Consider the following 115343-nt stretch of genomic DNA (forward strand, 5'->3'; position numbering starts at 1 on the left):
CAAAGCATCTATTTATAAATATTTTGGCGGCAAAGAAGGCCTTTTTACTGCTATATGTGATTATCGACGTGAACTCTTTTTTAAAGATATCTGTGTTGCATATGATCCAGATCATGGCGATTTTAGATCTTATCTGATACATACACTACTTAACTTTCATCGCCACATTAAAAAAGAAGATCATACTGCCTTTATGCGCCTCGTGATTGAGCAATCCCAAAAAAATCCAGAACTTGCTCTTTATTTGCACGAAAAAGGCCCTAAACATATCCAGTTAGCGATCGCAAATGCATTAGAAAATGCGCATAAACTTGGTGTGTTAAAATGTGAAAATCCTTTATTTTCTGCTCAATTATATTTTGGAATCTTAAGAAATTTAGAATGGAAAATTTTAATGGGGATACCAGTACTTGAAACCGATCAAGAAACCATCGAATACATCAGCTATTCTGTCGATCGCTTCCTAGATGGGCACCAAAAAGTCTAGTTTTTTTGCAATTCTCTTTACATATAGTATATTAGTCGATTCTCGTTTTTTTTCATCAACCAACAATTATTGGTCGTCTCATTCACTATTTTGACGAAACAATGATTGTGGAGTAACCATGGCTCTACGACATTTTCTTACTTTACGTGACCTTTCAACTGCAGAATTAAATCGCATTATTGATCGTGCTATAGAATTAAAACGCATGCAGCATAATCATGAAGTCTACCAACCCTTTGTTGGTAAAGTAATGGGAATGATTTTTGAAAAATCGAGCACACGTACCCGTGTTTCTTTTGAAGCTGGTATGACCCAATTTGGTGGTAGCGCAATTTTCCTCTCGTCCCGGGATACGCAATTAGGTCGCGGCGAACCGATTGAAGATTCAGCTCGCGTTATTTCAAGCATGCTTGATATTGTGATGATTCGTACTTTTGGCCACGATATTGTCACACGTTTTGCAGAATATTCTAAAGTCCCAGTTATTAATGCACTGACCGATGATCACCACCCTTGCCAATTGCTTGCTGATGTTCAAACATTCGTAGAACACCGTGGCTCTATCCAAGGCAAAACCGTTGCGTGGATTGGTGATGGTAATAATATGTGTAACTCATATATCGAAGCTGCACATATGTGGGGCTTTAAACTTAAGATTGCATCACCAAAAGGTTATGAACCAAAACCTGAATTTCTCTCTGAATTCGCGCACTGCGCCGAAGTTGTAGACTCTGCTGAAGATGCTGCAGTGAATGCCGACCTTATCGTTACTGATGTTTGGGCCAGCATGGGACAAGAAGAAGAGCAAAAAATTCGTGAAAAAGCTTTTGCTGATTTTCAAGTCAATGAACGTCTAATAGATCTTGCTCATCCAGACTGTTTATTTATGCACTGTTTACCTGCCCATCGCGGTGAAGAAATTTCAGAAAATATGCTCGATCACAAAAATGCTGTGGTATGGGATGAAGCTGAAAACCGTCTTCACGCTCAAAAAGCACTTGTTGAGTTCCTCATCAATGAAAGCTTAAAAAAAGATTAATTTCATCCACTAAAAAAGCACCCTCGGGTGCTTTTTTATTTTCTAAATCTTAATGATCATCTTTTAAATATTTAGGTTCTTTGGGAAGTTGCCAACTACAAAAGAAACATACGATTAAAATAATGATCGCGTAAATAAAAAATGAATTTTCAATTCCTGCGGCCTTAAACTGCAAGGCAACAGAAGGTGCAGAACCACCAAATACGGCATTACCTATCGCATAAGAGAAACCTACACCCAACGCACGTACATGCGGAGGAAACATTTCAGCTTTTACAATACCGCCAATAGAGGTATACAAACTAAGCAATAGCATCAGAAAAATCAGTAGCATCGCGACAATAAATGGAGTTTCGCTGAAATATCTCATCCCGATTGCCATGACTGGATAGATAAATATAGCCATCAGACCACTAAATAACAGCATAGAATTTCTGCGACCAATACGATCTGACAATGCACCAAAGAATGGTTGCGCCACCATGAGTACAAAAATGCAGGCTGTCATCATCAACCCTACCGTTTTAGGATCTATTCCAATATTGGTAAGGTAAGTTTTTGAGTAAACTGTAATCACATAGAAACTAAGAGAGCCTGCTGAAGTATAACCAACTACCAAAAGGAAAGTTTTCCAGTGATTTTTAAAAAGCTCACGAAGTGTACCAGAATCTTCTTTATCACTTTCATCACTAGATAAAGTCTCTTCTAATCTACTTCTCGCTAATAAAGATAAAATTGCTGCAACACCACCAATAATAAATGGAATTCGCCACCCACCATCATAGAGTTGCTGTTCAGACATAAATGCCAAGAATATTACACCCAATAAACTTGCAAGGAGTTGACCACCCGTGAGCGTTACGTATTGAAATGATGAAAAAAAGCCACGTTGCCCTTTTAAACCCAATTCACTCATATAAGTCGCCACAGCACCATATTCACCACCAACGGATAAGCCTTGAAGCAATCGAACCATTAATAATAAAAACGGTGCAGCCATACCTACTTGTTCATACGTTGGTAATGCTGCGAACATGAAAGAACTTATAGCCATCAATATAATCGAGATGACCATTGATTTTTTTCGACCGTGTTTATCTGCAATTCGACCAAAAAGCCAACTACCGATAGGCCGCATAAAAAAGCTTGCTGCAAATACACCCCACACATAGATGGCTTGGGTAGAACTATCCATATCTGGCGCAGTTAAAGCTTGGGTAAAATATACAGCGAATACTGCATAAATATAAAAATCGAACCATTCAACTAAATTACCTGAAGCTGCACCAATAATTCCTTTGATACGGCTGGTTTTTTCTTGCTTGGAATATGTTGTAGACAAATGAAAAATCCTTATTCTAATTACATTGTTTATTGTCGAATAATGATGAAACTCTGAAGTATTTAAAAATTATAGGCGGAAAATATATGCCTATTTCATGCCTATTTAAAAAGCCTTTATGTAAATTTTATTAAATAGGCTTCTAAATTTTTCTCAAAAATATTCAAGGTCGATTTATTATTAATTTAATTAAACAGACTTTCTCCTATAACAACTCACCGAATTAAGCCTTGTGGCTGTAAAATGATAATCAGCGCCCCGAAAATAACCACTCCGCCACCAATGATATCCCATTTAGTAAGATCCATTTGATCCACAAACTTTAACCACAACAATGCCGAACAAATATAAATACCTCCATATGCAGCATATATTCGACCTGATGCTGCTGGATGCAAAGTCAATAACCACACAAAAGCAGCGAGTGCGACAAAAGTGGGTAGCCACAACCAATGCGAACGCCCTTGATTTAGGATCAAATATGGAAAGTAACACCCTAATATTTCCATCAGTGCTGTCAGAAAAAATAAAGCTGTCGTAGATATTACTTTTGTAACTTGTATGTCCATACTTTCACCCAAAAATTAAAGCCCGTTTAAATAAACGGGCTTTAATACAATTAATAACACACTATGCTGGTTCAGCTGCAGAATCTTCAAATACTTCCAACTTTAATCCAACGGCTTTGCCATCTTCTTTTTTAACTGTTACTGCTACATTACCGCCGTTTTCAGCCAGCTCACCAAATAAAATCATTTCAGCAAGCGGCTTTTTCAAATGCTCTTGAATCAAACGCTGCATTGGACGAGCACCCATCAGACGATCATAACCATTTTCACTTAACCAATCTCGTGCAGACTGATCTACTTCTAAAACAACTTTTTTGTCATCAAGTTGAGCTTGAAGTTCTGTAAGGAATTTATCTACTACAGAATCGATTACTGTCGTAGGTAGAGCTTTAAATTGAATAACCCCATCTAAGCGGTTTCTAAACTCTGGTGTAAATGCCTTCTTCATTGCTTCCTGATTATCACGACTATTATCTTGCTCTGTAAAACCAATACTTGTACGGGAAATACTTTCAGCGCCAATATTCGTTGTTAACACTATAATGACATTTCTGAAGTCTGACTTACGACCATTATTATCAGTTAATGAACCATGATCCATGACTTGCAGCAATAAATTAAACACATCAGGATGTGCCTTTTCAATCTCATCCAATAACAATACACAATGTGGATTTTTATGTATTGCGTCAGTCATTAAGCCACCTTGATCAAAACCAACATAACCTGGAGGTGCACCAATTAAACGTGAAACCGCATGGCGTTCCATATATTCAGACATATCAAATCTGACTAGTTCAACACCGAGTAGTTTTGCAAGTTGTTTTGTTACCTCAGTTTTACCTACACCAGTAGGTCCTGCAAATACAAAACTACCAACTGGCTTATCTGGTGCTTTAAGCCCAGCTCGTGACAATTTAATTGCAGAGGATAATGCGGTAATCGCCTCATCTTGACCAAATACAACTCGTTTAAGATCACGCTCTAAGTGCTCAAGTACAGATTTATCATCTTTAGACACAGTTTTAGGTGGAATTCGTGCAATTTTCGAAACAATATCTTCAATATTTTCAACTGTAATCAAAGTGTTATCTTGATCAGCTCTCAAACGTCGTTGTGCCCCTGCTTCATCTATTACGTCAATCGCTTTATCTGGGAGGAAGCGATCATTGATAAATTTAGCCGATAACTCAACTGCAGAAACAAGAGCTGCATCATCATATTGAACTTTATGAAATTCTTCAAATTTAGACTTGAGTCCACGAAGAATATCAATTGTTTCATTAATTGATGGCTCATTAACATCAATTTTTTGGAAACGGCGTGATAATGCATGATCTTTTTCAAAAACTTGACGATATTCTTGAAACGTTGTTGAGCCAATGCAACGTAAAGTACCATTTGCCAATGCAGGTTTGATTAAATTCGATGCATCCATAGTGCTACCCATACTTGAGCCTGCACCAATGATCATATGAATTTCATCTATAAACAAAATTGCTTCGGGCTTCTTCTTTAGGGCATTTAACAATTGCTTTAATCGTTTCTCAAAGTCACCACGGTATTTTGTACCTGCAACAAGTGCACCGATATCCAAACTATAGACTTCCGCATTCAGCAGTGGCTTTGGTGCTTTATTGTTAACAATCAGCCAAGCCAAACCTTCTGCTATGGATGTTTTACCCACACCTGGATCACCCACCAAAAGCGGATTGTTTTTACGACGTCGACATAGAATTTGAGCTGCACGCTCAATTTCTTTTTCACGACCAATCAAAGGATCGGTTTTACCCTTTAAAGCTTCTGCATTGAGATTTAGGGTATAAAGTTCTAATGGACCTGCATTTGCTGAGGCTGAGTTTTCACCATCTAAGTCATCCGTTTCTTCTTCAGCTGGAACATCTTCCTTACGCGCACCGTGTGAAAGATATTGAGTTAAAGTAAGACGATTGATTTGGTGGCGTTTTAGCAAATAAACCGCAAATGAATCTCGTTCTGAGTACATTGCAACCAGTACATCTGCACCTTCAACTGTCCGATCTCCACCACTAGACTGAACATGGAAAATTGCACGTTGCAATATACGATCAAAGCTTTCTGTAGGATGAGGCGCTTGCTCAGCATTATCGCCTAATTTAGGCGTATGTTGCTCTACATACTCTTCAAGTTCTTTACGCAAACTGACAATTTCTGCACCGCAGGCTTTTAGTGCATTCACGGCAGAATCATTATCTAAAAGTGCGAGTAACAAATGTTCAACTGTAAGAAACTCATGTCTCTTTTGACGAGCCATGCTAACAGCCAAACGCAGTGATACTTCTAATTGACGACTGAGCATGTGATCCCCTTATTCTTGTGGCTCGATCTGGCAAAGCAATGGATGACTTTGAGAGCGCGCATAATTGTTGACTTGATTCGCCTTGGTTTCAGCAATGTCTCTAGGATAGACACCTGCGATACCTTTCCCTTGATAATGTACTGTTAGCATTACTTCGGTAGCTTGGTCAAGATTCAATGCAAAGTATTGTTGTAAAATTTCAATTACAAAATCCATTGGCGTGTAATCATCATTCAACAATACCACATTGTATAAGGGAGGTCGCTTAAATTGCGGTGGTGCTGTTGCTACAGCTAAATCGCCATCGGCTTCATCATTTTGTGCATCACTCAATCTTGGATTGAAGTGCCAATCCACCAATCCAGATTGTTGAAATGATAATTTAATGTCATTGAGACATTTATGACGTTTATTACTTCGCATAGCACTCTATAATCTATTATTGAGAATTTGCCGCAGCTTGCGGTACTTCGGCTGCAAATGCAGCGGTTGATTCGATTGCTTCACCACGTTGCCAACTAAAGCGCTTGGTTTGAGCACTTGAGCCTTTTACACGGATTTCAATAAATTGGGGCGTAAAGCCTTTTGGCATCGTCCAACGACCAGTTAATCGCTGATAATGGTCGAAATTGAATGATTTTTCTGAAATTGGAACAACCAAGACTTCCGTACCTTGAATTAATCTGATTTCAATTTCACCAGATGCTTTACGTTTATTCGGACTGACTTGAACTAAATCAACCTGATATTCATATACATTTTCTGGAAGCGACTTAACAGCTAAATTTTGCACTGTTAAACTCAATCCACCACGTTGTCTCAGTACTTCTCGGAAAATCGCACTCTGACTTTCAATTTGAAGTTTTTCAGCGTTGGCTTGATTTAATGCAGCATACATATCGTTTGAGTTAGTTACAGCAACATCACGTTCTTGAACTGAGGTATTTAATTTCTTATTCAGCTCAGATAATTCTTTTTTTTGTTTTTCGACAACTTCAACCAATTGTTCCGCGTCAGCATCATAACCAACTACAGTTAGACCTTGACGATGACCAACCGTATAGCCCAGAAGTAAACTGCCTGCACATAAGATGATTCCACCCGCCATAAGGGGTTTATTCGATTGAAAAAAACCGATATTTTTTTCATCTTTATGCTGTGACGTATTATTTGATTCTGAGTTTTGCATCGTCATCTCTAATTTATAAAATCAAAACACACATTTAACTGCAAAGTTAAATGTGTGTGAAGTCAAAAAAGGTTTTTTATGGTAATAAACCAATCACGTTAAGGCCTGCATTTTCCGCAAATCCAAACATTAAATTCATGTTTTGAACAGCTTGTCCTGCTGCACCTTTCACCAAGTTATCTTGGGCAACTAAAATGACTAACTTTGTTGGTTGTGGTTTATACAACGCAATACGTAAATCATTTGATCCACGAACAGAACGAGTTTCTGGTGAACTTCCTGCCGGCATAACATCAACAAACTGCTCGTTTTGGTAGAACTGTTCGTAAATTACTTGCAAATCGGCTTGCTGACCTGCTTCTGTTAAGTCGATATATATTGTAGATAACATGCCACGAATCATCGGCACCAAATGCGGAACAAAAAGGATATTGTCAAATACACCTTTCTGTCCCGATATATTTTCAAGCGCTTCAACAATTTCAGGATGATGGCGATGCCCTGCAACACCGTAGGCTTTGAAGTTATCAGCATTTTCAGTATAGATCATGCCTAAACTTGCTTTGCGTCCAGCTCCAGATACACCAGATTTTGCATCAATAATAATACTTTCAGGTTTTACCAATACTTCTGAAGATCTCAGTACAGGCGCCAAACCAATTTGAACTGTCGTTGGATAACAACCAGGATTACCAATCACTTGAGCTTGTTTAATTTTTTCACGATTGAGCTCAGAAAGCCCATACACTGAATTTTTAAGTAGATCTGGACAAGCATGCTCCATACCGTACCATTTTTCAAATTGCGCTAAATCCTGCAAACGAAAGTCAGCGGCTAAATCGATTACTTTTGTATTCGCTGCTACTAATTCTTCAGCGTGTTTCATCGCTACACCATGTGGTGTCGCAAAAAACACAACATCGCAAGACTTTAATAAATCTAAGCTTAAATCTGAAAACTCTAGATCGGTATGACCACGTAAACTTGGAAACATATCATCGACACGACGACCAGCCTCAGTACGAGAAGTCAGTGCTTTCACTTGAACATTTGGGTGTCGCAGCAAAAGACGCAAAAGTTCAACGCCTGTATATCCTGTACCACCAACAATACCAACTGAAATCACGATATCTACCTCTAAATGACTGTATTCGTTACAGGCAGTAGTATGACAGGAACTTGTGACTTTCTGAACCCTTTCATATGGGAATGCTGTTATTTTATAAGTTTAATAATTTAGATGGCTCTGTTAAGCATCTAATAAAGTCTATCATGTGACTTCATTGATTTTCTTGCCAACTCAAATAGCATAAATACAGTGCAAATATAAACTCTGGGAGAGCAAAAAATACGATCGGATCCTGTTTCACAACAAAAGGAGTTACCCCCCATACCGAACATAACCCTCCACTCACGGAAAGCAATTTAGAAATTCTTTTTTGATTTATCCATAAAGTTGCCATAATCGATAATATCAACCACGCTATAGCCCCGCCAAAAAGCGATAAATAGTTCGTCCAATGATAGTGAATAGGATTAATCGGGTTCAGTAGAATATACATGAGGATGCTATAAAGCATTAAAGCAGGTACAGACAAAATTAGAATCAAAAAACACACACCAGTTCGTCTTATGAGCATATTAGAGACAAACTAACCAAACAGAGCAATCATGATAGCCAAAATTTAGAATACCAGTCGCCAAATCAGACTAATTGACTAGCGCTAAACAATTGATTTTTTAATATCGACAAAGCAATCCCAGCATAATAATTAATTATGCATCCACCAATATGGCAACGGCGTTATTTTTAATTTTTTTCGGTTAAGTTTAAAATCTGGATCATACTTCGCCACTTCCGCCCAAAACTGAGCACTATGATCAAAATGCTTTGTATGTGCTAATTCATGCACACAAACATAGCGTGTTATTTCCTGAGGAAAAAGCACCAAAGCACTATTCAACATAATATCATGACGTGCTGTACAACTTCCCCACCGCGTTTTTGGCTGACGAATCTTACAGCCATGATAAGCTAAACCACACTGATCAGATACTTGAGCCAGATATACAGGCAGATGCTGTTTAGCATAATCAATAACAAAGGCTTTTAAATATTGTTCAGGCTGACGATCACTCACACACAGCTCATTCATCACTGAATCAAACTTATAGTTGAATTTCTGCTGAATATATTGAATTTGAATAGGATTTTCTAAATTAAATAACTGTAAAGATAAAGGTAAAACGCGATCAATCTGTTGAATTTTACTTTGTTGTGCCTGCCAAGTTTGAACGATCCAAGCTTCTGAATCTTGAACAAACTGTTGTATTTGTTTATGGGTACAAAACCATGGCGCAGTCACACGAATTGACGTTCCATCTATACGTAGACGTAGTCTTTTCGATCGAATACTTTTGGTGATTTCAATATCAGGAAGGTCGGATAAAGTCATTGTTATTCTTTAATTATTAAATCCCCATCTCCCCCCTTTAAGAAAGGGGGAAGAAAAGCCCCTCTATTTAAAAAGAGGGAGTTTAGGGAGACTAGCTCGTCAAGGAGTTAAAATTAAATCGCTGTACGCTCTTCAATACCGTTGTTGGTCGCAACAATCGCAATGTCTGCTTTATTCAAAGCAAAGATACCGTTGCATACCACACCAGGGATATCATTCAATGTTTTTTCAAGCTCAAGTGCATTTAAGATATTTAAGTTATGCACGTCTAAAATCACGTTACCATTGTCGGTCACTACACCTTCACGGTACGCTGGGTCGCCACCTAAAGAGACAATTTTACGAGCCACAGCAGAACGTGCCATTGGAATCACTTCAACAGGAAGTGGAAAATCACGCCCCAACTGATCTACCCATTTAGAATCATCTACGATACAGACGAATTTTTTTGCAATCGATGCCACGATTTTTTCACGTGTCAATGCCGCACCACCACCTTTGATCATGTGCATATGACGATCAATCTCATCTGCACCATCTACATATGCATCAAGACCACCCACTGAGTTCATATCTACCACTTCAATACCCAGCTTCTTCAAACGCTGCGCAGTCGCTTCCGAACTTGCAACTGCGGCTTCTAATTGAAGTTCAGGAAGTAAATCAATCAAAAAGTTAACAGTACTGCCTGTGCCTACGCCTAAAATGCCCCCTTTCGGTAAGTGTTTTAAAGCTGCTTGTGCTGCTGCTTGTTTTTTCTCATCTTGGGTTGCATATAGACTCATGACTTCACTCAACTAATTTGGACTTTTGCAGTTATTTTAAACCGCTAAGCCTTATGGTTTGTTACAATAAGCGCCTATTTTAAACTGTTAGATGGAAAATTAACATGCTGTCTCGTTTGGTTCGACAAATTTTACAAGCAACGGTATACGACGTTGCTATCGAAACCCCACTCGAAGCGGCACCACGAATTAGTGAACGTCTTAATAATAATATTCGTTTTAAACGTGAAGACCTACAACCCGTATTCTCTTTCAAACTCCGCGGTGCCTACAACAGAATCAGCCAACTTCCTAAAGCTCAACTAGAACGAGGTGTCATTACCGCTTCTGCTGGTAACCATGCTCAAGGTGTAGCTCTCTCAGGAAAAAAATTAGGAATTCGCGCGATTATTGTGATGCCTAAGACAACACCAGACATTAAAGTCCAAGCAGTAAAGCGCTTAGGTGGTGAGGTCGTACTTCATGGTGATTCTTTTGACATCGCAAATAAATACGCAATTCAACGTGCACAAGAAGAAGGAATGACTTTTATTCCGCCTTATGACGATGAACTCGTTATGGCTGGTCAAGGTACAATTGCCAATGAAATTTTACGTCAATGGCGAGATGTGGATTATGTATTCGTTGCCGTTGGGGGTGGCGGTTTGATTGCAGGTGTTGCTGCTTACCTTGGTGATGTTGCACCGCATGTAAAAGTTATTCCTGTGGAATATGACGAGTCAGCTTGTTTAAAAGCCGCTTTAGAAGCAAATCAACGTGTGATTCTTCCTTCAGTTGGTTTATTCGCCGATGGTACAGCTGTGGCGCAAATCGGTGAAAAACCTTTTGAAGTGATTCGTCTGCAAAAATCTGACAATTCAGGTCCAATCGTAGAACCAGAAGTTGTTCTTGTGAATACTGATGAAATATGCGCAGCAATTAAAGACACCTATGATGAATGCCGTAGTATTGTTGAGCCGTCAGGTGCGATGGCACTTGCAGGGATTAAAAAATATGTGGCTGAGCACGGCTTAGAAGGTAAAAACATCGTTTCAATTGTATGCGGTGCAAATATGAACTTTGACCGTTTACGTTATATTGCAGAACGAACTGAATTAGGTGAACGTAAAGAAGCTATTTTTGCTGTCACGATTCCTGAACAAAAAGGTGCATTCCTCAATTTCTGTCGTGCCCTTCAAGGTCGAAATATTACTGAATTCAACTACCGTGCAAGTAGTGCGACTGCAGCGCAAGTATTTGTTGGAATTAGTTTAAAAAGCGGCGAAAAAGAACGTCAAGAAATATTCGAGACATTAAAGTTTCAGTATGATGTGGATGACTTATCTGACGATGAAGTTGCCAAATTACATATTCGCTACCTGATCGGTGGTCATGCTGATATTGAAAATGAACGTTTATTCCGCGTTGAATTTCCTGAACGTCCAGGTGCATTATTAACATTCTTGGAACGTCTTGGTCCAACGCATAACATTACCCTGTTCCATTATCGTAATCATGGTGCGGCTGAAGGTCGTGTATTGGTTGGACTCGAAGCTGAAGATGCACAACAAAACCCTGATGGTTTAGTTGAAACGTTAGAAAGTATCAATTATCCATACGAAGAAATTACCAATAATCTTGGTTATCAACGTTTCCTCAAATAAAATCAATACAGCCTGTCATTTTGACAGGCTTTTTTAATTCAATAATTGATATACAATTAAAATCGAAAGATAGAAAAAACGATCACTTTAAAATTTTAGATATTAAGATAAATCATGCAAATATGGTTCAGTTTTGTAGTAATTCCTTTTCTCATGTGGATCATCTTTTCCGCACTTCTGTTTATTTCGAAATATCTATATCCTGAAGTTACCACCTTAAGCAAATTCCTCGAAGTTTTTATTTTTTTAGGTTATGCAGCACTACCCTATATCATGTTGGGATTAGCTCCTATTTATCGTTATCGTATGACGTTGATATATATGATGGCAATTGTGCTCATGACAAGTTTCGCTCATGCTAACTTTATGATCGATCATATTCATTTAACTTATATTTACTTAGCACTTTCATGGACATTGATTTCAATTACGATTTACTATTTTTATAGCGATCACAAATAATCCTCAACAAATGAATTGAATCAACTCAGATCAACAAGATAAACTCACTCAAAGCGAAATTAAAATCAAATCATTACTTTCTGATCTTTTAAATTTTAGGATATTCAATGGCGCTATTTGCAGTAATTGGCTTAGGCAGCTTTGGCGGTACAGTTGCATTAGAACTCACTCAATTAAAACATGATGTGATTGGAATCGATACTGAAAAAAAATACGTTGAAAATATCTCTGATAACATCAGTCATGCTGTCATCGCCGATGCCACAGATGAACATGTACTTCGAGAACTGAATGTACAGAATTGCGATGCCGTCGTTGTCGCAATTGGAGAAGATATTGAGGCCAGTATTCTATGTGTCCTCAACCTTAAAAATTTAGGCGTAGAAAAAATCCTAGTAAAAGCAAAATCGAAAGCCCATCATATGATTTTGACGCATCTCGGTATTGGTCAAATTATTCATCCAGAAGAAGACATGGGTATTCGCGTTGCACAATCATTAAGCTATCCAATGGTTAGACGCTATATGGCGTTGAATGATGACCGTTATATTGTCAAAGTGGAAGTGGGTGAAAAACTACAAGGTGTAGAATTTAAAGACATCATGGAACATAGCGACGGCGTACAAACATTATTATTACAACGTGGCACACATGTAATTTATGACATCGCACCTGGTACATTACTGCAAAAAAATGACATTTTAATTGTTGAAGGTCCTGTCAATCTTTTACGTAAACTCTCATCGAGATTTATTTCGAAATGATGAAATTTTATGATCAATTGATCAATAAAAAAATGCAAAGTATTAATTTGAGTCCACCAAGTTTGCTTGCTTTGGGCTTTCTCAGTTTTATTATCATTGGAACATTACTGCTAAAACTTCCCTTTGCTCACGAAGGAAATGTCTCTTGGCTAGAAGCCTTATTTACTGCCACATCCGCAGTGACAATTACGGGACTTTCTGTGGTCAATATTGGCGAAGCATATACGACTTTTGGTCAGTTCATCATTATGCTACTCATCCAATGTGGTGGCTTAGGGTTCATGACCTTCGCAATTTTGGCTGCTTTAAGCCTTTCCACTAAACTCGGTTTAAAGCAACAAGTGATGGCTCAAGAAACAATTGGTCAAACCAGTTTAGCAAGGGCCTCTTTCACTATTAAAGCCGTCTTATTGTATTCTCTATTTTTCGAAGGGATTGGAACATTCATCCTGACATTTACGTGGCTTCAATACTACGATTTTAGTGATGCTCTGTTTTATGCAGCCTTTTACAGTATCTCAGCATTTAATAATGGTGGTTTCTCTCTTTTTCCAGACAGTTTAATGAGCTTTTCAGGTCAATATGCTGTAACTCTGACCATCAGTATGTTGTATATCATTGGTGGAATAGGTTTTGTGGTACTTATGGATATCAAACGCGCTCATAAGTGGAAAAAACTCTCAACCAACAGCAAACTCATTCTTTCTACCATCGCAGGACTCAATCTATTTGCCTTTATTATGATTTGGTGTTTAGAAGCAAATAATCCATTGACCCTCGCCCCAATGTCAATTGGAGACCAAGCATTAAATGCTTGGTTTCATGCCACAGTACCGCGATCCTCTGGATTTAATAGTATTGATATGGCCAGTATGAGCGATCCAGCAACCTTGGTGACTATGCTATTAATGTTTATTGGAGGCGGATCTTTAAGTACTGCTGGTGGTATTAAAGTAGGTACATTTATTATTGTTGTATTGAGTGTGATCACGTTTTTGAGACGAGCTGACGAAGTCACTGTTTTTAAACACTCGATTCCCGCAACGGTCACCTATAAAGCTCTTGCGGTCATTAGCATAACTGCTATGCTCATTTTCATTGGTTTCTTTACGCTGTTAATTTTAGAGCCTAATAAACGTTTTCTAGATTTACTATTTGAAGCTGTTTCCGCGGCTTGTACAGTCGGATTATCTAGAGGTATTACTTCAGAATTACAACCTGCAAGTTTATATATGCTCATGATACTGATGTTTGCGGGTCGTCTCGGTCCTTTGACATTGGCTTATTTAATTGCAACCCCTAAAAAAAGCAGGTTGAGTCATCCTAATGCTGAAATCCAAGTGGGTTAGATAGAATTCACTTGGATCTAAGGTGAAGTTGATCGATAAAACACGAACCAATCCAAAATAGATCGGATGTTTATAGCCATAAGTGCGTTTTATGATAGCCATGATTTCTTTATGCAAAGCATTGAACTTATCATGAATTAACACAAACTTAGAACTTTGCAATCAATAACCCAATACAAAGAAATTAAAAGACTCAAGGTAACTCCAAGTCTTTTCACCATATGCGTGTGATTAAAAAAATTATGATTGGAAACCAATATAACGATTGAGGTTTTCGACACCCAATGCAACTTTATAAATTTTAAACTGAGCTAAATCAGAACGTGTAATCTCAGTAAACACATCCGAGTTTTCATCATCTGCATGAATTTCATCTACTGTGCGAGGCATAGTTGCTTCAAATTCATCTGAAATAAATTCAAATCCCAAGTCCATAGCAATAAACAATGTATGATCACAAGGTTGAATATATTGCTCTTCATTCCAGTCGATAACAGCGTGTTGACAATGCGGGCACTGTACATTTTCTTGAGGATCTTGAAGTTCAATTGTTGTATAAGCCATGTCAACCTTAAGTATTACGTGCTATAAAACATAAGTTTAACCATTGCTTTTAGATTTTTAAATAGCCCTCTTTATTCATTACTACATATAACAACCTTAGATTTTAGAGAAAACACAGCAACTCAATTGACTATTCAGAACAATAATGTATTTTTTAACAAAACGTCGCATATATGGAATGAATCCATGCTTTCAGATTTAGATGATTTTTATTGCTTTGCCCTTGTTGTCGAACATGGTGGTTTTAGCGCTGCCGAGCGAGCAACTGACATTCCCAAATCAAAATTGAGTCGACGTGTTTATAATTTAGAAGAAAATCTCGGTGTAAGGCTTATTCAACGTAGTTCACGTCATTTTGCTGTCACTGATATTGGGATGAACATTTATCGCCATGCGCAAGTAATGATGAATGCTGCCCAATCTGCTCATGATTTGGTAGATCATTTAAGTGAACAACCAAGAGGCTTAATTCGTGTCAGTTTACCCGTATCAATTGCCCAGCATGAAATGACCAAAATACTGCCAAATTTCCTTAAGCAGTATCCTGAAATCAAAGTTCAATTGATGGTTACTAATCGACGTGTCGATATCATCAATGAAGGAATTGATTTAGCGCTTCGTGTTCGCTCAAGTTTGGATGATGACCCAAGTTTGGTCATTCGAAAATTTGAAAATATTGAACAACATCTTTTCGCCAGCCAGGCTTATCTCAATGAATTTGGATCTATCAAAAAACCTGAAGAACTCTCAAATCATCGAATATTAAGTATGGTTGATGAACATACTGATCAACAACTCGTACTACATGATTCAAACAACAAATCGATTAAAGTCAAAGTGAGTTCAGTCGTGATGGGCTCTGACTTACTTATGCTTGCACAACTTGCAAGTGACAATTGTGGGGTAGCATTACTCCCAGACAGTATTGTTGAAGATTATATTAAAGATGGGCGTCTTGTTAAGGTTCTGCCTAACTGGAATGCACCACACGGTATTTTTCATGTGGTTTACCCTTCTCGCCGTGGTTTATTACCAGCTGTACGTGTGTTCATCGACTACTTAGTTGAGCACCTCACCAAAAGATAGTCACAACAGCACAAAGATTTAGAAGAATGTTGGCTTATTATTTGCTACCATTCACTCTGCTTTGTGCTAGTTTTTTTAGATTTTTATGACTTCTATTTATCAACAACAACTTGATGCAAAAATTGAACGTATCCGCAATCAATTTGCTGAATATCAACCACCTGAACTAGAAGTTTTTTCATCTCCTGAAAAACATTTCCGTATGCGAGCTGAGTTCCGTATTTGGCATACAGAAGATGATATGTTTTATGCCATGTTTGAACGCGCGGAAGATGGTATTCAAAAGAAAGTTGTACGTGTTGATGAGTTTCCAATCGCGGATAAATCTATTAATGATTTAATGCCAGTTCTCCTGTCTGAACTAAAATCAAATGCAGTGCTCTCTAAGCGTCTGTTTGAAGTACATTTTCTTTCTACGTTGAACGGTGAAATGCTGGTTTCATTGATTTATCGTTGTCCGCTTGATCAAGACTGGGAACAACTAGCAAAAAATTTATCTTCAAAACTCAATATTAAGATTATTGGTCGCAGCCGTGGTCAAAAAATTGTATTGACGGATGAATATGTAGTTGAAGAATTACAAGTATTTGACCGTAAATTCAAATATAAGCAAATTGAAAGTAGCTTCACGCAACCAAATGCGCAAGTTTGTCAAAAAATGCTGGAGTGGGCATGTAATGCAGCTCAAACCAGTGATAAAGATCTTTTAGAGCTTTATTGCGGTAATGGTAATTTTACCCTTCCATTATCGCTAAAGTTTAATCGCGTTCTAGCAACAGAACTGGCTAAATCATCAGTTTATGCAGCGCAATGGAATATTGAGCAAAATCAAATTAATAATATTCAAGTTGCTCGCCTTTCAGCTGAAGATTTTACCTTAGCATTCAATGCAGAACGTGAGTTTAGACGTTTACAAGAAGCCAATATTGATATTCAAAGTTATGACTTCGATACTGTATTTGTAGATCCACCTCGTGCAGGCATTGATGATGATACCTTGAAGCTACTTCAACACTTTAACCGTATTATTTATATTTCATGCAATCCAGATACTTTGCACGACAATTTAAAGATGTTATCGGGAACTCATAAAATCACTAAATTTGCGCTGTTCGATCAATTTCCTTATACCCACCATGTCGAGTCAGGCGTTCTTTTAGAGAAAATTTAAACAATTTATTTCTTACTAAATGGACAGTTCTTACACTGTCCATTTTTTATTCTTTTTGAATTTCACTTAGAAATCATATAAATAAAGAAATATTTAATTTTTCAATGTCATAATTTCGTTAAACTTTAGGTTTATCATCGAAATATTTATTTTAAAATGAGCCTTAAATCACGGTTACAAACTTGCATTAAATTTTAAATCGACTATATTTCGACCTATCTTTGGTTGCAAATGAAGGCTCTATGAGTTTTTGGCAAAAGCTGTTTTCATCAGATTCGCAGCAGAACGAGCATAAAAATCAAATTGCTTGTGTTGAAAATGATTGTTCATGTAAGACTAACGATCAGTTGATCGAGGCTTTACAAAAGGCATCAGATGAAGATGTAATCCGCGGAATCAAAAAAGTTCTTATTTCGCGTGGCTATTCAAAAAAAGATCTTACTGATTTATTGAGTAACAAAATCACCCTTCAGTAAAGAAAAAAAGCACTGCATAGACAGTGCTTTTTTTATGATAAATTTTCTGTTCAATTTAAAAATGTTCAATTAAGATAAGCTCATAGGATAATTAAAAATACATTTGGGGATTCAATGAAAAATATTCTATTCATTATTTTAGGGGCGACTTTCATATCGCTTAGTGGTTGTACTAAGCTACCTTCAGCATGTGAGGAAGTTTGGGGCAACATTGAAAAATTAGCGAAAGAGAGCGGTATTCCTCAAACTGCCATAGATCGTCAAAAAATCGAGTTTGAAGAGCAAATTCAACAGCTTCCTAAAGAAGATGCAATTAAAAATTGTGAAGCACAAAATGCTTTCTTCTCATAACTTCATTTGACTTGAATAAAAAATTTAGGCACCTTTTTTAGGGTGCTTATATTGTATTTATACCTCATTATTTATTTCCAATTCGGTTATACTGTGGACTCTCTTTCAATAAATGTACATCTGTAAAGTTATTGGAATATTTTATAAATGCGGCATAAACACGTCAAAACATTCCCTCTTGGTGCTCACTTAATTGTTAAGCATTTTGGTTATTCACATCATGGTATTTATGTGGGTAAGGGTCGTGTTATTCATTATTCAGGTTTTGCTCATCTCTTTAAAAAACATCCGATCGAAATTACATCTCTGCAAAAATTTGCACATGGCAAAAAAATTACGATTCGGCATTATAGCACCCCCAAATATTCAGGTCGTGCTGTCGTAAGACGAATGCGCTCTCGAATGCATGAAAATAACTATCATCTCATTATTAATAATTGTGAACACTTATGTTCTTGGGCGATCACGGGCATCGAAAGTAGTCCACAAGTCATCAAAATGATGAATAGACTCACCACTATTGGTTATATCAGCTCACTCATGAGCTACTTAAATAGTCTTCTTTTAACTTTAGCAACCACCTGTTTTGCTTTGGTATTTTATATTAAGAAAAAGTTAAATGATCAGCGCAAACTGAAAGGCCCTGTGTATATCGCTTTACAGCAACATCAGAAACTAAAGCAAAAAAAAGCCCCGCTTAAGCAGGGTTTCGAGGAAAACAAAGTTTCAAATTAACCTTTCGGTTGAATTAAATATGCGCTTGAAAATCCAAATAGTCAAATATATATTTGAAATATAATGTTATTTTAGTTTTTATTTATAACTTATTAAATTATTCTTAAATACTCACCTTTATCTAATCATGTGAATTTAATCACAAAAATTATTTATTAACCTAAATTTGAATAAAAAAAAGCCTGAATCAATCAGGCTTTTTTTGATATTACCAAACTTTATTTTGCAGGCTTAAAACTATCTTTTAAATCCAAAATACGGTTAAAGACAGGTTTTTCAACAGTATGATCAAATTGATCAGCGACAAAATAACCTTCACGTTCGAATTGGAATCGATCTTCAGGTTTCGCTTGAGCTAAAGCAGGCTCAATTACCGCTTGAACAATTTTTAGAGAATCTGGATTTAAATTCGCTAAGAAATCATCGTCCGCATCAGGTGCGGCTTCAGTAAATAGACGATCATAAATACGAATTTCAGCAGGAATCCCTTTATTTGCAGATACCCAATGAATAACACCTTTGACTTTACGACCTTCTGGATTCTTACCTAAAGTATGCGGATCGATAGAGCATTTAAGTTCAACAACTTCGCCATTTTCATCCTTAATCACTTCATCACATTTAATCACATAAGCATGACGTAAACGGACTTCACCACCAGGAATTAAGCGTTTAAACCCTTTAGGCGGCTCTTCCTCAAAATCTTTACGATCAATATACAATTCAGAAGTCAGTGGAATTACACGATCACCCATATCAACATTTGGATGGCGTGCGTGTGTTAAATCCATATCCTCTGGAAGGTTGGTCAATGTCACTTTAAGAGGATTCAGTACCGCCATACCACGTGCAGCAGTATTTTCTAATGATTGTCGAATGCAGAATTCAAGCATTGCAACATCGACAATACCATCAGTTTTAGATACGCCCACACGCTTACAGAAATCACGTAAGCCTTCTGGAGTAAAGCCACGACGACGCATTCCCACGACTGTAGGCATACGAGGATCATTCCAACCATTGACGTAACCACCTTCGACCAGCTTACGTAATTTACGTTTTGAGGTGATGGTGTAATCAACATTCAAACGGCTTGATTCGTACTGGCGTGGAACTGCTGGAGAATTTACCTTAGCGACAACCCAATCATAGAACGGTCGATGGTCTTGGAATTCAAGCGTACATAACGAGTGCGTAATGCCTTCAATCGCATCAGACAAAGGATGAGCATAGTCATACATTGGATAGATTTTCCACGTATCGCCTGTTTGATGATGCTCAGAATGTAAAACACGGTAAAGAATTGGATCACGCATATGTACATTCGGTGATGCCATATCAATCTTGGCACGAAGTACTGCTTGGCCTTCTCCAAGCTCACCATTACGCATTTGTTCAAAACGTGCTAAGTTTTCTTCAACCGTTGCATCACGTTGCGGAGAATTTTTACCTGGTTCTACAAAATTTCCACGATTCAGCTTAATTTCTTCAGGAGATTGCAAATCGACATATGCATCACCTTGTTTAATTAATTGAATCGCCCATTGATACAATTGATCAAAGTAACTTGATGCGTAGCGTGGTTCACCATTCCAGTCGAAACCGAGCCATTTAACATCGTTCGCAATACCATCTACATATTCTTGTTCTTCTGCATCTGGATTTGTATCGTCAAAACGAAGATTACATAAACCAGAAAATTCTTCTGCAATACCAAAATTCAGGCAAATCGCTTTAACATGTCCAATGTGTAAATAACCATTAGGCTCTGGTGGAAAGCGCGTCACGACTTTATCTGTACGCCCTGCTGCAAGATCTTCTGTAATTACTTGACGTACAAAGTCTAAGCCCGGTTGTTGTTCTTGCTGCGCAGCATCGACTGATGGATTGTTAGTCGTCGGGGTATTTGGCAGGGATGAAACAACATCATTCGGCTTCATAGTTGATAAATCACTTCTATAAGATAAAATAGGATAATTAAAACGCTATCTTCATATTATTAACAAAGAAAATAACGTTTTTGCTTGCCTTGTAGTTTACAGTTTGCTTATGCTTCTCTCAACCACAAACCCATGGCTTTTTGTCCATGATCAGGAGATTATAGAATGAGTTTTCCTCAAGTCGAATTAAACACCAATAAAGGACGTATTGTTCTAGAGCTTAACTCTGAAAAAGCACCTAAAACTGTTGCTAACTTTTTAGAGTACGTTCGTGATGGTTTTTATGATGGCGTAATTTTCCACCGTGTAATTGACGGTTTCATGATCCAAGGCGGTGGCATGGATGAAAACTTCAAAGAAAAAGCAACTCGCGATTCTATTGAAAATGAAGCTGACAACGGTTTAAGCAATGACGAAGGTACGATTGCTATGGCACGTACTCAAGCTCCTCACTCAGCATCTGCACAATTCTTCATTAACGTGAAAAACAATGCTTTCCTTAACCATACGGGTAAAACAGCTCAAGGTTGGGGTTATGCAGTATTTGGTAAAGTTGTAGAAGGTATGGACGTTGTTAATGAAATCAAAAGTGTTCGCACTGGCAACCGTGGCTACCACGCTGACGTTCCACTAGAAAACGTTGTGATCGAATCTGCTAAAATTCTCTCTGAATAAGAAACCTACTCCCTAACTTATTAAGTTTTCAAGCACTGCTTTAAAACGAATATCATGTTCAAGGGATCGTTTCCCCATCTAAAGTTGATGGGGATGTAGGCAAATAAGGAATATTAAGTGACCTATCTGTTTATTTCAGATTTACACCTGTCACCTGAACACCCTCGACTCGTTCGAGGGTTTTTAGATTTATTAGATCATTATCAAGACCAGCAAACCCAACTCTATATTTTAGGTGATTGGTTTAATGCATGGATTGGTGATGACTATACAGCTCCTTGGCTCGATGAAATCGTTGAACGCTTAAAAAGATTTACTGCACAGGGAAATCAAGTTCTATTTTCTGTCGGCAATCGTGATTTTGCGCTGAATCAATTTTTTTTAAATAAATTTGATGGCATCTTATTGTCCGAAGTCTCTAACTTAAAAATAAATGACGTCCAAATTCGTATAGAACATGGTGATTCGCTATGTACAGACGATGTCGCCTATCAACGTTTTAAAAAAATAATCAGAAATCCACTCCTCATTTGGATACTGCGGAAAACCCCACTTTCTTTTCGTACTCAACTTGCAAATGGATTTAGAAAAAAAAGCCACGAATCAAAAGAATTTAAATCTTATGATGTCATGGATGTAAATCAAGATGCTGTCCACGATGCATTGAAAGAAGTTGATTTACTAATTCATGGTCATACGCATCGCCCTCAAATCCATATCTCTCAAGATAAAAGAAGAATTGTCTTAGGCGACTGGCGTTTGGATCAAGCTCAAATTTTGGAAATTAATCAATCGAAATTCTCTAAGCAGTCAATCAATGATCTGACACTGAAAACATGGTCTTATTAGTTCCTCTATTTTTATAATGATCTCATCAACCTTTAAATTGAAATTTCACTCAATGTTTGAATATTAATCAGTATGTTTTGCTTTAAGTTTTTCTGCATATGATAATAACGACTCAATTCAATTCGTGAGTTTGTCATGTCTAATTTCAGCAATATTACTGTTCAACACCATGAAGATGATAAAGTGTCATTATTAATCGATGGTAAAGCAATCTCTGAACGTTATGATGTACGCCTAGATGCCACAATTATTGATGAACTCAAAAATCTTGCTGATGGCGCCGCATTGACAATCTTTGAACAATTTATATTTTCCCATCAAGATCTCAACTTTGAGCATTCATATCAATATGTGACTAACATCGTAAACCATAATAACGATTACGAATTGATCACCCACCTTGTCTACAAAATTAAGGCCGCAGACCAAGCACCGATCGAACATAATATCAGCAAGAATGGTCAACCTATGACTGAAGAAGATGTGCACGCATTTATCAACCAACAAATTGCAATGTCATTAGAAAAATATACTGATTTAAAATATGCCTATTGATTTAAAGACAAGTCAGATTTTTCATATCATTTAGCATCAACTATAGAAAATATTTAAGTTCAGAGTCATTTAAAATTTTTAGATGAATATATTGTGAATAATCGGAGGATAATATGGATTTGTTAAACATCTCCCAATCTCGCTACACCACCAAAGCATACGATTCTTCAAAAAAGATCCCTCAAGAAAAGTTTGAAAAATTATTGGAATCTTTAAGGCTCGCACCTTCGTCTATCAATATTCAACCGTGGCATTTCTTTGTCATCGAAACTGATGAAGCCAAACAGCGCATTGCTAAAGCACTGGTTGGTAAGTATGTTTATAATGCACCCAAAGTCCTTGAATCTTCACACACCATTCTGTTTTGTACGCATAAAGACATTACAGACTCTCATCTAGATCGATTATTAAATCAAGATGAAATCAGTGGTCGTTTTAAAGATGACCAAGCAAAACAAGCTCAAAAAGATACGCGCTTAGGCTATGTTGATTATTATCGCAACGAAAAAGGCGATATCCAGCGCTGGTCTGAAAATCAAACTTTTATTGCACTTGGGCAAACCTTATTTGCTGCAGGTTTAGAAGGTATCGATGCCACTCCAATTGGAGGATTCGATGAAAAAATTATCGCTGAAGAGTTAAATCTTGACGCAAAAGGCCTGATTCCATCAGTGCTATTGGCACTTGGTTATCGAAGTGAAAAAGATTTTAATGCCAAATTACCTAAATCTCGTTTGAATGCAGATCAAGTTTTCACTCGACTATAAATGTATTTGCCACAATAGTTTTCACGCTATTGTGGCTTTTCATTAAGCCGCTATTTTCTGTGAAATTTCTAAACAGATCATTGCAGCAGTTGCAGCTGACAGCGTCCAACCCAGATGCCCATGACCGGTATTATAAAAGACTCTCGGATGCTTCCCTTGTCTTACCACTGGCATCATATTCGGCATCATCGGTCTTAATCCAGCCCAAGGGACACAATGCTCAGTTGAAATATCAAAATTACGATTCACCCAATGAACCAAAGGTTGTATGCGATCCATACGGATGTCTCGGTTATAGCCATTAAATTCTGCAGTACCAGCAATTCTTAAACGATCTCGACCTAATCTCGACGTCACAATTTTTGCACTTTCATCCAATAAACTTACCCATGGTGCATGTTGTTGGCTATGTTCATCATTCAACTGAACTGTAATCGAGTACCCTTTTACTGGATAAACATTGACACGATCTCCAGCCTGTTGTGCTAAATGATAGCTTCCAACTCCACCACAAATGACCATTGCATCAGCTTGAATAAATCCATCGGGTATATCTCTACTTTTAGGATCACAAGCGCGATATTTAGCTGAAACTTGTTCTGTTGAATGATCCAGATTTAAATCTTCAACTTCTACACCGTATAAAAATTTCCCACCTTTATTCGCCACCACTTGGGCTAAATGCGTGGTGTATTTGTGTATATCTCCTGTGGCATCGTCAGGACAATAAAAACCACCGTAATATTCTCCCTTCAAACTTGGTTCAATACTGTGAATTTCTCCATTTGTAACAGCGTGACGCTCTAATCCACCTTTGCATAACAAATCATTCACTCTTATTGCTACATCATAATCCTGCTGATTATGATAAAAGTGCAAAATTCCACGCTTTTCCAAATCGAATTGAATATTTTCTTTCTGTGCAATTTCGAATAGCCGTTTTCTTGCCAATAATGCCAGCCTTACCGTTTCTTGTGTGTTGGCTTCGTAATGCTTGATATTACCCATAAATTCAATCAGCCAAGCGTATTTATGCAAATCAAAAGATGGGTTGAGTAATAATGGTGCATCTTTTTGGGTCATCCACTTGATACCCTTCAGTACCGTTGCTTTCTGATTCCACACCTCTGCATTACATGCAGAGAGTTGACCTCCATTCGCAAATGAAGTCTCCATTGCTGGGTATAAGTTTTTATCAAGAATCGTGACTTGATAACCAAGTTCTAACAATTCGTAGGCAGTGGTTATTCCTGTAATGCCAGCACCAATCACCATAATATGTGACATAAAAGCTCCTTGAAAATTTTATATTTTCAATGCCCCATCTGTCACGGTACCTGAGAGCTTCGGAAATCTTCATAACATATGATTATTTCCATCCCCTTCGGTGAGTCTAAACATCATTAGACTTCTCTCCAGATGATTGAGAATAATTACAGTCCTTTTGCCTGAGAGATTCCGGGGTCGTTGCTCCTTCGGCGGATCTACAGAAGACCTCTCTCCTGCAATATTCGTTTAATTCTTATTCAGCAATTAATATGCCATAGTTAATTTTTTTATACATCTACGAAAATCAATTTTAAAAAATATTTTTATACAAATGGATAACCAAGTTTAAGACAACAGCTAAGACAGGAATTTTTAGCTTGGGAAACGTTACAAAGATCATTGTTTAGCTCAAATTTTCTCTACCATCGATAAAATTTAGTTATTACAAAAAAATGAGGAAATAAGTTAATTTTTTTAGAGTTACTCTCTCAAATAGCATAGATCAACCTCCATCTACACTTTCATCTTCTTCAGCATAAAAGTGTAATGACTGATTAGAGCAATCATTGAAGCTCAAAGTTTCAATAGATGTGAGAGTAAGCAGAATGTGAGTTGAAAATTTGCTGTCAACCCCAGATGTTTTAGCGATGAGTATGTATAGACATTACAATGCCCATACCTGCAAGCGTTGCAATGACTGCCGTACCACCATAACTCATGAGTGGTAATGGATCACCCGTTACTGGAAGTATTCCACTCACCATTCCACTGTTCAAAAACACAAAGAAAAAGAAAGTTAAACCTGCCGCACCCGCATAAAGACGTCCAAAATTATGGAAGCTGTTCATGGAAATAATCAAACAACGAATAATGATCGCAGCAAAAATAACAAATAATACGAACACACCAAAAAAGCCAAATTCCTCTGCATAAGCAGACATAATAAAGTCTGTATGATGTTCGGGGAGATAACCTAAATGAGACTGTGTTCCTTCATTAAAACCTTTACCAAATAGTCCACCAGAACCAATCGCAATTTTAGACTGAATGATATTCCACCCTGCACCTAGCGGATCTGATTCAGGATCAAATAAAGTTAAAATTCGCTTTTTTTGGTATTCCTGTAGAAAGAAATTCCATAATAATGGTGCAACCACTGCAAACCCAGCGACCACAGCCCCAATCAAACGCCAAGAAATACCACTTAAAAAAATGACAAAAATTCCGGGAATAATTAATCCAATGTTTAAGTCAGGCTGTAATGCGACTAAAACAAAAGGAATCATCATCAGAAATAATGCAAAGAGAATATGCATAAATTTGGGTGGTAAAGTCCGCAGACTGAAAAACCAAGCCATCATGAGTGGCATCGTAAATTTCATAAATTCACTGGGCTGCACACTCCCTAATCCAGGAATAGAAATCCAGCGTTTTGCGCCTAAGCGGACATCACCAATTAGCAATACCAAAAGCAGAAGCACAATCGAAAATGCATACAGATAAGGACTGACAATTTGATAAACTTTTGGAGGAATTTGTGCACAAATAAACAGCAAAATAAAACCGATACCAAAACTGGTCGCCTGACGAATCACCATGCTTGAATCATGATTGGTTGCACTATAAACAACCATGAGTCCAAAAGCTGCGTTTAATATCAAAAAACCAAGTAACCATGGATCTAAATGTAATTTAGTCCAACGTGACGAATCATGTTTGATTGTTCGTCCATCTCTCAAGGCATGACGCAAAAAACGGTACTGTTGTGAAGGTATCATTGGCTGAATTGCATATTCTAAGTGGCGTTATTATAAGACAATGTTTTGGCTATTTAAGCAAAGTCCCAAACATAAAACTAAATTATTTCGAGTCAGACTGTGACTGAAGAATCAGACGAGCAAGTTCTAAATCTTCAGGATAAGTAATTTTAATATTATCAGATCGTCCAATCACCACATCTACTGGATGATGAGCATATTCAAGCGCACTCGCTTCATCCGTGATTGTGATCTTGTGAGTTAATGCATGTTCAATCGAAGTTTTTAGCAATTTAATGGTCGACAATTGTGGAGTTTGTGCTTGCCACAATGCACTTCGATCTACAGTTTTTTCAATGGCACTCGACTGATCTACTCTTTTTAAAGTATCACGTACAGGCGTTGCTAAAATTGCGCTATGCTTAGATTCGATAACATGGCGAATCAAAGATTCTAAATTGCTCAAGCTGACACAAGGTCGAGCAGCATCATGCACAAACACCAGATCATTTTCATCTGCAATATTGGTTAAATACTTTAAACCGTTAAGTACAGAATCAACCCTCTCCTGACCACCTAAGCAGAAATGAAGGATTTCTGATTTAGCAAATTGAAGTGTCTGAGCAAATTGGTCATGCTCTGAGATTGCCAATACATAGCCAGCAATAGGCAATTGAGCAATACGTTCTACAGTATGCTCAAGTATAGTTTTATTCTGGATAATTTGATATTGCTTTAACGCTGATTTGGAAAATCGACTACCAGAACCTGCTGCCGGAATAATAGCCCATAATTTACGGTTGTTCAGATTCAGGTTGTCTAGACTCATTGGTTCTTAAATCTACGTTAGCATTTGGGCCGATGTAAATCGGCTTATAATTCGTACTGATTGTACTCATTTGAATAAACGTTTCATGAGGCTTAATTAAGCCAAGATCTAAACGTGCATGTTCTTCAATCGCCTCTACACCATTTTTTAGATCATATACTTCAGCAGCCAGAATACGATTACGCTCTTTTAACTCTTCATTTGTTTCAGCTTGTTGATTCATTTGCTGAAGTAGCGCCTGATGAGGGAAATATCCTCCTTCACCGAGCCAAAAGCGATATTGAAAGATGGCAATTAAAATTATTGCCACCAGCAAAATCACTTTACTTGAAGTAGTTTTAAAGACGTCTAACATTATATTTGAGGCTTAGTTAACATCATGAAATTAGAGCACTAATATACCCTAAAACAAAGAAAGGTAGTATGTGTAACTGTGTTAAATATGCAAATGTTAAACAAATTCACATTGATTGGTTTCTTTTAAAAACATGTACTGTTAAATATCAAAAGTTATTGAATATTCTAGAGTCATTATATTTACACTTTTTATTTCATAGCTTAATAACAAAAAAAACCACTCTTTACAGAGTGGTTTTTTGAAATTCAAAATAATCTAAACGATTAATTTAAACCTTTAAACTCAGCTTTACCGCGGTAAATAGCATTCGTTAATTCTTCAATACGAAGTAATTGGTTGTATTTCGCTACACGGTCAGAACGGCAAAGTGAGCCAGTTTTGATTTGACCAGCACCAGTACCTACTGCAAGATCCGCAATTGTAGAATCTTCAGTTTCGCCAGAACGGTGAGAAATCACTGTAGAGTAACCATTTGCTTTAGCAAGATAGATCGCATCTAAAGTCTCAGTCAACGTACCGATTTGGTTATACTTAATCAGGATAGAGTTACCAACTTTTTCGTTGATACCACGTTGAAGGATTTTAGGATTTGTAACAAACAAATCATCACCAACCAATTGAATCTTGTCGCCAAGAATCGAAGTTAGGTAAGACCAACCTTCCCAATCAGATTCATCTAAACCATCTTCAATAGAGATAATTGGATATTGGTTTACAAGACCAGCAAGGTAGTCAGAGAATTGGTTGTTTGTGAATGCTTTATTGCCTTCACCAGCAAGGATGTACTGACCATCTTTGTAGAATTCTGAAGATGCACAGTCAAGCGCAAGCATAATGTCAGAACCTGCTTTGTAGCCAGTTTTTTCAATTGCTTCAAGAATAACTGTAATTGCTTCTTCGTTTGAACGTAAGTTTGGCGCGAAACCACCTTCATCACCAACAGCAGTATTTAAACCTTGTTTCTTTAAAACTGATTTTAAAGAATGGAAAATTTCTGCACCCGCACGAAGCGCTTCAGAGAATGAAGTAAAGCCAACTGGCTCAATCATAAACTCTTGAATATCAACGTTGTTGTCCGCATGTGAACCACCATTTAAGATGTTCATCATTGGAACAGGCATTGTTAAAATGCTGTTGTTACGAAGGTCTGCGATGTATTGGAAAAGAGGAATTTTCTTTTCGTCAGCAGCAGCACGCGCAGCAGCCAAAGACACTGCCAAAGTTGCGTTCGCACCTAATTTTTCTTTGTTTTCAGTTCCGTCTAAAGCGATCATCGTATTATCGATGTCTTTTTGTTCGAATACTGATTTACCCACTAACGCGTCACGGATTAACGTGTTTACGTTGTTCACAGCAGTTTTAACACCTTTACCTAAGTAACGTGCTTTATCGCCATCACGAAGTTCTAAAGCTTCACGAGAACCAGTTGAAGCACCAGATGGTGCACATGCACGGCCAACTACGCCAGATGCTAAGATAACGTCTGCTTCGATGGTTGGGTTACCACGAGAGTCCAAAATTTCACGTGCACGAATGTCAACGATTTGGCTCATGAACAATTCCTCAGTTGATTAATAAAACGATGCGTCTAACGCTGCATCAGTGTGTATCTAATTTTTTGAAACCTTTAACCAAGGTATCCAATTCTTTAAGCTGAGCTAAGAATGGCTCAAGTTGAGACATTCGAAGAGCGCAAGGTCCATCACATTTTGCTTTTTCTGGATCAGGATGTCCTTCCAGAAAAAGACCTGCTAGACCTGTAGCCATACCCGCACGCGCTAATGTCGTAATTTGTGCGCGACGACCACCTGCTGAATCTGCACGACCACCTGGGGTTTGAAGTGCATGTGTCACATCAAAGAAGACTGGCACATTCATTTCTTTCATGATGTCGAAACCAAGCATATCGACAACTAAGTTGTTGTAACCAAATGCTGAGCCACGCTCACATAAAATCAGCTTGTCATTCCCGGCTTCCAAACATTTATGCAGGATATGACGCATTTCATGCGGTGCTAAGAATTGCGCTTTTTTGATATTGATAATGGCTTGAGTTTTTGCCATTGCCTCAACAAGATCTGTTTGACGGCTGAGGAAAGCAGGTAATTGAATGATGTCAGCCACTTCAGCCACAGGTGCTGCTTGATATGGTTCATGAACATCTGTAATGATGGGTACATTAAAATGTTTTTTAATGTCAGCTAACCACTCAATTCCTTTTTCAAGACCAGGTCCGCGGAAAGAATTTAAGCTCGAACGATTTGCTTTATCAAAGCTTGCTTTGAAAACATATGGAATATCCAAACGTTTGCAAATATCAACATAAGTTTCTGCAATTTCAAAAGCTAAATCTTTTGATTCAAGTACATTCATTCCGCCGAATAATACAAATGGCAAATGATTTGCCATTTGTATATCGCCTAAACGTACAATTTCTTGTGCTTTTAATTGTGACATTTAAACTTCCTAGTTATGTCCTAAGACATTCATTATTTCGATTTTTGATACTGTTTTTTAGCAGCATCAATAAAACCAGCAAATAATGGATGACCATCACGTGGAGAACTTGTAAATTCCGGGTGGAATTGTACAGCAATAAACCAAGGATGTTGAGGAATTTCAACAGTTTCAACTAAACGTTGGATTGGTGAATAACCAGAAATTTTCATGCCTTTTTCTTCTAAAGCAGGAATATAACGATTATTCATTTCGTAACGATGGCGATGACGTTCAATAATTTCTACTGAACCATACACTTCTGCAGTTTTAGTGCCTTCAACCAATTCTGATTTTTGAGCGCCAAGACGCATTGTTCCACCAAGGTCAGAATCTACAGAACGTTGCTGTACTTCACCACGTTCGTCTAACCATTCCGTAATTAAACCAATTAAAGGCGATTTAGTTGAACGGTTAAATTCTGTTGAGGTTGCATCTGCAATACCAGCAACATTACGTGCGTATTCAATGACCGCAAGTTGCATACCTAAGCAAATACCAAGGAATGGAATTCCATTCTCACGTGCGAATTTAATCGCTTGCATCTTACCTTCAGTACCGCGCTCGCCAAAACCACCAGGAACTAAGATTGCGTCAGCATCTTTCAACACTTCTGCTACATCTTGGCTTTCAAGTTCTTCGGCATTGACATAATCAATTTGAACTTTAACGCGGTTTTGAATACCCGCATGTAAAAGTGCTTCGTTCACAGATTTATAAGCATCTGGAAGTTCAACATATTTACCCACCATCGCAACACGAACAGTGTATTCAGGGTTTAATAATGCTTCTACGACATTATCCCAATCTGAAAGATCGGCTTCTGGTAAATCGTTATAACCAAAACGCTCGCAAATTAAATCATCAACGTCTTGCTCATAGAACGTACGTGGTATTTCGTAAATGGTGCGTGCATCTTTACACACCACAACTGCACGAGCTTCTACGTTCGTGAACAACGCAATTTTACGCTTTGTATCAGCATCAACATCGTGTTCAGTACGACAGATCAAAATATCTGGTTGAATACCGATTGAGAGTAATTCTTTCACCGAGTGCTGAGTTGGTTTTGTTTTCAACTCTGCAGCTGACTTGATATATGGCAACAACGTTAAATGCATCAGCATTGTGCGTTTGTGACCAAGTTCAACCATTAACTGACGAACAGATTCCATGAATGGGAGAGATTCAATGTCACCTACTGTACCGCCAATCTCAACAATAGCAACGTCATAGCCTTCGCCAGCGCGAAGAACACGTTCTTTAATATTGTCTGTAATGTGTGGAATAACTTGAACTGTTCCACCAAGGTAATCACCGCGACGCTCTTTATTTAAAACGTCTTGGTACACGCGACCAGATGTAAAGTTATTAAGCTTGGTCATTTTCGCACGACGCAAGAAACGTTCGTAATAACCCAAGTCTAAGTCAGTTTCCGCACCATCCTCTGTGACAAAAACTTCACCATGTTGGAACGGGCTCATCGTCCCTGGATCGACATTAATATATGGATCCATTTTCACCATGGTTACTTTTAATCCACGGGCTTCTAAAAGTGCAGCAACTGAAGCAGCTGAAATACCTTTACCTAGTGATGAAACAACACCACCAGTAACGAAAATAAAATGGGTCATTGGGTTTCTCGTACAATCGAGCCTAAATCGGCCTGCAATGTTGCGCAATTTTACTTTACTCTGTACCTATAAAGCAAAGTCAATCCGCATCAATTCAAAGAACAATAAACAATTGGTTATTCTATCATCATTTCCAATAAAGATTCACGCACACTTTCAGTGATTTTCATCTGTTAATTTGCTGTTATACTACGTCAGTCGATCTAGCTAGTTTGTTTTGAGCAACTATGAATAAAAAACTTTTAATCGGTGGTGCAATCTTATCTGCACTTCTCGTTACTGCATGTGTAAAAAAAGAAGCGCCTAAGGAAGAAGAACAGGAACAAACTGTTGAAACAACTGAACAGGCAGAACAAATTGAGAACATAGAGATTTCTGAACCAGAAATCGAACCTGAACCACCAACTCAAGTTGAAATTGAGCATCAGGAGACAAACAATACGTCAGCGACTATTCGTCGTGAATACCGTGATGCTCCTGCACAAACGAATCCTGCGCCAGCACCAGCTGTTGAAAATGTAGAACGCCCTACACCTTCTCCAAGTGCATCAACAGGTGGTTCTCAATCTGAAGATGATGCTGTTGCCGCTGCTATTGCTGCTGCTACCCCTGCTTTAGAAAACTAATTTTCGAATTTAAAAAAACCGAGTGACAAGACTCGGTTTTTTAATGTCAACATGAATGAAAGTCAAATTGTTATTCATTTATAAACAACAAAAATTGTCAGGCTTTCTCTAATTCTAAAAAAAATTCTGCAATTAATTTGTGTGCCCAAGATTCTGGATTTTTATTACCTTCATAGAAACAGCAATGGCTTCCTTTTTTTGTGGTCACTACTGCCATGTTCGGCATATGTTGAATCACTTCTTTATAAGGCTCTAAATTGCGGATATGGCATACTGGATCGTCTTCCGAATTTAAAATCATCAACGGCACTCTAATCTTCTCAAAGACATAGATGGGATTTGTCGCTTTACAATATGCGTCATAATTTTCAAATCCAGCGAACTGATAATATGTTTTTTCAAAATCAAATAAATCTTTAGCAACACTCAGTTGCTTTAAACTTTCTAAATTTCGCCAATGTTGCTCATACGGTTTTAAAAAATGTGCATTTAACTTTTTTGCCATCAAACGGCTATAAAAAGGATGAACATTTGAAAACCCAGTTTCCGTATTGTATCCAGGACAAAGTGCGAAAGCCGCTTGAATTGGTGTGGAGCTTTCTTCCTCACCTAAATATCTAACCAATAATCCAGTTCCTGCTGAAGACCCAACTGCATACAATTTAGAATATGGTAAGCGCTGTTGAATATGTTCAATCTGCTCTCTTAGATCTTGCGTGTTTCCAAAAAGATTAATTTTAGGAACTGAAAGTGGTAGACCCGCATGCCCTCGTCTTAAACACAATGCGATACGCCAACCAGTTACTTGATGTAAGTCTCTGACCAATTCTCTCATACTGGCTGGGCTTCCAGTAATGGTATGTAGCACTAAAATAGTTGGCGTTTCCGCAGAAAGATGCATGCCATACCAAGCAATACCCGTCGTTCCCCCATCAGACATTGTTAACTGTTCAATGAAGTCATATTCTAATTTTACGGTTTTCTTTCGAATTTTATCAAAATACACCAAGTGAGCATGCGTATTCGAGAGCCACGGCGTTGGTCTATATTTATAATGCAAACGTTTCAAGTTTGAAATCACATGCGCTAACTCACCTTGCGGATTAAAATAGATTGAAGGTATAGCTGCACCAGTAAAATGATCAAGTTGGGTTTGAGTGAATTCTTGCATCCACTTGAAACGCTGATTAAGATTCATACAGACTCCGAATTTACTTACTCCAATTCATAAGCCAAAAACATGCCTAATTTATTTTGGTAGAAATTGAGCCATACGTTGACCCATTTGCAACGCCAAAGCCTCTAAGCCACTTTTAGGCCGAATCATCACTTCAAAGTCAACAATTTGACCTTGCTCATTAAACTGGATCATATCAATTCCTTTTAATGTTTTTTCACCGACATTTGCAGAAAATTCGAGCACAACACTAAGCCCATCTGCTGTATAGAACTCACGGTGATAACGAAAATTTTCAAAGATCTCAATCACATTGCTCAAAATAAAAGTAACAACCTGTTTGCCTGGATAAGGCTTAAATGCGACAGGTGATTTAAATACGACTTTTTCAGACAAAAGCTCATTCAATAGACTTAAATCACGCGTTTCAAGCATGTGGTGCCAACGTTGAATAGATTTTTGTGTGGTTTCGAGTGTCATTGTTACGTCCTTTTTGTTGTATCAGTCCAATCTTTTAGAAGAAAAGGGAGAATACTGCGTCAAGGAGAGGTCTCATTCAATTAAGTACCCTCTCCAAATCCTCTTCTCGCACTTTCATCTAGAATACAGGAGAGAAATTTTCTGGCTTAAATCTTGGCAGCCAATTCAGCACCTTGACGAATCGCACGTTTTGCATCTAGCTCACCCGCTTCTTTCGCCCCACCAATTAAATGAACTTTTTTACCTGCCTGCTCAAGTTGATCAAACATAGCCGTATATGATTCTTGACCTGCACAAATCACCACATGATCCACGTCTAAGACGGTAGTTTGTTCGTTGATTGTGATATGTAAGCCTTGGTCATCAATTTTGTTATACGTTGCACCTGGAATCATTTTTACATCGCGATTTTTTAATCCAGTACGATGAATCCAACCCGTCGTTTTACCCAAGCCTGCACCAACTGAAGTGGCTTTACGTTGTAATAAGTAGATTTCACGTGATGGCTGTTCTACTTGAGCAGGTTTTAAACCTCCTACATTAGAATAAGATGTATCAATTCCCCATTCATCATAAAATTTTTGAGGATTCAAGCTTCCACTTTCCCCCTCATGGGTTAGATACTCAGCAGTATCAAAACCAATACCACCAGCACCAATAATCGCAACACGCTGTCCGACTGATTTTTTCTCTCTTAAAACTTCGATATAAGACAACACTTTTGGATGATCAATTCCTTCAATATCTAAATGTCGAGGTGTCACACCTGTAGCGACTACAATTTCATCAAACTGATCTGTATTAAGCTCTTCAAAAGTTGCAGTATGATTAAGTTTTAATTGAATTAAAGGCTGCAACTCAATTTTTCGCTTAAAGTAACGCAATGTCTCATAAAATTCCTCCTTTCCTGGAATCGTTTTTGCAATATTGAATTGCCCCCCAATTTGATCGGTTGCTTCAAAGATGATGACCTGATGACCACGGTCAGCTGCATAAGTAGCAAAACTCAATCCTGCAGGACCTGCACCAATGACAGCAATTTTTTTAGGCGTATGGGTTTCTTTAAAAATGAGTTCAGTTTCATGGCATGCACGTGGATTAACTAAGCATGACGCAATTCTGAGTGAAAAAATATGATCCAAACACGCTTGGTTACAGCCAATACACGTGTTGATTTCGTCACTTCTACCCTGTTCAGCTTTTAGTACAAACTCTGCATCTGCAAGCATTGGGCGAGCCATAGAAATCATATCTGCATGACCTGAAGCTAACACGTGTTCAGCCATTTCAGGGGTATTGATACGATTTGAGGTAATCAATGGAATATTGACTTCACCTTTTAGCTTTTCTGTCACCCATGTAAATGCTGCTCGAGGTACTTTCGTTGCAATCGTGGGTATACGCGCTTCATGCCAACCAATACCTGTATTAATGATGGTTGCGCCAGCTTTCTCAATTTCTTTTGCAAGATGGATGACCTCCTCAAGCGTTGAACCGCCCTCAACCAAGTCGAGCATCGAAAGTCTATAAATGATAATAAAGTTTTCACCCACCTCTGCACGGGTACGTTTTACAATTTCAATCGGCAAACGAATGCGGTTTTCATAACTCCCACCCCATTCGTCATCACGGTGATTGGTACGTGCTGCGATAAATTCATTGATGAGGTAACCTTCAGACCCCATAATCTCAACACCATCATAACCTGCATATTGAGCCAGCTTTGCACAGTTAGCAAAATCATCAATGGTTTGATGAACTTCAGCCGAGCTTAAAGCATGAGGTTTAACTGGATTAATTGGTGCTTGAATTGCTGATGGCGCAACATTTTCAGGCTGATATGAATATCGACCAGTATGCAAAATCTGCATTGCAATCTTACCGCCAGCATCATGTACTGCTTGTGTAATGATTTTATGTTTCTCAGCTTCAGCAATCGAGTCTAATTTTGACCCTCCAGCAAAAGTCACACCAGCATCGTTGGGTGAAATCCCCCCCGTCACGATAAGACCGACCTGTCCTTGAGCACGCTCAGCATAAAATGCGGCCATACGTTCATAGCCACCTTCAACCTCTTCTAAACCTACGTGCATTGAACCCATCAATACACGATTTTTTAAAGTGGTAAAACCTAAATCTAGTGGTGCAAGTAAGTTTGGATAATTTGACATTCTGACCTCATGGCTCGCGTTTGCTTGCTATTATTGTGTGCTTCATGCAACTTGTTGCATAAATATATATTCTAATTTTGCTTTTTATGCAACATGTTGCATAATAAAGTTGATTCAAGATTTTACGATATATGATTTATGTCTTTAGCACATGTTTTGTTGACCAGTCTCATTGAAAAACCAAGTACAGGTATTGAACTTGCGCGTCGCTTTGACCGTTCTATGGGATTCTTTTGGAATGCAACTCACCAACAAATCTATCGTGAACTCAATGCTATGCAAAAAAAAGGTTGGATTTCGACTATTGATGAAGGCGATCCCAACTCGAGAAAGAAAAAATATAAAGTTGATGCTCTAGGTCGAACTGAACTTGCCAATTGGATGGTACAGCATAGTGAGCCTGCCCAACTCAGAGAAGAATTGATGGTGCGTTTAAGAGCTGAAGCACAACTAGGTGGTAATAATGTGTTGACAGAATTGGAATCTCATTTAGAGATTCATAAAAATAAGTTAAAAATATATCAAGCGATTTACGATAAAGATTTTGCTAATAAAGATAATGATGACCGTACACTCTATATTCACAAAATGATTCTTCAATTAGGCATTGAATTAGAGCAAGGTTGGATCAGTTGGTTAGAACGTGTAATTCCACAATTGAAAATAATGAATACAAAATAAAGGATATATCTATGCCATTTTATACCATGCAAGATGACGAAAAATTATATGTTCGTGAAATTGGTCAAGGTGAACCTGTTTTGGTGCTATCTGGTTTAGGAATGCAAAGTTGGCAATGGATTCCTTTTTTTGCACTTAATTTAAAGAAATATAAATTCATTATTCCTGACTGGCGCGGTTTTGGTGGGTCTAAGCATTGTAAAATTCCAGATACTGATGCTATTTCAAGTCACTGGAACGATATTCAGGCATTGATCAGTCAACGCCCTAGACAACAATATAGAGTGATTGCTTATTCTATGGGGGCAACTACTGCCATGCATGGTATGCAATATGGTCAATTTGCTGATCAAATCCAAGCATACTTGCATATTGATCAAACCCCTAAAATACCTTCTGATGAAACTTGGAGTTTCGGGCTATTGGGCGATCGCTATCCAGAGTTCAAAAAGCTACTCATCGAACTTTCTTCTTTTTTACATCAACATGAAAATTATCAAAACCTGAGTAAATTACCTACTCACTTAAGCCGCGAATTAGTCGAGCTTTGGGTTAAGTTTTTATCTTTACAAGATAATCATCAATTGAGCGCTAAAATTTTTAAAACAACACTCAATCAACCGAAAATTCAAAAGTTAATCCTCCCTATGCAACGTCTCGACTATATGCGTTGGTACATTGACAACTATCTAAACCATAAAGAAGATTACAGAGCATCGATCTCAAAGTTAGAATGTCCAGCAACTTTTTTTATCGGCGCTAAATCCGCACTCTATCCAGCGCAAGGGCAAAAGCTCATTGCTGAATCGGTTAAAAATCATCGTATCGTACTGTTTGAGCGCTCAGGGCATACGCCTTTGATCAATGAACCCATTAAATTCGTACAAGAAATTTCTAAATTTCTGAATCAAACTATATAAGCTCTAATGAATATTTGAATATTAAGTTGATCCAGACGTCATACGTGGGCACAAAATCAATAGGATGGAGATTGGATGAATCAGTCTAAAACAAAGCTTGTGATTTTTTCGGGTGCTGGTATGAGTGCTGAAAGTGGTATCAATACATTTCGAGATAGCGATGGACTTTGGGAAAACCATCGCATAGAGGATGTCGCAACGCCCGAAGCTTGGCGTAACAATCCTGTTTTAGTACAGCGCTTTTACAATGAACGGCGAAAAAAAATTTTAGCATCTGAACCTAATGCAGCACATCTTGCGATTGCAGCACTTGAGCAACATTTTGATGTACATGTGATCACGCAGAATATTGATGACTTACATGAACGCGCTGGAAGCAAAAAAGTACTGCATCTTCATGGAAATATAAGACTCGCCAAAACCTCGGGGCCAGATGCTCAATTCACAGACAAATTTTACACAATTGAAGGTACTGAACTGGATATTTCTCGTGACTTTTGTGACGCTGGATACCCACTTCGTCCACATGTCGTATGGTTTGGTGAATCCGTTCCCGCTTTTGAAGAAGCAGAAGTGATTTGCCAGCAAGCTGAAATCTTTGTTGTGATTGGAACGAGCTTAGCTGTTTATCCTGTTGCAGGCTTAGTACACAGTATTTCACCAAGTTGTGATGCGTATTATATCGACCCTAAAGCCGATCTCGGCCGTGTGCCACAACACTATACATGTATCTCAAAATCAGCAACCGAAGGAATGCAAGATTTGGCCAAACTTCTTTCTTCAGTTCAGCCAAATTGAGGCATGGGCTTATTTGAGTTTATCAAAATAAGGTTTTAACCATCGATATAACAAGAAGCCAATTAAGACAATCAAATACAAAGGCCAAATCATTAATAAAAACACCAAAAGATCGAGCACAAATTGCCAGCCATATTTGATGCTATTCCAAGCACGCTGAATAAAGTGATCACCATTTAATCGCGCCACTGCATCAATATCAATATCAACCCTTTCTCGGACTAGTGTTGGTTGATTCAGTTGTAAACTGATCGTACTGAATTTAACACGGTCTTGAACTTCGAGTTGAGTGAGCCGTGTGATTTCATTCAAATGAGCTGGTCGTGCTTGACTTGAAATAGTCTCTGCTTGATTCATTTTTTCTTGGAGAAGCTTCAATTCAAAACGTTGTGCACTATAGCGTTGCTGATTCAAAAAAAACATTAAAGGTAAAAGTTGATTAACAACATGTGGGGCACGCTCACTCGGTACACGTAGCACCATAAAAGATACAGGTTCAACTTTTTCAAATACTTTTACTTTGCCTTCTGAAATATTCTGACGTTTAAGATCAACCACATTGAAATCAATATCTTTTCTTTCAATAAATCCGCCAGCTTCAAGGGTTATTTTTTCTATCTCTAAACTGCTTTTCACCACATCTTTAACAGTAAAGTTAACTTGCGCCTCTCGAACCATACGACGAGTCAGTTCAACTGGATTAACCTCTTGATTTAATATGACCTCAGGTTTTTGCTCCTGGACGGGCAAAGTATTTGGTTCAGCCGCTTCTTGCATATCAACTTGCGTATCAGCAGTATTTTCTTGAACTGCTTCAGCAGAATGTTCCTCTATTTTTTTTGAACAGGATGCCAGCAACATCGAACACAGCAGCGTGCTTATTACTATTCTTTTCATTCATTTTCTCTAAATTATAATGTTTGTATTTATGGCTCATAATTTTAATTATTATAAACATTCAATTAAGAAATTATACTTAAAAGTTTCAATGAAAATGGCATACCTCATTGAATGAAATATGCCATCAATTTATATTCAATTGACTTTCAGATTCTACCTACTCTATTAACTTACTTTGTCCATGTTCATATCATCGACAACATGACCCGCGATCTCAGACACTAAATTTTCAAAAGAGAAAATTTGATTTAACTGCTCTTGCGTCAAAAGATTCTGCTCAATGACAACTTGCTGAATGGTTTTATTTTCTGCAAGACAAACCTTCCCAATTTCATCACATTTGGCATGACCTAGAATCGGATCTAATAATGTGACGATACCAACACTTCGCATCACTGCATCGTAACAAGTCTGTTCATTTGCAGTAATACCTTGAATACACTTGTTTTCAAGTGTTTGCATTGCTTGAATTAATAAATTGGTTGATTCATTCATGGTCAGTGCAATTACAGGTTCCATGACATTTAATTGTAATTGCCCCGCTTCAGCTGCCATGGTCACTGTCAAATCATTACCAATGACTTTAAAAGCAATTTGATTCACTACTTCAGGAATAACTGGATTGATTTTCGCAGGCATAATGGATGAGCCAGCTTGTAATTCAGGTAATCTAATTTCAGCTAATCCCGTACGAGGCCCTGAACTTAATAAGCGCAGGTCATTACAAATTTTTGAGAGCTTGACGGCTAAACGCTTTAAAGTACTTGATAGAATAATAAATACGCCACAATCACTGGTGGCTTCAACATAGTCTTCAGCACCTTGTAATTTCAATCCAGTAATTTGAGAAAGCTTTTGAACCACTTCTTGTGCATATCCATGAGGTGTGTTCACACCCGTTCCAATCGCAGTCGCACCCAAATTTATTTCTAGCAGTAAATGACGCATCTTTTGGATGAGGCGATAGTCTTCTTTTAATAGCGTCGCAAATGCACGAAACTCTTGTCCGAGTGTCATAGGTACAGCATCTTGGAGTTGAGTTCGCCCCATTTTAATTACGTGTTGAAATTCAGATGCTTTGATCTCAATAGCAGCGATTAATGAGCGCACTTGAGACAATAAATCTTCTAAACTGTAATATGTTGCTAATCTCAATGCAGTTGGATAAACATCATTGGTCGATTGCGATTTATTCACATGGTCGTTTGGATGAATTACATCATATTGACCTTTTGGCAAGCCGAGATGCTCGAGTGCAAGGTTAGCCACTACTTCATTACTATTCATATTAATAGAAGTTCCAGCTCCACCCTGATAAATATCAATTGGAAATGAAGATTTCCAGCTTTCAGGCTGCTCAATCAATTGATCACAAGCCCATTGAATCGCTTGACTGACGTCTTGACTCAATTTGGAAAATTTTAAATTTGTCTGTGCTGATGCTTTTTTAACCTGTGCCAATGCACGAATAAAATGTATGTTTTCACCTATCTGTTGATGCGAAATCTGAAAATTCTCCATCGCACGTAGGGTATGAATCCCATAGTAACGATCGAAAGGAACCGCTTTTTCACCGAGCAGATCCTGCTCTATTCTTGTTTTATCAAATTCAACCGTAGACACTTTTATTACTCAACAATAATGCACCATTATCATGCAATATCGATGATAGGCTTCATGCTTATTTTCACTATTGATTTAATACTTCTTTATGCAATAAAAAATTACAACTTCGCTGTTTAAGTGACTAATGTAACTTTATGTTAAAGACAATCATTTATAGAATTGTTTTAAACCTCAAAGTAAACTTTTTTTGAAAAAATAGTCTTTGTAACTAAAATTACATTCAGTTTCACTAAACGACTATAAATCTCACTCAAATGTAACAGAGCGTAATTTTCAAAACATGCTTGAATCAGCTCCTCGAATAATTCGATTAAAAATTCATCTCGGAAAGATGGTCATTTAGGACAGACAAAGGATGGCATAGCAATGAGCCAATTAAATCCTACGCTAATCACATTTATTTTTTATATTGTGGCGATGCTTGGCATTGGGCTTTATGCCTACAAAGCCACGAATAATTTTGATGATTATATTTTAGGTGGTCGGAGTTTAGGCAGTGTCGTCACTGCATTATCCGCAGGTGCATCAGATATGAGTGGCTGGTTACTCATGGGTCTACCTGGTGCAATTTATCTCTCAGGTTTATCCGAAGCTTGGATTGCCATTGGTTTAATTATCGGTGCTTGGTTGAACTGGCTTTTGGTCGCGGGTCGTCTACGTGTTCATACCGAAATTCAACATAACGCATTGACTCTCCCCGACTATTTCACCAGCCGCTTTGGTGATCGAAAAAAAGTTCTTCGTATCATCTCAGCTTTTGTAATTTTGATTTTTTTTGCAATTTATTGTGCCTCTGGCATGGTCGCAGGTGCACGTTTATTTGAAAGCCTATTTGGCTGGGATTACAACACAGCCCTTTGGATTGGAGCAGTGGCAACGATCAGTTATGTCTGTATTGGCGGTTTCTTAGCCATCAGCTGGACAGATACATTCCAAGCAGGCTTGATGATCTTTGCGCTTTTACTTGCTCCAGTAATGACCTATTTAGCCATTGGTGAAAATGCTCAGCAAGTTAGTGTCATTGTGGAATCCGCACGCCCATTAGCGAATAATTTACTTTCAGATCTCAGCACTGTAGCAATTTTATCTTCAATGGCATGGGGACTTGGCTACTTTGGTCAACCACATATTCTTGTGCGCTTTATGGCAGCAGATTCCGTGAAGTCTATTCCAGCAGCACGTCGAATTGGAATGACATGGATGATTCTATGTCTTGGTGGTGCAGTCGCTGTCGGTTATTTCGGAATCGCTTACTTTGATACGTTTCCTCAACTCGGTGCTGCAGTCAATGCAAATCCTGAAACTGTTTTTATGGAATTAACTAAAATTTTATTTAATCCATGGGTTGCAGGAGTGATTCTTGCAGCGATTCTTGCAGCAGTGATGAGTACCCTCAGTTGCCAGCTATTGGTATGCTCTACCACGCTTACAGAAGACTTATACAAAGCATTTATTCGTAAATCTGCATCACAAAACGAGCTGGTTTGGGTAGGTCGTTTGATGGTATTAATCGTTGCGATTATGGCGATCTTCCTTGCAATGAATCCGAACAGCAAGGTACTCGGTTTAGTTGCTTATGCGTGGGCTGGCTTTGGTGCAGCATTTGGACCACTGATTATCCTATCTCTCTTCTGGAAGCGAATGACCATCAATGGTGCATTGGCAGGTATGATTGTTGGTGCTGTTACCGTCATTGTATGGAAAAACACCATGGCTAATACTGGCGTCTATGAAATCATTCCTGGCTTTATTTTATCTTGGGTGAGTATTATGGTGGTGAGTTTATTAGGCCGCCCGCCAGCGCAAGATGTGACTGACCGTTTTGATGAAGCTCAACAGAAATATGAAATTGAAATGCAAGAAATCAAAAATGGAAGGTAATGAGAAATAAAAAATTAAGGGGCTTATAGCCCCTTTCTTATACATTTACTTTTTAAATGTTTGCTTAAGTTGCACTTGCGAAGATTCCTTAATAACTTCCATCACTGGATAGCTACGGGTTTCTTTGATGCCAGGCAGTTGCCATAAAACCTGTCCAGAGATCTTACGAAACTCTTCCATGTTGGCGCAACGAATTTTAACTACAAAATCAAACCCACCGCTGATCATGTGACATTCAACAATCTCAGGGTAACTTCTGACTGCATCAGAAAATTCTTCTAATACATTTGGAGTTGTTTTATCTAATAAAATTTCGACAAATACCACAAAACTTCGATTCAGCAGATCTGGATTTAACTTGGCTTCATAACCTGTAATATACCCATCTTTGGTTAATTTTTGTACTCGAGCAAGCGCTGCTGTGGGAGAAAGATTGACCATTTCAGCAAGTTTTATATTTGATAGACGCCCATCTTTTTGCAAGATATCTAAAATTTTTAAATCTGTACGATCCAAGGTCATCATTTGAGTCTGCATGCGAATTATTCTCTAAATTTAACTCTAATTATAGTGAGTTATGCACCATATTTTCTGTAATTATAAATTAAATAAACCTTAAAGATAAATCTATTTCATTGTCACAGGACGCTGGCGTATATCTCATGGAACAACTTAGCTCACCCCTTTCTCGCCCATTAGACATTCAAGACATTACTGAATTTAAAGATAAATCAGATCTAGAATTAGAAATAAATCGTGCATGGCGCCGTGATGAATCTGAATGTGTCGAAACACTTCTCGAACAGACCGAGATTGATCAAGAAATTTCAGACAAAATTTATCAATTAGCCTTCAATTTAGCGCATTCATTACGTGAACGTAAAGGGTCAGCGGGCAAAGCAGGCATTGTACAGGGTTTATTACAAGAATTTTCATTATCTTCACAAGAAGGTATTGCGCTCATGTGTTTAGCTGAAGCGCTGTTACGTATCCCTGATAAAGCAACACGTGACTTATTGATCAAAGACAAAATCAACCAAGGCAATTGGAAAGATCATTTAGGTCAAAGCAGCCTAATGTTTGTAAACGCGGCAGCATGGGGCTTAATGTTGACCGGTAAATTAATGGAAACACCTAAAGCAAATAGTTTATCTGGTCTACTCACAGGCATCTTGGCACGAAGTGGCCGTGGCATTATTCGCAAAGCCGTTGATGTTGCTATGCGTATGATGGGTGAACAGTTTGTTACAGGTGAAACCATTGATGAGGCGTTAAATAATGCCGAACGATTAGAAGAACAAGGCTTCCGTTACTCATATGATATGTTAGGTGAAGCAGCACTTACAGATCATGATGCGGAGCGCTATTATCAAGATTATACAAATGCGATTCATGCGATTGGTAAGGCATCGTCTGACAAAGATGTTTACGAAGGCCCCGGTATCTCAATCAAACTTTCGGCGCTTCATTCACGTTATCAACGCTCGCAAATTGACCGTGTACACGATGAGCTTTATCACAAAGTCTTTAATTTAGCTGTTCTAGCGAAACAATATGATATTGGTCTAAATATCGATGCTGAAGAAACTGATCGGCTGGAAATTTCATTGGAACTTCTTGAACGCTTATGTTTCGAACCAAAATTGAATGGCTGGAAAGGCATTGGATTTGTGATTCAAGCTTATCAAAAAAGATGTTTTTACGTGGTCGATTACATCATTGATTTAGCTAAGCGTAGTCAAAAACGTTTAATGATTCGTTTAGTCAAAGGCGCCTATTGGGACAGTGAAATTAAGAAAGCACAAGTTGAAGGCATGACCGATTATCCTGTCTTTACTCGAAAAGTGCACACAGATTTATCTTATATTGCATGTGCTCGCAAACTTTTAGCTGAACCAGACTTTATTTATCCACAATTCGCAACACATAATGCACAAACCTTAGCCACTATTTATCATTTGGCAAATCCTGAACAATATTATAAGGGACAATACGAATTCCAATGTTTACATGGCATGGGTGAACCACTTTATGAACAAGTCGTCGGTTCTAAAGCAGATGATAAACTTGGCGTACCTTGCCGAATTTATGCACCTGTTGGAAATCATGAAACCCTTTTGGCTTATTTGGTTAGACGATTGCTTGAAAATGGGGCAAACACGTCTTTTGTAAATCGTATTGCTGATAAAACACTCAAAATTGATGACTTGATTGAAAATCCACATCAAACCATTGATGTCACAAGTCGAATCGAAGGCAAAGTTGGATTAAAGCACCCTGCTATTCCATACCCGAAACATTTATATGCTGATCATCGCCCTAACTCTCTTGGAATTGATCTTGCAAATGACCAAGACCTTGAACATTTGAATCATACTTATCAACAATGGTCTAAAGTTCAAATTAAAGCCACCCCAATGGGTCTGAGATTAGATGAATCCGTACACGATACAGAGTCAATTGCAATTCTCAATCCTGCAAACCATCAAGATATTGTCGGTGAAGTGACGGAAACTCATGCCATGCAAGTGGAAATGGCGTTAGTTAATGCGACTGAAGCACAGCAGGATTGGCAAAATTTAGATAAAGATCAACGTGCAGAATATTTAATTACCGCATCCAATGTGATGGAGTCTCGACTTGAAGAGCTGATGGTTCTGCTCAGTCGTGAAAGCGGTAAAACATTTGCCAATGCGATTGCTGAAGTACGCGAAGCAGTAGATTTCTTACGCTACTACGCAGCACAAGTGAAAGATCTAGAACACAAAGCCGTTATTCAACCCTTAGGTACAGTACTGTGTATTAGTCCTTGGAACTTCCCATTGGCAATTTTTACAGGTCAAATCGCGGCGGCACTTGTAACAGGGAATACTGTAATCGCCAAACCAGCGGAGCAGACTCCTTTAATTGCCTCAATTGCAGTTCAGATCCTTTGGGAATCTGGCGTACCACAATCTGTCTTACAGCTCTTGCCAGGACGTGGTGAAACAGTGGGTGCACAACTCAGTAGTGATCATCGTATTCAAGGTATTATGTTTACAGGGTCAACTGAGGTTGCGAAAATTTTGCAGAAAACCGTTGCAAAACGACTGAATCAATTTGGTCAATCAATACCTCTCATTGCAGAAACTGGCGGTCAAAATGCCATGATCGTAGATTCTTCTGCCCTGACTGAACAAGTGGTATTAGATGTTGTCAGCTCAGCATTTGATAGTGCTGGTCAGCGTTGTTCAGCACTACGAATTTTATGTGTTCAAGAAGATAATGCGCATACCGTGATCAAAATGCTCAAAGGTGCAATGAAGCAATTGCGTGTCGGTATTCCAAGTTTATTAAAAACTGATATCGGACCTGTAATTGATCGAGAAGCAAAACAAACCATTGATCAACATATCAATAAAATGAAATCATTGGGCTATCCCGTTCAACAACTCATGTTGGATGAAGATGACTCTCATCTCAAGCAAGGGACATTTGTTAAACCGACTTTGGTTGAGTTACCACATTTAGATGATCTTGAACGTGAAGTTTTTGGTCCAGTACTGCATGTCATTACTTATAAATATGGCGAACTTGATCGACTTATTGATCAAATCAATGCCAAAGGCTATGGTTTGACTATGGGCTTACACACACGGATCGATGAAACCATACAAACCGTAATTTCAAAAGCAGAAGTTGGAAATCTCTATATTAACCGCAACATTGTAGGTGCTGTTGTCGGTGTACAACCCTTCGGTGGAGAAGGTTTATCTGGTACAGGTCCAAAAGCTGGTGGACCGATGTATATTTATCGGTTAATGCATGAATGTACCCATAAAAAAATTGCACAACCTTATGCAACAAAACAAGCAGTTGAATTGACTGAACATCAAAATTTATTGAATCAATATAAAGATTGGGTCAATAAGTCATTTCCTCATTATCAAATGAAGGCGTTGCAACCAAGTTGTGTCGGACATAGCTATGAATTACAAGGGCCAACAGGTGAAAGCAATCAATATGTTGTGTTACCGAGACATCGTGTTTTAAGCTTGGCAGATCAGGAAATAGATCAGATTCATCAACTTCATGCCATTCTCGCGGTCGGCTCTCAGCCAACTGTTCTAGGCGAAAATACGTTTGTTCTAAAATACTTACAGTCTATGCCTAAAGAAATCGCTCAACGTATCGCCATTATTGCTGATATTGAGACAGGTACTTTTGATGCAATTCTACATCATGGCACCAAAAATCAACTGTTAAAATTGCAAGATAAAGTGGCTCAGCGACAAGGTCCGATCATCGGAATTACACATCTAGAGCCTGGTAATTATGACATTCCTTTAGAACGCTTCTTTATTGAACGTGCAATTAGTATTAATACCGCAGCTGCAGGTGGTAATGCGAGTCTAATGACCATGCAAGCTTGATTCTGTTGAGTCAAAAAAAACCAGTGCATTGCACTGGTTTTTTATTTGTGATTTAAACAGCAAGCATACTATTTAAAGTTTCAGATACATTTTTAGATTTCACGATAGGTTTCAATGCTTCGAGTTTCGCTTTGACTTCGGCTTGTTGAGGTTGGGCTAACGTGTACCAACGTGACAAAAGTTGTAACAAACGTGAGCCTACAATCGGATTCTTTTCGTCCAAATATTGAGCCAACTGAATAATGTGATCTACCCCAAAACTCCAAGTATTCACAGGGTTTGAATTTAAACCACCAGTTACAGCACGGATTCGATTAGGTACTTTAAGATCGTAATCAGCATGTGATGTCAGTTTTTGAATCGTCTCTGCTGTCGCTTTCGGATGAGCTGCTTGGATCATAAACCACTGATCCATTGATAGAGCCTCATCTTTAAAACGCGCATAGAAATCTTCTAAAATTTCAGCAGCTTGTGGTGCATCATTCCACACCAACACTTTTAAAGCACCTAAACGTTCAGACATATTACGTGTTTGACGATACTGTTGCTCAGCTAAGTCAAATGCAGCTTCATCTCCTTGACGCGCAATAAAAGAAAGCATGATGTTCTTTAAAGCACGTGTACCCATAGCTTGGGAAAAATCTGACTGTGTTGCTGGATCTAATGATAAATAAGTCTCTTTAGCAAAATCACCTAAACGGCGAGACAAAGTATCTAATAGAGCGTTACGCTTTTCATAGATCGCTGTCGGTTGATAATCGTAGTCAATACGGCTACCCAAATAACCTTCACTCGGAACATCAAATAAACGTGAAGCTAACAGCGGATCTTGCTGAATTACTCTAGGTAGCGTTTTTAACATCGCTTCAATATATATGTCAGCAGGTTGGTCATTTAATAAGATGCGCTCAAGCAATGCTTGCGTCGCTTGCCACTGATTAAAGCCATTGGTTTCGTACTGTAATAAGAACGCAAGCTGTTCATCAGTATAATTAAACTCTAAATTCACGGGTGCAGAGAAATTTCGTAATAGTGAAATAACAGGCACCTTCTCCACATTTTTAAACTCGATCGTTGCTTCATCATTCGTGAATAAGTAAACACCATCTTTGACTTTATCTTCAACCAAAGCCGAGCATTCAAGTTGAAGTTGCTCACCAGTGTGTTCATCAAACAAAGCCAAAGCGACAGGAATTGGAACCGCTTTTAAGTTTGGATATTTTGGATGTGGTTTTAAACTTTGCTTAAATTTTAAACGATAAGTTTTTTGCTCAGCATCATACTCACCTTTAGCTTCAAGCTTAGGTGTGCCCGGTTGGTTATACCAAGTTAAAAATCCTGATAAATCCACACCAGAACCTGCTGATAATGCAGCAACCCAATCTTCCACAGTCACAGCTTGACCATCATGGCGACGGAAATACTCATCCGTTCCTTTACGGAATTTTTCTTTACCTAATAAAGTCGCCATCATTCGGTTAATTTCTGCACCTTTTTCATACACAGTCGCTGTATAGAAGTTATTAATTTCTACGAAATGATCTGGACGTGGAGGATGAGACAATGGGCCTGAATCCTCAGGGAATTGGTGCGCTTTAAGCACTGCTACATCATCAATTCGTTGAACAGCAGCAGACTGCAAATCCTCAGAAAAAGATTGATCACGGAAAACGGTTAAACCTTCTTTCAGACAAAGTTGGAACCAGTCTCGGCAAGTGATTCGATTACCCGTCCAGTTATGGAAATATTCATGAGCGATAACAGATTGAACACGCATAATCGCAGCATCAGTCGTGTATTCTTCATCAGCTAAAACACATGATGTGTTAAAAATATTAAGCCCTTTGTTTTCCATTGCACCCATATTGAATGCACTGGTCGCGACAATCATATAATTGTCTAAATCATAAGGTAATCCATAGTGCTCTTCATCCCAACGCATAGAATGTTTAAGTGCTTCCATGGCAATATGGCACTTCGGAATATCTTTTTCTTCAGCATAAATTTCTAGGGCTACATCACGACCTTCAGACGTGACGTAACGATCTTTTAATACCGCTAAGTCTCCAATGACACATGCAAAGAGATAGGCTGGTTTCTTGGTTGGATCTTGCCAAATGGTATAATGGCGTCCTTCGCCTACTTCACCCGCTTCAATTAAATTACCATTCGCCAGTAGGACTGGAAATTTCTTATCCGCTTCGACACGTGTTGTGAAAACAGAAAGCACATCTGGGCGGTCTGGATAGAACGTAATTTTACGAAAGCCTTCTGGTTCGTTTTGAGTTACAAACAGATCAGATGCTGCTTGGTATAAACCTTCAAGTTGTGTGTTTGATTCAGGATGAATTTTAACGACTGTAACGATGAGTGCATCATCAGGTGCATCTTTAATCACTAACTGTTCATCATCTAGATGATATTGGGAAGAATCTAACTCTTGACCATTCAGTGTAATTGACTTCAACTCAAGCTCACGACCAAGCAACACCAAATCACCTTCAGTTTGACGTTGCATTTTTAGTGTGCCTGTCACCATTGTATGATCGTCATAGACTTGGATATTTAAATCAATCGAATCCACGACAAATGCTGGCTTCTGATAATCTTTCAAAAAAATCGTTTGATCTGCTTCGATCACTGGATTTGCCGCGATATTCATAACTCGTCCTATAAGCTGTTCTTTACAGCGATTATGCTTTTATGTGAAGTCAATTGATCATAGGTCAAAATTGACGAATTGTCTGTGTTTGACGCTCTATTTAATATGGGTCTATTCATGTTTTTTTCAATTTAATTTATTTGTAGTAACAACAGTTTGCTTCTTTATTACCCGTTTCAAATATCTTGTCTAAGTACGATAGAAATGTAACAAAAATTCACTTCTTTATTTTCAAGCATAATTATTGCTTCAGTTTAAGAGCGGTAATCATCAAAAACTTATAAATCATAAATGAGGTGAATCATGCTCATCAGGGACCATATAGTCAGAGTAGAAAACATCAAAACCATGCAGATGATGGATGCTGCTAAAATTGATCATCGCGTGATTGCAGCATTTTTAACCAGTGAGGGAATGCCTATTGAAACATCAGAAGTCACAGCTGTATTGAAAAACTATGATCCACTCGGAATCAAGAGATTATCTCAAAAGAAATCTCAGGTACTGATCCAAGCTAAAATGCAACATTTTTCCGATTCAGAGCTCCCTTGCCCTTTAACCTATTAAATCCTCCATCTAGGTCGATCTAACACTTGAGGAAATGATTTTCCGGTTCGATCTATTCATATATTTCACATAAGCAGGCATTCACCTGCTTATTTTATTGATCGCAACACCAGTCAGATTTGTTTTCAATACTGACTCAATCAAGCGATGTTGAACAATCGTGTGTATAATTCTTTCATCTTGAAATTAAAGTGCTGCTATGTTGCAAATTCTCCAAAAAAATGCTGATGAAAGTAGTTTCTGTCCACTTTGTCAGGCCAGTATGTACTTTATTGAAGCAGAAGAATTTGATAAAGAAATCCTATTCCATCAATGCTCCCATTGCCACCATCAAGTCTTTCAAGATGAAAACCGCAACTGTCATTGTGAGCGATGCACAGCAAAACGAAAGAAAATGATGCAGGAAACTCGCATTCAAGAACAACGTAAAATTGCATCAAAGAATAAGGACATACAAGAACTCGATTTGCATCAACTGAGCTTTATGCACAAGTTGTTTTTACTCTCAATATTAGATCAACAAGTTCATGAGCATACCCAACATCAAGAATTCATTGATTGGGAAAATATTAAATATCACACCATTACCCCAAGTTATTTATTTCAAAATTATTTGATGAAACAACTTTTGAAAGACAATATTCTTGTCCCACGTGACTTTTCGAGTGAACTCAGTCAATACTATATTAATGTCCGTCTTGACGGCTATTCTGAGCCGAGCTTGTTTAGTATTACCCAAGCGTTACGTCAGCTCTTTTATGAAAATCTGAGCCAAGGTGTACCATTTAAAAATAGTGATGAAGTCAAAAGTGCACTCTATACTCTGTTGTACCAAGAAATTATTCAATTTGCGCAATACTACTGTCGTACTTGGGGCGTTCAAATTGCTGGAAATCAGAGTTTTCAAACCTTTTGTTTTAGATTATTAGACTCTCTTGCTGTGGGTCAAATCTATTATTTAGTTCAAACTGCGCTTGAGTATTTGCACCATCAGAAAGCACTCCAAGCCCGTAATGAAAATTTTATCAATACCAACCTTTTAAAAAAGACCTTACAGCAATATCGTGAACGTTCTTTAGCTGAAAAATGGGAAACCTCAACACTGCCAAGGCTACCTAACTTACCTTTAAGTAAAATGAGCGAAATCTTATTTTTTCATTTTCTAGGCTATGATGAATCAATCTTTTTTCAACCTGTTTGGCGATCGTGGAGTAAAATCGAGCCACGTTTAAATTTCTACTCACAAAAACGTTGTATGAATTGTGGCTCGAATGAACTTTCTGTGGATTATGACGCAGATGACTATGTCAGTTTAATTTGTCGTAATTGTAATCACCAAGACCACTATTTTACACGCTAGCGAACGACTATGAATCATCCAGAAAACTTGATAGCAAATGCTCCAAAAGATATTGAGGTTCAAACCCAAGAGATTCTTAAACAGGTCATTGAAGCATGGCATCTGTTAAAAACCACTCAACCTTTAGTGCATTGTATGACCAATCAGGTTGCTGCCAACTATGTCGCAAATGTACTGTTAGCTGCTGGTGCTTCACCTGCCATGATTGATAATCCTTTTGAAGCTGAAAGTTTCGTGGGTATTAGTCAAGCTTTAAGTATCAATTTAGGGACTCCTCACACAGAACAAGTTGCCGCAATGAAAATTGCCACAGAAACTGCTCACAAAAAAAATATACCTTGGGTATTAGATCCTGTTGGCTATAGTGCTGTTTTGCCATGGCGTACTGAAATTACAAATGATTTATTGCGGTTTAAACCCACCATTATCCGAGGTAATGCTTCAGAAATTGGGAGCTTAGCAGGACAACAAAATCAATCTAAGGGTGTAGACAGTACCCTCGATAGCGCTGCCGTAGTAGAACAGGCAAAAACTTTATTAGATTACTCTGAATGTATCGCAATTTCTGGCGAATCTGATTTTATTCTTTCTAAGTCTTATGGATGTATGGTTAAGATTAATGGAGGTTCGCATTTACAACCAAAAGTTACCGCTACAGGCTGTGCATTGGGAGCATTAATTGCAGCTTATGCTGGTGTGACAAACCCAACCATTGCATGTATTGCTGCTCATGTACACTTTGCCATCGCAGGTAAACTCGCTTATACGCAGGCTCAAACTGTCGGAAGTTTTAATGTCGCTTTCATCGATGAACTCTATAGCTATTCGGCTGAAAAAATTCAAAATAGTGCAGATATCGAAATACTTACTTTTGCTGCATAATAAAAGGCTGAAGATCACTTCAGCCTTTTTAGTCTTACTTCGGAACTCTACCTTTACGATAATGCTCTTTTGGCATTTCAGCTAACTCAATGATCAATTGAACCGTTAAGCCTTGAGCATGATAACCATTAAAGCTATGAAGATACTCATTTAAGCGATCTGAAATAAGATTCTTTTGCTCTTCATTACGCCCCGTCATGATTCCTAAACGAACATGAATATAGGCTTGAGGCTCTTCGCCAAAACCAATCAGGAAATCACTATTAGCACGAATACGTGATTTGATATCAGAAGGATGCCCCACTAGACCTGTATCAAATAAAGCGTGGTTTAAGCCTAAAAGTAACGCTTGCGCATCTAAATTTTGGATATTATCCGAATACTCAACGATCATCTGTGGCATCTTAATTCCCTTTGCTTATGTGTTAAAAAATCAATTTCCAATGCGTAACTCATTATTCAATAAATAATAAGGCTAATCTCACTTGGTCATAGCCCATACGCGGATTGGTATTTTCCACGATCGGACGCAACTTAATCGTACCATCTTCACCAAAATGTTCAGGACTCTGTCTTTTAAGTAATTTTTTATAGATTTTACGTACTTGTTCAACGACTTCATCCCCAGGATGAGCAACCGAGATATCTAAGCCCTGCTCACGATGAAGTTTGCCTAAATGGTTAATAATAGTTGCTGGCGTTAAACCACGCTCAACCGCAATATCCTGAATTTCATAACCATTTTCAAAGAGTTCGCGAGTTTCATCGAGAGTCGCGGTGGCATAATTGGCTTTGCCTGCATTTTTGGCAATTTTTTTCTCATTACGACTAATCTCAAGCTCATTGAGTGTGCCACCACAGTGCCGAATAAATGCCTTATGTTGCGCTTCTAAATCAGCATCACCAAAATGCGCTTCTGCTTCATCAGAGAGTTCTTGAAATCTTCGGTCGGCTTTAATTGCTAAACTGTCTAATTCTAATGCTTGCTCATTGAAGCCGAGCAACCTCAGACCATCAATAGATTTCAAACGAGATAAGGCGACATAGCCCTGACCCTTTTCAAAGGTATTCGCCAAATTGATTTCTGCCGCCGATAAAGTCATCCCTTGAGACTTATGAATAGTAATCGCCCAAGCTAACCGCAAAGGAACTTGGGAAAAACTCGCGATTGTCTTTCCTGCATCATTATCAACAGACCAGGTTTCAGGTTCGACCACCAGAACAGTGCCGTCTGTTAATTTCACTTTAGGTAATACACCGTGATCATCTACTTCTTCAAAGCCAATGACTTCACCAAGGCTGCCATTGATATAACCCACATCAAAATTGTTTTTTACAAACATGACTTTGGCATGTTTCTTTAAGGTCAATTCTTCTGGTGCACGTACGGAAGATTTTAATGTCTCTATTAATTTTTCATTACCATCCATTTGTGCACAAAATTGATGACCATCCCCATCAATCTCATTTAAATGACGGTAATTAATGGCATCAACATCCATATTATGGGTATACAAACGTGTAAATGTTTCACCAATATCTTGCTCACGCGTTTGTTGTAAAGCTTGAATATGCTCGGCTTGAATATTTTGCGCACGGATTGCATTCAAAATATCATTCAAGGCTGAGTCATCTTGTCGATGTTGTTCAGTTAAATAACAAACACGAAATTTCGCTTCTACCCAAGCCTGGGACATAAAACAGAATTTATCTCGATTTTTTTCGTCATTGCGTCCGACTGGTGGTAACTGGAAGAAATCTCCAGCGGCAATCACCTGTATGCCACCAAATGCTTCATCAGACTCTTTAAAAAACTTGAGCACTTGATTAACTAAATTAAGCTGCTTCGCATGTAGCATCGAAATTTCATCAATGATCAATACCTGCGCATTTTCTAAATGCTCTTTGAGATATTTACGCTCTTTCATGCGTTTTAGATCATCATCTGATAAAAAATCTTTGATCCCGATCCCCGCCCACGTATGAATGGTCATCCCATTCATGTGTGTGGCTGCAATGCCTGTAGATGCAGTAATGGCGACTGAAACTTTTCGTGCCTTAAGATAATTAATATATTGATTAAGCGTATACGTTTTTCCTGCACCCGCAGAACCTGTCAAAAAGACATTTTCTCCTGCTTTCATTAACTTCAGTGCAGTTTCTTGTTTCATATGTGCTTAACCTAATTTGAACGCTCATAGCCTAACGACATTTCATCAAAAAGTTAAGCCAAAAATCAGTCTTATGATCATGTTAACGCGTGAATACGTCAATTTAAGGCGCATCAGTTGTTGATTTGTTCAGGATCTCCAAAATTCCAAATCAACATTTCATTGACTTGATGTACAAACTCTTTGGCCTCCCTCACAACCTTTAGATCAGCAACTTCGTTATTGGGCAAACGCAGTTGGTCAAAATGAAGCTGATCGAATTTAAAAAAACAACCGAGTGTCAAATGCTGTGAGGGATCATGTAAATTTGACATATGGAACGCCACATATTCACCATCAATAATTCTTTGGGTATAAGATAAAGCCAGACAATGTTTATAATTTACAGACTCTTGAATAATTTGCTCTAATTCATTCAACTCCACAAATTTCCAATTCTCTGTATACATGACTGCTTGAGGTGATACTCGTTTCCAATGACTTTCAGCATGTCTCAATTTCAAAGTCGTCAATGTATCCACATAATGTAAATGCTGATGCCAACGTATTGCTTGCTGATACCATGCGGGCCATGTCATATTTTTCGAAATAGTTCTATCTTGTTGGAAAAAATCAATTAGATAATCTGCGACATAAGAGTCAAAAATATTATTGCTTCGGTTATATTGAGAATTTGGATGCTTAAAGCGCTGCCTAAACTCATCTAGATTGATATGATACCGCTGCATTAAAAAATGAAAATGCGTTTGATGTTGTGTTGAAGGCTCAATAAATTTGATGATTTCATCAGGCAGATCTTTAACTAAATCATTTAAAAACAACATATAAGACTGCATCACTTGAGAAATACGTTTAAAGACATATTTTACTGAACTCAATCCTTGCTGATCCAATGACCATAACAAGTCCAACCATTCCTTAAGATATAAAATAGAAGCCGTGAGTGGCTGTGATTTTGTTAAATCTTGAGCATTTTGTGCCTCATTCAATGTATATGAATGATGCTCAGTAGATAGTTCAAACCATGATTGTTGCTGTGAAATACGCAAACACTCAGAAATAAATAAACGACCGATAACCTGTTCAAAATATTGAATCGAGAGTTGTATGACATGCGGATGTACTTTAGAGCAATCCACAAAACTTAAAGCGGTGACGGCCAATCGAATATTGGGATCTTTTAGATTTTCACTTACCCAGTCGATGACAAGATAATCTTGTTTAAATAACCAATTCACTGCTCTTTTGTGTATAAACAGTGGCGACTGTTGCGCTATATCTTCTACCCAATACTGCACATCTTTATTTAAAAAATTTTGTTTATTGAAAATATCTTGATACTGCCAATACCCTCGTTTGATCCAACGTGTAAAACCTAATAAATGCGGTGTTTGCTCGTTATGCTGTTTGAGTAAATTGAAATCAGGCTCTAAGTCTACCAATTGAGATAAGCTAAATTGTTCTTCGAAAGAAATTTGTGCCATACGATATAACCGTTTTGGCAACATTAATTCTGCTGAAGTGCTTAACCGATCGTATACTGGAATCAATTTTTGCACTGCAAGAAAATTATCTCCCATGACTGAATTGACCAAGCACAGATGTTTAAAATTTAGTTCAACTTCCAGAGGTATTTCAGCACCAAATCGACTGAAATTCAGCAAATGAGGTTCATCATAATACTCACTTTGCATCATGATTCGATCTAACTGCATCGCTTGCTGATCGGTCAAATTATAGAGGCACTGTTCAACACGATTTTCTCCATCGACCCATTTAAAGACTTCTTCAACCAGCATTTGACGAAATAACTGCACTTTCGTTTTTAAATATAAAGAATGATGTGAGGCCTTATGATTAAAGATAAAACTAAAATCATTGAACATAAAATCCGCAATTTTTTGAATCTCGACATTTGAGTGGGATGTATAAAATTGAATTTTATAATCATCGATACACTCAACTGTGAGCAGTCCATCTGCGATCACTAAGCTATTATTTTCCTGATCAATTACGAATAAATTTTCAGGCGTAATCGTCCATAGATATAACCACTGATCCTGAAATACGGCTTTGAGTGTATCGCAATGATCAATTAATGCCTGTGCAGTATATTGATGACGTTGCTTTGGATTTTGCGGAGGACACGCCAGCATACAGTTTGCCTAAATAAGAAAGACTGGAAGAATTTTAAAAATAACAACGATATAACTATATTATTCTATCTTAAAATGAGTTGTGCTATTCAGATTCTGTAACTTTTGTATGAGTCAGATAAGCAGTTCGTATCATGCAACAATTATATGAAAATTTCTTGAAAGTACGTTTGACTCACTGCTCTGACTGTATTAAAACAATCTCATACTAAGAACTTTAGAGACAATAATGAAAACAGTGGTGATTACAGGTGCAAATACAGGAATTGGATTAGCGACAGCAAAAAAATTTGTTGAAGATGGTCATCATGTCGTACTTGCCTGTCGTAATTTGGATAAAGCTCAGAAAGCTAAAGCAGAAATCAGCACCAAAGGTCATGGTCAAATTGATATTGTAGAATTAGATTTAAATGATTTAAATCAAGTCAAATCTGCAGCACAAACTTTAAAAGAAAAATATTCACAGATTGATATTTTGGTCAACAATGCAGGTCTGATGACGCCTAAACTAGAAGAAACGGCTAATGGTTTTGAAAAACAAATAGGTGTCAATTATCTAGGACATTTTGTGTGGACAATGCAATTGTTACCTTTACTTCAAAACGCGCCTTCAGGCCGTATCATTCATCTTGCATCCATGATGCATGTTCTGGGTAAAATTGACACACATCAATTTAAATTTCATTCTGTTAAAAAATATAACGGTGTACTCAGCTATGGAAATAGTAAATTAGCAAATTTACTATTTAGTCATGCTTTAGCTGAAAAGCTCAGAGGCACATCTATCACCAGTAACGCAATTCATCCAGGTGGTGTGGATTCCGAAATTTATCGCGAGCTTCCTAACTATCAATATCGCGCTTTAAAATTGTTCTTAATCTCACCCAACAAACCGGCAAATCTTATTCATCAAATTGCGTTATCACCTAAATGGTCTAAAAAAACAGGTCAATACAAAAGTTTGCAAACACCAGCTTTTCAATCTACACATGCGAAAAATCGTAGTTTAGCTCAACGATTGTTTGACGAGACAGAACAACTTTTAAAAGAATATTTATAGTCAATCTAAACAGTTTTGAATCAGGGAATGAATCAATAGATGATCGAAAAAATGAGTGCTGAGACCACGCTACACTACCAACCCGACATTTTAGGTGAAAAATTTGAGCAACATATTTTCAAATTTTCGCCTGATTATGATGGTGAGGTTATTGCAACATTAGTACGTCGTCCATCAGATATTCCATCAACTAAAGCTGTGCTGTATATCCATGGCTTTATTGATTATTTCTTTCAACAAGAAATGGCGAAAAAATTTAATGCTCAAGGTTTTCATTTTTACGCCATTGACCTTAGAAAATACGGTAGATCACTACTTCCACATCAAAAACCTTATTTTGTGAAAGACCTAACCGAATATGATGAAGATATTCATGCCGCATTGAATGCAATTCAGAGTGAGGGAAATGAATCGGTATTATTATGCGGTCATTCTACAGGCGGTTTAACTGCCACTTATTTTTCAATTCGACACCCTGATTATCCATTGATTAAAGCAATCTGGGCCAACAGCCCATTTTATGATTTCAATATGAATGTTTTGAAAAAGAAATATGCGCTTCCAATGATTGCAAAATTAGCTCAGCAATTTCCGTTGATGCAATTACCAAGTGAATTAAATAAGTTTTACGTGAAGAGTTTGCACGAAAATTTGAACGGTGAATGGAGTTTTGATCTCAAGCTTAAACCTAAAACCTACACCAAAGTGTATTTGAGTTTTATTGGTGCTGTTGTGAAAGCACAGCAGAAAATTCAATCTGGTCCTAAAATTTCAGTTCCACTCCTTGTTATGCACTCAAGTCGCACGACCAATCCCAAGAAATACAACATTAATGCTCAGACCTCTGATGTGATTTTAGATGTAAAAACCATCGAAAAATATGCAAAAGCATTACAAGGTGATGTCACTGTAATGACAATTAAAGATGGCCTGCATGATTTGGTTCTTTCAAAAAAACTGGTTCGTCAGCAAGTGTATGACCAACTCTTTGCTTGGCTTTCTTCAAAAAATCTTTAAATTCTGTTCATCTAAGACCTTATTTTACTGGTCTTGATTGTTAATGTGTATTGATCAAGCTGAATGGACTTTCTCTTGGTCATACAATATTTCTATTCTTCAACCTCCCCATCTCTTCACAGACCTTTGCGACCAATCTCCTTTTCACCCATTTGAAATATTATTTCTTGCTTGCTGTTTCTTGTTTTGAGCCATGGAGAAATTGGGTTGGTATTTGGTAGGTACACATAATCGCAAGAGTGTCCAATACTGCAAACACGGTAAATATCACCGACCACAACAATAAATGGTAAAAGGAATCTCACCATGGCTTTTAAAAATATTGCAGACCAAACAAACGGTTTTTATATCCCTTGTGTTTCACTTTTCGGACCAGGTAGTGCTAAAGAAGTTGGAAGCAAAGCTCAAAATTTAGGGGCTAAAAAAGCACTGATTGTGACTGATGCAGGTTTATACAAATTTGGTGTCGCAGATATCATCGCTGGCTATTTAAAAGAAGCGCAAGTGCAGAGCTACATATTTGCTGGTGCCGAGCCTAATCCGACTGATATTAATGTCCACGATGGTGTGGAAGCATACAATAATAATGCTTGTGATTTTATTATTTCTTTAGGTGGTGGCTCTTCACATGATTGTGCTAAAGGTATTGGTTTAGTGACTGCAGGTGGTGGGCACATTCGCGACTATGAAGGAATCGATAAAAGCACCGTTCCGATGACACCTCTTATTGCAATCAACACAACTGCAGGAACTGCTTCGGAAATGACGCGTTTTTGTATTATTACCAATACAGAAACCCATGTAAAAATGGCAATCGTCGATTGGCGTTGCACTCCACTCATTGCCATAGATGATCCTAAACTGATGATCGCAAAACCTGCAGCGTTGACAGCTGCAACAGGTATGGATGCGCTTACTCATGCCGTCGAAGCCTATGTTTCAACAGCAGCGAATCCAATTACGGATGCCTGTGCTGAAAAAGCCATTAGCATGATCAGTCAATGGCTGAGTCCTGCGGTTGCTAATGGTGAGAATATTGAAGCACGTGATGCAATGAGTTATGCACAATATTTGGCAGGCATGGCATTTAATAACGCCTCTTTAGGTTATGTACATGCCATGGCTCACCAATTAGGCGGTTTTTATAATCTTCCGCATGGTGTATGTAACGCGATTTTGCTTCCCCATGTCTGTGAGTTCAACTTAATTGCCTGCCCTGATCGTTATGCCAAAATAGCTGAATTAATGGGTGTAAATATTGAAGGATTAACCATTAATGAAGCTGCATATGCAGCAATTGATGCGATCAAAATCCTATCTCAATCCATTGGCATTCCATCAGGATTAAAAGAGCTTTCAGTTAAAGAAGAAGATTTAGAAGTGATGGCTCAAAATGCACAAAAAGATGCCTGCATGCTCACTAACCCACGTAAAGCAGATCTCCAACAAGTCATCAACATTTTTAAAGCTGCAATGTAAATTTTTGAGTTGCTAGATCTAAAAGAGAATCTGGATACACTTCAGATTCTCTTTTTTTTATTCTTTGGTTCACAATCGAATTCGGTAGTACATTACATCAGGAACAGCGGCTTTAAAATTTTGTAGGTATATAAAAATGGGAATAAAATACGTTAACAATATGAAGAATATGCTTTAGGCCGTTGTGTTTTACTTTAATTCGGCTCAATTATGATAGTGCTGTAAAAGTTGTTGCGTTGAATGATCTTGCGGTGATAACTCCATTAAACGCTCCATTGCATCAACTGCATCAGGATTTCGTGCAATGTATTTTAAAAGCACTTCAACATCACAATATTTAAAAATTGCTTCGCTCAAACGCGAATCTAAACAATTTCGCCAAGAACACAAGAATGGGCTTTCTGTTTTTGCGAGCATTACACCATTGACCTGCTGTAAAGCTTTATCAATAAATCCAACGTCTAAAGCATTTTCGATTTGGAGGAAATCAGCCTCAATATGCGCCAGTAATTTATAGGGTCTTGAGCCTAACATTCCACCCAATAAATCTCGAAGCTGCGACATTTCAGCTTTTAAAGTTCCCATGCTTACCTTTCGTTCCCCATATAAAGCTTGATGAAGCGAATCTAAGCTAAGACCTTGAGGACATAATGCCAATATTGTCAAAATTTCAATCTGTCTAGGGGTAACCACCAAGGTACGTCCGTTAAATATGACTTGAGGAATTCCAAAGGTACGAATAAATAAATGTTGGCGTTGATAATTCAGTAATGCTGATTGTATTAAAGATGCACAACGTTCTACTGCGAGTAGTCCAAAACTATTGTGATGATCCCATGTCGTTGATAAATCTAATACACCAATGAGTTGCTTCGAAAATGGATCAACAATTGGTGCTGCATAGCACACCCAATCATGAATAGACTCCATATAGTGTTCATTTGAAAACACACAACTCGATTTTTCAGTTTTCAAGGTTAATGCTAAAGCATTGGTTCCAACCACTTCCTCCCGCCATTGACCTCCTTCAATAAAGTGAACACGTTCTGCAGCCTTACGCATTTGTTGACTAGCTTCCGTCCAAATAATGGTGCTGTTGATATCGCCTACCGCAAGTACCATAGATGATTGTTGTGCAACATGTTTTAACTCTTGTTCACATATTTTCAATGCTTGACTTAGGCTGTTACTTTCAACAGCACTCGTTGTGATCAACGGCGCTACCATTCGCTCTTTCGGAATTTCTGCCAACTTCGATCTTTGCCAAGACTTTAAAATATGCTGACCAAGTTGTTTCGCCTGTACAGTTGAAAGACTGATTTTCTCTCTAAGTGTTTCTATTTGTTGTCTTTGCTTGATTAGAGTCTGCATTGAGTTCATTCCTTATTATCTCAACATTTCCCAATATGCATGTGTTGTACTTATTATAGTTATAGTATTTGTTGATCAGTTGTAAACCTTCATCACTCCAACCTTTTTCCAACCTTATAGTGGTTATGTTAACTCATCAATAATAGAAGATATCTAATACCAAAGACGAAGATATTTTCCATAACTTTACAGCACAACCAAAGGATGGACACTATGCGCTACGCTGATCCCAATCAACCAGATTCTAAAGTTCAATTTAAAGCACAATACGAAAATTTCATTGGTGGGAAATGGGTTCCTCCAGTAAAAGGTGAGTATTTTGATAATCTTTCTCCAGTAGACGGGAAAGTCTTTACTCGAGTTCCCCGTTCTTCAGTAGAGGATATTGAACTCGCTTTGGACGCAGCTCATGCCGCTAAAACTGAATGGAACAAAACGTCTGCAACAACTCGCTCTAACATTTTATTAAAAATAGCAGATCGCTTAGAAGAGAATCTAGAATTACTTGCTGTGGCAGAAACATGGGACAATGGTAAACCTATCCGTGAAACCTTAGCTGCAGATATTCCACTGTGTATTGACCATTTCCGCTATTTTGCTGGCTGTATCCGCGCACAAGAAGGTGGTATTTCAGAAATTGATGAAGATACTATCGCCTACCATTTTCATGAGCCATTGGGTGTCGTTGGACAGATTATTCCTTGGAACTTTCCGATTTTAATGGCGGCGTGGAAACTTGCGCCTGCATTAGCAGCGGGGAACTGTATTGTCTTAAAACCAGCTGAGCAAACTCCTGTCAGTATTCTAGTTTTAGTTGAACTGATACAAGATATTTTACCACCAGGTGTGCTGAATATCGTCAATGGTTATGGTGTTGAAGTAGGACGCCCTCTTGCCACAAACCCACGTATTTCAAAAATTGCATTTACCGGCTCAACTGCAGTCGGTCAATTAATTATGCAATATGCCACCGAAAATATTATTCCAGTGACATTAGAACTTGGGGGCAAATCTCCAAATCTTTTCTTCGAAGACATCATGGATAAGGATGATGAATATCTAGATAAAGCGCTTGAAGGTTTTGCCATGTTTGCGCTGAATCAGGGAGAAATCTGTACTTGTCCATCACGTGCTTTAGTCCAGGAAAGTATTGCAGATAAATTCTTAGAGATGGCTGTAGAGCGCGTGAAGCGAATTAAAACGGGACATCCACTTGATACAGAAACCATGATTGGTGCTCAAGCCTCGCAAGAGCAACAAGATAAAATTTTAGGTTGTATTGCTACAGGTCGTGAAGAAGGTGCTCAAATTCTTACGGGTGGTCAAGCTCGTGAAGAAATTGGACAAGGTTTTTATATTGAGCCGACGATTTTCAAAGGCAATAACAGCATGAAAACATTCCAAGAAGAAATTTTTGGACCAGTTTTGGCTGTGACAACATTTAAAGATTTCGACGATGCCATCAAAATTGCCAATGACACCATTTATGGATTAGGTGCTGGTGTTTGGTCTCGATCAGCGCATACTTCATATCGTGCAGGACGTGCAATTCAATCAGGTCGAGTCTGGACAAATTGCTACCATATCTACCCTGCTCATGCTGCTTTTGGCGGTTATAAAAAATCAGGGATTGGTCGTGAAAATCATAAAATGATGCTGGATCATTACCAACAAACTAAAAATTTATTGGTGAGTTACTCTACTAAACCAATGGGTTTCTTCTAAAACAAAAGCTAAAGAAGCGGCAGATTGCCGCTTCTTTTCTGCTACAGGAGTTTAATGGATTAGCTGGCTTGTAGACTTTTCATATCAATCACAAAACGATATTTCACATCACTTTGAAGCATTCGCTCAAATGCCTCATTAATATTTTGCATATCAATGACTTCTACATCCGACACGATATTGTGCTCACCACAAAAATCAAGTAGTTCTTGAGTTTCTTGAATCCCACCAATCACCGATCCAGCGATTGATTTTCTTCCCATAATCATGGGTACGGAATTGCTGCTAAATTCTCCGAGATAGCCTACCAATACTAGTGTCCCACTCAATGCAAGTGTCGGAATATAAGGCTTTAGATCATGATCATATGGCACAGTATCAATAATTAAATCGAACTGATTTTTCACTGATTTCATTTGTGTTGGATCTGTTGATAACACGACATGATCTGCACCTAAATCACGTGCATCCTGTTCTTTATTTGCTGATCGTGTAAATAAAGTCACTTCTGCACCAAGTGCATGAGCAAGTTTAATCGCCATATGACCTAAACCACCGAGTCCAACAACAGCCACTTTAGAGCCTTCACCGACATTCCAATGTTTTAATGGCGACCACGTCGTGATCCCAGCACATAAGATGGGTGCAATGGATTGTGTATCTAAATTTTCAGGTACTTTCAATACAAAATCTTGGCTCGCAATGATCGTTTGTGCGTAGCCACCATAAGTAGGTGTTTGATCATGACGATCTAAACTACCATACGTTTGTGTATTGCCAGCTTCACAATATTGCTCCAAACCTTGGTGACAAGCAGAACAAGTACGACATGAATCTACCATACACCCGATTCCGACCAGATCTCCAACCTTAAACTTCGTTACCGATGCTCCGATGCTTTTTACGCGACCAATTACTTCATGACCAGGTACAATTGGGTAACGACTAAAACCCCAATCATTACGCGCTTGATGTAAGTCAGAATGACATACACCGCAGTATTCAATATCAATAATGACATCATCGGGGCGAGCTTGACGTTGCTGAAACGTATATGGAACCAATGGACTTTTAGAATCAAGCGCTGCGTAAGCTAAAACATTATGGGTCATCGTGACTCCCTCAAGCTGTTAATTTCGTACTCTCTTATTCGTTATATCACATCAATATTTTTAATAAATTTAGCTGAGTCTCAATTTAATTTCTTTTTCACTTATTTTTGTAATTCGCGCTCTACAAAATGCAAGCGATCTTGCCCCCAGTACATATTTTCCCGCAAAAAAAATGTAGGTGCTCCGAATACCCCTCGTTGTACGGCATTGTTTGTTTCATCAATCAATTTTTGTTTTACCACCGGATCTTGGCTTAAATCCAAAAGTTGCTGACCGTCGATTGCATCACCTTGAAATAAATTTATCAGAACTTCTGGATCGGCTAAATTCAAGGGCTTTCTAAACATCGCATCAAAAAGCTTGGTCAAAATCACTTCAAAATATTCATCATGATAGATTTTCACTGCCGTTAATATACGCATTAAAGTCAATGTATTCATTGGAAAATATGGATTCATCTGCATCGGGATCTGATAATAATCTGACCAACGACTTAAGTCTTGCATTGAATAGATCCCTTTAACAGGCACCTCAATTGGACTCTTGTTACCAGTCGACTTAAAAATTCCACCCAATAAAATTGGTGTGTAATCAATCACTGCATTATATTTTTTGGTGATTTCTTGTAGCTTATAAAAAGCCAAATAACTAAATGGACTGCCAAGATCGAAATAAAATTCAACTTTTTGTTGTTGTGTAGTCATGTCTTATCCTTATTAAATATGATTACCACTGTTCAGACCATGGTCGCAAATCCAATTCATGTGTCCAAGCATCTCGTGGTTGATGAGCAATATGCCAATAGTTATCAGCTATATGTTGAGGATTCAAAATACCGTCATGCTGTTTTTTTTCATACAAATGAGGGAAAGTATCTTTAATAAAATCAGTATCAATCGCCCCATCAATAATGATGTGCGCAACATGAATATGATGAGGCCCTAACTCTTTTGCCATACTTTGGGCTAAGGCTCTTAACGCATGTTTAGCGCCAGCAAAAGCGCTGAAATATGATGAACCACGGATGCTTGCTGTTGCACCAGTGAAAATGATAGTGCCGCGCTGCCTTGCGACCATCCGTTTAGCGACTTCACGACCATTTAAAAAAGCACTAAAACAAGCCATTTCCCAGATTTTAAAATATTTACGTGCTGTTTCTTCTAGAATGCTACACGGCACATTTGCTCCAATATTAAAAACCAATACTTCAATCTGACCAATGTCACGTTCAATTGTGTCAATCAGTTGAATCACTTGATCTTCTTTTCTTGCATCTGAAGCAAATCCATAAGCTTTACCACCGTGTGCTTCAATCTCTCGGATGACAAGTGCAAGCTTGTCTGCATTGCGTCGAGTCATACAAGCAGTATATCCACCTCGTGCAAAGCGTTTTGCGATCTCACTGCCTGTGGCATCTCCTGCACCAATGATCAGTGCGACCTTGTTATATGTTGATTTTTCTTCTGAATGATTAATTTCTGACTGCTGATCGTTCATCATCTCTCCATTAAATAACGATCGTTATTATAACGATCACTATGTTATAGTTTTGAGGCACAGTCAATGGTTATTGAATATTCAATATGAGATATAAAGCAGGATACAAAGAAGAAAAACGTCGCGAAATTTTAAAAACCAGTGGTGAACTCGCAAAAAAACAAGGTTTTAACAATACTGGGGTTGATGGTTTTATGCACGCTGCAAATATGACCAGCGGTGCTTTCTATTCTCACTTTTCTTCAAAAAACGACTTATTTAAAGCCTTAATCGAATCTGAAATCGGAGCAAGTATTCAACAGTGGGAAATGAATCCTCATCAAGATCCAGAATCTTGGTTAGATTTTGAAATGAACCGATATCTTTCTCTATTACACGTTCAACACCCAGAAAAAGGCTGTGTTTTACCCTCACTTGCTGCTGAAGTTTCACGCGCTGATGCTGACATTAAACAATGTTTTGAAAAAGAACTTCAGCGTGGTTACAAACTATTTGCGCAGTATGCTCCAGAACCTGATTTCGCTTGGGCCATACTCTGTCAAATGGTGGGCTCCGTACTATTAGCGCGTGGAGTTCAAGATGAACGCTTAAAAAAAGATATTCTCAATTCTAGTCTAGCGATGCTCAAGAAATTATTAAAAAAAGAGATTGCGAAATAAATCGTTTTATATTGTTTTATGGACGAAACCCTAGTTCCAAAAGTTCTATACTATAATCTCCTCATCATTCTTTTAAGAACGTCACATCATGAGAAAGCTTCCTGAAACAGTATATGCAATACAGCATTTAGCCTTTGAAGATCTAGGTTCTTTTGAGGAGACACTATATCAACTGGGTTATCGGGTCAGATATTTTGATGCAGGTGTGGATGATCTTTCAGTAGCATTAAACTACGAAGGTCTGACCATTATTTTGGGTGGACCGATTGGTGTTTATGAAACAGAAGATTACCCTTTCCTACAAACAGAAATAGACTTACTTAAAGAAAGATTAAAACTTCAACGCCCTACGCTTGGCATCTGTCTAGGTGCTCAACTCATTTCAAAAGCCTTGGGTAGTGCAGTATATGCCGGCCACACCAAAGAAATTGGCTGGAGTACGGTAGATATTATAAATGAGCAAGACAACGTTCTAAATTCTTTAAATGGTGTGCCAGTTTTGCATTGGCATGGTGATACCTTTGATCTTCCCGCGCAATCGAAACTTCTGGCGAGCACTCAAATTTATAAAAATCAGGCTTTTCAAGTTGGATCTAATATTTTAGCACTCCAGTTCCATCCTGAAGTGACCTCAGATAGTTTAGAGAAATGGTTGATTGGTCATACTTGCGAATTGCGTAAAGCGGGTATCGATATTACTCAATTACGTGCAGATAACCACCGTTATGCTGAAAAGCTAGAATCTGTGGCAGGTTCAATCTTAAGCCATTTTATTGAACAGATTAAATGATTTTGATTTGAATGCCTTCAACCCAACTGTAGATCAGGATATTGGATTATGCTATACCTAAATTCAATATCCAAAAATTATAATGAAGATATAAATGTCACCACTGTTCAGTTTAGCCATCGTTCATTTCTTTGCACTTATTAGTCCTGGACCAGATTTTTTATTTGTCACGCAAAGTGCCGTTCGACAGTCTCGCATACATGCACTTTTTGCAGCATTAGGAATTTCTCTTAGTATTTTAGTTTGGGCAATTTGTGCTATGAGTGGATTACACTATCTATTCCAAAAAATGGCTTGGTTCCAAACAATTATGATGATTTTAGGAGGGGTTTATCTCATTTATTTAGGCATTCAACTCTTTAAATCAGGGCTAACGAAATTAGAACCTGCTTCAGCTTACGTTACAAAAGGCATAGTCAAGAAAAAATACAGTTCTTTACTCATTCAAGGCTTTCTCACCAATATGGCAAATCCTAAAGCATTAGTTTACTTCAGTAGTGTTTTTGCGCTTGCGATGAATAGTGATGCAACTCTGATACAGCAGAGTTCACTGTTAATGTTAATTTTTATTGAAAGCTTGATTTGGTTTGCGATAGTTGCTTTTATTTTTTCTGCTAAACAAGTAAACACAATATATCAAAAAATCAGCAAGAAGATTGATCTTATAACAGGTAGTATTTTTATCAGTTTTGGATGTTTCTTAATTTTTAATCGCGATTAAAAAAGCACCCGTAGGTGCTTTCTTAAATGTACTGTTTTTGAAGAATATTATTTCTTATCAGTTGCGACTGAAGCTTCAGTCGTAATATTCACCGTGATTTTGTCGCCTACATTAGGCACATATGCTCCAACACCGAATGCAGAACGGTCAAATGAAGTCGTTGCATTGAAACCAATAGACTGAGCTTTCGTCATAGGATGTTCAGCTTGTTTATTCAAAACAGCATCTAGTACGACAGGCTTAGTAACATTTTTAATCGTTAGATCACCTGTGATCTTATACTTGTTCTTACCATTTGGTTGAACTTTAGTACTTTTAAAAGTGATATTCGGATATTTTTCAGCATCAAAGAAATCTGGTTTCAATAAATGTTCATCTAATGCTTTAACATTTGTATTGATACTTGAAAGTGGAATTGTAACATTCACTGCTGAATTCGTAGGCTTTTCATTGTCTACTTTGATCGTCCCTTGGATATCGCTAAAATTACCTGAGGGTGTAGAAAAACCAAAATGATCCCAAGTAAATACTGTCGCTGTATGAGTTGGATCAATTTTATACTCAACTGGTTTAGCAACTGAAACTGTTGCTACAGAAAGCACTACGGCACTTAACGCTATTGTTTTAAAGTTCATCAATTTTTCCTCGAATTTTTTAAAACATTTATGAAATGGATAGTGAATAATGTATAGCATTCTGAAATTCTTGCATCAGTACAGATAGAACAGTTTGTTGCAAGATTAGAACGCACCTTAAGAAGGTGTCACTTTTATCAAATCAATTTGATCAGATTATGACTATCACTTGTGTATAGATCATGTTTTTCATCTTTAAGCTTTCTCCTAATAAGCAGTTAACATCAACACATATCTTAAATATGAGATTAAATTAAACATTTATACAATATACTAATATTTTGTCTCATTTATAATACTAAAATTACCGCTTTGAACTGGAGAATAATGATGAGTGAACAACAACAAGCGATTGATAAAGCGCTTAAAACTAAAGCACCTAAAGATGTCGTATTGGCTTTTTTATATAATACTGATAAATCAAGAGTAGCGATTGCTTCAGAAAAGTTAGTGGCTGAAGATGCCATTTATACTTCGCTAAATTTTAATAATCCTGAACTTAAACAAATTGAACCTTGGGCTGGTACTTCTACAGGTCGTGATGTCTACATTTATACTTTTTCTAATGTCGGAACTTATTGGACGATCGATGATTTTCAAATCACAGATATTTTAGCTGAAGATGAAACAGTGGCTGTATTCGGTCAATTTACTTATACATCTGTTTACGCTAAGCGCTCTTTTACTTCACCTTTTTCAATTAAAGCAATAGTTAAAGATGGCTTAATCACGTATTTCCAGTTTATGGAAGATACTTACGCTTCAGCTGCATCTTTCAGAGTAAGTGGTGAATGGACAATTCAACAAAATGCTGATCCAAAATTAAATTTTACCGTGTCAGAAACTACGGCTAATTAACTGTAAAATAATAAAAATAGGATAATAAAAAAGCCTCATAAGAGGCTTTTTTTATGACTGTTAAAGCTTTTCAATCAGAATACGATCAATCTGTTTTAATCCTGAAGTTTTTTCACGATTTTTTCGACGTACTTTAATGATTTTCTCTTCAGCCATATCTTGTAGCAATAATTCTACTGCTACCATCGCTTCAAGTGGTAAGTCTTCACCAATCCACTTTTGCTCACCCGCATCCATTAAAGTAATTTCATCACTAATTTGCTCATACAAACTCATTGCGCTACTCACTTCCAATCTGAAATCTAGGGAATGAATGTATCTATATAGATACATAAAAATAAAAAGACGCCCCACAGTTGGGACGCCTTTTAAAACACTTAATTCTAAGAATTAAGCAGTAATTTCTTTCACTGCTGCGACAACTGCTTCAGTCGTAATACCGAAGTGTTGGAACAAATCTTTCGCTGGTGCAGATTCACCATACGTAGTCATACCGATTACACGACCATCTAGACCTACAAATTTCCACCAGTAATCTACATGTGCCGCTTCTACAGCAACACGTGCACGAATGTTAGATGGAAGAACTGCCTCACGGTAAGCAGCATCTTGCTTCACAAATTCTTCAGCACATGGCATAGACACAACACGCACACCTTCAAGCTGTGCATAAGCTTCCATTGCCAATGCAACTTCTGAACCTGTTGCAATGATGATCGCTTTCAATTCGCCTTTTTCTTCAGCCAATACATAACCACCTTTCGCAACATCAGCAATTTGTGCCTCTGTGCGTGTTTGGAATGCTAAGTTTTGACGAGAGAAGATCAACGCAGTTGGACCTTCAGAACGTGTTAACGCAGATTTCCAAGAAATTGCTGCTTCAACTGTGTCACATGGGCGCCATGTGTTGAGGTTTGGTGTACCACGTAAAGATGCGATTTGTTCAATTGGTTGGTGTGTTGGACCATCTTCACCCAAACCAATAGAATCGTGTGTGTAAACATGAATCACACGTTGTTTCATCAATGCAGACATACGTACTGCGTTACGTGCATATTCCATAAACATGAGGAATGTTGCTACGTAAGGAATGAAACCACCGTGAAGTGCAACACCGTTTGCGATTGCAGTCATACCGAACTCACGTACACCATAGTGTACGTAGTTACCTGCAGCATTGTCTTGAACGCCTTGTGCGCCTTTCCAAAGTGTTAAGTTAGAACCTGCTAAGTCAGCAGAACCACCTAAGATTTCTGACAGCATTGGGGCAAATGCTTGGATTGCATTTTGGCTTGCTTTACGTGTTGCGATGGTTTCAGCTTTTGCGTTTACTTCAGCAATATACGCATCCGCTTTTGCAACGAAGTCAGCAGGTAATTCACCGCTTAAACGACGTTTAAGATCAGCCGCTTCAGTAGGATATTTTGCTTCATATTGTGCAAATACTTCGTTCCAAGCTGCTTCTGCTTGTTGACCTTTTTCTTTCGCGTCCCATGCAGCATAAACGTCAACAGGAATTTCGAATGGACCTTCAGTCCAACCCAACGCTTCACGTGTTAATGCGATTTCGTCGTTACCCAGTGGTGCACCATGGCAATCTTCTTTACCTTGTTTGTTTGGTGAACCTAAACCAATAATCGTTTTACAGATAATGATTGTTGGTTTCTTCGTTTCAGCTTTAGCTTCTAAAGTTGCCGCACGTAATGCATCTGCATCGTGACCATCAACTTTCAATACTTGCCAGCCATAAGCTAAGAAGCGTTGTTCTGTATCGTCAGAGAACCAACCTTCTACTTCACCATCAATTGAAATACCATTGTCGTCATAGTAAGCAATTAATTTACCTAGACCCAAAGTACCTGCCAATGAACATGCTTCATGAGACACACCTTCCATTAAACAGCCGTCACCTAAGAAACAGTAAGTGAAATGATCAACAACTTTAATGTCTTCTTTGTTGAATTGCGCTGCTAAGGTTTTTTCAGCCAAAGCAAAACCAACAGCATTCGCGATACCCTGACCCAATGGACCAGTGGTTGTTTCGATACCAGGTGCATAACCTAATTCTGGGTGCCCCGGTGTTTTAGAATGCAATTGACGGAATGCTTTTAAATCTTCAATTGAAAGATCATAGCCAGTCAAATGTAATAGTGCATATTGAAGCATTGAGCCATGACCATTTGACAATACAAAACGGTCACGGTTAGCCCACTGAGGGTTTGTCGGATTGTGATTTAAGAATTCACGCCATACAACATCAGCAATATCAGCCATCCCCATTGGTGCACCTGGATGTCCAGAATTTGCTTTTTGCACAGCATCCATTGCAAGTACACGAATTGCGTTAGCAATGCGACGTTCATTCAGCGGGGTTGTCATAGATCAGTGTCCGATAAATTAAAGATGGGAAATGAATAAAATTCAAAAACTGGGTGTATTGTCTTAAAAAAATCAAACAGCGTAAAGCCCAGAAACGTATATTTCAGCCCTAAAGCGAAAAAATTCATACAATGCGAGTCGGTTTTATCAATATTCAATTCAATCCAATATTTTTTAGTCGCTTGGCCTTTTTTTAAAGTACTGATGTTGAATCATGTATTCACATTCTTTCGTACCCACTTAAGCTGTTTTTTATTTCAGCTCAGTCTTAAAAGAATAAGTCTTATACAAAAGTTTTCACTTATCAATTTAACAGATGATGATATCAATTAAAAAAACACAAAAATGACATAAATTCATGCTTTTTAGTCAGGTTAAGCTAGTCCTTAACGCTAAGTCGATGTACCATATTGCGTCTTTAGAAATAACTGTGATAGGACTTATGCGCGAGTACGCTGTATTTACTTCAGAATCTGTAAGCGAAGGCCATCCAGATAAAATGGCTGACCAAATCAGTGATGCTATTTTGGATGCAATCTTAAAAGAAGACCCATATGCACGGGTTGCTTGTGAAACGCTTGTAAAAACAGGTGCTGTTGTTCTTGCAGGTGAAATCACAACAACTGCAAATGTAGACTTTGAAGCAATTGTACGCCAAACCGTAAATGGCATTGGATACCATCATTCTGATTTAGGTTTCGATGGTTCGACTTGTGCTGTCATCAACATGATTGGCAAACAATCTCCTGAAATTGCTCAAGGTGTAGATCGTCAAAAACCTGAAGATCAAGGTGCTGGCGATCAGGGTTTAATGTTTGGCTACGCGAGTCGCGAAACAGATGTTTTAATGCCTGCTCCTATTTCGTATGCGCACCGTCTTATGGAAAAACAAGCAGAACTTCGTCGTAACGGAAGTCTGCCATGGTTACGTCCAGATGCGAAAAGCCAAGTGACTTTTGCATATGAAAATGGTGTACCTGTTCGTTTAGATGCGGTCGTATTATCGACTCAACACGATCCTGAGATTTCACAGACTGATTTAAAAGAAGCTGTCATTGAAGAAATCGTGAAAAAAGTAATTCCAGCAGATATGTTCCATGCGGATACCAAATTCCACATCAATCCTACTGGTATGTTTGTGATTGGTGGTCCAGTCGGTGACTGTGGTTTAACAGGTCGTAAAATCATTGTAGATACATATGGTGGTATGGCTCGTCACGGTGGTGGTGCTTTCTCTGGTAAAGATCCATCTAAAGTAGACCGCTCTGCTGCTTATGCTGGTCGATATGTTGCAAAAAATATTGTTGCCGCTGGTTTAGCCGATAAATGTGAAATTCAAGTGTCTTATGCGATTGGTGTTGCTGAACCAACATCTATCTCAATCAATACATTCAATACTGCTAAGGTTTCTGAAGAATTGATTATTGCATTGGTACGTGAGCATTTCGATTTACGTCCATATGGTATTACACGTATGTTGAATCTCATTCAACCGATGTATAAGCAAACTGCTGCATATGGTCACTTTGGTCGTGAAGGTTCTGATACTGCATTCACTTGGGAAAAGACAGACAAAGTTGAAGCGCTTAAAGCATCAGCTGGTTTGTAATTTCCAAATAAAAAAGCCCACATTGATGTGGGCTTTTTTATAGATTCAATTTGCTTTATCACTTTGATGAAGCGTGTCCAAAAACGACTGCTTCACAGGAACATTTTGGTTATCTTGTAAATATAAATGGGCCACTTTAAACACAATGGCTGCGGCTAAACACGCAATAATACAAAATATCCAAAAACCATAAGGTGTTCTGATATTTTGTGACCCACATTCAGAACACACTTTGTCTGTCGAAGCAACCACCTTGTCGCAACACGCACAATGATACTGATACAGCATACTCATCCTCCCGATTTGACTGTCTTTTTTATTTTTATCTACATCACCTTAGAGGCTAATATTTATACTATATAAGCCTTCACCAATAATCAACCTCATGATATAGCTATAAAACAGCAATCATCTATGACTTCATTCAATATCTTGTATTATCAGATATCTATGTGAATTTTTTTTGACAACCTGCTCTATCATTCTTTTTCTTCTAGAGATTATACATATTTTATTCACGCACTCGCCCATCATATCCGCATGGAAATCATAAATTGAAGTAAAATAAACGTAGTGAAAAAATGATGATATGACTATGGTTCAATTAATTAAGAAAGGCGGCTTGAGAGAAAGAGCAAACAGAAGTCGCTCTTATCAAGGTTCTGAAAATACTGAAGCAACTTTGCGACCAAGACGTTATCAGCAAGACACGCTCATTCTGACTCAAACAGAAGAGTTAGATCAAGATTCAGTTAAGCATAATAAGCGCATCGATCCACAACCAGACTGCAAAGATCAAAAATAGACCACCCGATGCCATATCTATGTAATGCCCTGAACGCTGGTAGAGCTGTTTAATTTTGGGGCGCGCTAAAACGACCATCAAAAACGTAAAGGTTAAAAACGTTTGAATCGGAATAATGAATGCAAGTTGTATTTTCAACATCTCTGGTGCTGAAGCAGTTAAGGCAAGTGAAAATACACTACTAAAATAAATCAGTGTTTTAGGATTGGATAGGTTTGTAAACAACCCCATCAGAAAGTATTTTTCAGCTTTTAAAGGTGACTGATTTTCATCAATTGCATCAAGTTTGAAAGACTTATAGGTTTGCCAACCACCCTTTAGCATCGCCCAGCCCATTTTTGCCAAAAATAAACCACCGACTAACATTAAGACTTGTTGAATCCATGGGAATTGGGCAATCAAAAGTGCAAAACCTGATAAAGTTAAAATCACCCAAAATAAAATTCCAATAGAAATACCTAAAATAACTTTCAACGTGTTTGCGATTGTGGTTGACGCTGCGCATTTGGCAATCAACAAAATATCAGGTCCAGGACTCAATTGAGCAACAAGATGTAGGACACAGATGGTAAGTAATAGAGACATAAATCAAAAATGAATAAAAATTGTTTGAATTATACTGTTTTTTAGGAAAATCGAGATACAAAAATAAAAAAACCAGACATTACATCTGGTTTTGAACATGCGCAATTTACTTTTGATTAACGTCTTTCATTTCAATTTTCTTTGCTTCAGGTGTAATTTCTCTTGCTTCACCATCAATGATAGTAGAGTCATTTGAACCACGACCGTGCTGCTGGCTTTGCATTTCTTGCATTTGGCGCATTAAATCTGCAAATGGATTCTGACCATTTGCTTGACCACCCATGCCGCCCATATCTCCCATCATACCACCCATCATTTTTTCCATCATGGCTTGCTGACGCTTCATCATGGTTTTCATCATCACCGCTTTAAATGCTGTTTGAACAGGTGGAATTAGAATAAGTAAGGCGAATAGATCGGAAATTAACCCCGGAATTAAAAGGAAAATACCCGCAATAATTTTAGGTAAGTTATTGGTCAAATTCGGATCAGCACTCATATGACCTTGTTGCATTTGCTGCATCTGTGGCATTAAACCTGATGCATGAGAACGAACCATATTTAAACCAATAAAGAATGCAGCAATAAACCAGAAGAATACATACCACATACTTCCGACTAGATCACCCACACCGACCCATACGAAGATTTCAAGGACTATACCGATTAAAACAATAAGAGCTAATTTCATGAAATGTAATCTAATCTCAAAAATTTAAATATAGGGTCGTAATCATCTGCTCAATCTGTATCAAGCTTTTTTCATACGCTTATGTAACAATATGGGCATTATTTTATTTTTAAAGTCATGGAATGTCATTAATTATCGGAATTGATCCTGGTTCACGTCTAACAGGTTACGGTATTATTCAAAAAGAGGGGCAAAAACTCACTTTTGTTGATGCTGGAACAATTCGCACTGAAACACCTGACATGCCTGAGCGTCTAAAACGAATTTTTTCAGGCATTGAAAGAATCGTTAAATTTCATGGTCCTACCGAAGCTGCTGTGGAACAGGTATTTATGGCGGTCAATCCTGACTCTGCCTTAAAACTTGGTCAAGCACGCGGTGCAGCTATAGCGGCATTGGTCAATTTAGATCTACAAGTGGCTGAATATACTGCGCGTCAAATTAAACAATCTGTTGTTGGCTATGGCGCTGCTGATAAAGAACAGGTTCAAATGATGGTTATGCGCATACTTAATTTAAGTATTAAACCACAAGCCGATGCTGCAGATGCACTTGCCGCAGCAATTTGCCATGCACATGCCTCTGGCAGTATGAGTAAATTGGCTGTCTTAAATGCTTTAGGTGGAATGGCACGTGGACGAAGCCGCAGCAGTAGTCGTCGACGTTAAAAGTCTCTCGACACTCAATGCACTTATTGGCGAATTTGAAAGTTATCGAAATCACGCTCTTTGATGTCAATTAAGTCTTCATAGAAGATTTGCTTAACTTTACTATTATGAGGCCCTGCCATGGCCAGTTTGATCATGTCATTGACATCTTTATATGTGCCAACAATGATAGCTTCCACATCCCCATTATCCATATTTTTAACGTAACCAGTTAAATGCAACTTTAAGGCTTGTTCCATAAACCAGCGACGAAATCCGACCCCTTGAACAAGACCTTGTATCGTTAATTTTAAATATCGCATATCTATCCCTGAATTTTATTTTAGATTTACTATTTGATAAATCGCTTGAACCATATTCTGAGCTAACAAACCACGTTTACCCTGTTGAGCCAATACATCACCTGCCATGGCATGTAAGTTAACAATTTCATGAAGTTGAATGGAATTAGACAATTGTCCTTTAAGACTAGCAATCATTCCTGCAAGGATATCCCCCATTCCACCTGTACCCATTCCTGGATTACCTTGGGTGCAAATCCAAATGGTTTGCTGCGCGTCAATCGTTAAACTTCCTGCACCTTTTAATACCCATTCACCAGCATACAGTGTTTGTAATCGTTTAATTGCTTTGATGCGGTCATGCTCAACTTCCGCCACGCTAGAGTGTAAAAGTTTTGCAGCCTCACCAGGATGTGGCGTTGCGTAAGTTCTCTCATTGAGTCGAATGGGCTTTTCAGATAAGAACCACAATGCATCAGCATCGAGTACAGTCGGTTTGTTCATAGAGGACAGAATACTCATCCATTGATCATATTGCTCAGCTGCCCAATCATCACGTCCCAACCCCATTCCAAAACAAATCGAATCGACTTGCTGTAGCAAATTTTTTCGTTGTGATGGATCGAAACGATTAATATCCTGCACCATTACATTGGGAGATCGTGACAAAATTGCTGAATGATGTTTAGCATCACACACGATCGTGACTTTACCCGCCCCAGCGGCAAATGCAGCTTCAGCCGCCATAATCACCGCACCTCCCATTTGTGCATGACCGCCAATCACGAGCACATGCCCATACGTTCCTTTATGTCCTGTAGAGTGTCGTCGCGGCAAAATTGTTTTGACTGGGCTTAATCGGGCCACAGGTTTTAAATCTGAGTCACATGGTAAAATGGGAATGAGTTTTAGATGTCCTATAAAATCCTGTGCACGCCCTACAAATTGCCCTACCTTATATGCGAGTGCGGTAAGCGTATGCTGAGCATGAATAGCCATTGGTAATGGTTGACCTGTATTTGCATCTAAACCGCTCGGCATATCAATCGCAATTTTGACGCCGTCTTGCTCATTAATATGATGGATAATTCTCTGCCAGTCTTCACTTAAAGTACGATTAATTCCAATTCCAAACAATGCATCAATATAGACATCATAACCCTTACAATGGTTCAGATCGGTGAACTGCTTAAGTGGTATGGATTGACTCATTTTATAAGCACTCTGCAAGGAGTCAGCCGAGTGATGATCGACTTGTGAAAAAGAAAAAATATCGATTTCTAGATTTTGGTTGAATGAACAATGTCGTGATAAAGAGTGCTGTGCTAAATAGTACGTAACAAGATAACCATCCCCTGCATTATTTCCTTTGCCGCAGCAGACTGCGATACGGATTTTCTTTTTTTCAATACCTTGAAGAATTGTGATGATTTCTTGTGCCATCATCCAAGCAACTTGCTGCATAAGACCAAAAGCACTATTTTGATCGTCAAACCAGCGCTGTTCCCAAGCTTGTATCTCACTGCTGTGATAAACTTGTTGATGCATTATCGTTCCTTTTTTTATTTATGACTCAATCTCTCTCATCTATACCAGCTCGTATTCCAACACAGCAATTTGATCCTCATGCGCTTAAAGCTTGGATTAAATCTCAAGCATTGGAACTGGGCTTCGCTGATTGTGTCATTGCCCGACCTGATGCTCAAGATGAATTACCTCGATTAAAAGCATATTTAGATCAAGGATTTCATGGTGACATGAAGTTCCTCGAAGAAAATTTGGAAAAACGTGCTAATCCAACACTGTTGGTTCCCCATACAAAAAGTATTATCTGCGTCAGAATGAATTATTTGGTTGAACGACCTCAACCTCGAACAGTACCTGATTTCCCTAATTCTGCCGTTATTGCGCGATATGCACGCGGACGGGATTACCATAAAACCATGCGCGGTAAATTAAAAACACTTTCAAACCTTATTCGTGAAAAAGTCGGTCCGTTTGAATCAAGACCTTTCGCCGATTCAGCCCCTATTTTTGAAAAATCACTCGCTGAATCTGCAGGTATGGGTTGGACAGGTAAACATACCCTGCTCATCCACAAAAAATCGGGTTCCTTTTTTGTACTCGGTGAACTGTTTAGTTCTCTTGAATTACCCTTTGACGAGCCTGCCAGTGCACATTGCGGATCATGTACAGCATGTATTGATATTTGTCCAACGCAGGCGATTGTAGCGCCATATCAATTAGATGCCCGAAAATGTATTGCCTATCTGACCATTGAATACCAAGGTGTGATTCCTGAAGAACTACGCCGTGGCATAGGTAATCGCGTATTCGGATGTGATGATTGCCAGCTGATTTGTCCTTGGAATAGTTTCGCACAAACCACAACGGTTACTGATTTCCATCCCCGTCATGGGCTGGATCGTCTTTCTTTAATGGAATTATGGCAATGGGACGAAGCAACATTCTTAGCCAACACAGAAGGCAGTCCACTGCGTAGAACAGGCTATGAAAGCTTTATGCGGAATATTGCGATTGGAATCGGGAATGCACCCTATCATCCAAACAATATTGAGCAATTGATACTAAAAAGAAATCAGTCTAGTGAGATTGTGCAAATCCATATTGACTGGGCAGTACAAGAACAACACTCAAAAAGAAACAATTAACACTACTTTTCCAAGATGACTTGACAAGACAAAATCACCATTTTGAGCATGATCTGAAATTTTAAGCACACGTTAGCAACAAGTTCTCAACATCAAGTTCCCAAAAAATAATTTTGCGGCGAAAAACGCATAAAAATAGTCAAGTTTGTAACTAAATCCACAATGATTAATTTCTATTGAGTTGGCAAATTTGATAATTTTTTTGAGTCATTATTGTCATATTTTACGATTTTGCATTATTAAAATTACAGTATGATCAAATAAGTAGCTTTTTAATTGATGGATAAATTATGCAAGTACGCAATGATTGGACGCGTGAAGAAATACAAAAACTCTATGAACAACCTTTCATGGACTTAATTTTCGAAGCACAACGCGTGCATCGTCAATACTTTGATGCAAATACCATTCAGGTCAGTACATTACTATCGATCAAAACGGGTAAATGTCCTGAAGATTGTAAATACTGTTCTCAATCTGCACGTTATGATTCCAAACTTGAGGCCGAAAAAAGAATTGCTGTTGAAAAAGTAATTAATGAAGCCAAAGAAGCTCTCGCTTCTGGATCATCTCGTTTTTGTATGGGTGCTGCATGGCGAAATCCTCATGAACGCGATATGCCTTATGTACTTGAAATGGTACGTGAGGTAAAGGCCCTAGGACTTGAAACTTGTATGACCTTAGGGATGCTCAATCAATCACAAGCGGAACGTTTAAAAGAAGCAGGTTTAGATTATTACAATCACAATTTAGATACCTCTCGTGAGTACTATCCAAATGTGATTACCACACGCACTTATGATGATCGTTTAAATACTTTAGACTTTGTACGCCAAGCAGGCATGAAAGTGTGTAGCGGTGGAATTGTTGGCTTAGGTGAAGATACTCAAGATCGTATTGGTCTATTACATGAACTTGCGACCTTAGCTATTCATCCAGAATCGGTACCAATCAACATGCTTGTACCGATCGAAGGCACACCCTTAGCAGATGTTGAAAAACTCGATGTGACTGAATGGATTCGCACTATTGCCGTAGCGCGCATTATCATGCCAAAAAGTTATATAAGACTTTCAGCGGGTCGTGAATCTCTTTCTGATTCTGATCAAGCTTTAGCGTTTATGGCAGGTGCTAACTCTTTGTTCTCAGGTGAAAAGCTTTTAACGACACCTAATGCTGGTGAAGGCAAAGATAAGCAGTTATTCGATAAGTTAGGTCTAAAAGCAGAAAAAGCGAAGCCGACTGTATCAGAGCTGACTATAGATGCAATGGCAAGTTAATTTCAAAGCTTCGCTTAATTAAAAACCGAAGCTTTGCTTCGGTTTTTATGATGTGATCAATATGCCATAACTGGCATTAAGATACTGTCCCGGCTTAATTTCATCTGTTCCATTGGCATGGTGTACCGTTATTTTTTGACTAAATGCATCAAACTCAAACCGATCATAACTATCTTGGTGGTGCATCAACCAATAAATCGTATCTATGACATGATCATCACAAATATAAGTATTCGATTTAAAATCTTTACTCATTTAATTTAAATCCTTTTTTCAATCACAATATTATTATATCTCAATTCATTTTATTGAATATCATTTTTTTTATTTAAGATAATATCTAAATTTCCTTTAATCCAATATATTATATTTACATATCACAATAAATCGATTTCCACACATTTTATAAGCGCTATTATTTTATTTCAATTTAAAATAAAGACTGAGTATTATGAATATCATTAATTTAAAAACTCAAACTGCATTACAACACCGTCCCAGCGCACTGACCACACAAATTAATGCTGTATGGGGACAAGGACCATCTTCACGTTATGAAAGCCTCGCCTCGTTATTTAGACCAACATTTGAAAAAATCAAAGCTTCGCGATCAGAACGCGAAGAAAAGCGAATTTTAGCTTTTGAACAGATTCAATGGTTAAAAGACATCGGTTTTACGAGACTTCGCTTACCCAGTTCGCAAGGTGGATTTGATGCAACTATTCCAGAATTATTTAATCTATTAATCGAACTTTCCGAAGCTGATGCAAATTTACCGCAGGCACTTCGCGTACATTTTGGCTTTGTGGAAGATTTACTGCTCAGCCGCGACCCACAGTTTAAATCTATATGGCTTCCTAGAGTGGCTCAAGGTCAAATTATTGGAAGCGCATGGTCTGAAGGTGGAAATGAGTCCATTCATGAATTTAAAACGAGACTTTCCAAAGATGCTGAGGGACGCACGATATTGAATGGACAAAAATTTTATACCACAGGAAGCTTGTATGCAGACTGGATTGATGTGGGTATTACTGATTTGTATGGAGAATCAGCCAGTATTCTAATCCCTCGACATGCTGAAGGTGTTGAGATTGTGGATGACTGGAATGGTTTTGGTCAAATTCTTACAGCAAGTGGTACTACTAAGTTCACTGATGTTGTTGTGAATCAACAAGATGTCATCGGAGACCAACAGCGCTTTAAATATTCAGCAGCATTCTATCAACTGATTCAATTGGCAATTATTTCAGGGCTTACAAGAGCAGCAAGCTATGAAGTATCAGCTGAGGTTTATAAACGTGAAAGAAATTATACGCATGCCAATGCTTCCTTCGTCCGTAATGATGCTCAAATCCTACAAGTGGTGGGTCAAATTCGTGGTGTCGCGTACACCACTGCAGCAATTATTGAAAAAAATGCACAGGCTATACAACGTGCTTTTGAAGCTGGGTTGAATGATAATGAACAACTCGAAGCAGATCAAAATGCCATAGCAGAATTAGAGGTTGCTCAATCTCAAACCATTATCACCACACTTGCATTAAATGCTTCGACCATCATTTTTGATGCTCTAGGAGCATCAGCCACTGATAAAAACTTAGCTTTAGATCGTTTCTGGCGAAATATTCGTACGCTCGCATCACACAACCCAAGAATTTATAAAGATCGAATTGTCGGAGACTTTAGCGTAAATGGTGCGTTGCCCCCTTATCAATGGCGTATCGGTAAAGTTGATGAATCAGGGCTTCTGCAAACAGATAAGGCTTCTTAAGCTCGCTTTAAATCGTTAAGACACTATTCTTTAGTGTCTTTTTTTAGTGTTTTTTAAAGTGATCTATCTAAATCGCTTAGGCTATTAGACTCTTATTTAAGAACCTAGTAAAAAGGTCCTTAACAGGACCTTCTTAGCAGCATCATCGAAATTACATCAATTAACCCACTTGAGCTTTCAAGTGTTTCGCCAAAGGACTATTACCAATTTGCCATACAAATGGCAATTCAGTTTGATTCACGACAAAAGCACCCACCACTTTCTCCTTATAAATAATCGGATTATGTGAGGATACAACTCTTGCATTACGCCAGAAACGATCTAACTGCTTCGACGAAGCGCTGGCTGAAGCACCCAAACTATTGAATAGTTTAGTTGTTAAATCAAGTACAAGATCTGAAATGACGACCTGCCCTTGAGCAGATTCTAGTTCCGCAATTTGGTTAATCTCATGATCTTTTTCAGATGAAGCATTAAAGTGACTTAAATATGCATCATCCAGTGCTGCAGCTGTTTTTAAAGTAATGGCTTGACTGGCAAATGCTTGGGAAGATGCCTTACCAATCACTTGTAGAATCTGAGCATCATCACGGACAAGATCAGCATTCCCGTGGCTAAAGATTCGAGTACGCTTACGCACTTCCTCACTAAAGGTCTCCACCGCAGAAAATGCGATGCCGGTCAGTGTTGCTAGATGTACAACTTGATAAAAAGCTGTTTGATATTTAAAACGCTGATCAAACGGGTAAATATGATCTCGTTCAATCGACACTTGGTTGATTTTTAGCGTCCCGCTTCCAGTGGTTTTTTGACCAAATCCATCCCAATCATCATGTACTTTAATTCCATTAGCTTTAGTTGAGACCGCTGCAATCACATGCTGATCAGTGGTCTCATCATAGGCAAAAAGATCAATCCAATCGGCAAAAATAGTACCTGTAGAATAGAACTTTTCTCCTGAAACTTCATATTCGCCTTGTTGATTTTGTTTCACTCGGGTAATGACGTCGCCTATCTCAACATTACCGACTTCTGTCCAAGCGTTTCCTGCGATTTCACCATTTACAAATCGCTTAAACCAAAACGCTTGTGATTGATCTTTATGGGCCACTAAACGGTCTTCGACAAATGCAAAATGTCCACGTAAAGCTTGCACAATATTTGAATCCGCTGTCGCCAACTCGATTAAGATTTGGAAAAGTTGCTGTTGGGTAAAACCTGCACCGCCATATTTTTTTGGTACACGTAATGCACCAAAACCTACATCGTTTAACCATTTAATTTGTTCATGAGGCAAATCACGATCGGTTTCTCGTTGAACGGCCCCTTCTGCAATCCGCTTAAAAATCGGTCGAAACTTTGCTGCAACCTCTTCATAGTTGGCACCAAGTGAAAGTTCTTCATTCTGATTTAATATAGTCATAATAAATTTCTCCTTAGCTCCATGGATGACGTGGTGGTGGGACATCATTTAGAAAATAATTTCCTACAATGTTGTATTTCCAACGCACGGGATCATGCAAAGTGTGTGTTCTGGCATTGCGCCAATAACGATCTAAATTTAATTCTGATAAGGTCGAACGCGTGCCAGAAAGCTCAAATAATTTATTCGCTGCTAAAATCGCAATGTCAGTCGTTAAGACTTTTGCTTCAGCCACGAGCAATGTTGCTTCATTAATATGATCTTCGGTCGGTTCAGCAAGTGCTAAATCAATCGCTAATCCTGCCAAATCCAGAACGGCTTCAGCAGCACGCAGCTTAATTTTCAATTCACCAATATTGGCAATGGTATATGGATCTGAACTTGCTTTATCTAAACCTGAATCAATCCATGGACGTGCAAAGTTACGAACGTAATGAATCGTTTCTTGAATCGCACCACGTGCAATCCCAGCATCTACAGCAGCTTGAATAAATTGAGAAATTGCTCCAGCTGCTGTCGGTCTTACAAAAGCTTGATAAATTGGAACGATATATTTTGCATCTACTTTAACGTTGTTTAATTCGACTGATCCACTGACCGTTGTACGCTGACCAAACCCACTCCAATCATTGGTAATTTTTACACCTTCAGTCCCTTGTGGCACGATTGCAGCAAATGGTTTTCCTTCAGCATCAATCGCAACAACTGGAATGCGGTGTGCCAGTAAAGCTCCAGTCGCAAAGAATTTTTGTCCATTCACAATCCCATTGCCAGAAGCATCAAATTCTATTTTTGTGGTGAGATCGGCAACCGTCTTAGACCCTTTTTCTGAGAAAGCGTTCCCCAAACGCTCTCCACCCAGTACTGCTTTAAAAAAGAATTGTTTTTGTTCTTCGGTGGCATCTAAACGGATATGCTCTAGAAACACCCAATGATTTTGTGCGATTTGACCTAGTGATGGATCAGCGCTAGAAATGGTTTTAACAACTTCAGCGAGAGTCTTATAGCTCGCTCCTGCACCGCCATATTGCTTTGGAATGTTAATAGCCCAAAGCCCTGATTGAGAATACTTGTTAATTTCACTCAAAGGTAAACGGCGTTCATGATCACGAATGGAGGCTTCCTTTGCAAAATCTTCAGCGAGCTGTTGTGCGATTTGAATCGCTTCTTCATCTGTCTTAATCACATGCGCTGGCTGATGAATTTGGTAGAATTCTTTTGAAATTTCAGCCTCATGCAATTTTATATCTATTTGTGCAGTCATTTTATTCTCTTCAAAAAAATTGAATAAAATTAAAATAGCACTAATTATTTTAATTTTTTATACGATTATTTTATTTACTAATCTAATTTCAAACAAAATAAATCATTTATTTTTTTATTATGAATATTGCAGTTTTTCTCATTAAATAATAAGTATGATATTTCATATAATCAGAATATAAACATTTAATTATTATATATTTTCATTATGACTAAACATATACGATTTAATGCTTTTGAAATGAATTGCATTGCACATCAGTCCCCAGGCTTATGGCGTCATCCGCTCGATCGCTCTACGGAATATAAAGATTTGGAATATTGGACTGATTTAGCAAAAATATTAGAAAAAGGTATTTTTGACGGTATTTTTCTTGCAGATGTTTTGGGTATTTATGATGTGTATCATCAATCGGCTCAACATGCTTTAAATGGTGCTGTTCAAGTTCCTGTGAATGATCCAATTCAGATTGTTCCAGCAATGGCAGCAGTCACCCAACATTTAGGCTTTGGTGTAACCACCTCAATTTCATTCGAACATCCTTATCCCTTCGCACGACGTATGAGCACATTGGATCATCTCACCAAAGGTCGTGCGGGTTGGAATATTGTGACTTCATATTTAGAAAGCGGATCTAAAAACTTAGGTTTAAAAACCCAAGTGAGTCACGACAATCGTTATGATATTGCAGATGAGTATCTGGAAGTTTTATATAAACTTTGGGAAGGTTCTTGGGAAAATGATGCGGTACGACGTGACAAAGCCGCTGGTATTTTTGCGGATCACACCAAAGTTCATCCAATCCAACATGAAGGTAAATATTTTAGCGTGCCAGGTATTCATATCTGTGAACCTTCTCCGCAACGCACACCTGTTTTATACCAAGCAGGTGCATCAAAGCGTGGACAAAAATTTGCCAGTCAAAATGCAGAATGCGTATTTATATCTGCACCAACGAAAGTTGCTGTAAAAAAGTTAGCACAAGGAATTCGCCATAATCTTATTGAAGAAGGTAAAGATCCAAACGCTGTTTTAATCTATACGATGCTTGCGATTGTGGTCGATGAAACTGATGAAAAAGCACAGGCTAAATTTGCAGAGTATCAATCTTACGGTAGTTATGATGGTGGATTAACACTCGCTTCAGGGTGGTCTGGTGTAGATTTTTCACAATTCAAAGCTACAGACCAGGTTGAATATATTCATACCAATGCCATTCAGTCTATGTTGCAATCTTACGTAGAAGCAGATCCAGATAAAGTTTGGACCATTGAAGAAATTGCAAAATGGACCAGTGTAGGTGGAAACGGCCCCGTGATTGTCGGCTCACCAAGCACAGTAGCCGATCGTCTTCAAGAATGGGTGGATGAAACTGGCATTGATGGATTCAATTTGGCTTATATTTTGGCACATCAATCTTTTGAAGACGTGGTCGAATACGTCGTTCCTGAGTTACAACGTCGCGGTGTTTACCCTACAGAATATACCAAGGGGACACTGAGAGAAAAGTTGTTTGGTCATGGACCATTACTTCCAGATGATCATCGTGGTGCTCAATACCGTAAGTCATCAACGAATGGGTTGCACACTTCAACCCAAACCGCAACACTTGAATCTGTGTAGATCCATTTAAATTCTCTAAATCTAAAAAAAGCCCCTTTCGGGGGCTTTTTTAATGCTGATGTTCTAGTTCATGGTGATATGCATCATCTTCTATCTGCAAGGTCATTTCAGTAATATGATGATCATGACTTAACATTTCAAAAGCTTGTTGATGTAAACGTTTAGGATCGACATTCGGTGCAACCAAATGAACTGTGAGCATGACTTTTTTGGATGTGATCGCCCAAACTTTTAATTGGTGAATGTCCTTAACTCCTTCAAGCGATAATAAATCTGCACGGAGCTTTTCAATATCAATCTCATCAGGCACACCTTCAAGTAGGATATTTACACTTTGCTTGGCGAGAATCCAAGCACGTGGTAAGACCCAAAATCCGATCAGGACTGCGATAATCGTGTCAATAAGTACCCAGCCTGTAAAATAAATAATCACAGCACCGATGATCACACCTACAGAACCAAGTGCATCACTTAATACTTCTAGATATGCCCCTTTGACATTGAGGCTATCTTTACTACTCGAAAAAAGAATCTTCATCGAAATTAAATTAATGATTAAGCCAATGACGGCGACTATCATCATTCCAACACTCTGAATTTCAGGAGGATTACTTAATCGATGAATCGCTTCTATCAAAATATAAATTGCAACGATAAATAACATCACCGCATTAAATAGAGCTGCCAAAATTTCAAATCGCTGGTAACCAAAAGTTCGCTTATTGTCTGCAGGCTTTTGACCAATCTTAATTGCAACCAACGCGATGGCTAAAGCGGCAGCATCAGTAAACATATGTGCAGCATCAGACAATAAAGCTAAACTTTGAGTAATAAATGCAGCAACAACTTCAATAATTAAAAATGTCGTGGTTAAGGCTAAAGCAAAAGTCAGTTTCTTTGCGTTGCCTTTACTGACTTCCACATGACTGTGATCATGATTATGCGAACTACCCATTTTATACTCCTCATCAGAAACCTCACTTAAAATAAAGTGAGGATCTGATTCATATACATAATGCTATTGTTTAATTTATTGTTCTGCTTTTGCTTGATTCACCCACCTATACAATACAGGTAAAAGTAGTAGCGTCAGTATGGTGGATGAAATAATTCCACCGATAACCACTGTCGCAAGCGGTCGCTGTACTTCGGCACCCGTACCTGTAGCGAGCGCCATTGGAACAAATCCTAAAGACGCCACAAAAGCAGTCATCAGCACAGGACGTAATCGCAACATTGCACCTTGCCAAATGGCATCTTTTAAACTGTATTCACTTCTTAGCTCCTTAATAAAGGTCAACATAACCAGTCCATTCAGAACAGCGACACCTGATAAAGCGATAAAACCAATACCGGCAGACATTGAGATGGGAATATCACGTAACCATAAAAATAAGACTCCCCCCGTGAGAGCAAAGGGTACGCCCGTGAAGACCAATAAACTTTCTCTTATATTTTTGAATACAGCCATCAGCAGGATAAAAATCGTAATCAAAGCCAATGGAATCACGATAGTCATTCTAGCTTTGGCAGATGCCAAATTCTCAAACTGTCCACCATATTCAATCCAATAGCCACTCGGTAATGCATATGTCATGAGGCTAGATCGCAACTCTTGGACAAATGAACCCAGATCTCGCCCTTCAACATTTGCCGTCACAATAATCCTACGCTTGCCATTTTCACGACTCACCTGATTCATACCATCAATATTTGAAACTGTAGCCACATCTGCCAGTCTTACTGTCCCACCATTGGGGAGTTGTATGGGTAATTGTGCAATCCCCATGACTGTCCGATCTTGATCAGTAAGTCGAATAACAAAATCAAAACGGCGGTCTCCTTGTAGAATTTCACCGACTTGTTGACCACCGATACTTGAAGCAACTAAATTTTGTATTTCACGAACCGAAAGACCATATTGCGCTGCTAAAGAACGATTTACGTCTATATTTAATAAGGGTAAACCTGAAGTCTGTTCTACTTTGACTGCGGTACTGCCACTGATTTTTTGCACAATCTTGGCAATTTTGGCAGCTTCATCGTTTAACACCTGCATATCATCGCCAAAAATTTTTATACCTATGTCACTGCGGACTCCAGAAATGAGCTCATTAAAACGCAATTCAATGGGTTGAGAAAATTCACTATTGTTGCCAGGCAAAGTCTCCAAAAAAGTTTCAATACGTGACCTTAAATCATCTAAGCTTTCTTTGGGATTCGACCACTCTTGGCGAGGTTTCAACATGATGAATCCATCTGAGATATTGGGTGGCATCACATCTGTAGCCACTTCAGCAGTACCCGTTCGTGCGAAAACATTTTTAATTTCTGGAAAATTTTGAAGCAAAAGTTTCTCAGTCATTTCCTGCATTCTTAATGATTCTTCTAAGCTGGTACTGGGTGAACGCATTTGTTGAATAGCAAAATCACCTTCGCTTAATTGCGGTGCGAATTCACTTCCTAGACGTGTCGCCAACAACCCTGTTAAAACCAAAATACTAACTGCGAGTGTTAACATGACCATTCGATATAAATAAGTCATATCTAATGCTTTTAGATATTTTTTCTTTAACCATAACATCCATCTACTTTCAGTTTCTTTTACTTCACCTGTTACAAATAAAGCCACTGCAGCAGGAACAAAAGTAATGGATAAAATGATCGCAGCAATAAGAGCTAATACTACGGTGAGTGCCATAGGGTGAAACATTTTTGCTTCAACACCACTTAAAGCAAATATGGGCAAGTACACCACTAAAATAATCGTTTGACCAAAAATTAAAGGACGGCGCGCTTGACGAGCAGCAAGGAATACTTCTTTAAATCTCTCTGAACGTGTTAAAGGTCGTCTTAACTGTTCTTGGGCATGAGCTAATCGGCGAATACAGTTTTCGACAATTACCACCGCCCCATCTACAATAATTCCGAAATCTAGCGCACCTAAACTCATAAGGTTGGCACTAATTTTCTGCTGTGCCATACCTGATAATGTAAATAACATCGAAAGTGGAATCACGCATGCTGTAATTAAAGCTGCTCGAATATTTCCCAAGAAAATGAATAAAATCACAATCACCAAAATCGCCCCTTCGACTAAGTTCTTTTGAACTGTCTTAATGGCTTTCTCGACTAAGGTGGTACGATCGTAAACAGTTTCAATTTTTACGCCTTCGGGCAGTGTGGTTTGAATTTCTTGAATTTTTTGATCAACAGCTTGTGCAACACTACGGCTGTTTTCACCCATCATCATCATGGCGATGCCGAGTACGGTTTCTTCTCCGTTATAGGTCGCTCCACCTGTTCTAAGGTCATGCCCGATCGACACTGAAGCAATATCTGAAACACGGACAGGATTTCCATTTAAGGTAACCACCGTTGTTTTTTCAATATCCTGTATCGTGTTCAGTGTTCCAGGAACTCGTACTGTCAGTTGTTGACCTCCATCTTCAATAAATCCTGCTCCACGATTTTCATTGTTCTCAGTGAGAACCTGTTGAAGTTGCGTCAAACTGACTTGTAGTTGTTGCATACGATTCAAGTCTGGCGAAACAACATATGTTTTATTGAATCCTCCAATACTATTCACCTCAGCAACGCCTTTTACGCGTTGCAATTGTGGACGCACGATCCAATCTTGAATTTCGCGTAAATCCATTGCTGTGTATGAAGAACCATCAGGTTTTTTAGCCTTTGGCTCAGCTTTTAGTACCCATTGATAAATTTCACCCAGCCCCGTAGATACTGGAGACATGGTAGGTGCGATATCATCAGGTAATTCGGATTGAACCTCTTGAACACGCTGATTGATTTGTTGACGTGCCCAGTAAATATCAATGCCATCTTTGAAGACAATAGTCACCTGAGATAAACCATACCTAGAGATCGAACGTGTTAATTCAAGATCTGGTATCCCCGCCATGGCATTTTCAATTGGATACGTAATGCGTTGCTCAACTTCGAGCGCAGTAAATCCATTAGCTTGAGTATTAATTTGAACCTGTGTATTGGTAATGTCTGGAACTGCATCAATTGGCAATTTTTGATAACTATAAACTCCAACAGCAATCCAAGCACAGGCAAACAGCATGATCCAAATCGCATGTTGAATTGAAAACTGAATAATTCGCTCAAATAGCCCTTCAGCCTTCGGCATGTCATGATTAGTGCCCATGGTCAGCTTCTCCTTTTTCTAACTCCGATTTCAGTAAGAAGCTGCCTTGATTGACATATTTTTGCCCCGTTTGAAGACCAGACTTAATTTCTGCCCATTGACCATCTGAAGACATTTCACCTACTTCAATGGGTTGTGCTTTAAAGTGGAGTTTTCCATTTTTTTGTTCTGTAACAATAAATACTGCTGATTTACCTTCGATTTGTTGCACTGCATTTTTTGCAACGCGTAATACATTCGATGCATCGGGACTTTGAAGTTCAACATTTACCATCAAATTTGGTCTTAACTCACTTGCCTTTCCTTGAACTTTAGCGCGAACAATCAAACGACCAGTCTGCGCATCTGCTTGCGACGTTAACGATTGCACAACTGCTGTATACGTCTGACCTGATTGTAAAGATTTGAATTGAATATTTTGTTGTGCACGAATTTGATTACTCGCATCTGCAGGTAGCACAAATTCGAGCCATAAATCTTTTAATTGTTCGATGATGAAAATCTGATCTGCAAGTTGCACATTTTCACCTACCACGATGTCTTTTTGGCTGATCACGCCCGAGATAGGCGAACGAATAGTAAAACGACCATTCGAACCTGCTGAAGCTCCCAAAGCTTGTAAACGTGCATTGGCACTTTGCACTGTAATTTGTGCTTGACGATATGCATTTTCAGCACGTTGCAAATCCTGTTTTGCGGAGATCCCCTGTGACCACATCCGTTGTTCACGTTGCAAATCTTGGCGTGCCAAATCTAAATTGGATTGCTCCATTCTCAAATTCGCTTGTTGGTCAATGAGCTCTGGGACACTTAATACTGCAAGTACTTGACCTTTAGTTACTTCTTGTCCCAGTGCTACATTCACTTGTTCAACATGACCAGCAAAATTAGGGGAAATATGCGCTTGTTGATCTGTATTTACCATCAATTTTGCAGGCAAGTTTGTGTATCGCGGAATTGCACCTAATTGAGCTGATTCTATTTTTATACTATGTTCGACTAGCTGTTTAGATGTGAGTTCAATCTCACCTTCTTCTGCATGATCAGCTTCTGCGCCATTCGACGTTTCAGCTTGCTCTTCACTCTCAACAATTGCTGTTTTCTTATTATCTTTGAAAAAAATCCAAATCCCGATAACTACCGTCACCCCAATAATCAGGGCGATGAGGAATGCTTGGTTTATTTTTCCTTGTTGTATAGATCTCATTTTATTCTGCCCCTATATTGATGAAATTTTCTGACTGTGACACAGCCTCTTTGAGTAATTGGGTATAGGCATCCGAACGACTAATTTGTTCATAACTGGTACCAATACTTAATGCCTCAGCAGCAAGTGCGGTTTGCCATGCCTCTCTTAAGAGCTGAATTTGACTGAGCCGAATATTTTGTAATTGTGTCGTTGCTTGTTGCACCTCAGTGATTGAAAGTTTTCCATTTTTAAAACCGAGCAAAGAGCGCGTCTGTACTTTTTCAGACAAGCCTTTTTGTCTCAGTACAGCGTCATACTGTAGTTTTAAGCCACGCACCTGATGAAATGAGTTTGCAATCTCTAAAATTTGTTGTTTGAGTTCTCTTTGTTGTTGACGCTCAAGTAGAGATTGCTGACGTTGGGCAAGCGGAATTTGGTATTGCTGACGATTAAAAATATTGAACGGAATATCGACACCCACAGATAAACTAGTATCGTTTGTCTCATTGGGCGCTTTTGTTCGCGTCATCCCTACATTCAAATTTGGATTTGGTTTTGCTTTTACTTTAAGTTGCTCAATTCGTTGATTAGCCTGAACAACATTGAGTGCATAAAGCTTTTCTAAATAACCTGCAGAAATATAATTTTGAACACTCTGTTCAACTTGGTCAGGCCAATAAATCCGATTTGAATCAACCTTCACCTCTGCTTCAGTTTCTCCCCAGAGATTAGAAAGATTACGTTTTGCAATTTCTTTATTTAAAATGGCTTGCTGATAATTGCGTTCATTTTCTGCCGCTTCAATCTGCGCTCGTTCATACTCAACCAAGGCTATGCTTCCTGCCTGATATCGTTTTTTAGCGCTGTCTAAAGTTTCACGACTGACTTGCAGTTGAGACTTTTGAATTTGTGCTTCAGATTGCGAAATTAAAAACTGTGACCAAGCATACTTCACGATTAATTGGCTTTGTGCTTCCCACAACTTTTCTTGCAATTCATTTTGTTGCCCAGCCAAACGCGCTATATTTTTTTGAATCCGTCTTTGACCAAAAATGTCGATCGGCTGACTAATACCAAGACCTAACTCTTGATCTTGATTTGAGCCAAAACCATCTCGAGAGAGAGTGACGGTCGGGTTTTGCCAAAGTCCACTTTGCTTGACTGCAAGTTCTGACATTTGTTGTCGTTGCTGCCAAATCTGTTCTGATTGTTGATATTGGGACACTTGAACGAGTGCTTGTTCAAGCGAATTGACTGTCATTGCTTGAGCATTTTCACCCAAACTAAGCGAACCTAAAACCAGCCATAATCGAATGGAATGTTTTAATTTAAAAGACATATGAATTTCCCACAAATTTAAAAATAAGTGGTGGGAAATTTTTAGGCTACCCCACCAATAGCGGGGTTAATTCAGGAGGCGGAGGGATTTTACCTAAATGAGGCGATTGATAGGCATTGGTCCAATGAAAGTGATTTTGGTAAATCTTTTCGATGTGTTGTGATGAAGGCAAATTCTCGTTTACAGCAAGAATAAACTGAGACATCGAAGGCAGATGATCTTGATGATCCATAACATCGATTTGTGCTTTTCCTTCTAGCATCACGCTTTGATCATCGCCAAGCACTAAGCCTTTTTCAATTTGGGACTTCGAACTTTTATTTGAAAGATCGGCTTGGCAAAGTACAGGTTGATGATGACCAAAGTGAAAACTTTGTGTCGATGTTGAGTCGCTTTCATGAACACAAAAAGCCGCCGCCACATTCCAAAGGCTTTGGAACATGAACATACATGCTAAGAATGTCACAAATTTAGCCGATCTCATTTAAGCAGGCTCTCATCTTTTCTATCTGCATTTAAAACGTGATAGTGATCACAATCAAGTGAAGAGTTGTAATTCTCCATCATATTTTGATGATCGAAACCTTGATATTGAAAGAATGTACATAAGAAAAATGAATGAAAACTTAAAAATTTAGCGCTTTTAAAGCACGCTTCGAAAATGGCATCGATTTTGCAACCTAATCATACGAATTTTATTTTTTGTATTACTGAGGTGGCAACGATGAGCTATGTTGCACGAGAATTGAGTCAAAAGCATAAATTTTTGCTTGGTTTTGGATCGTTTTTAATTCCAATTTTAATCTGGTGTGCAGTAAGTTATTTGCCTTTTATTTGGCATCCCCAAGTTCAAATCACAGATTCTGGTAGCACATCGTTTTTACAAGTCGATAGCCGTATCAGTAGAGAAGTTTATTATGCTGAAGCGCAATTGGCAGTCGATCAAGGACTGCCACCACCTCGGGGAATTTTGGTCAATCCCATTTACCTACCCGCACCAGATGAAGTCGCTACAGCCTTAGTGACCGCATTTACAACACCACCCGCTCAAGCGAATGCACCATGGTTTCATGAAAGTTTATGGCACAGCATCAAACTGGTGTTTACCGCATTTTTTATTTCTTCTTTGATTGGTATTCCTTTGGGTATTCTTTGCGGTTTTTCTCATAAAATTTCTCAATTAACTGAACCTTTTGTAGAGTTCTTTCGCTATCTGCCTGCACCAGCCTTTGGCGCTCTTGCTGTTGCGATTTTGGGCATTAATGACGCACCTAAAATTGCCATTATTGTGATTGGTACCTTGTTCCAACAAATTCTCATTATTGCCAACACCACCCGTCTGGTCGACCGCAGTCTTATTGAAGCTGGATTCACCTTAGGAACTAATAAAATCAAAAGTTTATTTTATGTGGTCATCCCTGCTGCACTCCCAGAAATTTATCGAAACCTTCGTGTACTTTTAGGTTGGGCTTGGACCTATTTAATCGTTGCAGAACTCATAGGTAGTACATCCGGTATCACGTGGTTCATCACTCAACAAGCTCGCTATCAAAACTTTGACAATGTTTTTGCCGCAATTTTGATTATCGGTTTAATTGGTCTGATTTGCGACGTGATTTTAATGAAACTTGGACAGCACTTATTTAAATGGAAAACGGGAGTTCGCTAATGTCTTCAGCACTTCAACCCTCATATTTTAATACCCGCGCTTACTTTGACAAAATTTACGCTCGTCCCGTCATTTTAGAAGCGAAAAATCTCACCCAGAAATTTAGCCACGGAAAAACTGAGCGCACCATTTTAAATGCTTTAGATTTAAAAATTCATAAACGTGAATTTATCTGTGTTATTGGTCCTTCAGGATGCGGTAAGTCTACCTTTAGCCGTATTGTGGCTGGTCTTGATCCATATACCAGTGGTGAATTACTGGTAGATGGTGAAACCATCACAGGACCGAGTCCAGAGCGTGGCATGGTTTTCCAAGGCTACACACTGTTTCCATGGAAAACGGTAAAAGAAAATGTCATGTTCGGTCCACTCATGCGAGGCGCCAGCAATGCTACAGCTGAGGCGCAAGCCCGCGAATGGATCAACATTATCGGACTTGAAAAATTTGAGCATCAATATCCTCATGAACTTTCTGGAGGGATGAAACAACGCGTTGCCATCGCACGTGCACTCGTGAATCAGCCGAAAATTCTTTTGATGGATGAACCCTTTGGGGCTTTAGATCCTCATACGCGTCAAAAAATGCAAAAGCATCTGATCGATCTTTGGGCCAATATCGATATCACGATTATTTTTGTGACACACGATATGGACGAGGCAATTTTACTGGCCGATCGGATTGTGGCATTGAAGGCCAATCCTGGCGAAATTAAGGAAATCATTGAGGTTGATCTACCAAGACCACGTCAGCATGAATTGATGATCACTGAAAAATTTAAATCTTTAAGACAACGTGTAGATGCTTTGGTACATGCTGAAGAAGATGAACTTGATCCAGCTCTCGCAGACTTACCTAAAATTCCAAGAATGACCAAGGTCAGTCATTCTAAATAAGGCGCTATATCCTGATCACACAAACGGTCAGGATATAGCATGCAACATCAATCCTTTTGACCACACCATTTTAAATGCAGCCTTGGATTAATCACGACTTCATTTCATCCCTCTCAATTCGCCCATCTACCAATTGAATGGTTCGATCACATGTAGCGGATAATCGTGGATCATGGGTCACTAACAATACCGCACAATTTTGTTGCTCGTTTACTTCACGAAACAGCTCAAAGACTTCGCTCGCTGTTTGACTGTCTAGATTACCTGTAGGTTCATCAGCGAGGAGTAAAGCAGGCTGAGTGATTAAAGCTCTGGCGATTGCGACACGTTGTTGCTGCCCACCAGAAAGTTGACTGGCTTTTCGTTGTGCAAATTGACTCAATCCTACCGCTTTTAACAAATCATGTGCTCGATCTAAAGCTTGTTGATTGGGTTTGCCATGCGCCAACATTAGAGGCATCAAAACATTTTCAATAACGGTGAACGCTTGAATCAAATGATGAAACTGAAAGACAAATCCTATGCTCTTCCCACGCAATTCCGTTCTTTGTTGATCTTCCATTTGACTGGTTGGTTGACCAAGTAAATAAATTTCACCACTGGTGGGTTGATCCAGTAACCCTAAAATATTTAATAACGTACTTTTACCTGAACCAGAAGGTCCAATTAATGCAGCAAAATCTTGACGATGTATCGCAAAATCAATCCCATGCAGCACTTCAATTTCATTGGGTTGTCCAATATTATAAGACTTTTTCAAAGCCTCTAAACGCAGTACTTCATCATCATTAGACATGACGGATTGCCTCCACAGGATCTAAACGCGCTGCACGACGGGCTGGAATCGCCGCTGCAATTAAACCGCTCAATGTTGCAAGTAATAAAGCTGATCCAATCAAATAAGGTGAAATTGGAATGTAGAATAATCCTGGGCCAAATTCATTAAATGACCAAACCAATGCATAACTGGTCAGGATTCCGACAATAGAACCAAGTAAGCCGAAAATCGCACCTTGAATGAGAAAGATCATCAAAATTTGTTCTCGGCTCGCACCTGTCGCACGCAAGATTCCGATCTCACGTGTACGCTGTACCACTGTAATGGAGAGTACGCTGGCGATCGCAAATGCAACAGATATTCCAACAAATATAATAATCATATTGGTTGAAAGACTTTGCGCTGAAATCGCATTCATCAATTGCGCATTACTTTCAATCCAACTTTCAGCTTTTAATCCAGTGAGACGATGAATTTGAGTTGCGACCTGATCTGCGGAGAAAATATCAGAAATACGAAGATCAATAATGGTAACCCCACCCGGCAAACCCAATAAAGACTGTGCCCGCTTTAGATCGATATACATATAGCGTGAGTCTAGTTCTTTTACCCCGAGTTCAAAAATACCCGTTACATTCATGACGGCGTTAATATCTTGACCGTTATCAACGCGAATTTTACTGCCTACGCGCACACCAAGGTCTTTGGCCAACTCACTTCCGATGAGTACATCATCTGCTTTTAAACGAAGCTGACCAGTTTTTAGATACTCTTGCAAAGGTACAATACGTTGATAACGTGGTAAATCAATCCCCATAATCGCAACTGACTGAATCGCTTCCCCCCGTTTTACCAGTGCAGGTCCTGAAACCATGGGAGAAACGGCATTGAGCGTCTTGATATTGTCTAGATTTTCAAGAACTTCTTGCCAGTTATTGATCGACTTGAGTCTTTGAGCCCTTTGATCTTCATGGATGATGTGTGCTACGCCCTCAGGCACTTTAACGACGCGATTGACCTCATCTGGTGCATGTAAACTAATATGTGCCTGAGTGCCCAACGTACGCTCAATCAAATTGGACTGAAGTCCCTGAATTAATGCACTAATAAAGACAATAACGGCAACACCAATAGCAACACCACCAATAATCATCAGTGTTTGACTGCGACCTTCGCGTAAAAACCCAACAGCGATGAGCCAATTGGTCCATAAACGCTTCATCTTCAAAGTGCTTGTACCTGCTTAGTTCTGACACGCTGATCCGCTTTTACTTGATCAGGTTTTATAACGACCTGATCATTGTGATCCAACCCTGATAAGATTTCAGACATGGCAGTCCCACGCAACCCTAATTTTACAGATTGACGTTGGACCTTGCCCTCTCTTACCACCATAACTTCAGCTTGCGTGGTTGAAGGGTCAATAAGCGCGTCATTGGCTATTACTTTGGTTTTATTTCGACGTGCTGTTTCGACATTCACTGAGACCGTCATATCTTGCTTCAAAAAATTGGGTACAGAGTTCACCGCCAATTTGACTTCAACCGTACCACGTTGAGGATCAATATTAGGTGCAATAAAGTTAACTTCAGCTGGAAATGCTTGCTCTGGATAAGCATCTGCAATCACTTCCGCTTTTTGACCTAATTTCAGATAAGGTAAATTTTGCTCATCCACCGCCACTTTAATTTGCGTTGGACTATCAACTGCGACTGTAAAGAGCACCTTTCCAGGTTGAATCGCATCCCCTTTTTCGACTTCACGCGTCAAGATCGTACCCGATACTTGTGCCCGAATTTCACTTTTTGCCAATTGGGCACGTAGTGCATTTAATCTTTCACTTAAGGTTTTTTCTTCCACTTGATCTGGAGCAAGGCTTTGCGCCTTCAGTTTTGCCGCAGATAATTGATTTCTCGCTAAGCGTTCAGCTTCTAAGGCTTGTTCTTTTTCCTCTACAGAAAGCACTCCCGGTTCCGTTTGCTGACGACGTCTTGCTTCGCGACTGGCTTGTTGTAATTGGAATTCTGCCGTTTTCAATTCAACCTGCGCTTGTGGATAGCGAATTTTCCGCAATTCCTCTAGCGCAACTTCTGCTTCACGGACTTGTGCTTTTAAATCATCAGATTGAATAATTAACAGTACATCTCCTGCTGCTATTCGTTGACCTTCTTGCACGCGTCGCTCAATCACCACACCCGAAATTTCACTCCCAATTTCACTACGTGCTACATTTTCAGCACGACCTGAAGCGACCACTGTTTGAATCAGTGGTTTTTCTTCGATTAGGTAAGTTTCGACTACAGGACCTTGCCACCAACGGAAAATGAAATATATCCCACCCATCGAAATGAGCAGAATGAGAATCCACCATTTTCGTTGTTTTAAAATACGCAAAGCTTTATCTCCCAATAGGCCTACTTCGGTTTATATTGTCGAGTACAGTAAGCTCTTAAAATATCTGGTGAGCGCTTGTGAAGATGCTTGGTATTCCGCCCCGCAACACGTTTACGCCACATTTCAAAACTACTTTTTTTTAATTGTTGTCGCATCAATCGAATGACTGCACTTTCGTTTAATCCGTATTCCAGCAGAATGGCTTCGAAGGGTGTCCGATCTTCCCACGCCATTTCAATAATTCTGGAAATATCAGCTGTTGTATACAACGCACATGATCCTTTTTCATTCGCATCAAACGTTGATGTTAAGCGTTCATTCGTGAAAAATATGTGATTTTTTGTTGATTTATAGACACTTCATACACGCTAACGCATTCATTGTATAAAACGATTGATTTTATGATTTTAATCCGTTTCCTAGTTTTTCCATTTTTATCTATTCTTAATCCATACAAGGTAGGCAACTCTGTTGCTCTACCGACCAATCATTCAGTCCAACTTTGTGCCCAGTGCAAGCCCCTCTGCACTGGGCTTTTTTTTATTTAAATGATTCAACCAATTTTGGATAAATCAGCCCATCAATATCTAGTTTTACCGTATAAACTCCATTTTCAAGATTAAACTTATTGACATGATAAGTTGATCCATAAATAGAATCTAAAGTTGAAGAGCGTTTAAATACCTTTTGATTTGCCTCAAGATCCAACAAATGTGTGCCTTGAATAAATTGTTCATATTGCTCAGGTTCTACACCAACACGCTTAGACATAATCATCAAAGCATCGTTTCTCGTCTCAGGGTCTTGAATAAATTTGACGGTTCGATCCCATACTTGAAGCACTTTTTTCCACTCTGCTTGATGCCTAGATAAATGCGTCATATTTACCGTCAACGTATCATAGATCAATCCTGGTTTATCTTGAGAACTATAGATGATTTTGGACCCAGCTACGCTTTTTAAAGCTTGATTTGCTACAGGTTGCCATACAGCGATGGCATCCACATCAGGGCTGCTAAACACTTGGGGTAATTCGTTGGTTGCTGCATTAATCAGTTTGATTTCATTGGCTGATATATTTTGATCTGAAAGTGCGGTATTCAATAAATTATGATCGACCAGCCCTTTTTCGACTGCAATCGTTTTACCCTTAAGATCTGCCACACTATGAATGCCCTGTTTTGCAAGAATGACATCATTCCCTGATGAATAATCAGTTGCTAAAATCATAATGCCACGCGTTCCACCTGAGGCGATGACCAAATTATCCCCATGAGAAACAGAAACCGCATCCAATTGGTTTGCTGCAAAAGCATTCATAGAGGCTGAATAATCAAACCATTTAAACTCTACGTTTAATCCAGCTTCTTTAAACCACCCTTTCTCAATAGCAACTTGCCATGCCACCCATCCCGGCCAATCACTGTAACCAATCCGAATCGGTTGCATTGATTTTTCGGCTTGAGCATGTTGACTTGGTTCTGGAATTTTTGCCGTTTTATCACAACCCACGAATAACAGTGCAATTCCAATGACTCCCCATACCATCGTTTTCATTGCACCACCTCACCAATGCTCGTGCACTTAAATTTAGTATTGGTAAAATTTGAGGCTTGAATATAATCACGCCATCCACCAAAGTGACTGATATCAAGTGCATCTGCTAATGCATGGTTTTCACATATAAAGCCTTTCACCCATGTTCCATCAATGAGTTGGACATTGCCAATACCAAGTGGTGCTGGGACTTCAGCAACAATGTCACCGAACAATGCTCTTGGTACATCCCACACTTCCACTTCAATAGAATGACCTGATGTATCTCGTTGTAGCCCCGGCTTACGTGGCTGAGTATTTTTTAAAGCAAATAGTTTGTAATACGGCGCAGTACGCGTTTTTTTAACCAAGGTGGCTTGTCTGCTCGTTAACTGAAAATTCAGCGGCATGCCTGTAAGATGTGCTCCCACCACTGCCAATTTAACGGTGTGCTCAGATCCTATTGATTTATGAATTTGATAGCCTTGCTTTGACGTTGCTAAATTTAATCCTGAAGTCACTTGCCATTGCTGACCGAAGTGTGCCAAAGCTTGATCCATCCAAGCGCCAGCAACTAAAGTGATACCACTTGGCAAACCATCATCACGGATGACATTTGGGAGTGCCAATGCTGATAAATCAGCAAAATTAACAAAATTCGTATAAGCCCCCATATGCGAATTCTTTTGGATCGGATCTGCTTCAACATCTGCAATGCGATAAATCGTAGGTGCGGTAGGCACCATCAACGCATCATAATTTTCTAATTGAAGATTAATCTGTCTAGCCCATTCTGCACGCTGATACTCATCTTGCATCACGTCTACAGCATTGAATTGATCAGCTTGATCAATAATTTGCTTAATTACCGGATGACATTGCTCACGTCGAACTTTTTGTTCGACTGCATGCGTACGCTCCGCAACCCATGAGCGGTTATATAATGCGGCAGCCAATTGATTAAATACCGTGAAATCAATCTCTTCAACTTGAAATCCGAGCGATTTCATTCGAGCAATGGCTGTTTGAAATGCTTGCTCACTTTGAGTATCACCATAAAATTCTAAATGATCTGGAATTGCAATCTTGCCCTTCGAAAATTGTGTCGGAACTGTTCTCGGATGCTGTCTTGAATAAGCATCGGTCGCATCATAACCTTGCATCAATTGCGCTACCGTCCAAGCATCCTCTACTTGAGTTGCAAAAATTGAGATCACATCAATACTTCGACATGCAGGGATTAAACCTGTGGCTGAAAACCAGCCTTTGGTTGGTTTGAGTCCGACAATATTATTGAAACCCGCGGGAACTCTGCCAGAACCCGCTGTATCAGTACCGAGGGCGAATGGTACATACCCATTTGCTACTGCAACCGCTGAGCCAGAGCTTGATCCACCGCTGATATAATCCGGATTGAAACTGTTTTTTACTGCCCCATAGGGTGAACGTACGCCAACCAATCCCGTGGCAAATTGATCTAGATTGGTCTTGCCCACCACGATTGCACCAGCAGATTTAAGCTTAGCCACTACGGTTGCATCTTGCGTTGCTAAATAAGCCGCATCTGGGCACGCCGCAGTGGTATAAAATCCAGCAACATCAATATTGTCTTTGACAGCAAATGGCACGCCATATAACGGAAGATCAGCGATATCCTGATGGACCAATGCATCAATCTGCGCCTGTATTTGCTCTGCACTGGCTATTAAAATCCAAGCGTGATCATCATTGCAGAGTTTAGCAACATAACGCTTTAAGTCATTCAACTGAATAGTTTGATTTGTATAAGCCTGTTGCCAATCTTGTATAGTCCATAATGTCTGCACGGCGGTGCTCCTTATACGTGTTCCGAATTTTGAGGAATAGGTGGCATGACTGCATCCATCAGCTCTAAATGCCCCTTAATTACCCCTTTTAATGCTTTAAATTGCTCACTGATGGCTTTTAGGTCACTGCTGACCCCTTGCATCAACATCACCTGCATGACTTTGTCATCATCTAATTGGATATGTAGTGAACTAATCACCTGAGTCAAAAACTGTTGCTGTAAATCTATAAGCTGTGTTCTTAATGGCTTTAAACTGACGTCATACAGTAAGGTTAAAGTACCGACCATGACCTCATTTCGGCTGACGAGGTCATTGATCAAATGGTGGTTAATCATGTCAACAATGGCTTGAGATCGGCTTTCATAATGTTGATCTACAATTTTTTGATCCATAGCATGCAATGTATTTTCAGGTAAAGTGATGCTGATCCGCGCCAGCTTCTGTTTAGGCACGTTTGAGCTCCTTAGGTTTTTGAGATTGTTGTAGGTGTAAACCCGCACGGACGCTCATCAGTTCAATGAAGAATTGAAGGATGGGATGCTTCGATTGTTTGGATTGATTTGTCGTCATCTGCAGCACCTCTAGGTATTACAAAAAAAAGAATTGGTAATACTAGGTAAATGCAGAAAACGTGCCAAAACTTTTCTTGAGATATATAAAAGAGAGCTAGGAAAAAAGTCGTCGGAAAGATTCAAAAATGTGCATGAATCGAAATTGTGCACTTGATTTGTTCAATGTTCAGAAATGCAAAAAGACCGCCTTTCTGGAGATAGACGGTCAACTCGAATAGTTATTATTTTGTCTTCTTGTTCTAATGAAATACTTTACTGAATATCAGTGACGAACTCCTCACGCGGAATACGGAATTTCTTCAATCCAATTAACCAATCTTTTTCTGGGTTACGGCGACCTAGTGCCAATAGCACCACAGACTTTAAGCCTTTTTCTTTTAATCCTAATAATTCATCCAGACCGTCTTTATCAAAACCTTCCATTGGCGTTGCATCTACACCTAACTCAGCTGCTGCCGCAATTGCCATACCAAAACCAATATGTGCTTGTTTTGCAGTATGGTGGTATTGCTGCTCTTCAGTAAACGTCGAGAACAGGTTCTTTAAGTTTTGCACCACATCCATGGTCGTATCTAAAGGTAAATGACGCTCACGATTCATTGCGTTATAGCGTTCATCGATACGCTCGTCTGGAATCGTATCCCAAGCCGTAAATACCAAAAGATGCGATGACTGGGTAATTTGTGGTTGATTCAATGCAACTGGTGAAATTTTCTCCTTAAGTTCTTGGTTGCTGATCGAGATAATATGGAACGGTTGTAAGCCCGCTGAGGTCGGTGCTAAACGCGCAGCTTCAAGAATTTGATCGACTAATTCTTGCGGTAGTTTTTTACCAGTCATTTGTTTGGTTGCATAACGCCACTGTAAAGCTTCTAATAATTTCATGTATTTACCTATAATGTTTAAATGTGAATATTTTTAATTCTTTAAGCGTATAAACTCGCCAACATTGATTTGAGTGATTGGCTTGGACGACCTAAAAGTTGTTCTAAATCTTGGCTTTGAACTTCATACTGTTGATGTTTAATATCTACGACTGTGCCATGTGTTAGATAGATCAGAAATTCGGGCAAACCGATTCTTTTTAAGAACTGTTGATAGGCTTCTTCAGTGAGATCGTGATATTCCACTGGTATTGTTTTGAGTTGACTTAGCTCATCAGCAATATCTTGATAACTATAAGCTTGGCTGCCGACTAACTCATAGACCTTGTTCTCATGATCATTTTGAATTAAGGCATTTGCTATTGCTTCTCCTAACTCTGCTCTTTGCACATAAGGCACTTTTCCCGCACCTCCAGAGAGCTGGATGCCTGTATCGATTACTCCCTCACCGATAATTTGTGGAATCGCTTCTGCATACATGGTGTTGCGTAGGAGTGTATATTTCAGTCCGCTTGCTTTGAGGTAATCTTCAGTTTGAAAATGACTGATCATCAAATCCTTCACCGCTGAATTTTCAATATTTTGAATGGACAAACCTGTGTAATACACATGTTGAACACCTGCTTCACGCGCAGCATCAATGACATTCTTATGTTGTTCAAAGCGATTCATTTCCATCGTTGAAATGAGAAGTAGCTTGTCGATACCCTGAAAGGCTTTGACTAAACTTTCAGGTTGATTGAAATCTCCTTCACGGACTTCAATATGTTCATTGACATAAGGTTTGGCTTTTTCTAAGTTTCTCGCCAATACAGCAAATTCATTGTTTTGTAGCTGTTGCTTTAATTGTTGCACTACACTTCGCCCTAAATGGCCAGTAGCACCAGTAACTAAAATCATTCAATAACCTTGGATTATTTTTGCAATGATGTAATTTATAGGCGAGTTAAAAAACGAGATCACTATACTGTTGTATAGTGAATTTAGGATTTCATTTGATTAAATTTTATGACGAGATGGGAGGATAGATGGCTGATTTTATGAAAGAGAATGCTGAAACATTAAGCGAAGATGACCAATGTAATTTGATGTTTATTGTGGCGCTTAAAAATGCCATGAACGTCATTAATGGCAAATGGAAACTTGCGATTGTTGCAACCATGATTAAACAGCCACGCCGTTTTAATGAGATTGAACGTCTGCTGCAAGGCATTACACCCAGAATGATTTCTAAAGAGCTCAAAGAACTTGAATTAAATAATGTTGTTGAAAAAATTGAGTCTCTTGATGAAACCACGGGTAAAACGACCTCAATGTATGATCTTACGCCATCAGGTCGTGGCCTAGAAAAGTTGATGGTGCAAATGGCGGTTTGGGGACAAGAGCATAAAGAGAGTTTGAAATAATTATATTTTTTTATATATCGTATCATGGCTGTCTATATCTAAAACCATCACCACGATTTTTGCATCAATAACTTGATAAACCAAACGATAGCCTGCCGATCTCAGTTTGACTATATACAAATCGACCGATTCACTGAGATTGTTTTTCGGGATTTTGGGATTGTTTAAAATGGCATCATATTGCGAATAAACTGTTCCGCAATTTTTGGATTGCGTTTATCGAACTTTTTAGAGACCTTTTATTAGATCATTAACTAGTAAAATAAAATTTATCTTTTAATATATAAAACAAAATGTTATCTTAAATTTGATTATTTTTTAATCTAAAAATTCCTAACAAAAGTATTTTATTATTATGAAATTAATAGCAATTAAATTAGAAAATTTCAGGGGTTATCAGGGTGAAAATCTGATAAATATTGATTCCAACTTAACAGGTATTATTGGTAAAAATGATGCTGGTAAATCCACAATTTTAGAAGCTTTAGATATCTTCTTTGAAAATTCAAATTTTGATAAATCTGATAAATGTGTAAATTCTCATGAAAATGATAGAGTTTCTATTGCTTGTATTTTTGATGACTTTCCAAATTCATTAACATTAGATGCAACATCTGAAACTACCCTGCAAGATGAATATCTCTTAAATTCAGATGGCTATCTTGAAGTTAAAAAAAGTTTTCGTATATCTCAAAAAGTTACTTCTGATTTAAGTATTGTTGCGAAATATCCAATTAATGAAGCCATAGATAACTTAATCATTTTAAAAAATACAGAACTAAAAGCTTTAATCAAGAGTAAAGGGCTTGATCTATCACAAGTTCCTGATCAAAGATCGAACACATGTTTGCGCCAATTTTTGTTTCAATCCGAAACTTTGAACTTTGAAACAAAAGAAATTCCACTGAATAAAGAAGATGCTAAAAATATTTGGGAATCTTTGAAAAATTATCTACCAATTTACGCACTCTTTAAATCTGATAGAAATAGTAGCGATCAAGATAGCGAAGTCCAAGATCCTATGAAACTCGCTATAAAGCATGCGCTCTCTGAAATTCAGCCTCAATTAGAAGCTATTCAACAACACATTAAAACCAAGTTAGAAGATGTAGCAGGGAGAACTTTAGAAAAATTATCTGAAATGGACTCAGCATTAGCAAAAGATTTAATCCCTGATTTTTCAAAAGAACCTAAATGGGAGTCTATTTTTTCAATGGCTTTAGCCTCTGAACAAGGTATTCCTGTCAATAAAAGAGGAAGCGGAGTAAGAAGATTAATTCTCCTAAACTTTTTTAGAGCCGAAGCAGAGAAAAAATTTCGAGAGGCAGATGGTCGCTCAATTATTTATGCTATTGAAGAACCTGAAACCTCACAACATCCAGATTATCAGGAGATGCTAATAAAAGCTCTTCTAGATTTATCCATATTGCCCAAAACTCAAATATTAGTAACTACTCATACCCCAGCCTTAGCAGGGTTGATGCCTATAACCAGTTTAAGATACATAACTAAAGATGAGGAAAATCAACACATCATTGCTCATGCTGATCGTAATGATATTTTAAAATCAATCAGTGAAGATTTAGGTATTCATCCTTTTGGAAATATTTCTAATCCTCAATGTCGAGGATATATCTTTGTTGAGGGTGTATCTGATGTAGTGTTTTTAAAACACATATTTGCAAAATATGCAGAAAGTGGATTGATTCAAAAAGATTACATCGCTGAATTAAATATACAACTTCTAATTAGTGGAGGAAGTGATAACTTAAAACATTGGGTAAACTACAAGCTAATCGAATCTTTGCAGAAACCATGGGCTGTATTTTTTGATTCTGATAATGATGGTAACAACTGTCCTAAGTACCAACAGAATCTAGCATCGCAGATTAAATATCCAAATATTATTTTTCATTTAACTACAAAAAGAGAGTGTGAGAACTATCTACATCCTAATGTCATATCTAGAGTATCTAATAACAGACTTAGCTACACCCCTGATAATTTTTCTGATCAAAAAATACTTTTAACTCCTCTTTTATCCAATTATATCGCTATTAAAAAAAGTAATTTAATTGAAAAATTATGGGGAAATAGTACATGCGAGGAAATTATAGAAAGTTGCACAGATCAACAAGGAAATAATGAATTCCTTAAATTCATTAACCAAATCGAGGAAAAGTTTGGTTTAATTGAACCAGAAAAAAAGACCGCTTAAGCGGTCTTTTTATTTCTATCTCATCAAGCCACAGGCGCTAACGTAAACAACACTTGCCCCGTTTTTACCGTTTGCCCTTTTTCAATGGTAATCGCTTCAACCTTCATACGTTCAGGTGCAACAATTGGAATCTCGATCTTCATTGCTTCAATCACCGCAAGCGTTGCACCCTCTTCTACAATATCGCCTGACTGACATTCAATTTTCCAAATTGAACCCGGCATGTGTGATTCCACCGCACAGCCCCCTTCAGGCACTTCAACGCCTTCACCATCATCCACAGCATCTAAACTTTCAGAAACATATTCTGCAAGTCCTGCCTCATGCCAACGACGACGTTCAGCATCAAAGTTAGCCTGTTGCACAGACTTAAATGCCGAAATGGACTCTTGGTTTTCAGTTAAGAAGTCGTTGTACTCTTTTAAGTTCAATACACCTTCTTCAATGCGAAGTTTTAAGCGACCCGCTTTAAAATCCTCACGCATCTGCATCAGTTCTTCTTCAGAGACTTCATAAAACTTAATTTGGTCAAAGAAACGTAATAACCACGGTTTGCCTTGCTCAAAGTCAGCATTTTTACGGTAGCGTGACCACATTTGCGTGGTACGACCAACAAACTGATAGCCCCCCGGACCTTCCATGCCATACACGCACATATAAGCACCACCAATGCCCACGGCATTTTCAGGGGTCCATGTACGTGCAGGGTTATATTTGGTCGTCACCAAACGCTGACGCGGATCAAGTGGTGTTGCGACAGGAGCACCAAGGTATACATCGCCTAAGCCCATGACTAAATAACTTGCGTCATACACCACGTCTTTTACGGCTTGTTTGTCTTTTAAGCCATTAATACGACGGATAAATTCAATATTGTCCGGACACCATGGTGCATCTGGACGCACGGTTTGCATATAGCGTTCGGTTGCCAATTGAGTTTGTGAATCTTCCCAAGCCAGTGGTAAATACACAGTGCGTGATGGTACTTGCATTTGCGTCACATCAGGCAGTTCAGCTTCAGCGACTTGCAATAAACGCAGTAAATCAAGTTGATCGAGTTTTAATGAGTCAAAGTGAATTTGTAGCGAACGAATACCCGGTGTCAGATCAATGATGCCCTGAATATTTTGCTTTTGTACCCATTGCATCAAAGCATGAATACGGAAACGTAAGTTTAGATCCAGCACCAACTCGCCATATTCCACCAACATGTAGTTGTTGCCGGCAGGACGATACACCACATCAGGCGCACCATTTTCACCTTTTAAGGTATCGAGAACCGCATTTTTTAGAGTTGCGAGTTCAAGATAGAACGACTCATCAAATGCCACCGCTTCTGTATCTGAAGCTTCTAATTGCGCATGATATTTTTCATTTAAAAGTTTGGCTTGGTGATAGCTTACAGGGACAAATTTCACTTTGTCACCGGCTTTAAGCTGACCGAGTTTCCATAGTTCAGAATTAATCACCACTGCAGGACAAACGAAACCACCGAGACTTGGACCATCTGGACCCAAGATAATTGGCATGTCACCGGTAAAGTCGATGGCACCAATGGCATAAGCATTGTCATGAATATTGGATGGATGCAGACCTGCTTCACCACCATCCTCACGCGCCCATTCAGGTTTTGGACCAATTAAACGGATGCCGGTACGGCTTGAGTTAAAGTGAATCTCAAAAGTATTGGCAAAGAAAGTATCAATGTCATTTTTGGTAAAGAAATCAGGCGCACCATGTGGGCCATACATCACCGCAATTTCCCATTCATGGCTAAATGATGGCACCTGTTCAGGTGCAAGAGCTTTAATTTCATCGCTTGTGAATGCTGTAATTGGGAGCATATCGCCAATCAGTAAGTTTCGCCCTACATGACCGCCAAACTGACCTAAGGTAAAGGTCGCTTGTGAGCCGAGATATTCAGGCACATTCAGACCACCTTTGATGCCGATATAGGTACGGCAACCTGTCGCAATTTTGCCACATTTTAGCACCTGACCTTTACGTACATTGACGGTCTGCCACATTGGAACTTGAGCGCCATCTAGTGTCGATGGCATATCACCACCAGCAAGCACGATTTGGCTGTCACAATGGAATTTTAAAGTTGGCCCTTGTAACGTACATTCAAGCCCTGCAGTGTTATAGGCATTACCAAGCAACTGGTTTGCAACATTCAGTGATAATGAATCTATCGCACCTGAGGGTGGCACACCGACATCCCAATAGCCCAAACGCCCTGTGACATCTTGCACGGCGGGTTGAATGCCGGCTTGTAGCACTTCAATCTTTTGGGTTTTCCACTCAAAAGTATTGAGGAAACGTGTGGTTTGTGTACCGGCTTTAAACACATCGCAGTCGATGATGTTTTGTAGATATTCAAGATTGGTTTCAATCCCTGCAACTGAGGTTTTCGCCAAAGTATGCGTCATGGCTTGAATCGCAGAAGCACGATCGTCCGCAGTCACAATAATTTTGGCAATCATCGGGTCATAGAATGACGATACATTCGAGCCTGTTTCCACCCATGTTTCATTTCGGGCATTAGGATCAAACTCAACATGTGTCAGTAAACCTGCACTGGGTTGGAAGTTTTTAATTGGATCTTCCGCATATAAACGCACTTGAATCGAATGACCATTAGATTCCAATTTTTTAGTTGGTGCATTCCAGTCACCGCTGGCTAATGTCACCATCCATTCCACCAAGTCCACACCAAAGACTTGCTCTGTCACGCCATGTTCCACTTGTAGACGGGTGTTCACTTCCAAGAAATAGAATTCTTGTGTGTCGGTATCCATCACAAATTCAACCGTACCTGCAGAACGGTAGTTCACCGATTGCATCAGTTGAATGGCAACATTTTGGATGTAGGCACGTTGTTCATCATTGAGATGCGGTGCCAGGGTTTCCTCAATCACTTTTTGGTTACGACGCTGTACCGAACAATCACGCTCACCGAGTGCGATCACCTGCCCTTGGCCATCACCAAAAATTTGCACTTCGATATGACGGGCATTTTGCACAAATTTCTCTAAGTACAAACCGGCATCTTTAAAGTTGGCTTGGGCTAAATAAGACACGGTTGCATAAGCATCTTTCAGTTCAGCTTCATTCCATACCAAGCGCATGCCGATCCCACCGCCACCTGCGGTACTTTTCAGCATCACAGGATAACCAATACGATTCGCTTCCGTTAAGGCTTCAGCTTCATCCGCCAATAACTGACTACCCGGAAGTAGCGGTACATTGGCTTGAATCGCAAGTTCACGTGCCGTGTGTTTAAGACCAAAGGCACGCATCTGCGCAGAATTTGGTCCAATAAAAGCAACGCCTTGTGATTCACATAGGTCGCAGAATTCAGCATTTTCAGACAAGAAGCCATATCCCGGATGAATGGCTTGTGCGCCGGTTTGTTTAGCAACCTCTAAGATTTTTTCAACGTTTAAGTAGCTTTGGCTGGCTGGTGCTTCACCGATATACACCGCTTCATCCGCTAAAGTCACATGCAGTGAATCACGATCGGCCTCTGAATAGACTGCAACTGATTGGATACCGAGTTTTTTAAGGGTACGAATGACACGACACGCAATTGCACCACGGTTGGCGATCAAAACTTTATTCAATCCATATTTTTTAGTCATGGTTATGCGTCCTCGCCTTCACGGATGATCAATTGAATTTTGGTTGGGTTATAGGCATTACAAGGATTATTCAGTTGTGGGCAGTTGGAGATCAGCACGATTAAATCCATTTCCGCTTTAATTTCCACATATTTACCCGGTGCAGAAATACCATCATCAAACTTTAGATGCCCCTCAGAGGTCACGGGCACATTCATAAAGAAGTTAATATTTGGACCGATGTGACGCACGTTTAAGCCGTGTTTTTTCGCAATCGGATGCTGAGACAATGCAATCATGAAATTATTACGGCAGCTGTGCATTGGATATTTGTCATGTGCATAACGCACCGTGTTACTTTCACATGAACATGCCCCGCCTAAAGTATCATGACGACCGCAGTTATCATCATGAATGGTGGCAATTTTGTTGCCAAAGTTGGTGTATAAGGGTGTGCCTTTTTCTAAATAGATTTGTTGATTAATCGCTAAGGTATCAGTTGCGCTATAACGCTCTTCAGGGTTTGATGTCGAGATAAAGAGCGTATCCACCGCTTGGTTGCCTTCTAAATCCACAATACGGAAATATTGTCCTTTTTTGACTTCGCACATCCATGCTTCACCGGCAGGACATACTTCGCTAAGGACCGTTTTTTCTAAGCTGTTTTGTAAATTAGCTAAAGCTGTCATGATTATTCTCCCCAATTAAGCGCTGAGTGCGTAGTAACGATTATTGTTTTGAAATGCTCTCTGATTTTGCGGGCATGAATCACGACATATATCGTTGCCGCTTAAAGGAAGTGCTTTGTATAAAGACAATTGAACATCGGCAGGAGAATATTCAGCGCTGTAATCTAAAGCATGCGGTGCGGATGATAAAAACACCAAGCAATCCATTTCAATGCGGAGTTCAATCACTTGATTCGTATTGTCAGATGCTACATAGCTGAGATTACCATGGTCATCCGGTTGAACTTTAGAAAACAGATTTAACGTACTGCTCAGGTCTGTTGCAGATAAACCAAACTTGGTCATTTCAAGCAGTAAAGAATCTTTACCGTTACGGTACATGTCGTTGCGTGCATCTTGAAACGTTTTTGAACCAAATTGTTGTTCAATTTGCTGTGCATTGCATGGTGCACAAAATGCATCATTCCAACCGTGGTCATCTTTGACAATGGAAATCATCGCGCGACCAAGGTCCGATGCAAGGATATGCCCAGTGCTTAAAAATGCCGTATGTTGCCCTTTTAAGCTGTCTGGCATGTTATACCGTTCGAGCTTGTCTTCGCTATTGACGCAGTACAGTGCCACATTGGCATTTTTACCTAAGGCTTTGAGTTGTAATACTGCGCCACGCTGAATGCGTGCTGACCAGTGGTGTCCACCCGGTAAACGTTCTGTCCAAAGGACTTGATCTTCGTGATAATTTATTGTGCTCATATGCATCCATCCCAATCTTTTACGGTTTACCTCCCGGGCTTTTATCCCTCCGTGTAGCTTGAGCTTGCAACTTAAGCCGTGAACTCTCGGTCGCAGACCTACATGAAACTTCATGTATCGGAACCCTAGATCACTTTATGATTGAATAGATAGATGCAAAGGCTGTGCCAAAGTAATACTCTTTTGTGTTTTAGTATTACTGTCGCTTGATATATAACATTTCTCTTAGAGCTGATTGTATTGAACAGAACTTAATTCAAGTAAATCTGTTGAATCAGTCGGAGTAAAGAATACTCGGGAAGCACCGAAATTAACCTGCGTGCAATTTTCTTGTGCAAAGAAAAAAGCTAACACATGATTCTATTTTGTTTGTTATGAGCGGTTATTTTCTGATTGCTTAAGTAGGTTTAGACTCTGGTTGATATCACGCACAGTGATTAACCTAAAAATCATAACTAAGCTTCCAAGTGCTACGAACAAAAGAAATACAAGTAAAATGATTAAAGTCATCCCTGTGTTTAATGCGCTATCTGAGGTATAACGAGCTAAAAACCAAGTAAAATTTGAAAATATAAAAAAAGCTAAAGAACCGGTGACGGTATATAAGGCACCATACGCTAACCCTTTAAAGACTAATTCCCGTTCTGAATAAATACATTGAATTTCTCCATTTTCAACTTTAAAAAATTTCCATGTAGTGCGAAGGGACTTCACTAAGTAAAAATAGTAATCTGCATATTTGCGTATAAGTATATCGGTTAAGAATGAAGGAATCTCAACACCGCCATTGAGTTGATCACTGGCAATTTTCTTCAAAAAAGGATCTATTGTTTTATTCGGACTTACAGAGATAAATTCTCGAATGTAAAAAGATGCAGCCTCATATAAATTTTTATTTTCATTAAAACTTCTCAGACTCACAAAATACGTTTTTCGACCGTAAAAGACAGCGACGATACCTATAAGCGTCGTACAAATAATCGAAAATAAGCTGAGATAGTCTGAGACTGAAAATGAAGGTATGAGTTGTATCATGGATATAATCTTAAATTTATAATGAATTGAGTTTTATAATTAAAAAAAACACTTAGATAAATGACCAAAATGGTGGACAATGGACTGAGATCAAATCGTTTACTTTCTACAAACAGATGATGAGTCCAATGTCTCGATGTCAGACATCAATCTTAGTTAAAAAAGTATAATCAAAAGCAAAAAAATCGTCTTCATACAAATAATAGCGACTATCTAATTTTCATCTTAACTTCGCTCATTATTTATATGAAGATTCATTCGAGGTTCAATCTTCACTTTATTCAGAATGATTAAACTTTCTTACATGTAATAAAGTTTTCTTGATTCTGAAAATTTAGCTAATTTTTTTATAAATGAATCGAAATAATCTTTTTCCTTATCTTCAGTTCGAAAACCTGCATATAAAGTACGCCTTAACCCCTCTGGTGCAACGCAATCTAGGCGACGTGAAGTGACCCACCCTTTGGTTTCATATTCGTTTACCACCCAATCTGGTAAAGCTGCGATTCCACGCCCACTTGCGACTAACTGAATCAGCATCTGGGTCAGATCTGTGGTTCGAATATTTTTTGGAAGAATATTTGCAGGAATGAACAACTTCGACATGATATCTAAACGATGTTTGTCTACTGGAAATGTAATCAGCGTTTCATCAGCTAAATCTTGAACAGTAATGTTTTTTGCACGTACCAAAGGATGTGTTGTAGATAAAACAAGTCGTGATTCATATTCAAATACTGGGAAATATTCAACTCCCTTTAATGCAATTGGGTCTGCAGTAATCAACAAATCAAATTCGCCATTTTGTAGCAATTCATGAGGATTTGCTTCAAACCCTGATGCGAAATCTAAATCAACATCAGGATATTGGTTTCGATACTGATTTAATATCGGCATGAGCCAATCAAAACAACTATGGCATTCTGAAGAAAATGTAATTCTACCAGTTTGCCCATGGATAATACGCGTGATATCACTTTGA

At 38.6% G+C, this 115343-nt stretch carries 106 protein-coding genes and 2 riboswitches (2 of these 108 only partly in view); of the genes, 43 read left to right on the forward strand and 63 right to left on the reverse strand.

What is annotated here, in order from left to right; all coding sequences use genetic code 11:
• Together AC1M87_RS00920 and argF are read left to right on the forward strand one after the other, a co-directional pair.
• Positions 1 to 487 carry the 3' portion of a TetR/AcrR family transcriptional regulator gene (locus tag AC1M87_RS00920; RefSeq protein WP_092766355.1) on the forward strand. The gene continues 167 nt to the left of window position 1, outside the view, so the window shows 487 of its 654 coding nt (coding positions 168-654); the start codon falls outside the window, past its left edge; the stop codon is at positions 485 to 487.
• A 118-nt stretch (positions 488 to 605) separates the two neighbouring features.
• Positions 606 to 1526 (forward strand): ornithine carbamoyltransferase, encoded by a 921-nt coding sequence (gene argF / locus AC1M87_RS00925; RefSeq protein ID WP_481592680.1) that lies wholly within the window; start codon positions 606 to 608, stop codon positions 1524 to 1526.
• Positions 1527 to 1575: 49 nt separating this feature from the next.
• On the opposite strand, the gene AC1M87_RS00930 is transcribed toward argF, so the two are convergent.
• From AC1M87_RS00930 to rpiA, 8 genes are all read right to left on the reverse strand, one after another.
• Positions 1576 to 2868 carry an MFS transporter gene (locus AC1M87_RS00930; RefSeq protein WP_481592681.1) on the reverse strand — a complete coding sequence of 431 codons (1293 nt, stop codon included), beginning with the start codon at positions 2866 to 2868 and terminating at the stop codon, positions 1576 to 1578.
• Positions 2869 to 3083: 215 nt separating this feature from the next.
• Complete coding sequence (locus tag AC1M87_RS00935) at positions 3084 to 3437, reverse strand: YnfA family protein (protein ID WP_092766358.1); 354 nt, start codon at positions 3435 to 3437, stop codon at positions 3084 to 3086.
• Positions 3438 to 3498: 61 nt separating this feature from the next.
• A complete protein-coding gene (gene clpA / locus AC1M87_RS00940; protein WP_481592682.1) occupies positions 3499 to 5775 on the reverse strand; it encodes an ATP-dependent Clp protease ATP-binding subunit ClpA in 2277 nt (758 codons plus the stop codon).
• Between the two features lie 9 nt (positions 5776 to 5784).
• Complete coding sequence (clpS, locus tag AC1M87_RS00945; RefSeq protein WP_035263688.1) at positions 5785 to 6198, reverse strand: ATP-dependent Clp protease adapter ClpS; 414 nt, start codon at positions 6196 to 6198, stop codon at positions 5785 to 5787.
• Positions 6199 to 6214: 16 nt separating this feature from the next.
• Positions 6215 to 6964, reverse strand: coding sequence for a DUF6776 family protein (locus AC1M87_RS00950; protein WP_481592683.1), 750 nt, complete (start codon positions 6962 to 6964; stop codon positions 6215 to 6217).
• Between the two features lie 76 nt (positions 6965 to 7040).
• Positions 7041 to 8090 (reverse strand): N-acetyl-gamma-glutamyl-phosphate reductase, encoded by a 1050-nt coding sequence (argC, locus tag AC1M87_RS00955; protein ID WP_481589944.1) that lies wholly within the window; start codon positions 8088 to 8090, stop codon positions 7041 to 7043.
• 646 nt (positions 8091 to 8736) lie between these two features.
• Positions 8737 to 9420 carry a M48 family metallopeptidase gene (locus AC1M87_RS00960; RefSeq protein ID WP_481592684.1) on the reverse strand — a complete coding sequence of 228 codons (684 nt, stop codon included), beginning with the start codon at positions 9418 to 9420 and terminating at the stop codon, positions 8737 to 8739.
• Positions 9421 to 9533: 113 nt separating this feature from the next.
• Complete coding sequence (gene rpiA, locus AC1M87_RS00965) at positions 9534 to 10205, reverse strand: ribose-5-phosphate isomerase RpiA (protein ID WP_481591051.1); 672 nt, start codon at positions 10203 to 10205, stop codon at positions 9534 to 9536.
• Between the two features lie 104 nt (positions 10206 to 10309).
• Here rpiA and ilvA point away from each other — a divergent pair, with 104 nt between their 5' ends.
• The 4 genes from ilvA to AC1M87_RS00985 all read left to right on the forward strand — a co-directional run bounded on the left by ilvA (position 10310) and on the right by AC1M87_RS00985 (position 14423).
• A complete protein-coding gene (ilvA, locus tag AC1M87_RS00970) occupies positions 10310 to 11848 on the forward strand; it encodes a threonine ammonia-lyase, biosynthetic (RefSeq protein WP_481592685.1) in 1539 nt (512 codons plus the stop codon).
• Positions 11849 to 11962: 114 nt separating this feature from the next.
• Positions 11963 to 12310: a hypothetical protein gene (locus tag AC1M87_RS00975; RefSeq protein WP_481592686.1), complete on the forward strand. Its 348-nt coding sequence runs from the start codon at positions 11963 to 11965 to the stop codon at positions 12308 to 12310.
• 107 nt (positions 12311 to 12417) lie between these two features.
• A complete protein-coding gene (locus AC1M87_RS00980; protein ID WP_035263698.1) occupies positions 12418 to 13074 on the forward strand; it encodes a potassium channel family protein in 657 nt (218 codons plus the stop codon).
• Positions 13074 to 14423 (forward strand): TrkH family potassium uptake protein, encoded by a 1350-nt coding sequence (locus AC1M87_RS00985; protein WP_481592756.1) that lies wholly within the window; start codon positions 13074 to 13076, stop codon positions 14421 to 14423. The genes AC1M87_RS00980 and AC1M87_RS00985 overlap by 1 nt, the downstream gene beginning before the upstream one ends.
• 240 nt (positions 14424 to 14663) lie before the next feature.
• Here the strand turns inward: AC1M87_RS00985 and AC1M87_RS00990 are convergent, their stop codons facing one another.
• Positions 14664 to 14987: a hypothetical protein gene (locus AC1M87_RS00990; protein WP_481592687.1), complete on the reverse strand. Its 324-nt coding sequence runs from the start codon at positions 14985 to 14987 to the stop codon at positions 14664 to 14666.
• Positions 14988 to 15173: 186 nt separating this feature from the next.
• Between AC1M87_RS00990 and AC1M87_RS00995 the strand changes: the two genes are divergently transcribed.
• The 5 genes from AC1M87_RS00995 (at position 15174) to AC1M87_RS01015 (ending at position 18806) form a co-directional block, all read left to right on the forward strand.
• Positions 15174 to 16073 carry a LysR substrate-binding domain-containing protein gene (locus AC1M87_RS00995; RefSeq protein WP_481592688.1) on the forward strand — a complete coding sequence of 300 codons (900 nt, stop codon included), beginning with the start codon at positions 15174 to 15176 and terminating at the stop codon, positions 16071 to 16073.
• Positions 16074 to 16158: 85 nt separating this feature from the next.
• Positions 16159 to 17244, forward strand: coding sequence for a tRNA (uridine(54)-C5)-methyltransferase TrmA (trmA, locus tag AC1M87_RS01000; RefSeq protein ID WP_481592689.1), 1086 nt, complete (start codon positions 16159 to 16161; stop codon positions 17242 to 17244).
• Between the two features lie 242 nt (positions 17245 to 17486).
• Positions 17487 to 17720 (forward strand): hypothetical protein, encoded by a 234-nt coding sequence (locus AC1M87_RS01005; protein WP_035263705.1) that lies wholly within the window; start codon positions 17487 to 17489, stop codon positions 17718 to 17720.
• A 114-nt stretch (positions 17721 to 17834) separates the two neighbouring features.
• Positions 17835 to 18071 carry a hypothetical protein gene (locus AC1M87_RS01010; protein ID WP_481592690.1) on the forward strand — a complete coding sequence of 79 codons (237 nt, stop codon included), beginning with the start codon at positions 17835 to 17837 and terminating at the stop codon, positions 18069 to 18071.
• Positions 18072 to 18218: 147 nt separating this feature from the next.
• A complete protein-coding gene (locus AC1M87_RS01015; protein ID WP_051586486.1) occupies positions 18219 to 18806 on the forward strand; it encodes a lecithin retinol acyltransferase family protein in 588 nt (195 codons plus the stop codon).
• A gap of 218 nt (positions 18807 to 19024) precedes the next feature.
• Here the strand turns inward: AC1M87_RS01015 and AC1M87_RS01020 are convergent, their stop codons facing one another.
• Positions 19025 to 20746, reverse strand: a complete 1722-nt coding sequence (locus AC1M87_RS01020) for a glutamine--tRNA ligase/YqeY domain fusion protein (protein WP_481592691.1) — start codon at positions 20744 to 20746, stop codon at positions 19025 to 19027.
• A 165-nt stretch (positions 20747 to 20911) separates the two neighbouring features.
• On the opposite strand from AC1M87_RS01020, the gene AC1M87_RS01025 reads away from it, so the two are divergent.
• The 4 genes from AC1M87_RS01025 (at position 20912) to nfsB (ending at position 23592) form a co-directional block, all read left to right on the forward strand.
• Entirely contained in the window at positions 20912 to 21421 is a 510-nt protein-coding gene (locus tag AC1M87_RS01025; RefSeq protein WP_481591059.1) for a peptidylprolyl isomerase, read from the forward strand.
• Positions 21422 to 21538: 117 nt separating this feature from the next.
• A complete protein-coding gene (locus AC1M87_RS01030) occupies positions 21539 to 22270 on the forward strand; it encodes a UDP-2,3-diacylglucosamine diphosphatase (RefSeq protein WP_481592692.1) in 732 nt (243 codons plus the stop codon).
• Positions 22271 to 22405: 135 nt separating this feature from the next.
• Positions 22406 to 22825, forward strand: coding sequence for a hypothetical protein (locus AC1M87_RS01035; protein ID WP_481592693.1), 420 nt, complete (start codon positions 22406 to 22408; stop codon positions 22823 to 22825).
• A gap of 113 nt (positions 22826 to 22938) precedes the next feature.
• Entirely contained in the window at positions 22939 to 23592 is a 654-nt protein-coding gene (gene nfsB / locus AC1M87_RS01040) for an oxygen-insensitive NAD(P)H nitroreductase (RefSeq protein WP_035263717.1), read from the forward strand.
• Between the two features lie 42 nt (positions 23593 to 23634).
• Here nfsB and AC1M87_RS01045 read toward each other — a convergent pair whose 3' ends face one another.
• From AC1M87_RS01045 to AC1M87_RS01075, 7 genes are all read right to left on the reverse strand, one after another.
• Positions 23635 to 24879: a D-amino acid dehydrogenase gene (locus AC1M87_RS01045; protein ID WP_180027790.1), complete on the reverse strand. Its 1245-nt coding sequence runs from the start codon at positions 24877 to 24879 to the stop codon at positions 23635 to 23637.
• 139 nt (positions 24880 to 25018) lie between these two features.
• A riboswitch (glycine riboswitch) is annotated at positions 25019 to 25107 on the reverse strand.
• A 395-nt stretch (positions 25108 to 25502) separates the two neighbouring features.
• A complete protein-coding gene (gene rodA / locus AC1M87_RS01050; RefSeq protein ID WP_092766373.1) occupies positions 25503 to 26639 on the reverse strand; it encodes a rod shape-determining protein RodA in 1137 nt (378 codons plus the stop codon).
• 82 nt (positions 26640 to 26721) lie between these two features.
• Positions 26722 to 27447: a 2-C-methyl-D-erythritol 4-phosphate cytidylyltransferase gene (gene ispD, locus AC1M87_RS01055; RefSeq protein WP_481587522.1), complete on the reverse strand. Its 726-nt coding sequence runs from the start codon at positions 27445 to 27447 to the stop codon at positions 26722 to 26724.
• Positions 27413 to 27802 (reverse strand): cell division protein FtsB, encoded by a 390-nt coding sequence (gene ftsB / locus AC1M87_RS01060; RefSeq protein WP_481592694.1) that lies wholly within the window; start codon positions 27800 to 27802, stop codon positions 27413 to 27415. Before ftsB ends, ispD begins: the two co-directional genes overlap by 35 nt.
• Before the next feature lie 266 nt (positions 27803 to 28068).
• Positions 28069 to 29358: a phosphopyruvate hydratase gene (eno, locus tag AC1M87_RS01065; RefSeq protein ID WP_180027787.1), complete on the reverse strand. Its 1290-nt coding sequence runs from the start codon at positions 29356 to 29358 to the stop codon at positions 28069 to 28071.
• A gap of 46 nt (positions 29359 to 29404) precedes the next feature.
• Positions 29405 to 30262, reverse strand: coding sequence for a 3-deoxy-8-phosphooctulonate synthase (gene kdsA, locus AC1M87_RS01070; protein WP_035263729.1), 858 nt, complete (start codon positions 30260 to 30262; stop codon positions 29405 to 29407).
• A gap of 32 nt (positions 30263 to 30294) precedes the next feature.
• Positions 30295 to 31935, reverse strand: coding sequence for a CTP synthase (locus AC1M87_RS01075; RefSeq protein ID WP_179998118.1), 1641 nt, complete (start codon positions 31933 to 31935; stop codon positions 30295 to 30297).
• Positions 31936 to 32162: 227 nt separating this feature from the next.
• Between AC1M87_RS01075 and AC1M87_RS01080 the strand changes: the two genes are divergently transcribed.
• Positions 32163 to 32561 carry an internalin gene (locus AC1M87_RS01080; RefSeq protein WP_481588211.1) on the forward strand — a complete coding sequence of 133 codons (399 nt, stop codon included), beginning with the start codon at positions 32163 to 32165 and terminating at the stop codon, positions 32559 to 32561.
• Positions 32562 to 32658: 97 nt separating this feature from the next.
• Here the strand turns inward: AC1M87_RS01080 and AC1M87_RS01085 are convergent, their stop codons facing one another.
• The 3 genes from AC1M87_RS01085 to AC1M87_RS01095 all read right to left on the reverse strand — a co-directional run bounded on the left by AC1M87_RS01085 (position 32659) and on the right by AC1M87_RS01095 (position 36389).
• Entirely contained in the window at positions 32659 to 33759 is a 1101-nt protein-coding gene (locus AC1M87_RS01085) for a YheT family hydrolase (RefSeq protein ID WP_481592695.1), read from the reverse strand.
• 51 nt (positions 33760 to 33810) lie between these two features.
• Complete coding sequence (locus AC1M87_RS01090; protein ID WP_481592696.1) at positions 33811 to 34218, reverse strand: nuclear transport factor 2 family protein; 408 nt, start codon at positions 34216 to 34218, stop codon at positions 33811 to 33813.
• A gap of 146 nt (positions 34219 to 34364) precedes the next feature.
• Positions 34365 to 36389: a 2,4-dienoyl-CoA reductase FMN-binding domain-containing protein gene (locus AC1M87_RS01095; protein ID WP_481592697.1), complete on the reverse strand. Its 2025-nt coding sequence runs from the start codon at positions 36387 to 36389 to the stop codon at positions 34365 to 34367.
• A 138-nt stretch (positions 36390 to 36527) separates the two neighbouring features.
• On the opposite strand from AC1M87_RS01095, the gene AC1M87_RS01100 reads away from it, so the two are divergent.
• The 3 genes from AC1M87_RS01100 (at position 36528) to AC1M87_RS01110 (ending at position 38788) form a co-directional block, all read left to right on the forward strand.
• A complete protein-coding gene (locus AC1M87_RS01100; RefSeq protein WP_481587528.1) occupies positions 36528 to 37070 on the forward strand; it encodes a PadR family transcriptional regulator in 543 nt (180 codons plus the stop codon).
• A gap of 11 nt (positions 37071 to 37081) precedes the next feature.
• Entirely contained in the window at positions 37082 to 37990 is a 909-nt protein-coding gene (locus AC1M87_RS01105) for an alpha/beta fold hydrolase (protein ID WP_481592698.1), read from the forward strand.
• A 75-nt stretch (positions 37991 to 38065) separates the two neighbouring features.
• Complete coding sequence (locus AC1M87_RS01110) at positions 38066 to 38788, forward strand: SIR2 family NAD-dependent protein deacylase (RefSeq protein ID WP_481592699.1); 723 nt, start codon at positions 38066 to 38068, stop codon at positions 38786 to 38788.
• 9 nt (positions 38789 to 38797) lie between these two features.
• Here the strand turns inward: AC1M87_RS01110 and AC1M87_RS01115 are convergent, their stop codons facing one another.
• Positions 38798 to 39685 carry a DUF4349 domain-containing protein gene (locus AC1M87_RS01115; RefSeq protein ID WP_481592700.1) on the reverse strand — a complete coding sequence of 296 codons (888 nt, stop codon included), beginning with the start codon at positions 39683 to 39685 and terminating at the stop codon, positions 38798 to 38800.
• 168 nt (positions 39686 to 39853) lie between these two features.
• Positions 39854 to 41311: an aspartate ammonia-lyase gene (locus AC1M87_RS01120; protein ID WP_481592701.1), complete on the reverse strand. Its 1458-nt coding sequence runs from the start codon at positions 41309 to 41311 to the stop codon at positions 39854 to 39856.
• 369 nt (positions 41312 to 41680) lie between these two features.
• Here AC1M87_RS01120 and putP point away from each other — a divergent pair, with 369 nt between their 5' ends.
• Positions 41681 to 43195 carry a sodium/proline symporter PutP gene (putP, locus tag AC1M87_RS01125; RefSeq protein WP_481592702.1) on the forward strand — a complete coding sequence of 505 codons (1515 nt, stop codon included), beginning with the start codon at positions 41681 to 41683 and terminating at the stop codon, positions 43193 to 43195.
• Between the two features lie 45 nt (positions 43196 to 43240).
• On the opposite strand, the gene AC1M87_RS01130 is transcribed toward putP, so the two are convergent.
• Positions 43241 to 43732 (reverse strand): Lrp/AsnC ligand binding domain-containing protein, encoded by a 492-nt coding sequence (locus AC1M87_RS01130; protein ID WP_035263751.1) that lies wholly within the window; start codon positions 43730 to 43732, stop codon positions 43241 to 43243.
• Between the two features lie 125 nt (positions 43733 to 43857).
• Here AC1M87_RS01130 and putA point away from each other — a divergent pair, with 125 nt between their 5' ends.
• On the forward strand, positions 43858 to 47607 hold the full coding sequence (putA, locus tag AC1M87_RS01135) for a trifunctional transcriptional regulator/proline dehydrogenase/L-glutamate gamma-semialdehyde dehydrogenase (protein ID WP_481592703.1): 3750 nt from the start codon (positions 43858 to 43860) through the stop codon (positions 47605 to 47607).
• 52 nt (positions 47608 to 47659) lie between these two features.
• Here the strand turns inward: putA and pepN are convergent, their stop codons facing one another.
• Positions 47660 to 50269: an aminopeptidase N gene (gene pepN, locus AC1M87_RS01140; RefSeq protein WP_481592704.1), complete on the reverse strand. Its 2610-nt coding sequence runs from the start codon at positions 50267 to 50269 to the stop codon at positions 47660 to 47662.
• A 303-nt stretch (positions 50270 to 50572) separates the two neighbouring features.
• Here pepN and AC1M87_RS01145 point away from each other — a divergent pair, with 303 nt between their 5' ends.
• The 3 genes from AC1M87_RS01145 to thiM all read left to right on the forward strand — a co-directional run bounded on the left by AC1M87_RS01145 (position 50573) and on the right by thiM (position 53078).
• Complete coding sequence (locus tag AC1M87_RS01145; RefSeq protein WP_481592705.1) at positions 50573 to 50836, forward strand: hypothetical protein; 264 nt, start codon at positions 50573 to 50575, stop codon at positions 50834 to 50836.
• A gap of 199 nt (positions 50837 to 51035) precedes the next feature.
• Positions 51036 to 52196, forward strand: coding sequence for a hypothetical protein (locus AC1M87_RS01150; RefSeq protein WP_481587125.1), 1161 nt, complete (start codon positions 51036 to 51038; stop codon positions 52194 to 52196).
• A gap of 9 nt (positions 52197 to 52205) precedes the next feature.
• Positions 52206 to 53078, forward strand: a complete 873-nt coding sequence (thiM, locus tag AC1M87_RS01155) for a hydroxyethylthiazole kinase (protein ID WP_481591074.1) — start codon at positions 52206 to 52208, stop codon at positions 53076 to 53078.
• Positions 53079 to 53112: 34 nt separating this feature from the next.
• On the opposite strand, the gene AC1M87_RS01160 is transcribed toward thiM, so the two are convergent.
• The 3 genes from AC1M87_RS01160 to AC1M87_RS01170 all read right to left on the reverse strand — a co-directional run bounded on the left by AC1M87_RS01160 (position 53113) and on the right by AC1M87_RS01170 (position 57405).
• Positions 53113 to 53481: a 5-carboxymethyl-2-hydroxymuconate Delta-isomerase gene (locus AC1M87_RS01160; RefSeq protein WP_481591075.1), complete on the reverse strand. Its 369-nt coding sequence runs from the start codon at positions 53479 to 53481 to the stop codon at positions 53113 to 53115.
• Positions 53482 to 53533: 52 nt separating this feature from the next.
• The gene (locus AC1M87_RS01165; protein ID WP_481587123.1) at positions 53534 to 55249 is read right to left on the reverse strand and encodes an AAA family ATPase; all 1716 of its coding nucleotides are present in this window, start codon (positions 55247 to 55249) and stop codon (positions 53534 to 53536) included.
• A 113-nt stretch (positions 55250 to 55362) separates the two neighbouring features.
• Complete coding sequence (locus AC1M87_RS01170) at positions 55363 to 57405, reverse strand: hypothetical protein (protein ID WP_481592706.1); 2043 nt, start codon at positions 57403 to 57405, stop codon at positions 55363 to 55365.
• Between the two features lie 229 nt (positions 57406 to 57634).
• Here AC1M87_RS01170 and AC1M87_RS01175 point away from each other — a divergent pair, with 229 nt between their 5' ends.
• From AC1M87_RS01175 to mdh, 3 genes are all read left to right on the forward strand, one after another.
• A complete protein-coding gene (locus tag AC1M87_RS01175) occupies positions 57635 to 58465 on the forward strand; it encodes an SDR family oxidoreductase (protein ID WP_481592707.1) in 831 nt (276 codons plus the stop codon).
• Positions 58466 to 58516: 51 nt separating this feature from the next.
• A complete protein-coding gene (locus AC1M87_RS01180; protein ID WP_481592757.1) occupies positions 58517 to 59482 on the forward strand; it encodes an alpha/beta hydrolase in 966 nt (321 codons plus the stop codon).
• 306 nt (positions 59483 to 59788) lie between these two features.
• Positions 59789 to 60961 carry an iron-dependent methanol dehydrogenase gene (mdh, locus tag AC1M87_RS01185; protein ID WP_481592708.1) on the forward strand — a complete coding sequence of 391 codons (1173 nt, stop codon included), beginning with the start codon at positions 59789 to 59791 and terminating at the stop codon, positions 60959 to 60961.
• A 204-nt stretch (positions 60962 to 61165) separates the two neighbouring features.
• Here the strand turns inward: mdh and AC1M87_RS01190 are convergent, their stop codons facing one another.
• Positions 61166 to 62341 carry a sigma-54-dependent transcriptional regulator family protein gene (locus AC1M87_RS01190; protein WP_481592709.1) on the reverse strand — a complete coding sequence of 392 codons (1176 nt, stop codon included), beginning with the start codon at positions 62339 to 62341 and terminating at the stop codon, positions 61166 to 61168.
• 204 nt (positions 62342 to 62545) lie between these two features.
• On the opposite strand from AC1M87_RS01190, the gene exaC reads away from it, so the two are divergent.
• Positions 62546 to 64057, forward strand: a complete 1512-nt coding sequence (gene exaC / locus AC1M87_RS01195) for an acetaldehyde dehydrogenase ExaC (RefSeq protein WP_481592710.1) — start codon at positions 62546 to 62548, stop codon at positions 64055 to 64057.
• Positions 64058 to 64116: 59 nt separating this feature from the next.
• On the opposite strand, the gene AC1M87_RS01200 is transcribed toward exaC, so the two are convergent.
• From AC1M87_RS01200 to AC1M87_RS01210, 3 genes are all read right to left on the reverse strand, one after another.
• Positions 64117 to 65169 carry an NAD(P)-dependent alcohol dehydrogenase gene (locus tag AC1M87_RS01200; protein WP_481592711.1) on the reverse strand — a complete coding sequence of 351 codons (1053 nt, stop codon included), beginning with the start codon at positions 65167 to 65169 and terminating at the stop codon, positions 64117 to 64119.
• A gap of 101 nt (positions 65170 to 65270) precedes the next feature.
• Entirely contained in the window at positions 65271 to 65873 is a 603-nt protein-coding gene (locus tag AC1M87_RS01205; RefSeq protein ID WP_035263778.1) for a 2-hydroxychromene-2-carboxylate isomerase, read from the reverse strand.
• Between the two features lie 22 nt (positions 65874 to 65895).
• Complete coding sequence (locus tag AC1M87_RS01210; protein WP_035263780.1) at positions 65896 to 66666, reverse strand: SDR family oxidoreductase; 771 nt, start codon at positions 66664 to 66666, stop codon at positions 65896 to 65898.
• Between the two features lie 86 nt (positions 66667 to 66752).
• On the opposite strand from AC1M87_RS01210, the gene AC1M87_RS01215 reads away from it, so the two are divergent.
• From AC1M87_RS01215 to AC1M87_RS01225, 3 genes are all read left to right on the forward strand, one after another.
• Complete coding sequence (locus AC1M87_RS01215) at positions 66753 to 67325, forward strand: TetR/AcrR family transcriptional regulator (protein WP_481592712.1); 573 nt, start codon at positions 66753 to 66755, stop codon at positions 67323 to 67325.
• A gap of 88 nt (positions 67326 to 67413) precedes the next feature.
• A complete protein-coding gene (locus AC1M87_RS01220; protein WP_481592713.1) occupies positions 67414 to 68115 on the forward strand; it encodes a glutamine amidotransferase in 702 nt (233 codons plus the stop codon).
• A 94-nt stretch (positions 68116 to 68209) separates the two neighbouring features.
• Complete coding sequence (locus AC1M87_RS01225; RefSeq protein WP_481592714.1) at positions 68210 to 68836, forward strand: LysE family transporter; 627 nt, start codon at positions 68210 to 68212, stop codon at positions 68834 to 68836.
• Positions 68837 to 68883: 47 nt separating this feature from the next.
• Here AC1M87_RS01225 and AC1M87_RS01230 read toward each other — a convergent pair whose 3' ends face one another.
• The gene (locus AC1M87_RS01230; protein WP_481587112.1) at positions 68884 to 69471 is read right to left on the reverse strand and encodes a YceI family protein; all 588 of its coding nucleotides are present in this window, start codon (positions 69469 to 69471) and stop codon (positions 68884 to 68886) included.
• 330 nt (positions 69472 to 69801) lie between these two features.
• Here AC1M87_RS01230 and AC1M87_RS01235 point away from each other — a divergent pair, with 330 nt between their 5' ends.
• On the forward strand, positions 69802 to 70329 hold the full coding sequence (locus AC1M87_RS01235; RefSeq protein WP_481592715.1) for a nuclear transport factor 2 family protein: 528 nt from the start codon (positions 69802 to 69804) through the stop codon (positions 70327 to 70329).
• Positions 70330 to 70389: 60 nt separating this feature from the next.
• Here the strand turns inward: AC1M87_RS01235 and AC1M87_RS01240 are convergent, their stop codons facing one another.
• Entirely contained in the window at positions 70390 to 70605 is a 216-nt protein-coding gene (locus AC1M87_RS01240) for a hypothetical protein (RefSeq protein WP_035263790.1), read from the reverse strand.
• A 114-nt stretch (positions 70606 to 70719) separates the two neighbouring features.
• On the reverse strand, positions 70720 to 72708 hold the full coding sequence (tkt, locus tag AC1M87_RS01245; RefSeq protein WP_481592716.1) for a transketolase: 1989 nt from the start codon (positions 72706 to 72708) through the stop codon (positions 70720 to 70722).
• A gap of 442 nt (positions 72709 to 73150) precedes the next feature.
• Here tkt and metK point away from each other — a divergent pair, with 442 nt between their 5' ends.
• Positions 73151 to 74317 (forward strand): methionine adenosyltransferase, encoded by a 1167-nt coding sequence (metK, locus tag AC1M87_RS01250; protein ID WP_035263794.1) that lies wholly within the window; start codon positions 73151 to 73153, stop codon positions 74315 to 74317.
• 45 nt (positions 74318 to 74362) lie between these two features.
• On the opposite strand, the gene AC1M87_RS01255 is transcribed toward metK, so the two are convergent.
• Positions 74363 to 74605 (reverse strand): hypothetical protein, encoded by a 243-nt coding sequence (locus AC1M87_RS01255; RefSeq protein ID WP_035263796.1) that lies wholly within the window; start codon positions 74603 to 74605, stop codon positions 74363 to 74365.
• 307 nt (positions 74606 to 74912) lie between these two features.
• Here AC1M87_RS01255 and AC1M87_RS01260 point away from each other — a divergent pair, with 307 nt between their 5' ends.
• Positions 74913 to 75122, forward strand: coding sequence for a hypothetical protein (locus AC1M87_RS01260; protein WP_481592717.1), 210 nt, complete (start codon positions 74913 to 74915; stop codon positions 75120 to 75122).
• Here the strand turns inward: AC1M87_RS01260 and AC1M87_RS01265 are convergent.
• The gene (locus tag AC1M87_RS01265; RefSeq protein WP_481592718.1) at positions 75066 to 75707 is read right to left on the reverse strand and encodes a LysE family transporter; all 642 of its coding nucleotides are present in this window, start codon (positions 75705 to 75707) and stop codon (positions 75066 to 75068) included. The genes AC1M87_RS01260 and AC1M87_RS01265 overlap by 57 nt on opposite strands.
• A gap of 106 nt (positions 75708 to 75813) precedes the next feature.
• Complete coding sequence (locus AC1M87_RS01270; RefSeq protein WP_035263802.1) at positions 75814 to 76398, reverse strand: FxsA family protein; 585 nt, start codon at positions 76396 to 76398, stop codon at positions 75814 to 75816.
• 122 nt (positions 76399 to 76520) lie between these two features.
• Here AC1M87_RS01270 and ruvC point away from each other — a divergent pair, with 122 nt between their 5' ends.
• Positions 76521 to 77066 carry a crossover junction endodeoxyribonuclease RuvC gene (gene ruvC, locus AC1M87_RS01275; protein ID WP_035263804.1) on the forward strand — a complete coding sequence of 182 codons (546 nt, stop codon included), beginning with the start codon at positions 76521 to 76523 and terminating at the stop codon, positions 77064 to 77066.
• 23 nt (positions 77067 to 77089) lie between these two features.
• On the opposite strand, the gene AC1M87_RS01280 is transcribed toward ruvC, so the two are convergent.
• Positions 77090 to 77368, reverse strand: coding sequence for an acylphosphatase (locus AC1M87_RS01280; protein WP_092766403.1), 279 nt, complete (start codon positions 77366 to 77368; stop codon positions 77090 to 77092).
• 15 nt (positions 77369 to 77383) lie between these two features.
• The gene (locus AC1M87_RS01285; protein WP_481592719.1) at positions 77384 to 78895 is read right to left on the reverse strand and encodes an NAD(P)H-hydrate dehydratase; all 1512 of its coding nucleotides are present in this window, start codon (positions 78893 to 78895) and stop codon (positions 77384 to 77386) included.
• Between the two features lie 20 nt (positions 78896 to 78915).
• Between AC1M87_RS01285 and queG the strand changes: the two genes are divergently transcribed.
• Together queG and bioB are read left to right on the forward strand one after the other, a co-directional pair.
• Complete coding sequence (gene queG, locus AC1M87_RS01290) at positions 78916 to 80019, forward strand: tRNA epoxyqueuosine(34) reductase QueG (protein ID WP_481588239.1); 1104 nt, start codon at positions 78916 to 78918, stop codon at positions 80017 to 80019.
• Between the two features lie 290 nt (positions 80020 to 80309).
• Complete coding sequence (gene bioB / locus AC1M87_RS01295; RefSeq protein ID WP_481592720.1) at positions 80310 to 81299, forward strand: biotin synthase BioB; 990 nt, start codon at positions 80310 to 80312, stop codon at positions 81297 to 81299.
• A 45-nt stretch (positions 81300 to 81344) separates the two neighbouring features.
• Here bioB and AC1M87_RS01300 read toward each other — a convergent pair whose 3' ends face one another.
• Entirely contained in the window at positions 81345 to 81554 is a 210-nt protein-coding gene (locus tag AC1M87_RS01300) for a hypothetical protein (RefSeq protein ID WP_481588241.1), read from the reverse strand.
• A 196-nt stretch (positions 81555 to 81750) separates the two neighbouring features.
• Between AC1M87_RS01300 and AC1M87_RS01305 the strand changes: the two genes are divergently transcribed.
• Entirely contained in the window at positions 81751 to 83070 is a 1320-nt protein-coding gene (locus tag AC1M87_RS01305) for an acyl-CoA dehydrogenase family protein (protein WP_481592721.1), read from the forward strand.
• Between the two features lie 160 nt (positions 83071 to 83230).
• Here AC1M87_RS01305 and AC1M87_RS01310 read toward each other — a convergent pair whose 3' ends face one another.
• Positions 83231 to 84493, reverse strand: coding sequence for an acyl-CoA dehydrogenase family protein (locus AC1M87_RS01310; RefSeq protein WP_481592722.1), 1263 nt, complete (start codon positions 84491 to 84493; stop codon positions 83231 to 83233).
• Positions 84494 to 84506: 13 nt separating this feature from the next.
• A complete protein-coding gene (locus tag AC1M87_RS01315) occupies positions 84507 to 85757 on the reverse strand; it encodes an SfnB family sulfur acquisition oxidoreductase (RefSeq protein ID WP_481592723.1) in 1251 nt (416 codons plus the stop codon).
• 207 nt (positions 85758 to 85964) lie between these two features.
• On the opposite strand from AC1M87_RS01315, the gene AC1M87_RS01320 reads away from it, so the two are divergent.
• On the forward strand, positions 85965 to 87380 hold the full coding sequence (locus AC1M87_RS01320) for an LLM class flavin-dependent oxidoreductase (RefSeq protein ID WP_092766409.1): 1416 nt from the start codon (positions 85965 to 85967) through the stop codon (positions 87378 to 87380).
• Positions 87381 to 87429: 49 nt separating this feature from the next.
• On the opposite strand, the gene AC1M87_RS01325 is transcribed toward AC1M87_RS01320, so the two are convergent.
• The 5 genes from AC1M87_RS01325 to AC1M87_RS01345 all read right to left on the reverse strand — a co-directional run bounded on the left by AC1M87_RS01325 (position 87430) and on the right by AC1M87_RS01345 (position 94566).
• Complete coding sequence (locus AC1M87_RS01325; RefSeq protein ID WP_481592724.1) at positions 87430 to 88335, reverse strand: cation diffusion facilitator family transporter; 906 nt, start codon at positions 88333 to 88335, stop codon at positions 87430 to 87432.
• Positions 88336 to 88410: 75 nt separating this feature from the next.
• Positions 88411 to 91554 (reverse strand): efflux RND transporter permease subunit, encoded by a 3144-nt coding sequence (locus tag AC1M87_RS01330; protein ID WP_481592725.1) that lies wholly within the window; start codon positions 91552 to 91554, stop codon positions 88411 to 88413.
• Positions 91544 to 92761, reverse strand: a complete 1218-nt coding sequence (locus AC1M87_RS01335) for an efflux RND transporter periplasmic adaptor subunit (protein WP_481592726.1) — start codon at positions 92759 to 92761, stop codon at positions 91544 to 91546. Before AC1M87_RS01335 ends, AC1M87_RS01330 begins: the two co-directional genes overlap by 11 nt.
• A 1-nt stretch (position 92762) precedes the next feature.
• Positions 92763 to 94082, reverse strand: coding sequence for a TolC family protein (locus AC1M87_RS01340; protein WP_481592727.1), 1320 nt, complete (start codon positions 94080 to 94082; stop codon positions 92763 to 92765).
• Positions 94083 to 94128: 46 nt separating this feature from the next.
• A complete protein-coding gene (locus AC1M87_RS01345; protein WP_481592728.1) occupies positions 94129 to 94566 on the reverse strand; it encodes a cation efflux protein, CzcI-like in 438 nt (145 codons plus the stop codon).
• Positions 94567 to 94806: 240 nt separating this feature from the next.
• Between AC1M87_RS01345 and AC1M87_RS01350 the strand changes: the two genes are divergently transcribed.
• Both AC1M87_RS01350 and AC1M87_RS01355 read left to right on the forward strand, forming a co-directional pair.
• Positions 94807 to 95751 (forward strand): ABC transporter permease, encoded by a 945-nt coding sequence (locus AC1M87_RS01350; RefSeq protein WP_481592729.1) that lies wholly within the window; start codon positions 94807 to 94809, stop codon positions 95749 to 95751.
• Positions 95751 to 96644, forward strand: a complete 894-nt coding sequence (locus AC1M87_RS01355) for an ABC transporter ATP-binding protein (protein ID WP_481592730.1) — start codon at positions 95751 to 95753, stop codon at positions 96642 to 96644. Before AC1M87_RS01350 ends, AC1M87_RS01355 begins: the two co-directional genes overlap by 1 nt.
• Before the next feature lie 91 nt (positions 96645 to 96735).
• On the opposite strand, the gene AC1M87_RS01360 is transcribed toward AC1M87_RS01355, so the two are convergent.
• The 10 genes from AC1M87_RS01360 to AC1M87_RS01405 all read right to left on the reverse strand — a co-directional run bounded on the left by AC1M87_RS01360 (position 96736) and on the right by AC1M87_RS01405 (position 105537).
• On the reverse strand, positions 96736 to 97440 hold the full coding sequence (locus AC1M87_RS01360) for an ABC transporter ATP-binding protein (protein ID WP_481592731.1): 705 nt from the start codon (positions 97438 to 97440) through the stop codon (positions 96736 to 96738).
• Positions 97433 to 98644, reverse strand: coding sequence for an ABC transporter permease (locus tag AC1M87_RS01365; RefSeq protein ID WP_035263833.1), 1212 nt, complete (start codon positions 98642 to 98644; stop codon positions 97433 to 97435). The genes AC1M87_RS01360 and AC1M87_RS01365 overlap by 8 nt, the downstream gene beginning before the upstream one ends.
• Positions 98645 to 98646: 2 nt before the next feature.
• The gene (locus tag AC1M87_RS01370) at positions 98647 to 99816 is read right to left on the reverse strand and encodes an efflux RND transporter periplasmic adaptor subunit (protein ID WP_481592732.1); all 1170 of its coding nucleotides are present in this window, start codon (positions 99814 to 99816) and stop codon (positions 98647 to 98649) included.
• Positions 99817 to 99836: 20 nt separating this feature from the next.
• The gene (locus tag AC1M87_RS01375) at positions 99837 to 100085 is read right to left on the reverse strand and encodes a TIGR03643 family protein (protein ID WP_035263835.1); all 249 of its coding nucleotides are present in this window, start codon (positions 100083 to 100085) and stop codon (positions 99837 to 99839) included.
• A 271-nt stretch (positions 100086 to 100356) separates the two neighbouring features.
• Complete coding sequence (locus tag AC1M87_RS01380; protein WP_481592733.1) at positions 100357 to 101373, reverse strand: ABC transporter substrate-binding protein; 1017 nt, start codon at positions 101371 to 101373, stop codon at positions 100357 to 100359.
• Positions 101370 to 103178 carry an allophanate hydrolase gene (gene atzF, locus AC1M87_RS01385; protein ID WP_481592734.1) on the reverse strand — a complete coding sequence of 603 codons (1809 nt, stop codon included), beginning with the start codon at positions 103176 to 103178 and terminating at the stop codon, positions 101370 to 101372. The genes AC1M87_RS01380 and atzF overlap by 4 nt, the downstream gene beginning before the upstream one ends.
• Positions 103179 to 103189: 11 nt before the next feature.
• Entirely contained in the window at positions 103190 to 103633 is a 444-nt protein-coding gene (locus AC1M87_RS01390) for a CopG family ribbon-helix-helix protein (protein ID WP_481592735.1), read from the reverse strand.
• Positions 103626 to 103751 carry a hypothetical protein gene (locus tag AC1M87_RS01395; RefSeq protein ID WP_257219874.1) on the reverse strand — a complete coding sequence of 42 codons (126 nt, stop codon included), beginning with the start codon at positions 103749 to 103751 and terminating at the stop codon, positions 103626 to 103628. The genes AC1M87_RS01390 and AC1M87_RS01395 overlap by 8 nt, the downstream gene beginning before the upstream one ends.
• A gap of 254 nt (positions 103752 to 104005) precedes the next feature.
• Positions 104006 to 104638 carry an NAD(P)H-dependent oxidoreductase gene (locus AC1M87_RS01400; protein ID WP_481592736.1) on the reverse strand — a complete coding sequence of 211 codons (633 nt, stop codon included), beginning with the start codon at positions 104636 to 104638 and terminating at the stop codon, positions 104006 to 104008.
• Between the two features lie 41 nt (positions 104639 to 104679).
• Positions 104680 to 105537 carry an SDR family oxidoreductase gene (locus AC1M87_RS01405; protein WP_481592737.1) on the reverse strand — a complete coding sequence of 286 codons (858 nt, stop codon included), beginning with the start codon at positions 105535 to 105537 and terminating at the stop codon, positions 104680 to 104682.
• A 128-nt stretch (positions 105538 to 105665) separates the two neighbouring features.
• Between AC1M87_RS01405 and AC1M87_RS01410 the strand changes: the two genes are divergently transcribed.
• Complete coding sequence (locus AC1M87_RS01410; protein WP_481592738.1) at positions 105666 to 106043, forward strand: winged helix-turn-helix transcriptional regulator; 378 nt, start codon at positions 105666 to 105668, stop codon at positions 106041 to 106043.
• On the opposite strand, the gene AC1M87_RS01415 is transcribed toward AC1M87_RS01410, so the two are convergent.
• Positions 106044 to 106163, reverse strand: a complete 120-nt coding sequence (locus AC1M87_RS01415; RefSeq protein WP_481592739.1) for a type II toxin-antitoxin system RelE family toxin — start codon at positions 106161 to 106163, stop codon at positions 106044 to 106046.
• A gap of 235 nt (positions 106164 to 106398) precedes the next feature.
• Here AC1M87_RS01415 and AC1M87_RS01420 point away from each other — a divergent pair, with 235 nt between their 5' ends.
• Positions 106399 to 108261 carry an AAA family ATPase gene (locus AC1M87_RS01420; protein WP_481592740.1) on the forward strand — a complete coding sequence of 621 codons (1863 nt, stop codon included), beginning with the start codon at positions 106399 to 106401 and terminating at the stop codon, positions 108259 to 108261.
• Positions 108262 to 108284: 23 nt separating this feature from the next.
• Here the strand turns inward: AC1M87_RS01420 and uca are convergent, their stop codons facing one another.
• The 5 genes from uca to AC1M87_RS01445 form a co-directional block, all read right to left on the reverse strand.
• On the reverse strand, positions 108285 to 111905 hold the full coding sequence (gene uca, locus AC1M87_RS01425; protein ID WP_481592741.1) for an urea carboxylase: 3621 nt from the start codon (positions 111903 to 111905) through the stop codon (positions 108285 to 108287).
• 2 nt (positions 111906 to 111907) lie between these two features.
• A complete protein-coding gene (locus AC1M87_RS01430; protein WP_481592742.1) occupies positions 111908 to 112573 on the reverse strand; it encodes an urea amidolyase associated protein UAAP2 in 666 nt (221 codons plus the stop codon).
• A gap of 15 nt (positions 112574 to 112588) precedes the next feature.
• Entirely contained in the window at positions 112589 to 113326 is a 738-nt protein-coding gene (locus AC1M87_RS01435; protein ID WP_481592743.1) for an urea amidolyase associated protein UAAP1, read from the reverse strand.
• Between the two features lie 28 nt (positions 113327 to 113354).
• A riboswitch (guanidine-I (ykkC/yxkD leader) is annotated at positions 113355 to 113466 on the reverse strand.
• A gap of 232 nt (positions 113467 to 113698) precedes the next feature.
• On the reverse strand, positions 113699 to 114361 hold the full coding sequence (locus AC1M87_RS01440; RefSeq protein ID WP_481592744.1) for a hypothetical protein: 663 nt from the start codon (positions 114359 to 114361) through the stop codon (positions 113699 to 113701).
• Between the two features lie 300 nt (positions 114362 to 114661).
• Positions 114662 to 115343: the 3' portion of a LysR family transcriptional regulator gene (locus tag AC1M87_RS01445; protein WP_092766426.1), read on the reverse strand. It continues 236 nt past the right edge of the window; only the last 682 of its 918 coding nucleotides appear in the window; its start codon lies beyond the right edge, outside the window; its stop codon occupies positions 114662 to 114664.

Source organism: Acinetobacter sp. 24-47-62 (assembly GCF_056779765.1).

Excerpts from the sequence above, each read along its gene's own strand:
- argF (WP_481592680.1), top strand. The coding sequence starts at position 606 with ATGGCTCTACGACATTTTCTTACTTTACGTGACCTTTCAACTGCAGAA.
- AC1M87_RS00935 (WP_092766358.1), bottom strand. The coding sequence starts at position 3,437 with ATGGACATACAAGTTACAAAAGTAATATCTACGACAGCTTTATTTTTT.
- clpA (WP_481592682.1), bottom strand. The coding sequence starts at position 5,775 with ATGCTCAGTCGTCAATTAGAAGTATCACTGCGTTTGGCTGTTAGCATG.
- clpS (WP_035263688.1), bottom strand. The coding sequence starts at position 6,198 with ATGCGAAGTAATAAACGTCATAAATGTCTCAATGACATTAAATTATCA.
- AC1M87_RS00950 (WP_481592683.1), bottom strand. The coding sequence starts at position 6,964 with ATGCAAAACTCAGAATCAAATAATACGTCACAGCATAAAGATGAAAAA.
- AC1M87_RS00960 (WP_481592684.1), bottom strand. The coding sequence starts at position 9,420 with ATGACTTTATCCGACCTTCCTGATATTGAAATCACCAAAAGTATTCGA.
- rpiA (WP_481591051.1), bottom strand. The coding sequence starts at position 10,205 with ATGAGTCTATATGCAACCCAAGATGAGAAAAAACAAGCAGCAGCACAA.
- ilvA (WP_481592685.1), top strand. The coding sequence starts at position 10,310 with ATGCTGTCTCGTTTGGTTCGACAAATTTTACAAGCAACGGTATACGAC.
- AC1M87_RS00975 (WP_481592686.1), top strand. The coding sequence starts at position 11,963 with ATGCAAATATGGTTCAGTTTTGTAGTAATTCCTTTTCTCATGTGGATC.
- AC1M87_RS00980 (WP_035263698.1), top strand. The coding sequence starts at position 12,418 with ATGGCGCTATTTGCAGTAATTGGCTTAGGCAGCTTTGGCGGTACAGTT.
- AC1M87_RS00985 (WP_481592756.1), top strand. The coding sequence starts at position 13,074 with ATGAAATTTTATGATCAATTGATCAATAAAAAAATGCAAAGTATTAAT.
- AC1M87_RS00990 (WP_481592687.1), bottom strand. The coding sequence starts at position 14,987 with ATGGCTTATACAACAATTGAACTTCAAGATCCTCAAGAAAATGTACAG.
- AC1M87_RS00995 (WP_481592688.1), top strand. The coding sequence starts at position 15,174 with ATGCTTTCAGATTTAGATGATTTTTATTGCTTTGCCCTTGTTGTCGAA.
- trmA (WP_481592689.1), top strand. The coding sequence starts at position 16,159 with ATGACTTCTATTTATCAACAACAACTTGATGCAAAAATTGAACGTATC.
- AC1M87_RS01005 (WP_035263705.1), top strand. The coding sequence starts at position 17,487 with ATGAGTTTTTGGCAAAAGCTGTTTTCATCAGATTCGCAGCAGAACGAG.
- AC1M87_RS01010 (WP_481592690.1), top strand. The coding sequence starts at position 17,835 with ATGAAAAATATTCTATTCATTATTTTAGGGGCGACTTTCATATCGCTT.
- AC1M87_RS01015 (WP_051586486.1), top strand. The coding sequence starts at position 18,219 with ATGCGGCATAAACACGTCAAAACATTCCCTCTTGGTGCTCACTTAATT.
- AC1M87_RS01020 (WP_481592691.1), bottom strand. The coding sequence starts at position 20,746 with ATGAAGCCGAATGATGTTGTTTCATCCCTGCCAAATACCCCGACGACT.
- AC1M87_RS01025 (WP_481591059.1), top strand. The coding sequence starts at position 20,912 with ATGAGTTTTCCTCAAGTCGAATTAAACACCAATAAAGGACGTATTGTT.
- AC1M87_RS01035 (WP_481592693.1), top strand. The coding sequence starts at position 22,406 with ATGTCTAATTTCAGCAATATTACTGTTCAACACCATGAAGATGATAAA.
- nfsB (WP_035263717.1), top strand. The coding sequence starts at position 22,939 with ATGGATTTGTTAAACATCTCCCAATCTCGCTACACCACCAAAGCATAC.
- AC1M87_RS01045 (WP_180027790.1), bottom strand. The coding sequence starts at position 24,879 with ATGTCACATATTATGGTGATTGGTGCTGGCATTACAGGAATAACCACT.
- rodA (WP_092766373.1), bottom strand. The coding sequence starts at position 26,639 with ATGATACCTTCACAACAGTACCGTTTTTTGCGTCATGCCTTGAGAGAT.
- ispD (WP_481587522.1), bottom strand. The coding sequence starts at position 27,447 with ATGAGTCTAGACAACCTGAATCTGAACAACCGTAAATTATGGGCTATT.
- ftsB (WP_481592694.1), bottom strand. The coding sequence starts at position 27,802 with ATGTTAGACGTCTTTAAAACTACTTCAAGTAAAGTGATTTTGCTGGTG.
- eno (WP_180027787.1), bottom strand. The coding sequence starts at position 29,358 with ATGAGCCAAATCGTTGACATTCGTGCACGTGAAATTTTGGACTCTCGT.
- kdsA (WP_035263729.1), bottom strand. The coding sequence starts at position 30,262 with ATGTCACAATTAAAAGCACAAGAAATTGTACGTTTAGGCGATATACAA.
- AC1M87_RS01075 (WP_179998118.1), bottom strand. The coding sequence starts at position 31,935 with ATGACCCATTTTATTTTCGTTACTGGTGGTGTTGTTTCATCACTAGGT.
- AC1M87_RS01080 (WP_481588211.1), top strand. The coding sequence starts at position 32,163 with ATGAATAAAAAACTTTTAATCGGTGGTGCAATCTTATCTGCACTTCTC.
- AC1M87_RS01085 (WP_481592695.1), bottom strand. The coding sequence starts at position 33,759 with ATGAATCTTAATCAGCGTTTCAAGTGGATGCAAGAATTCACTCAAACC.
- AC1M87_RS01090 (WP_481592696.1), bottom strand. The coding sequence starts at position 34,218 with ATGACACTCGAAACCACACAAAAATCTATTCAACGTTGGCACCACATG.
- AC1M87_RS01095 (WP_481592697.1), bottom strand. The coding sequence starts at position 36,389 with ATGTCAAATTATCCAAACTTACTTGCACCACTAGATTTAGGTTTTACC.
- AC1M87_RS01100 (WP_481587528.1), top strand. The coding sequence starts at position 36,528 with ATGTCTTTAGCACATGTTTTGTTGACCAGTCTCATTGAAAAACCAAGT.
- AC1M87_RS01105 (WP_481592698.1), top strand. The coding sequence starts at position 37,082 with ATGCCATTTTATACCATGCAAGATGACGAAAAATTATATGTTCGTGAA.
- AC1M87_RS01110 (WP_481592699.1), top strand. The coding sequence starts at position 38,066 with ATGAATCAGTCTAAAACAAAGCTTGTGATTTTTTCGGGTGCTGGTATG.
- AC1M87_RS01115 (WP_481592700.1), bottom strand. The coding sequence starts at position 39,685 with ATGAAAAGAATAGTAATAAGCACGCTGCTGTGTTCGATGTTGCTGGCA.
- putP (WP_481592702.1), top strand. The coding sequence starts at position 41,681 with ATGAGCCAATTAAATCCTACGCTAATCACATTTATTTTTTATATTGTG.
- AC1M87_RS01130 (WP_035263751.1), bottom strand. The coding sequence starts at position 43,732 with ATGCAGACTCAAATGATGACCTTGGATCGTACAGATTTAAAAATTTTA.
- putA (WP_481592703.1), top strand. The coding sequence starts at position 43,858 with ATGGAACAACTTAGCTCACCCCTTTCTCGCCCATTAGACATTCAAGAC.
- pepN (WP_481592704.1), bottom strand. The coding sequence starts at position 50,269 with ATGAATATCGCGGCAAATCCAGTGATCGAAGCAGATCAAACGATTTTT.
- AC1M87_RS01145 (WP_481592705.1), top strand. The coding sequence starts at position 50,573 with ATGCTCATCAGGGACCATATAGTCAGAGTAGAAAACATCAAAACCATG.
- AC1M87_RS01150 (WP_481587125.1), top strand. The coding sequence starts at position 51,036 with ATGTTGCAAATTCTCCAAAAAAATGCTGATGAAAGTAGTTTCTGTCCA.
- thiM (WP_481591074.1), top strand. The coding sequence starts at position 52,206 with ATGAATCATCCAGAAAACTTGATAGCAAATGCTCCAAAAGATATTGAG.
- AC1M87_RS01160 (WP_481591075.1), bottom strand. The coding sequence starts at position 53,481 with ATGCCACAGATGATCGTTGAGTATTCGGATAATATCCAAAATTTAGAT.
- AC1M87_RS01165 (WP_481587123.1), bottom strand. The coding sequence starts at position 55,249 with ATGAAACAAGAAACTGCACTGAAGTTAATGAAAGCAGGAGAAAATGTC.
- AC1M87_RS01170 (WP_481592706.1), bottom strand. The coding sequence starts at position 57,405 with ATGCTGGCGTGTCCTCCGCAAAATCCAAAGCAACGTCATCAATATACT.
- AC1M87_RS01175 (WP_481592707.1), top strand. The coding sequence starts at position 57,635 with ATGAAAACAGTGGTGATTACAGGTGCAAATACAGGAATTGGATTAGCG.
- AC1M87_RS01180 (WP_481592757.1), top strand. The coding sequence starts at position 58,517 with ATGAGTGCTGAGACCACGCTACACTACCAACCCGACATTTTAGGTGAA.
- mdh (WP_481592708.1), top strand. The coding sequence starts at position 59,789 with ATGGCTTTTAAAAATATTGCAGACCAAACAAACGGTTTTTATATCCCT.
- AC1M87_RS01190 (WP_481592709.1), bottom strand. The coding sequence starts at position 62,341 with ATGAACTCAATGCAGACTCTAATCAAGCAAAGACAACAAATAGAAACA.
- exaC (WP_481592710.1), top strand. The coding sequence starts at position 62,546 with ATGCGCTACGCTGATCCCAATCAACCAGATTCTAAAGTTCAATTTAAA.
- AC1M87_RS01200 (WP_481592711.1), bottom strand. The coding sequence starts at position 65,169 with ATGACCCATAATGTTTTAGCTTACGCAGCGCTTGATTCTAAAAGTCCA.
- AC1M87_RS01205 (WP_035263778.1), bottom strand. The coding sequence starts at position 65,873 with ATGACTACACAACAACAAAAAGTTGAATTTTATTTCGATCTTGGCAGT.
- AC1M87_RS01210 (WP_035263780.1), bottom strand. The coding sequence starts at position 66,666 with ATGAACGATCAGCAGTCAGAAATTAATCATTCAGAAGAAAAATCAACA.
- AC1M87_RS01215 (WP_481592712.1), top strand. The coding sequence starts at position 66,753 with ATGAGATATAAAGCAGGATACAAAGAAGAAAAACGTCGCGAAATTTTA.
- AC1M87_RS01220 (WP_481592713.1), top strand. The coding sequence starts at position 67,414 with ATGAGAAAGCTTCCTGAAACAGTATATGCAATACAGCATTTAGCCTTT.
- AC1M87_RS01225 (WP_481592714.1), top strand. The coding sequence starts at position 68,210 with ATGTCACCACTGTTCAGTTTAGCCATCGTTCATTTCTTTGCACTTATT.
- AC1M87_RS01230 (WP_481587112.1), bottom strand. The coding sequence starts at position 69,471 with ATGAACTTTAAAACAATAGCGTTAAGTGCCGTAGTGCTTTCTGTAGCA.
- AC1M87_RS01235 (WP_481592715.1), top strand. The coding sequence starts at position 69,802 with ATGAGTGAACAACAACAAGCGATTGATAAAGCGCTTAAAACTAAAGCA.
- AC1M87_RS01240 (WP_035263790.1), bottom strand. The coding sequence starts at position 70,605 with ATGAGTTTGTATGAGCAAATTAGTGATGAAATTACTTTAATGGATGCG.
- tkt (WP_481592716.1), bottom strand. The coding sequence starts at position 72,708 with ATGACAACCCCGCTGAATGAACGTCGCATTGCTAACGCAATTCGTGTA.
- metK (WP_035263794.1), top strand. The coding sequence starts at position 73,151 with ATGCGCGAGTACGCTGTATTTACTTCAGAATCTGTAAGCGAAGGCCAT.
- AC1M87_RS01255 (WP_035263796.1), bottom strand. The coding sequence starts at position 74,605 with ATGCTGTATCAGTATCATTGTGCGTGTTGCGACAAGGTGGTTGCTTCG.
- AC1M87_RS01260 (WP_481592717.1), top strand. The coding sequence starts at position 74,913 with ATGGTTCAATTAATTAAGAAAGGCGGCTTGAGAGAAAGAGCAAACAGA.
- AC1M87_RS01265 (WP_481592718.1), bottom strand. The coding sequence starts at position 75,707 with ATGTCTCTATTACTTACCATCTGTGTCCTACATCTTGTTGCTCAATTG.
- AC1M87_RS01270 (WP_035263802.1), bottom strand. The coding sequence starts at position 76,398 with ATGAAATTAGCTCTTATTGTTTTAATCGGTATAGTCCTTGAAATCTTC.
- ruvC (WP_035263804.1), top strand. The coding sequence starts at position 76,521 with ATGTCATTAATTATCGGAATTGATCCTGGTTCACGTCTAACAGGTTAC.
- AC1M87_RS01280 (WP_092766403.1), bottom strand. The coding sequence starts at position 77,368 with ATGCGATATTTAAAATTAACGATACAAGGTCTTGTTCAAGGGGTCGGA.
- AC1M87_RS01285 (WP_481592719.1), bottom strand. The coding sequence starts at position 78,895 with ATGCATCAACAAGTTTATCACAGCAGTGAGATACAAGCTTGGGAACAG.
- queG (WP_481588239.1), top strand. The coding sequence starts at position 78,916 with ATGACTCAATCTCTCTCATCTATACCAGCTCGTATTCCAACACAGCAA.
- bioB (WP_481592720.1), top strand. The coding sequence starts at position 80,310 with ATGCAAGTACGCAATGATTGGACGCGTGAAGAAATACAAAAACTCTAT.
- AC1M87_RS01300 (WP_481588241.1), bottom strand. The coding sequence starts at position 81,554 with ATGAGTAAAGATTTTAAATCGAATACTTATATTTGTGATGATCATGTC.
- AC1M87_RS01305 (WP_481592721.1), top strand. The coding sequence starts at position 81,751 with ATGAATATCATTAATTTAAAAACTCAAACTGCATTACAACACCGTCCC.
- AC1M87_RS01310 (WP_481592722.1), bottom strand. The coding sequence starts at position 84,493 with ATGACTATATTAAATCAGAATGAAGAACTTTCACTTGGTGCCAACTAT.
- AC1M87_RS01315 (WP_481592723.1), bottom strand. The coding sequence starts at position 85,757 with ATGACTGCACAAATAGATATAAAATTGCATGAGGCTGAAATTTCAAAA.
- AC1M87_RS01320 (WP_092766409.1), top strand. The coding sequence starts at position 85,965 with ATGACTAAACATATACGATTTAATGCTTTTGAAATGAATTGCATTGCA.
- AC1M87_RS01325 (WP_481592724.1), bottom strand. The coding sequence starts at position 88,335 with ATGGGTAGTTCGCATAATCATGATCACAGTCATGTGGAAGTCAGTAAA.
- AC1M87_RS01330 (WP_481592725.1), bottom strand. The coding sequence starts at position 91,554 with ATGGGCACTAATCATGACATGCCGAAGGCTGAAGGGCTATTTGAGCGA.
- AC1M87_RS01335 (WP_481592726.1), bottom strand. The coding sequence starts at position 92,761 with ATGAGATCTATACAACAAGGAAAAATAAACCAAGCATTCCTCATCGCC.
- AC1M87_RS01340 (WP_481592727.1), bottom strand. The coding sequence starts at position 94,082 with ATGTCTTTTAAATTAAAACATTCCATTCGATTATGGCTGGTTTTAGGT.
- AC1M87_RS01345 (WP_481592728.1), bottom strand. The coding sequence starts at position 94,566 with ATGAGATCGGCTAAATTTGTGACATTCTTAGCATGTATGTTCATGTTC.
- AC1M87_RS01350 (WP_481592729.1), top strand. The coding sequence starts at position 94,807 with ATGAGCTATGTTGCACGAGAATTGAGTCAAAAGCATAAATTTTTGCTT.
- AC1M87_RS01355 (WP_481592730.1), top strand. The coding sequence starts at position 95,751 with ATGTCTTCAGCACTTCAACCCTCATATTTTAATACCCGCGCTTACTTT.
- AC1M87_RS01360 (WP_481592731.1), bottom strand. The coding sequence starts at position 97,440 with ATGTCTAATGATGATGAAGTACTGCGTTTAGAGGCTTTGAAAAAGTCT.
- AC1M87_RS01365 (WP_035263833.1), bottom strand. The coding sequence starts at position 98,644 with ATGAAGCGTTTATGGACCAATTGGCTCATCGCTGTTGGGTTTTTACGC.
- AC1M87_RS01380 (WP_481592733.1), bottom strand. The coding sequence starts at position 101,373 with ATGAAAACGATGGTATGGGGAGTCATTGGAATTGCACTGTTATTCGTG.
- AC1M87_RS01395 (WP_257219874.1), bottom strand. The coding sequence starts at position 103,751 with ATGACGACAAATCAATCCAAACAATCGAAGCATCCCATCCTTCAATTC.
- AC1M87_RS01400 (WP_481592736.1), bottom strand. The coding sequence starts at position 104,638 with ATGAAATTATTAGAAGCTTTACAGTGGCGTTATGCAACCAAACAAATG.
- AC1M87_RS01405 (WP_481592737.1), bottom strand. The coding sequence starts at position 105,537 with ATGATTTTAGTTACTGGTGCTACTGGCCATTTAGGGCGAAGTGTAGTG.
- AC1M87_RS01410 (WP_481592738.1), top strand. The coding sequence starts at position 105,666 with ATGGCTGATTTTATGAAAGAGAATGCTGAAACATTAAGCGAAGATGAC.
- AC1M87_RS01420 (WP_481592740.1), top strand. The coding sequence starts at position 106,399 with ATGAAATTAATAGCAATTAAATTAGAAAATTTCAGGGGTTATCAGGGT.
- uca (WP_481592741.1), bottom strand. The coding sequence starts at position 111,905 with ATGACTAAAAAATATGGATTGAATAAAGTTTTGATCGCCAACCGTGGT.
- AC1M87_RS01430 (WP_481592742.1), bottom strand. The coding sequence starts at position 112,573 with ATGACAGCTTTAGCTAATTTACAAAACAGCTTAGAAAAAACGGTCCTT.
- AC1M87_RS01435 (WP_481592743.1), bottom strand. The coding sequence starts at position 113,326 with ATGAGCACAATAAATTATCACGAAGATCAAGTCCTTTGGACAGAACGT.
- AC1M87_RS01440 (WP_481592744.1), bottom strand. The coding sequence starts at position 114,361 with ATGATACAACTCATACCTTCATTTTCAGTCTCAGACTATCTCAGCTTA.